At 72.3% G+C, this 114,850-nt stretch carries 96 protein-coding genes and 4 tRNA genes (1 of these 100 running past the window's edge); 47 read left to right on the forward strand and 53 right to left on the reverse strand.

The features are described from left to right. Positions 1-321 precede the first annotated feature (321 nt). From ACFW3D_RS01980 to ACFW3D_RS02035, 12 genes are all read left to right on the forward strand, one after another. Entirely contained in the window at positions 322-2,013 is a 1,692-nt protein-coding gene (locus ACFW3D_RS01980) for an AMP-binding protein (protein ID WP_500500292.1), read from the forward strand. 162 nt (positions 2,014-2,175) lie between these two features. Continuing rightward, on the forward strand, positions 2,176-3,213 hold the full coding sequence (locus ACFW3D_RS01985; protein WP_500500293.1) for a ribonucleotide-diphosphate reductase subunit beta: 1,038 nt from the start codon (positions 2,176-2,178) through the stop codon (positions 3,211-3,213). 39 nt (positions 3,214-3,252) lie between these two features. Then, positions 3,253-3,516, forward strand: coding sequence for an acyl carrier protein (locus tag ACFW3D_RS01990; RefSeq protein WP_500500295.1), 264 nt, complete (start codon positions 3,253-3,255; stop codon positions 3,514-3,516). 8 nt (positions 3,517-3,524) lie between these two features. Further along, positions 3,525-4,184: an SGNH/GDSL hydrolase family protein gene (locus tag ACFW3D_RS01995; RefSeq protein ID WP_500500297.1), complete on the forward strand. Its 660-nt coding sequence runs from the start codon at positions 3,525-3,527 to the stop codon at positions 4,182-4,184. Beyond that, positions 4,181-5,737 carry a GMC family oxidoreductase gene (locus ACFW3D_RS02000; protein WP_500500299.1) on the forward strand — a complete coding sequence of 519 codons (1,557 nt, stop codon included), beginning with the start codon at positions 4,181-4,183 and terminating at the stop codon, positions 5,735-5,737. The genes ACFW3D_RS01995 and ACFW3D_RS02000 overlap by 4 nt, the downstream gene beginning before the upstream one ends. 32 nt (positions 5,738-5,769) lie before the next feature. After that, complete coding sequence (locus tag ACFW3D_RS02005) at positions 5,770-6,114, forward strand: hypothetical protein (RefSeq protein ID WP_500500301.1); 345 nt, start codon at positions 5,770-5,772, stop codon at positions 6,112-6,114. A gap of 45 nt (positions 6,115-6,159) precedes the next feature. Then, entirely contained in the window at positions 6,160-7,434 is a 1,275-nt protein-coding gene (locus ACFW3D_RS02010; protein WP_500500303.1) for an acyl-CoA dehydrogenase family protein, read from the forward strand. 30 nt (positions 7,435-7,464) lie between these two features. Then, on the forward strand, positions 7,465-8,382 hold the full coding sequence (locus ACFW3D_RS02015) for a hypothetical protein (RefSeq protein ID WP_500500305.1): 918 nt from the start codon (positions 7,465-7,467) through the stop codon (positions 8,380-8,382). Next, a complete protein-coding gene (locus ACFW3D_RS02020; RefSeq protein WP_500500307.1) occupies positions 8,379-9,236 on the forward strand; it encodes a HesA/MoeB/ThiF family protein in 858 nt (285 codons plus the stop codon). Before ACFW3D_RS02015 ends, ACFW3D_RS02020 begins: the two co-directional genes overlap by 4 nt. A gap of 9 nt (positions 9,237-9,245) precedes the next feature. After that, on the forward strand, positions 9,246-10,169 hold the full coding sequence (locus ACFW3D_RS02025; RefSeq protein WP_500500309.1) for an AurF N-oxygenase family protein: 924 nt from the start codon (positions 9,246-9,248) through the stop codon (positions 10,167-10,169). Further along, the gene (locus ACFW3D_RS02030; protein WP_500500310.1) at positions 10,166-10,504 is read left to right on the forward strand and encodes a DUF4873 domain-containing protein; all 339 of its coding nucleotides are present in this window, start codon (positions 10,166-10,168) and stop codon (positions 10,502-10,504) included. Before ACFW3D_RS02025 ends, ACFW3D_RS02030 begins: the two co-directional genes overlap by 4 nt. Before the next feature lie 26 nt (positions 10,505-10,530). Then, entirely contained in the window at positions 10,531-11,304 is a 774-nt protein-coding gene (locus tag ACFW3D_RS02035) for a dienelactone hydrolase family protein (RefSeq protein ID WP_500500311.1), read from the forward strand. 74 nt (positions 11,305-11,378) lie between these two features. Here ACFW3D_RS02035 and ACFW3D_RS02040 read toward each other — a convergent pair. Further along, positions 11,379-11,451 (reverse strand) — tRNA-Ala (locus ACFW3D_RS02040). Positions 11,452-11,599: 148 nt separating this feature from the next. Here ACFW3D_RS02040 and ACFW3D_RS02045 point away from each other — a divergent pair. Next, positions 11,600-12,874, forward strand: coding sequence for a glycosyltransferase 87 family protein (locus tag ACFW3D_RS02045; RefSeq protein ID WP_500500313.1), 1,275 nt, complete (start codon positions 11,600-11,602; stop codon positions 12,872-12,874). Between the two features lie 138 nt (positions 12,875-13,012). Here the strand turns inward: ACFW3D_RS02045 and ACFW3D_RS02050 are convergent. The 6 genes from ACFW3D_RS02050 to ACFW3D_RS02075 form a co-directional block, all read right to left on the reverse strand. Then, positions 13,013-13,085, reverse strand: a tRNA-Ala gene (locus ACFW3D_RS02050). A 109-nt stretch (positions 13,086-13,194) separates the two neighbouring features. After that, positions 13,195-13,836 carry a histidine phosphatase family protein gene (locus tag ACFW3D_RS02055; protein WP_500500314.1) on the reverse strand — a complete coding sequence of 214 codons (642 nt, stop codon included), beginning with the start codon at positions 13,834-13,836 and terminating at the stop codon, positions 13,195-13,197. An 8-nt stretch (positions 13,837-13,844) separates the two neighbouring features. Beyond that, complete coding sequence (gene rsfS / locus ACFW3D_RS02060; RefSeq protein WP_500500707.1) at positions 13,845-14,282, reverse strand: ribosome silencing factor; 438 nt, start codon at positions 14,280-14,282, stop codon at positions 13,845-13,847. An 85-nt stretch (positions 14,283-14,367) separates the two neighbouring features. Further along, positions 14,368-16,149, reverse strand: a complete 1,782-nt coding sequence (locus ACFW3D_RS02065; RefSeq protein ID WP_500500316.1) for an LCP family protein — start codon at positions 16,147-16,149, stop codon at positions 14,368-14,370. Between the two features lie 37 nt (positions 16,150-16,186). Then, the gene (gene nadD, locus ACFW3D_RS02070; protein WP_500500318.1) at positions 16,187-16,768 is read right to left on the reverse strand and encodes a nicotinate-nucleotide adenylyltransferase; all 582 of its coding nucleotides are present in this window, start codon (positions 16,766-16,768) and stop codon (positions 16,187-16,189) included. 34 nt (positions 16,769-16,802) lie between these two features. After that, positions 16,803-16,961 (reverse strand): hypothetical protein, encoded by a 159-nt coding sequence (locus tag ACFW3D_RS02075; protein ID WP_018556595.1) that lies wholly within the window; start codon positions 16,959-16,961, stop codon positions 16,803-16,805. Positions 16,962-17,104: 143 nt separating this feature from the next. Between ACFW3D_RS02075 and ACFW3D_RS02080 the strand changes: the two genes are divergently transcribed. Further along, positions 17,105-18,226, forward strand: coding sequence for a M48 family metallopeptidase (locus tag ACFW3D_RS02080; RefSeq protein ID WP_500500320.1), 1,122 nt, complete (start codon positions 17,105-17,107; stop codon positions 18,224-18,226). Here the strand turns inward: ACFW3D_RS02080 and ACFW3D_RS02085 are convergent. The 5 genes from ACFW3D_RS02085 to proB form a co-directional block, all read right to left on the reverse strand. Next, positions 18,147-19,289 carry an SCO2583 family membrane protein gene (locus ACFW3D_RS02085; protein WP_500500321.1) on the reverse strand — a complete coding sequence of 381 codons (1,143 nt, stop codon included), beginning with the start codon at positions 19,287-19,289 and terminating at the stop codon, positions 18,147-18,149. The two genes, ACFW3D_RS02080 and ACFW3D_RS02085, sit on opposite strands and share 80 nt — an antisense overlap. A gap of 65 nt (positions 19,290-19,354) precedes the next feature. Further along, the gene (locus ACFW3D_RS02090) at positions 19,355-19,843 is read right to left on the reverse strand and encodes an SCO2584 family spore wall biosynthesis protein (protein WP_500500323.1); all 489 of its coding nucleotides are present in this window, start codon (positions 19,841-19,843) and stop codon (positions 19,355-19,357) included. Positions 19,844-19,916: 73 nt separating this feature from the next. Further along, on the reverse strand, positions 19,917-21,242 hold the full coding sequence (locus ACFW3D_RS02095) for a glutamate-5-semialdehyde dehydrogenase (protein ID WP_500500325.1): 1,326 nt from the start codon (positions 21,240-21,242) through the stop codon (positions 19,917-19,919). Positions 21,243-21,333: 91 nt separating this feature from the next. Beyond that, positions 21,334-21,783, reverse strand: a complete 450-nt coding sequence (locus ACFW3D_RS02100) for a DUF8830 family protein (protein WP_500500326.1) — start codon at positions 21,781-21,783, stop codon at positions 21,334-21,336. Positions 21,784-21,909: 126 nt separating this feature from the next. Then, complete coding sequence (proB, locus tag ACFW3D_RS02105; RefSeq protein WP_500500709.1) at positions 21,910-23,043, reverse strand: glutamate 5-kinase; 1,134 nt, start codon at positions 23,041-23,043, stop codon at positions 21,910-21,912. A 351-nt stretch (positions 23,044-23,394) separates the two neighbouring features. Between proB and ACFW3D_RS02110 the strand changes: the two genes are divergently transcribed. Beyond that, positions 23,395-25,428, forward strand: a complete 2,034-nt coding sequence (locus tag ACFW3D_RS02110; protein ID WP_500500328.1) for a hypothetical protein — start codon at positions 23,395-23,397, stop codon at positions 25,426-25,428. A gap of 297 nt (positions 25,429-25,725) precedes the next feature. Continuing rightward, positions 25,726-26,832, forward strand: a complete 1,107-nt coding sequence (locus ACFW3D_RS02115; protein ID WP_500500330.1) for a CDP-alcohol phosphatidyltransferase family protein — start codon at positions 25,726-25,728, stop codon at positions 26,830-26,832. A gap of 74 nt (positions 26,833-26,906) precedes the next feature. Here the strand turns inward: ACFW3D_RS02115 and obgE are convergent, their stop codons facing one another. From obgE to ACFW3D_RS02200, 17 genes are all read right to left on the reverse strand, one after another. Next, positions 26,907-28,346, reverse strand: coding sequence for a GTPase ObgE (gene obgE, locus ACFW3D_RS02120; protein ID WP_500500331.1), 1,440 nt, complete (start codon positions 28,344-28,346; stop codon positions 26,907-26,909). A 119-nt stretch (positions 28,347-28,465) separates the two neighbouring features. Beyond that, positions 28,466-28,720, reverse strand: a complete 255-nt coding sequence (gene rpmA, locus ACFW3D_RS02125; protein WP_499598926.1) for a 50S ribosomal protein L27 — start codon at positions 28,718-28,720, stop codon at positions 28,466-28,468. A 14-nt stretch (positions 28,721-28,734) separates the two neighbouring features. After that, positions 28,735-29,055, reverse strand: a complete 321-nt coding sequence (rplU, locus tag ACFW3D_RS02130) for a 50S ribosomal protein L21 (protein ID WP_018556584.1) — start codon at positions 29,053-29,055, stop codon at positions 28,735-28,737. 239 nt (positions 29,056-29,294) lie between these two features. Continuing rightward, entirely contained in the window at positions 29,295-33,431 is a 4,137-nt protein-coding gene (locus ACFW3D_RS02135) for an Rne/Rng family ribonuclease (RefSeq protein WP_500500333.1), read from the reverse strand. Positions 33,432-33,649: 218 nt separating this feature from the next. Continuing rightward, positions 33,650-34,423 (reverse strand): TIGR03936 family radical SAM-associated protein, encoded by a 774-nt coding sequence (locus ACFW3D_RS02140; RefSeq protein WP_500500335.1) that lies wholly within the window; start codon positions 34,421-34,423, stop codon positions 33,650-33,652. 102 nt (positions 34,424-34,525) lie between these two features. After that, the gene (locus ACFW3D_RS02145; protein ID WP_500500336.1) at positions 34,526-35,539 is read right to left on the reverse strand and encodes a hypothetical protein; all 1,014 of its coding nucleotides are present in this window, start codon (positions 35,537-35,539) and stop codon (positions 34,526-34,528) included. A gap of 202 nt (positions 35,540-35,741) precedes the next feature. Then, on the reverse strand, positions 35,742-37,667 hold the full coding sequence (locus ACFW3D_RS02150) for a TIGR03960 family B12-binding radical SAM protein (protein ID WP_500500338.1): 1,926 nt from the start codon (positions 37,665-37,667) through the stop codon (positions 35,742-35,744). 126 nt (positions 37,668-37,793) lie between these two features. Then, on the reverse strand, positions 37,794-39,329 hold the full coding sequence (locus ACFW3D_RS02155) for a CYTH and CHAD domain-containing protein (RefSeq protein ID WP_500500339.1): 1,536 nt from the start codon (positions 39,327-39,329) through the stop codon (positions 37,794-37,796). A gap of 60 nt (positions 39,330-39,389) precedes the next feature. Continuing rightward, a complete protein-coding gene (gene rodA / locus ACFW3D_RS02160) occupies positions 39,390-40,586 on the reverse strand; it encodes a rod shape-determining protein RodA (RefSeq protein ID WP_500500341.1) in 1,197 nt (398 codons plus the stop codon). Continuing rightward, a complete protein-coding gene (mrdA, locus tag ACFW3D_RS02165) occupies positions 40,583-42,793 on the reverse strand; it encodes a penicillin-binding protein 2 (protein ID WP_500500343.1) in 2,211 nt (736 codons plus the stop codon). Before mrdA ends, rodA begins: the two co-directional genes overlap by 4 nt. An 85-nt stretch (positions 42,794-42,878) precedes the next feature. Continuing rightward, the gene (gene mreD, locus ACFW3D_RS02170; protein ID WP_500500345.1) at positions 42,879-43,487 is read right to left on the reverse strand and encodes a rod shape-determining protein MreD; all 609 of its coding nucleotides are present in this window, start codon (positions 43,485-43,487) and stop codon (positions 42,879-42,881) included. Continuing rightward, positions 43,484-44,431 carry a rod shape-determining protein MreC gene (gene mreC / locus ACFW3D_RS02175; protein WP_500500347.1) on the reverse strand — a complete coding sequence of 316 codons (948 nt, stop codon included), beginning with the start codon at positions 44,429-44,431 and terminating at the stop codon, positions 43,484-43,486. Before mreC ends, mreD begins: the two co-directional genes overlap by 4 nt. Positions 44,432-44,553: 122 nt before the next feature. Next, the gene (locus ACFW3D_RS02180) at positions 44,554-45,573 is read right to left on the reverse strand and encodes a rod shape-determining protein (RefSeq protein ID WP_500500711.1); all 1,020 of its coding nucleotides are present in this window, start codon (positions 45,571-45,573) and stop codon (positions 44,554-44,556) included. A gap of 315 nt (positions 45,574-45,888) precedes the next feature. After that, entirely contained in the window at positions 45,889-46,302 is a 414-nt protein-coding gene (gene ndk / locus ACFW3D_RS02185) for a nucleoside-diphosphate kinase (RefSeq protein WP_500500348.1), read from the reverse strand. A gap of 95 nt (positions 46,303-46,397) precedes the next feature. Beyond that, the gene (locus ACFW3D_RS02190; RefSeq protein ID WP_500500350.1) at positions 46,398-46,733 is read right to left on the reverse strand and encodes a DUF4233 domain-containing protein; all 336 of its coding nucleotides are present in this window, start codon (positions 46,731-46,733) and stop codon (positions 46,398-46,400) included. Between the two features lie 24 nt (positions 46,734-46,757). After that, complete coding sequence (folC, locus tag ACFW3D_RS02195; RefSeq protein ID WP_500500713.1) at positions 46,758-48,245, reverse strand: bifunctional tetrahydrofolate synthase/dihydrofolate synthase; 1,488 nt, start codon at positions 48,243-48,245, stop codon at positions 46,758-46,760. Positions 48,246-48,568: 323 nt separating this feature from the next. Next, positions 48,569-51,205 carry a valine--tRNA ligase gene (locus ACFW3D_RS02200; protein WP_500500352.1) on the reverse strand — a complete coding sequence of 879 codons (2,637 nt, stop codon included), beginning with the start codon at positions 51,203-51,205 and terminating at the stop codon, positions 48,569-48,571. Between the two features lie 446 nt (positions 51,206-51,651). Between ACFW3D_RS02200 and ACFW3D_RS02205 the strand changes: the two genes are divergently transcribed. After that, positions 51,652-52,488 (forward strand): hypothetical protein, encoded by an 837-nt coding sequence (locus tag ACFW3D_RS02205; protein ID WP_500500354.1) that lies wholly within the window; start codon positions 51,652-51,654, stop codon positions 52,486-52,488. A gap of 71 nt (positions 52,489-52,559) precedes the next feature. Here ACFW3D_RS02205 and clpX read toward each other — a convergent pair whose 3' ends face one another. The 5 genes from clpX to ACFW3D_RS02230 form a co-directional block, all read right to left on the reverse strand. Further along, positions 52,560-53,846 (reverse strand): ATP-dependent Clp protease ATP-binding subunit ClpX, encoded by a 1,287-nt coding sequence (clpX, locus tag ACFW3D_RS02210; protein ID WP_361811079.1) that lies wholly within the window; start codon positions 53,844-53,846, stop codon positions 52,560-52,562. A 174-nt stretch (positions 53,847-54,020) separates the two neighbouring features. Further along, a complete protein-coding gene (locus tag ACFW3D_RS02215; RefSeq protein WP_500500357.1) occupies positions 54,021-54,686 on the reverse strand; it encodes an ATP-dependent Clp protease proteolytic subunit in 666 nt (221 codons plus the stop codon). A 69-nt stretch (positions 54,687-54,755) separates the two neighbouring features. Further along, a complete protein-coding gene (locus tag ACFW3D_RS02220) occupies positions 54,756-55,358 on the reverse strand; it encodes an ATP-dependent Clp protease proteolytic subunit (protein WP_018556566.1) in 603 nt (200 codons plus the stop codon). 241 nt (positions 55,359-55,599) lie between these two features. Then, on the reverse strand, positions 55,600-56,994 hold the full coding sequence (gene tig, locus ACFW3D_RS02225) for a trigger factor (protein ID WP_500500359.1): 1,395 nt from the start codon (positions 56,992-56,994) through the stop codon (positions 55,600-55,602). A gap of 163 nt (positions 56,995-57,157) precedes the next feature. Continuing rightward, positions 57,158-57,234: transfer RNA gene (locus ACFW3D_RS02230), tRNA-Pro, on the reverse strand. Between the two features lie 111 nt (positions 57,235-57,345). Between ACFW3D_RS02230 and ACFW3D_RS02235 the strand changes: the two genes are divergently transcribed. Next, positions 57,346-57,416 (forward strand) — tRNA-Gly (locus tag ACFW3D_RS02235). Between the two features lie 101 nt (positions 57,417-57,517). Here the strand turns inward: ACFW3D_RS02235 and ACFW3D_RS02240 are convergent. The 4 genes from ACFW3D_RS02240 to ACFW3D_RS02255 are packed head-to-tail and all read right to left on the reverse strand — an operon-like array spanning position 57,518 to position 60,592. Further along, positions 57,518-58,630: a tyrosine-type recombinase/integrase gene (locus tag ACFW3D_RS02240; RefSeq protein ID WP_500500361.1), complete on the reverse strand. Its 1,113-nt coding sequence runs from the start codon at positions 58,628-58,630 to the stop codon at positions 57,518-57,520. Further along, on the reverse strand, positions 58,630-58,845 hold the full coding sequence (locus ACFW3D_RS02245) for a helix-turn-helix domain-containing protein (RefSeq protein ID WP_500500363.1): 216 nt from the start codon (positions 58,843-58,845) through the stop codon (positions 58,630-58,632). The genes ACFW3D_RS02240 and ACFW3D_RS02245 overlap by 1 nt, the downstream gene beginning before the upstream one ends. After that, a complete protein-coding gene (gene repSA / locus ACFW3D_RS02250) occupies positions 58,839-60,236 on the reverse strand; it encodes a replication initiator protein RepSA (protein WP_500500365.1) in 1,398 nt (465 codons plus the stop codon). The genes ACFW3D_RS02245 and repSA overlap by 7 nt, the downstream gene beginning before the upstream one ends. 26 nt (positions 60,237-60,262) lie before the next feature. Then, on the reverse strand, positions 60,263-60,592 hold the full coding sequence (locus tag ACFW3D_RS02255; RefSeq protein ID WP_500500367.1) for a hypothetical protein: 330 nt from the start codon (positions 60,590-60,592) through the stop codon (positions 60,263-60,265). A gap of 191 nt (positions 60,593-60,783) precedes the next feature. Between ACFW3D_RS02255 and ACFW3D_RS02260 the strand changes: the two genes are divergently transcribed. Both ACFW3D_RS02260 and ACFW3D_RS02265 read left to right on the forward strand, forming a co-directional pair. Continuing rightward, positions 60,784-61,593: a GntR family transcriptional regulator gene (locus ACFW3D_RS02260; protein WP_500500368.1), complete on the forward strand. Its 810-nt coding sequence runs from the start codon at positions 60,784-60,786 to the stop codon at positions 61,591-61,593. 452 nt (positions 61,594-62,045) lie between these two features. Then, entirely contained in the window at positions 62,046-62,672 is a 627-nt protein-coding gene (locus ACFW3D_RS02265) for an SMI1/KNR4 family protein (RefSeq protein WP_500500369.1), read from the forward strand. Between the two features lie 1,289 nt (positions 62,673-63,961). Here ACFW3D_RS02265 and ACFW3D_RS02270 read toward each other — a convergent pair. Next, positions 63,962-64,708, reverse strand: a complete 747-nt coding sequence (locus tag ACFW3D_RS02270) for an SDR family oxidoreductase (RefSeq protein ID WP_500500371.1) — start codon at positions 64,706-64,708, stop codon at positions 63,962-63,964. Between the two features lie 274 nt (positions 64,709-64,982). Between ACFW3D_RS02270 and ACFW3D_RS02275 the strand changes: the two genes are divergently transcribed. Together ACFW3D_RS02275 and ACFW3D_RS02280 are read left to right on the forward strand one after the other, a co-directional pair. Continuing rightward, positions 64,983-65,948, forward strand: a complete 966-nt coding sequence (locus ACFW3D_RS02275; protein WP_500500373.1) for a magnesium transporter CorA family protein — start codon at positions 64,983-64,985, stop codon at positions 65,946-65,948. A 21-nt stretch (positions 65,949-65,969) separates the two neighbouring features. Continuing rightward, positions 65,970-66,356, forward strand: a complete 387-nt coding sequence (locus ACFW3D_RS02280; RefSeq protein ID WP_500500376.1) for an arsenate reductase family protein — start codon at positions 65,970-65,972, stop codon at positions 66,354-66,356. Positions 66,357-66,463: 107 nt separating this feature from the next. On the opposite strand, the gene ACFW3D_RS02285 is transcribed toward ACFW3D_RS02280, so the two are convergent. Continuing rightward, on the reverse strand, positions 66,464-66,916 hold the full coding sequence (locus tag ACFW3D_RS02285) for an Lrp/AsnC family transcriptional regulator (protein WP_500500378.1): 453 nt from the start codon (positions 66,914-66,916) through the stop codon (positions 66,464-66,466). Positions 66,917-67,032: 116 nt separating this feature from the next. Between ACFW3D_RS02285 and ACFW3D_RS02290 the strand changes: the two genes are divergently transcribed. After that, on the forward strand, positions 67,033-68,037 hold the full coding sequence (locus ACFW3D_RS02290; protein ID WP_500500380.1) for an asparaginase: 1,005 nt from the start codon (positions 67,033-67,035) through the stop codon (positions 68,035-68,037). 67 nt (positions 68,038-68,104) lie between these two features. Here ACFW3D_RS02290 and ACFW3D_RS02295 read toward each other — a convergent pair whose 3' ends face one another. Next, positions 68,105-68,299, reverse strand: a complete 195-nt coding sequence (locus ACFW3D_RS02295) for a hypothetical protein (protein WP_500500382.1) — start codon at positions 68,297-68,299, stop codon at positions 68,105-68,107. Between the two features lie 450 nt (positions 68,300-68,749). Here ACFW3D_RS02295 and ACFW3D_RS02300 point away from each other — a divergent pair, with 450 nt between their 5' ends. After that, positions 68,750-69,916, forward strand: coding sequence for an acyltransferase family protein (locus ACFW3D_RS02300; protein WP_500500384.1), 1,167 nt, complete (start codon positions 68,750-68,752; stop codon positions 69,914-69,916). Here the strand turns inward: ACFW3D_RS02300 and ACFW3D_RS02305 are convergent. Beyond that, positions 69,897-71,039 (reverse strand): SpoIIE family protein phosphatase, encoded by a 1,143-nt coding sequence (locus ACFW3D_RS02305; RefSeq protein WP_500500386.1) that lies wholly within the window; start codon positions 71,037-71,039, stop codon positions 69,897-69,899. The two genes, ACFW3D_RS02300 and ACFW3D_RS02305, sit on opposite strands and share 20 nt — an antisense overlap. A 128-nt stretch (positions 71,040-71,167) precedes the next feature. Here ACFW3D_RS02305 and ACFW3D_RS02310 point away from each other — a divergent pair, with 128 nt between their 5' ends. After that, positions 71,168-72,397 carry a GNAT family N-acetyltransferase gene (locus tag ACFW3D_RS02310; protein WP_500500387.1) on the forward strand — a complete coding sequence of 410 codons (1,230 nt, stop codon included), beginning with the start codon at positions 71,168-71,170 and terminating at the stop codon, positions 72,395-72,397. 50 nt (positions 72,398-72,447) lie between these two features. On the opposite strand, the gene ACFW3D_RS02315 is transcribed toward ACFW3D_RS02310, so the two are convergent. Beyond that, a complete protein-coding gene (locus ACFW3D_RS02315; RefSeq protein WP_500500389.1) occupies positions 72,448-73,263 on the reverse strand; it encodes an Fpg/Nei family DNA glycosylase in 816 nt (271 codons plus the stop codon). 7 nt (positions 73,264-73,270) lie between these two features. Beyond that, positions 73,271-73,759 (reverse strand): ribose-5-phosphate isomerase, encoded by a 489-nt coding sequence (locus tag ACFW3D_RS02320; RefSeq protein WP_500500391.1) that lies wholly within the window; start codon positions 73,757-73,759, stop codon positions 73,271-73,273. A gap of 140 nt (positions 73,760-73,899) precedes the next feature. Here ACFW3D_RS02320 and ACFW3D_RS02325 point away from each other — a divergent pair, with 140 nt between their 5' ends. Next, positions 73,900-75,363, forward strand: a complete 1,464-nt coding sequence (locus tag ACFW3D_RS02325; protein WP_500500392.1) for an amino acid permease — start codon at positions 73,900-73,902, stop codon at positions 75,361-75,363. Here the strand turns inward: ACFW3D_RS02325 and ACFW3D_RS02330 are convergent. Next, positions 75,327-77,051, reverse strand: a complete 1,725-nt coding sequence (locus tag ACFW3D_RS02330) for a serine/threonine-protein kinase (RefSeq protein ID WP_500500394.1) — start codon at positions 77,049-77,051, stop codon at positions 75,327-75,329. The genes ACFW3D_RS02325 and ACFW3D_RS02330 overlap by 37 nt on opposite strands. A 178-nt stretch (positions 77,052-77,229) precedes the next feature. Between ACFW3D_RS02330 and ACFW3D_RS02335 the strand changes: the two genes are divergently transcribed. Next, positions 77,230-77,976 carry a hypothetical protein gene (locus ACFW3D_RS02335; RefSeq protein ID WP_500500396.1) on the forward strand — a complete coding sequence of 249 codons (747 nt, stop codon included), beginning with the start codon at positions 77,230-77,232 and terminating at the stop codon, positions 77,974-77,976. Between the two features lie 66 nt (positions 77,977-78,042). Here ACFW3D_RS02335 and ACFW3D_RS02340 read toward each other — a convergent pair whose 3' ends face one another. Continuing rightward, positions 78,043-78,636: a biotin transporter BioY gene (locus ACFW3D_RS02340; protein WP_500500398.1), complete on the reverse strand. Its 594-nt coding sequence runs from the start codon at positions 78,634-78,636 to the stop codon at positions 78,043-78,045. A 263-nt stretch (positions 78,637-78,899) separates the two neighbouring features. Here ACFW3D_RS02340 and ACFW3D_RS02345 point away from each other — a divergent pair, with 263 nt between their 5' ends. The 3 genes from ACFW3D_RS02345 to ACFW3D_RS02355 are packed head-to-tail and all read left to right on the forward strand — an operon-like array spanning position 78,900 to position 80,584. Beyond that, positions 78,900-79,829, forward strand: a complete 930-nt coding sequence (locus ACFW3D_RS02345) for a carbohydrate kinase family protein (protein WP_500500400.1) — start codon at positions 78,900-78,902, stop codon at positions 79,827-79,829. Between the two features lie 54 nt (positions 79,830-79,883). Continuing rightward, the gene (locus tag ACFW3D_RS02350; RefSeq protein WP_500500402.1) at positions 79,884-80,204 is read left to right on the forward strand and encodes a hypothetical protein; all 321 of its coding nucleotides are present in this window, start codon (positions 79,884-79,886) and stop codon (positions 80,202-80,204) included. Continuing rightward, positions 80,159-80,584 carry an HAD family hydrolase gene (locus ACFW3D_RS02355; RefSeq protein WP_500500404.1) on the forward strand — a complete coding sequence of 142 codons (426 nt, stop codon included), beginning with the start codon at positions 80,159-80,161 and terminating at the stop codon, positions 80,582-80,584. The genes ACFW3D_RS02350 and ACFW3D_RS02355 overlap by 46 nt, the downstream gene beginning before the upstream one ends. 15 nt (positions 80,585-80,599) lie before the next feature. Here the strand turns inward: ACFW3D_RS02355 and ACFW3D_RS02360 are convergent, their stop codons facing one another. Next, on the reverse strand, positions 80,600-81,241 hold the full coding sequence (locus ACFW3D_RS02360; RefSeq protein ID WP_500500405.1) for a mycothiol-dependent nitroreductase Rv2466c family protein: 642 nt from the start codon (positions 81,239-81,241) through the stop codon (positions 80,600-80,602). Between the two features lie 165 nt (positions 81,242-81,406). Here ACFW3D_RS02360 and pepN (ACFW3D_RS02365) point away from each other — a divergent pair, with 165 nt between their 5' ends. Both pepN (ACFW3D_RS02365) and ACFW3D_RS02370 read left to right on the forward strand, forming a co-directional pair. Beyond that, complete coding sequence (pepN, locus tag ACFW3D_RS02365; RefSeq protein ID WP_500500407.1) at positions 81,407-83,986, forward strand: aminopeptidase N; 2,580 nt, start codon at positions 81,407-81,409, stop codon at positions 83,984-83,986. Positions 83,987-84,231: 245 nt separating this feature from the next. Continuing rightward, positions 84,232-85,206: a hypothetical protein gene (locus ACFW3D_RS02370; protein ID WP_500500409.1), complete on the forward strand. Its 975-nt coding sequence runs from the start codon at positions 84,232-84,234 to the stop codon at positions 85,204-85,206. A gap of 9 nt (positions 85,207-85,215) precedes the next feature. Here the strand turns inward: ACFW3D_RS02370 and ACFW3D_RS02375 are convergent, their stop codons facing one another. Continuing rightward, the gene (locus ACFW3D_RS02375) at positions 85,216-86,958 is read right to left on the reverse strand and encodes a TIGR03767 family metallophosphoesterase (protein ID WP_500500411.1); all 1,743 of its coding nucleotides are present in this window, start codon (positions 86,956-86,958) and stop codon (positions 85,216-85,218) included. Positions 86,959-87,370: 412 nt separating this feature from the next. Here ACFW3D_RS02375 and ACFW3D_RS02380 point away from each other — a divergent pair, with 412 nt between their 5' ends. After that, complete coding sequence (locus tag ACFW3D_RS02380) at positions 87,371-90,676, forward strand: S8 family serine peptidase (protein WP_500500413.1); 3,306 nt, start codon at positions 87,371-87,373, stop codon at positions 90,674-90,676. Positions 90,677-90,737: 61 nt separating this feature from the next. Here the strand turns inward: ACFW3D_RS02380 and ACFW3D_RS02385 are convergent, their stop codons facing one another. Genes ACFW3D_RS02385 through ACFW3D_RS02395 form a run of 3 tightly spaced genes read right to left on the reverse strand, consistent with a single transcriptional unit; the run spans position 90,738 to position 92,442 of the window. Further along, positions 90,738-91,202 (reverse strand): hypothetical protein, encoded by a 465-nt coding sequence (locus ACFW3D_RS02385; RefSeq protein WP_500500415.1) that lies wholly within the window; start codon positions 91,200-91,202, stop codon positions 90,738-90,740. 14 nt (positions 91,203-91,216) lie between these two features. Next, positions 91,217-91,909: a hypothetical protein gene (locus ACFW3D_RS02390; protein WP_500500417.1), complete on the reverse strand. Its 693-nt coding sequence runs from the start codon at positions 91,907-91,909 to the stop codon at positions 91,217-91,219. 2 nt (positions 91,910-91,911) lie between these two features. Beyond that, entirely contained in the window at positions 91,912-92,442 is a 531-nt protein-coding gene (locus ACFW3D_RS02395; protein WP_500500418.1) for a sigma-70 family RNA polymerase sigma factor, read from the reverse strand. Positions 92,443-92,535: 93 nt separating this feature from the next. Between ACFW3D_RS02395 and ACFW3D_RS02400 the strand changes: the two genes are divergently transcribed. The 3 genes from ACFW3D_RS02400 (at position 92,536) to ACFW3D_RS02410 (ending at position 96,862) form a co-directional block, all read left to right on the forward strand. After that, entirely contained in the window at positions 92,536-93,960 is a 1,425-nt protein-coding gene (locus tag ACFW3D_RS02400; protein ID WP_500500420.1) for an amidase, read from the forward strand. A 532-nt stretch (positions 93,961-94,492) separates the two neighbouring features. Beyond that, complete coding sequence (malQ, locus tag ACFW3D_RS02405; RefSeq protein ID WP_500500423.1) at positions 94,493-96,577, forward strand: 4-alpha-glucanotransferase; 2,085 nt, start codon at positions 94,493-94,495, stop codon at positions 96,575-96,577. 48 nt (positions 96,578-96,625) lie between these two features. Continuing rightward, on the forward strand, positions 96,626-96,862 hold the full coding sequence (locus ACFW3D_RS02410; protein ID WP_500500425.1) for a hypothetical protein: 237 nt from the start codon (positions 96,626-96,628) through the stop codon (positions 96,860-96,862). 137 nt (positions 96,863-96,999) lie between these two features. On the opposite strand, the gene pepN (ACFW3D_RS02415) is transcribed toward ACFW3D_RS02410, so the two are convergent. Continuing rightward, positions 97,000-99,570 (reverse strand): aminopeptidase N, encoded by a 2,571-nt coding sequence (gene pepN / locus ACFW3D_RS02415; RefSeq protein ID WP_500500427.1) that lies wholly within the window; start codon positions 99,568-99,570, stop codon positions 97,000-97,002. Positions 99,571-99,765: 195 nt separating this feature from the next. Here pepN (ACFW3D_RS02415) and ACFW3D_RS02420 point away from each other — a divergent pair, with 195 nt between their 5' ends. The 4 genes from ACFW3D_RS02420 (at position 99,766) to ACFW3D_RS02435 (ending at position 106,010) form a co-directional block, all read left to right on the forward strand. After that, positions 99,766-103,200 carry a beta-N-acetylglucosaminidase domain-containing protein gene (locus tag ACFW3D_RS02420; RefSeq protein WP_500500428.1) on the forward strand — a complete coding sequence of 1,145 codons (3,435 nt, stop codon included), beginning with the start codon at positions 99,766-99,768 and terminating at the stop codon, positions 103,198-103,200. A 94-nt stretch (positions 103,201-103,294) separates the two neighbouring features. Next, a complete protein-coding gene (locus ACFW3D_RS02425; RefSeq protein ID WP_500500431.1) occupies positions 103,295-103,834 on the forward strand; it encodes a PadR family transcriptional regulator in 540 nt (179 codons plus the stop codon). After that, a complete protein-coding gene (locus ACFW3D_RS02430) occupies positions 103,831-104,535 on the forward strand; it encodes an ABC transporter ATP-binding protein (protein WP_500500433.1) in 705 nt (234 codons plus the stop codon). Before ACFW3D_RS02425 ends, ACFW3D_RS02430 begins: the two co-directional genes overlap by 4 nt. Beyond that, positions 104,532-106,010 (forward strand): FtsX-like permease family protein, encoded by a 1,479-nt coding sequence (locus ACFW3D_RS02435; RefSeq protein ID WP_500500435.1) that lies wholly within the window; start codon positions 104,532-104,534, stop codon positions 106,008-106,010. The genes ACFW3D_RS02430 and ACFW3D_RS02435 overlap by 4 nt, the downstream gene beginning before the upstream one ends. A 101-nt stretch (positions 106,011-106,111) precedes the next feature. Here the strand turns inward: ACFW3D_RS02435 and ACFW3D_RS02440 are convergent, their stop codons facing one another. Beyond that, complete coding sequence (locus ACFW3D_RS02440; protein WP_089226958.1) at positions 106,112-106,648, reverse strand: HNH endonuclease; 537 nt, start codon at positions 106,646-106,648, stop codon at positions 106,112-106,114. A 233-nt stretch (positions 106,649-106,881) separates the two neighbouring features. Here ACFW3D_RS02440 and ACFW3D_RS02445 point away from each other — a divergent pair, with 233 nt between their 5' ends. The 7 genes from ACFW3D_RS02445 to ACFW3D_RS02475 form a co-directional block, all read left to right on the forward strand. Continuing rightward, positions 106,882-107,940 (forward strand): mechanosensitive ion channel family protein, encoded by a 1,059-nt coding sequence (locus ACFW3D_RS02445; RefSeq protein WP_500500437.1) that lies wholly within the window; start codon positions 106,882-106,884, stop codon positions 107,938-107,940. A 323-nt stretch (positions 107,941-108,263) separates the two neighbouring features. After that, the gene (locus tag ACFW3D_RS02450; RefSeq protein WP_500500439.1) at positions 108,264-109,430 is read left to right on the forward strand and encodes an ROK family transcriptional regulator; all 1,167 of its coding nucleotides are present in this window, start codon (positions 108,264-108,266) and stop codon (positions 109,428-109,430) included. Positions 109,431-109,544: 114 nt separating this feature from the next. After that, complete coding sequence (locus ACFW3D_RS02455; RefSeq protein ID WP_500500441.1) at positions 109,545-110,882, forward strand: ABC transporter substrate-binding protein; 1,338 nt, start codon at positions 109,545-109,547, stop codon at positions 110,880-110,882. Beyond that, a complete protein-coding gene (locus ACFW3D_RS02460; RefSeq protein ID WP_500500442.1) occupies positions 110,882-111,829 on the forward strand; it encodes a carbohydrate ABC transporter permease in 948 nt (315 codons plus the stop codon). Before ACFW3D_RS02455 ends, ACFW3D_RS02460 begins: the two co-directional genes overlap by 1 nt. A 5-nt stretch (positions 111,830-111,834) precedes the next feature. Then, positions 111,835-112,740 carry a carbohydrate ABC transporter permease gene (locus tag ACFW3D_RS02465; protein ID WP_500500444.1) on the forward strand — a complete coding sequence of 302 codons (906 nt, stop codon included), beginning with the start codon at positions 111,835-111,837 and terminating at the stop codon, positions 112,738-112,740. Further along, positions 112,737-113,999 carry a 6-phospho-beta-glucosidase gene (locus tag ACFW3D_RS02470; RefSeq protein ID WP_500500446.1) on the forward strand — a complete coding sequence of 421 codons (1,263 nt, stop codon included), beginning with the start codon at positions 112,737-112,739 and terminating at the stop codon, positions 113,997-113,999. Before ACFW3D_RS02465 ends, ACFW3D_RS02470 begins: the two co-directional genes overlap by 4 nt. Continuing rightward, positions 113,990-114,850, forward strand: partial view of an N-acetylglucosamine kinase gene (locus ACFW3D_RS02475; protein WP_500500448.1) — the 5' portion only. Its footprint extends 156 nt past the window's final position; only the first 861 of its 1,017 coding nucleotides appear in the window; its start codon is at positions 113,990-113,992; its stop codon lies off the right edge, out of view. Before ACFW3D_RS02470 ends, ACFW3D_RS02475 begins: the two co-directional genes overlap by 10 nt.

Genomic DNA, 114,850 nt, shown 5'->3' on the forward strand with positions numbered 1-114,850 from the left:
GGGTGTGTTCGCGGTTCCCGGCCCCCCCCGCCTATCCCCGTAGAACGGGGGGCGGGGATACTTTTTAGTCTACCCCCCGCCCGCCGCCCTCCCGTTTTCCGCCAACATTCCCCACAATTGCTCACCGCGGGGCGGAGCAATTCGCTCCGGAAAGAATTCAAGGAATAAACCAATCCGCTATCGCCGATCATTACCGGCGGGTCGACTCAAATAATTTTCTTGCAGTCAACCCCTCCCCGTGGCAGACTCGGTCGCGGCAGGGCCGGAACTTCGAAAACGACCATGTTCCGGCTCGTAGATCAGTGACCGCGGGGGGACCTGATGCACACCGTTGTCGATTGGATCGACCATGCCGCCGACGACCGGGGAATCCATTTCCCGGATTCCGGGACCGGCTGGTCGTTCGTCTCCTACACCACACTGGCCGGTGAGGCGCACCGAGTGGCCTCGTTACTCCACGCCCACGGCGCACAGCCCGGCGACGTGGTATCTCTGCTGGTCAGCGAGGTGCGTGACTTCGCACCCGCCTTCCTGGGCACCATGCTGGCCGGCCTCACACCGGCACCGGTCGCCTCGCCCCTCACCTTCCAGGGGAATGACCGGTACACCGAGCACGTCACGGACATCCTGAGGGTCGCGGAACCGGCCCTGGTGCTGTCCGACGCATCTCTCTCGGAAATAGCGGAGAAAGTCTCGGCAGAACTGGACGGCGGCTCCGCGGTACTCCTCGAGGGGTCGGCGGAATTACCGATCGAGGATTCCGCGCGGCGCACCCCGGCGGACCTCGGACTCCTGCAGTTCACCTCGGGATCCAGTGGCACCCCGAAGGGGGTCAGGGTGACCCGGGACAATCTGGCGGCGAACGTCCGGAGCATTCACGAATGGCTGGGGACAACCGCCGCCGACTCCTGTTCCTCCTGGCTCCCGCTCTATCACGACATGGGACTCATCGGAACGTTCCTCGGTTCGCTCACGGCCCAGATCGACCTGTGGCTCATGTCGCCCCTGGACTTCGTGCGGGACCCGTTGCGCTGGCTGGAGGCGCACGGCCGGCACGGCGCGACCATGACCACCGCCCCCAACTTCGGGTACGGCTACACCGCCAAACGCGTCCGTCCGCAGGACCTGGAGGGAATGGACTTCTCGCACTGGCGGGTCGCCATGAACGGAGCGGAGCGCATCGATCCCCGGGCCGCCGCCGCGTTCGGCGCGCTGCTGGCCCCCCAAGGCTTCCGCACCACGGCCTTCGCCCCCTGCTACGGACTCGCCGAGGCCACGCTGGCCGTCTCGGGCGTCGCTCCGGGCACGGGGGCACGGACCGTACGGCTGGAGGGCGGACTGCACCCCGGCCGGCCGGTCCTGCCCACGGGCCGGGGACGGCTCGGAACGGCCCACCCGGACGGCGGGGCGAACTGGCTGACGTCCTGCGGTCCGGCGCTGCCGGGCACCACGGTGGACGTCGTCGACGAGGACGGCGTGCCGCTCCCCGAGGGGCACTTCGGCGAGATCCGCGTCCGGGGGACGTCCGTGGCCGCCGGCTACCGGTCCTCCGCACCCGACGCCTCGTCGAACTTCACGGACGGCGGGCTGCGCACCGGCGACTCCGGATTCCAGCTGGAGGGCGAGCTGTTCGTGGTCGGCCGGGTCGGCGACAGCATCAAGGTCCGCGGCCGGAAGGTGCACGCGGAGGACCTCGAGACCGCGCTCACCGTGATCGACGGCATCCCGTCCGGACGCTGTGCCGTCGCCCTCGGCACGACCGGAGAGGCCCACCACCTGGTGGCCGTCGTCGAATCGGGGGAGACCGGCTGGCTCGACGGCGCGCTCGCCGTGGTCCGCGCCGCCACCGACGACACCGTCAGGGTCACCGTGGTCCGCACCGCGCGGGGCGGCATCCCCCGCACCTCCAGCGGCAAGCCGCGCCGCCGCCTGCTCTGGCGGCGCTTCCAGGACGGGGAGGCCATCGGGGAGATCGTGCACGGCACCGCTCCCGCCGCCCCCGTCACCGGCTGACCCGGCGGGTTCCGCCCGTCCGGCGTGCCCGGCACGCCCGGCACGCCCGGCACGCCCGCCGCAGTCGCAGTGATCCCTCTCCGGCATCCGTGGATTCCGCCGCGCTCCCGCCGCGGTCACGCATGCCCTGACGACGTGAATTCCCACAAGGAGACGAGTGCAATGACGACCGCCGCCACCACGGACACCGGACCCGGCCAGGGCTACGTCCCCGACATCACCGCGGAAACCGGCACCGACGAGCACGGACCCGGCCAGGAGCGGCAGGGCCGGCTCGCCACCTCCGCCGACCTCTACCGGCGCTGGGAACGGCAGCAGTGGAGCGTCGCCGAGGTCCGGCCGGCCCGTGACGCGGAGCGCTGGAACGCCCTCACCCCGTTCATGCGGCAGCAGATGCTGGGCGCGCTGGCCGAACTGGAGGTCGGCGAGGTCGCGGTGACCCACACCCTCGGCACGCTGATCGACAGCCCGCCGACCGAGGACGACCGCATCTACCTGTGCACCCAGCTCGCCGACGAGGCCCGCCACGTGCGGTTCTTCCAGACCTACCTGGAGGACGCCTGCGGCATCGACCTCGACGCCGCCGAGGGCGGCGAACTGGAGGCGGCGGCCGACTACGCCAAGGTCTTCGCCCCCGAGCTCACCAGGGTCACCTCGGAGGTCCGGCGCAGCGGCGACACCGAGTCCTGGTACCGCGCCCTGGTCTACTACCACCTGATCACCGAGGGCGTACTGGCCGCCACCGCGCTGCGCACCACCCGCTTCCTCGCCCGGCGGCTGCGGCTGGCCGCCCTGGAGGAGGGGCTCACCAACGTCACGCGGGACGAGTCCCGGCACGTCTCGTTCGGGCTGCGCGCCGCCGAGGACGGGGTGGCGCGCGGCTTCGGCCGGGTGGTCGAAGACGCCCACTTCGAGGCGATCGGGATGGCGGCCTGGGTGCTCATCGGCCCGGCCCGGCACAATCCCTCGCCCGCCATCCCCGCCGCGCTCGCCAGCCGGGCCGCGCAGTTGCAGGGCGCCGTCGACATCGGCGAGGAGCGGCTGGTCAAGCAGCTGCGCCTGATCGGCCTGCCCGAACTGGCCGAGCGCGCTCGGCGGGCCTGGCGCGAGGAGATCGACAAGGCGCTGTCCGCCTACGAGGAGCGGTGGTCGGCTCCGCACCCGATCCGTGCCGCCGCGGCGCGTGCCGCCGCCCGGTGATCCACCCGTCAGTACCCCTCTCAGGAAAGTGAGTTCGGCATGTCCAACGAGTCCACACGCGTCAGGGTCCGCGAGATCGTCGGCGAGATGAGCCCGAGCGGCAAGCGGGACGTCGCCCCCTCGGACCTCCTGGTGGAGGACCTCGGCTACGACTCCCTCGCCGTGATCGAGCTGTCGCTGCAGATCGAGTCCGCCTTCGGCCTCAGCTCCATGAGCCAGGGGACGGTGCCCGACATCACCACCGTCCAGGACGTCGAGGAGCTGGTCGTGCAGGCCCTCGCCACCCCCGTCGACGCCGCGTGAGCGCCGCCGTGACCCCGACGAAGGAGCGCGCCGACCGGCACTGCCTGACGGAGGACGCGGCGGCGGAGCTGCTGCGCCCCGCGCCCTGGCAGCGGTTCGCCGTGATGGGCGACAGCTTCGCCCAGGGCGTGGGCGGCCCGTGCCCCGGCTATGCCGACGTGCCCTGGCCGGAGCGGGTGGCGGGCGCCCTGCGGGCCACCCGGCCGGGGCTGGCGTACCTCAACACCGGCGAGACGGGGCTGCGCACCGCCCAGGTGCGCGAGGCGCAGCTGGAGCGGGTCCTGGCGTTCCGCCCCGACCTGGTGAACGTCGCCTCCGGCGGCAACGACCTCTTCGTGCCGGAGCCCGACCTGGACGCGGTCGAGGCCGACCTCGACGCCATCTACCGGGCGCTGCACGAGCGGAAGGCGCACATCTTCGCCTTCACGGTCGCCGACATCTTCGACGCCTTCCCCGAACTGGCCGAGTTCCGGACGAGGATCGCCGCGCTGAACGAGCGGATCAGGGCGGTGGCCGGCCGCTACGACGCCACCGTCGTGGAGATGGAGCGGCATCCGGTCCGGAACGAACCCACGCTGATGAGCGGGGACGGGATCCACTTCTCGATGCACGGGCACGCGGTGCTCGCGTCCGAGATCGTCCGCAACCTCGCGCAGGACATCGCGTGACCGGGCCCGCCGCCTCGGTCGCCGGCGCCGACTACGTCGTGGTCGGTGCCGGCTCGGCCGGCTGCGTCCTCGCCGCGCGGCTGAGCGAGGACCCCTCGGTGCGGGTCGTCCTCGTCGAGGCCGGCGGACCCGACCGCAAGGCGGAGATCAGCATCCCGGCCGCGTTCCCCAAGCTGTTCGGCACGGAGTACGACTGGGCCTTCTCCACCGCCCCCCAGCCGGCCCTGGGCGGCCGTGAGGTCTTCTGGCCGCGGGGCAGGACCCTGGGCGGTTCCTCCTCGCTCAACGCCCAGATCTGGACGCGCGGTCACCGCGCGGACTACGACAGCTGGGCCGCCTCCGGCCTCACCGGCTGGGGCTTCGCCGAGGTGGAACCGTACTTCCGGCGGGCCGAGGAGACCCTGGGCGTCCGGCACCTGCGCGATCCCAACCCCACCACCGCCGACTTCCTCGCCGCCTGCGCCAAGGCGGGCGTCCCCCCGATGGGCGACACCGAGTGGACGGCGCCCGAGGGCTGCGGGCCGATCCGCGTGACCCAGCGCAACGGCCGCCGCTGGAGCACCGCCGACGCCTATCTGCGCCCCGCCCTCGGTCGGGACAACCTGACCGTCCTCACGGCGGGGCAGGCCCGGCGGGTCGTGCTCGACGGCACCCGCGCGGTCGGCGTCGAGGTCGCCACGCCGGAGGGCGTACGGACGGTGCCGGCGGCCCGCGAGGTGATCCTCGCCGCGGGCGCGGTGGGCAGCCCGCACCTGCTGATGCTGTCCGGCGTCGGCGACCCCGAGGTGCTGCGCGCGCACGGCGTCCCGGTCGCCGTGGAACTGCCGGCGGTGGGGCGGGGGCTGAGCGACCACCTGTTCGCGCCGCTCGCGCTGGCCGCCCGCGAACCGGTCTCGCCGGGCATCGGCGACCAGGCCGAGGACGTGATGCGGTACTTCCGCGACCGGACCGGGAAGCTGAGCTCCAACCTCGCCGAGGCCGTGGTCTGGCTGCGCACCGACGAGCGGCCCGGGGCCTCGGACGTCGAACTGCTGTGGATGCCGGTGCCGTTCCTCGACCACGGACGCGGCGACCCCGGGCACGGGGTGACGCTCAGCGTCGTCCTGCTGCAGCCGCAGAGCCGCGGCCGGATCACGCTGCGCTCCGCCGACCCGGCCGCGGCGCCCCTGATCGACCCCGGCTATCTGACCGACCCGGGCGGGGCCGACCTGGCCACGCTGACCGCGGGCGTCCGCCGGGCCCAGGACATCCTCCGCCGGGAACCGCTGGCGCCGTGGCTCGGGGAACCGCTGGTCGCGGGGGTCCTGGACGGTTCCGCCGACGCCGTGGCCGCCCTCGTACGGCGCCACGCGGAGACGCTCTACCACCCCGTGGGCACCTGCCGCATGGGGGCGGACGAGGCGTCGGTCGTGGATCCCCTGTTCTGCGTGCGGGGGACGGCGGGACTGCGCGTCGTCGATGCCGGCGCACTTCCGGTAGTCCCCCGCGCGCACACCCACGCTCCGACCGTGATGCTCGCCGAGCGCGCGGCCGACCTGCTGCGCACCGCCTGATCCGAGCCCGACGAACCGAGAGGCCCTCCGCCATGACCGTGGACCACCGGACGCTGTTCGGCGCCCTGCTCGCCGACGACGACTTCACCGCCAAGCTGAAGGACCGCGGGCTCTCGCTGTTCTTCGTCCAGCCCGAGCCCGGCGCCGCCGTCTTCGTCTCCTCCGACGGCGTGGTGACGGGCGAGCCGCCCTTCCCGCCCACCCTGCGCCTCGAGATGGGGCCGGACACCGCCCACGAGCTCTGGAGCGGCCGGCTGCCGCTGATGAACGCCGTGGTGGAGCGCCGGCTGGCCGTCAAGGGCCCGGTCGCCCAGGTCCGGCAGCTGGCGGAGCTGCTGCCGGCGGTGGGCGCCAAGTACGCCGAACTGTCCGCCTGACCCGCCCGTGACGCGTCCGAAGACCGTACGACACCGAAGAGAGGCATGACCGCCATGACCGCCGCCGTCAGCACCGGCATCGTGACCAACGCGCCGACCCTGTCCGACACGGCCGCCCTCAGCGCGGCCGCCATGCCCTCCCTGTTCACGCTGCCGCCCGAGGTGGAACGGCTGCGCGACGAGGTCCGCGAGTTCGCGCGCACCGTCGTGAAGCCCCGGGTGCTCGACAACGACCTCGCGCCGCACGACGACTTCGACTGGGAGATCGTCCGCGAGGGCCACGAGCTCGGGCTGCTGCGGATGACCCTGCCCCGGGAGTTCGGCGGCCGCGGCGTGGGGGTGCTCGGTGTCGCCGTCGCCCTGGAGGAGCTGGCCGCCGTCTGCGCCAGCACCGCGCTGATCTTCGGCGCGTCGCTGCTCGGCCAGAGCAGCGTGCTCGCCTCCGGCGACCCCGGCCTCCAGGCCCGGTTCATCCCCGGGTTCCTCGGCACCGAGCCGGTGCTCGCCTGCAACGCCATCACCGAGGAGGTGGCCGGCTGCGACCTGCTCATCCCGGAGAACTCCCGCCACGCGCAGGAGGTGACCACCGCCCGCCGGGAGGGCGACACCTACGTCCTCAACGGCGTCAAGCGGTTCATCACCAACGGCAAGGCCGCGCAATGGTGCACCGTCTTCGCCAACCTCGAAGGACATGCCGGGGCGGACGGCCTGACCACCTTCGTCGTCCCGCTGGACAGCGAGGGCGTGACCCGCGGCCCGGTCGCGGACAAGATGGGCTACCGCGCGTGCCTGGGCACCACCCTGGTCTTCGAGGACGTCCGCGTTCCCGCCGCGAACGTGGTGCACGGCGAGGGCAACGGCTGGAACTTCCTCACCATGCAGTCCAACCAGGCCCGCACCACCGTCGCCGCGATCTCCACCGGCGTCGCCCGGGGCGCGTTCGAGATCGCCAGGCAGTGGTGCGGCGAGCGCGTCCAGGCCGGGGTGCCGCTGTACCGGCACCAGTTCAGCGCGCGGAAGCTCGCGGAGATGTCCGTGAAGATCGACGCCGCCCGGCTCCTCTACCTCCAGGCCGCCCACCAGGCCGACAACATGCTGCCGGCCCCCACCTACGGCCCGGCCGCCGCCAAGCTCTACGCGGACCGGATCGCCGTCGAGGTGGCCGAGGAGGCCATGTCGATGCTCGGCGCCCGCGGCTACTGCCGCGAGTACGACGTCGAGAAGTTCGTCCGCGAGTCCTTCGGGGCCCGCATCTACGAGGGCACCCCCGAGGTCCTCGCGCTGGCCGTCACCGGTGCGCTCTACGGCCACCGCGCCTGAGCCGCGATCCGGACGGGGGGAGCCATCGCGATGGACCGGACACTCGAACGGGCCCGGAGCACCGACGTCTACGCCTCCGAGGTGCAGATGGTGCACAGCCTGACCAGTTTCACGGGGCTCGCGGCCCTGCTGCCCGCGGAGAGCCTCCTGTACCACTGCGAGCGGCCCGGCGGCCCGACCGTCCTCGCCGTGCGCGACGACGGGCTGCCCGAGCCGTACCGCCACGGCGTGTACGGCTTCCGGCTGGCCCAGTACCTGAGGCTGAGGTTCGCCAGCGCGGATCTCGCCTTCCGGCGCTCGCTGGTGACCGAGCCCCACGGCGGCCACCGGAACGAGATCCACGTGCTCGCCCTCGACGGGCCGAGCGGCGCGATCCTGCGCTACCTCTCGCTGGTCGGCTCCACCGACCCGGTGCCCCTGCACCTCAAGGACCCGGCACGAACGCTCTTCCCGTGCGAGGTCGCCCACGGGGTCAATCTCTTCGAGCACGTGGAGTGCGACGGCGACCTCGACACCAGCCGGGTGTGGGAGGTCAAGCGACTGGTGCACCGCGCCGAGCAGAATCGTTCCAGCGCCCACGCGCGGCTCCGCCTGACGCTGGAGCTGATGCTCGGCTTCTACACCGCGCTCGGCCGGATCGAGCCGGCCCCCGAGGTGCTCGTGGGGGACGGCGAGGAGGGCATCGCCATCCGCAGGCTGCTGCGCAGCCTGAAGGACATCACGGTGCTGGAGGGCACCCGGCCCTCGCTGCCCGCCGACGACCTGATGTTCCCGCTCTACACGCAGCGCGACGTCGTGAAGCCCTTCGTGGCGCGGGCTCCGCACGGCGAGGAACTGCAGCGACTGATCCGACACATCGACCGCGCCCTGTCCGACCGCAATCCGCTGGACGCCCTCAAGGGCCTGGTGGAGACGGTCGGCGGCCGCCTGCGGAGGGTTCACGTATGACCGGCATCCACACGACCGCGCCCGTCCCGGCCGTCGCCGCGCCCGGCGCCACGGCGACGGGCGGCGCCCCCGACGCGTTCTACGCCGCGTTCACCGAACGCAACCGCGGCCTGATCCCGGACGCCGCGCAGCGGGCGCTGCGTACGGCCGTGGTCCTCGTCGCGGGGTGCGGATCGACGGGCGGGGCGGCCGTCGATCCGCTGACCCGGCTGGGCGTCCAGCACTTCGTCCTCGCCGAACCCGGCACGTACGAGCTGAACAACCTCAACCGCCAGCACGCCGCGCACGCCGACATCGGCCGCAACAAGGCCGAGGTGGCCGCCGAGCGCGTCCGCGCGGTCAACCCGCACGCGGTCGCCGAGGTGCGCCCGGAGGGAATCCGGCCCGAGAACGTCGAGGCACTGCTGGGCGGTTGCGACATCGTCGTCGACGGCGTCGACGTGACCACCCCGGCGGGCTGGCACGCCAAGTACGCCCTGCACGCCGAGGCCGCGGCCCAGGGCCGGCCCGTCGTCTCCGGCTACGACATGTCCGGCACCCAGTACGTCCGCTACTACGACTACCGCCTCGGGCTGGCGCCGCTGGCCGGCGAGGTCACCGCGGAGCAGCTCGCCGCCGAGTCGGTGTGGGAGCTGCTGCTGCGGGTCGTGCCGCGCGCGCTGGTGCCCGACGACCTGCTGGCCGATGTGCGCACCCACCGCGACGAGCCGGACTACAGCGTTCCGCAGCTGGTGTACACCTCGCTGCTCTTCGGCGTCCTGACCGCCCGTTACGTCGTCGAGGTGCTGGCGGGCCGTCCCGTCCGCGAGGCGCTGTCGCTGGACGTCCACCAGATCGTCCGACCGCAGTCCTAGGAGGAAGAGATGACGTCCGAACTGCTCAGGCCCGATCTCCAGGCCGATCCGGTCACCCGCCAGACGAAGAAGGCGGCCCAGTTGCTCGTCGCGTCCGCGCGGCACTCGTACGACCCCCTGGTGGACATCGACTGGGACGCGCCGCTCGTCGAGGGCAAGTGGTTCCTCGCCGAGAAGCGCTGCTCGCTCTACGGCACCGAGCTGTGGGACTCGCTCGGTACCGAGCAGCGGATGCTGCTCAGCCGTGAGGAGCTGGCCGCGTCGGTCGCCGTCGGGGTGTGGACCGAGCACGTGCTGCTCCACCTGGTCTCCCGGTACGTCTACAAGCGCGACGTGTCGACCCCGCAGGTGCAGTTCGCCCTGACGGAGGTCGCGGACGAGGTCCGGCACATGATCATGTTCGCGAAGCTGGTGGAGAAGATCGGGGCGGAGATCTACCCGACGCCGCCGAAGACCCTCCGCAGCGGGCTGCTGCTGAAGACCTTCGCGCCGGTGCCGGCGCTGTGGGCGCTGATCCTGCTCACCGAGGAGTTCTTCGACCGCTTCCAGCGCGAGCAGTCGGGCGACGAGACCATCCAGCCCGTCGTGCGCGCGGTCGCCCGCATCCACGTGGTGGAGGAGGCCCGGCACATCTCCTTCGCCCGCACCGAGCTCGAGCGGTTCGTGCCCACCCTGTCCGGGGCCCGGCTCGGCGCCCTGCGCAGGCTGCTCGCGGGGATCGTGGCGGGCATGCGCAAGGACCGCTACAACCCGTTGATGTACCAGCGCGCCGGGCTCGACCCGAAGACCGCGATCGCGGCGGCCCGCGCCAACCCCAACAACATCGAGAACGCGAAGTACGGGGGTCAGCGGATCGCCGCGTACTACCACCGGATAGGGCTGATCGGCGGCCCGACGGAGAAGGTCTGGCGCGAGGCCGGCTGGCTGTCGTGACCGCCCACGGCCACGAGCCCGGCCACGACCACGACGAGGACGGCTACGCCGGTCCGGCCACCCTGCTGGTGGCCGGCCGGACCCTCGACGTCGAGGTCCGGCTGACCGGCCACTTCCAGCCCCTCGACGGCCGGTACCACTGGTACGGCCGGCTGGCCCCCGACGCGCGGCTGTCCGCGCTGGTGGCCGGCCGGCCGGTCCCGGTCACCGTGTGCACCCCGCACGGCCGGGCCGAGGGCGAGCTCTCCGACCCCGACCTGTGGCAGCGGATGCGGGTCGAGGGCACCAGCACGCCCCCGTTCACCGCCATGGCCACGCCCGGTTTCGAGAACTGACCCGCGAGAACCCAGGGAGCCGCACCATGTGCTTCGACGCCGATTCCGCGCCTCCGGTGCCCCACGGGCCGGAGGCCCTCGCCCGGGACCACCGGATCACCCTCACCGCGCGGGACGGAACCCGCTTCGCCGCCTTCGAGGCCGTACCGGAGAACCCCTCCGGCCTCGGCGTCGTCATCCTGCCCGACGTACGCGGGCTCTACCGCTTCTACATCGAGCTGGCCCGGCGCTTCGCCGAGAACGGCCACCACGCGGTGGTCGTGGACTACTACGGCCGCACCGCGGGGGTGGGCGAACGGGACGCGGACTTCCCGGTGGACGAGCACATGGTGCGGCTGACGCCGCGCGGCCTGTACGACGACCTCTCCGCCGCGGTGGCGCACCTGCGCTCCCCCGAGGGCGGCGAACGGCGCCGGATCGTCACCGCGGGCTTCTGCATCGGGGGCCGCCTGGCCGTCCTCGCGGGTACGAAGAGGGCGGGCCACGACCTGGCAGGGACCGTGGGCTTCTACTGCTGGCCCGCCCCCGGCCCGGACGGCGCACCCGGCCCCACCCAGCGGGCGGCCGAGCTGACCGCTCCGGTGCTCGCGCTGATGGCGGGCGACGACCCCGGCATCCCGCCGGGACACGTCGACGCCTTCGCGCGCGCCCTCGCCGAGGCGGGGATCGAGCACGAGGTGGTCGTCTACCCCGGCGCCCCGCACAGCTTCTTCGACGTGAAGCAGGGCGACCACGCCGCGGCCTCGGCCGACGCCTGGCGCAGGGTGCTGGCCTTCGCCGGGCACGCGGCCACCGGGTGAGGGGCGACCGTCGCGCAACGCCAAGAGCCCGTCCGATCGAGGCGATCGGACGGGCTCCCGTCACACTGTGGAAGTGGAGCTACGGGGATTCGAACCCCGGACCTCTTGCATGCCATGCAAGCGCTCTACCAACTGAGCTATAGCCCCGCGCTGTCGTTCCCCCGGGTTCCCCCGGCGACCTGCCATACATTACACGGCCATGGGGGCCCTTCGCCAAATCCATTCCTGGCCGCCGCGACAGGGCTCCCGGTACTGTCGGCTGACCCCTCCCCGACCGAGAGCGGAGCAGCCCGCCGTGACCGCGACACAGCCCAGGGCCACCGCCGGAAATGCGCCCCGGAGCCTCCCGGCACGGCGGATCACCCTCGTCGCGGCACTCGCCTGCCTGGTCTCCTTCGCGGCTTTCTGGGCCGCCCAACGCGCCGCGCACGTCTCGATGATCGACCTCACCGTCTACCGTGCCGAGGGCCGCACGGTGCTCGACGGCGGCGACCTCTACGCGATGCGCGTCACCCACGCCCAGTTGCCCAACACCTACCCGCCCTTCGCGGCGCTGCTCTTCACGCCGCTGGCGCTGCTCGGCACCGGCGCCTGCCGGATCGCGGCGACCCTGCTCAACCTCGGCCTGCTGGTGGCGCTCGGCCATCTGTCGCTCCGCCTGGCCGGACTGCCGCGGCGGATCCCGCCGGCGGCGGCCGCGCTCGGCGTGGCCGCCGCCGCCGTGTGGTGCGAACCGGTGTGGACGACGCTGCGGTACGGGCAGATCAACCTGCTGCTCGCGGTCCTGGTGCTCTGGGACCTCACCCGGCGCGGGGGGCGGACGGCCGGGATCGGCATCGGCATCGCCGCGGGGATCAAGCTGACCCCGCTGCTGTTCGTGGCCTTCCTCGCGATCGGCGGTGCGGCGGTGGCCTGGCGGCGGCGCGAGCGGTGGAACGCGTGGCTGCGGCAGGCCGCCGTGGCGTTCGTCACCTTCGCCGCCACCGCGGGCCTTTCCGCCCTCGTGCTGCCGCGCGACTCGGAACGCTTCTGGACCGGGGTCGTCTTCTCCGCCGACCGGGCCGGCAACGCCGAGGACACCGCCAACCAGTCCCTGCGGGGAGCGCTCGCGCGAGCGCTGCACACCGGGGACCCGGGCGGCTGGTGGCTCGTCGCCGCCGCTCTCGCGGCCTGCGCGGGCCTGGCCGTCGCCACGGCGCACCTGCGGGCCGGGGAGGACGCCTGGGCGGTGCTGTCCTGCGCCGTGACGGGCCTCCTGGTCAGCCCCGTCTCCTGGTCGCACCACTGGGTGTGGGCGGTCCCCCTGGTCGTGTTCCTCGCCGGACGTGCCCCGCGCGGCCGCCGGCCCGCACTGTGGTGGGGCGGCGCCGCGCTGTACGCCCTGCTCTTCTGCTCGTACGCGCTGTGGCTCACGCCGCACGGAGACGGGGTCTCGCGTCCCGAACTCCACCAGTCCGTGCCGCAGATGGCCCTGTCCGCCGTCTACCCGGCCGCCGGGGCGGCGTTCCTGTGCCTCGCGGCGGCCGCCGTGTGGCGGGGCCGCGGGGACCGCGCCAGAGCCTCCGCCTGAGGCGACCGGCCCGGGGCCCTCTCCCCCAACAGACCCACCCGGAAGGCCGGTTCACGCCGGCCGGCCCGGCTCGGGGGAGGCCGGGTGAAACGCGAGGATCCCGCCTCCCCTGAGGGGAGACGGGATCCTGTGTTCCTGTGGAGCTACGGGGATTCGAACCCCGGACCTCTTGCATGCCATGCAAGCGCTCTACCAACTGAGCTATAGCCCCGCTGTCCTCGGACTTTGCTGCCCGGTGAACGAGAAGAAGCTTAGCCGGTCGGGGCCGGATTCCTGAAATCGGCTCCGGTCCGGCCCCGCCCCGGCTCTCCCGGGGCCCGTCAGTCGTCGTCGCCGAGCACCGGCTCGGGCAGGGTCCCCGCGTTGTGCTCCAGCAGCCGCCAGCCGCGGGCACCCTCGCCGAGGACCGACCAGCAGGTGTTGGACAGCCCGCCGAGCGCCTCCCAGCTGCGCGGGTCGAGCCCGAGCAGACGGCCGATGGTGGTGCGGATGGCGCCGCCGTGGCTGACGACCACCAGCACACCGCCGTCGGGCAGCTTGTCGGCCGCCGCGAGCACCACCGGGGCGGCCCGTTCGGCGACCTCGGTCTCCAGTTCGCCGCCGCCGCGCCGCACCGGTTCGCCGCGCTTCCAGGCCGCGTACTCCTCGCCGTACCGCTCGGTGATCTCCTCGTGCGTCAGGCCCTGCCAGACACCCGCGTAGGTCTCCCGCAGCCCCTCGTCGTACGAGATGTCCAGGCCCGTGACGGCGGCCAGCTCCGCCGCCGTGTCGGCGGCGCGCTGCAGGTCGGAGGAGACGATCGCGTCCGGTTGCAGCGCCGCCAGCAGACGTGCGGCCCGCTTGGCCTGGCCGACGCCGGTGGAGGTCAGCGGGATGTCCGTGGAACCCTGGAAGCGGCCCTCCACGTTCCAGGAGGTCTGGCCGTGCCGCCAGAAGACGACGCGGCGGCCGCGACCCCGCACGTGCCCGTTCAGATCAGCTCTCCGTCCTCGTCGGCGGCAGCGGTGGCGCGGGCGTGCTCCTCGGCCTTGCCGCGGGTGGCGACGGCGTCCTTGGGCAGCTCGAGCTCGGGGCAGTCCTTCCACAGCCGCTCCAGCGCGTAGAAGACCCGCTCCTCCGAGTGCTGGACGTGCACCACGATGTCGACGTAGTCGAGCAGGACCCAGCGGCCCTCGCGCTCGCCCTCACGGCGCACCGGCTTGACGCCGAGCTCGTTCTGCAGCCGCTCCTCGACCTCGTCGACGATGGCCTTCACCTGGCGGTCGTTGGGCGCGGAGGCCAGCAGGAACGCGTCGGTGATGGAGAGGACGTCGCTGACGTCGTAGGCGATGATGTCGTGCGCGAGCTTGTCGGCAGCCGCCTGGGCGGCGGTCTGGATGAGCTCGATGGAGCGGTCCGTGGCGGTCACTGGTGCGGCTTTCCGGTCGGGGACGTCGTACGTCCAGGGTCTCACGGACCGTCCTCGGTCCCCGACCGGTTATGCGCCGCCCCGGTCAGACCTTCTCCGGCGGGCTGTAGTCCTGGCCCAGGACGACCGTGATGTCGGCGTTGGTGGCCACCTGGCCCTTCTTGGCGGCCTTGGCCGACAGGCCCAGCGTCTTGGCCAGCTCCTCCGCGTTCGCCTTCTGGTCGGCCTCGGCGTACAGCACCTGCGAGGTGGCCTGGGTGTCCGCGGTGGCACCGGAGACGAAGGTGTAGCCGCCGCCGACGATCTGGACCTGGGCCTCGCCGGTGTTGGTCGCGACGCCGGTGGCGTTGCGCAGCGTGACCCTGGGGATGCCGTCGGAGTCGGTGTTGGTGACGGTGCCGCCGAGCACCTTCTTCACCACGTCCTCGGTGGCCTTCTCGCTCAGCGTGCCGTCCGGCTCCACGGGCAGCGTCTCGGTGGTGTAGTCGCCGCCCTTGGCCTCCTCGGACAGCGCCGCGAGGCTGCTGCCGAGATCCTTCTCGGTCAGCGGGGGCTCGATGACCTGGTTGAGCCCCTCGACGGTCTTGGTCGCCAGGTCGGGGTCGCTGTACATCTTCTTCAGCACGGCCTGGACGACCTGCCCGAAGCGGGCGAGCTGCTTGTCGGGCCCCTCGCCCGGTCCCCGGTGGATGGCGTACGCGACGGCGGCCTGACCGCCGAGCTCCTGCTGCTTGCCCGGCTTGACGAGGGTCTTGTCGCCCTTCTTCTTGCCGGCCTTCACCGTGGCGTCGGTGTCGACGAGGACGCCGCCGAGGGACTCGACGAGGTTGTCCAGGTAGGGGGTGTCCAGCCGCCAGGTGCCGCTGATCTTCGTGCCGAGCAGGCCTTCCAGCGCCTCACGCGTCGGGGCGGAACCGTTCTCCACGACGGACTTGCCGAGCGTGGTGCTGCCGCCGTCGTCGCTGCTCACGGCGAGCGAGTTGGGCAGCAGGACGGTGGTGCCCTTCTTGGTGGTCGAGTTGCTGACCAGCAGCGCGGTCGAGGTCTCCTCGCTGCCGACCGGGCGCAGGTGCAGCACGATGACGTCGCGCTTCTGGCCGCCCGCGGCCTGCTGGGCGGTCCCGGCGTCCCCGCCGAGGCCGGGGATCCTGCCGGCCTTCCACAGGTAGCCGACGCCTCCGACGGCGGCCAGCGCCAGGACGACGACCGCGGCGACCACGCGGTTGCGGCCGCGGCGCCTGGCCTCCTCGCGGCGCTCGGTGCGGGACTCGGTGAACTTCAGCCAGTCGATGACCTCTTCCGACTCCTCGGTCTCCTCGTCGACGAAGGAGAACTGGCCGGTGTGGTAATCGGCTTCGCCCGAGGGTGCGCGGCCCGGGGCCGGCCGGGACGGCGGCTCCTCGTACGCGGGCTGACGCGGCGCCGGAGGGGCCTGCGGCGGCGTCCGAGGGGGCGCCGGGGGCTGCTGGCCGTACTGCTGCTCCTGCGGGTGGTACGGCTCCTGGTACTGCGGCTGCTGCGGGATCCACCCCTGGTACTGCTGTGTCTGCTGGGGCTGTTGGGACTGCTGGTACTGCTGGGGGTGTTGCGGCTGCTGCCCGTACTGCTGCTGCTCCTGCGGGTAGTACGGCTGCCCGGAGTAGCCCTGCTGACCCTGCTGACCCTGCTGACCCTGCTGACCCTGCTGGTCCTGGTATGCCTGCTGCTGGCCGGTCTGCTGGGCGTACGGGTCGTACTGCCCGTACTCGTTGCCGTAACCGTTTGCGTAGTCGCCCCGCTGCTGTGCGTAGGGGTCCTCTCCGTAGGGGTCCTGACCGCCCTGCTCGGGTGTTCCCTCGGCGTATTGCCATCGGGGGTAGTCGTTCACTGGGGACCCCTCCAGTTGCCGATCAGCCGCTGATCACTTACCGGTACAGCCTGCGTTTGTCGATGTAGCGCACGACGCCGTCGGGCACGAGGTACCAGACGGGTTCCCCCTTGGCGACCCGCTGACGGCAGTCGGTCGAGGAGATCGCCAGGGCGGGCACCTCCACGAGGGAGACACCGCCGGCCGGGAAGCCGGGGTCGGACAGGGTGTGCCCGGGCCGGGTCACGCCGATGAAGTGCGCCAGCGAGAACAGCTCCTCGGCCTTGCGCCAGGAGAAGATCTGGGCCAGCGCGTCCGCCCCGGTGATGAAGAACAGCTCCGCCTCGGGGTGCTCGGCCCGCAGGTCGCGAAGCGTGTCGATGGTGTACGTGCGGCCACCGCGTTCGATGTCGCTGCGGCTGACCGAGAACTGCGGGTTCGACGCGGTGGCGATCACCGTCATCAGGTAGCGGTCCTCGGCCGCCGACACCTTCTGGGCGCTCTTCTGCCAGGGCTGGCCGGTGGGCACGAAGACCACCTCGTCCAGCTGGAAAAGGTGCGCCACCTCGCTGGCCGCCACGAGGTGGCCGTGGTGGACGGGATCGAACGTCCCACCCATCACACCGATTCGCTTCTTCATGCGGATAGACCCTACCCGCATCACCTGAACGAGCTCAGCGGTCGCGGTTGAAGCGGGTGGTGATGAAGAGCAGGAGCAGCAGCGCGAACAGCGCGCCGCCGCCCGTGAGGTAGGGGCTCAGGCTCTCGTGGTTGCCGCCGCCCTCGCCCTCGGCGAGCGTGGTCAGGACGGCGGCGGTCGCGTAGGAGGTCATTCGGCGGTCCCTTGGTGGCTTCGGGGTCTGTCGACGGGCGGGAAGACTCGGGCAACATCGTACGGGCGGTCGGGGCGGAACTTCGCGGTGGCTCCGCGCGTCCTCACTACGTACCCAACGGGCGAGCAGGGGGGCGGGGACATATGTCCGGTCCGAACGATTCGAGCGGTGCGAACGGCGGCGGGAACGACGGCGAGCGGCTGCCCGGACGCAACCGGCGGCGTTTCGAGGGCATCTCCTCACGCGCGTACGAACACCCGGCTGACCGCTCCGCGCTGGTGGCGCTGCGCAAGCTGAGCGGCTTCGACACCGTCTTCAAGGCGCTCAGCGGCCTGCTGCCGGAGCGCTCGCTGCGGCTGCTGTTCCTCTCGGACTCGGTGCGCGTCGGCGACCAGCAGTTCGCGCACCTCAACGACATGCTGCGGGACGCCTGCTACATCCTCGACCTGCCCAAGGTCCCGGCGATGTACGTGACCCAGGATCCGCGGCCCAACGCGATGTGCATCGGCCTGGACGAGCCGATCATCGTCGTCACCACCGGGCTGGTGGAGCTGCTGGACGAGGAGGAGATGCGGGCCGTCGTGGGCCACGAGGTCGGCCACGCCCTGTCCGGCCACTCCGTCTACCGCACGATCCTGCTCTTCCTGACCAGCCTGGCACTGCGGGTCGCGTGGATACCGCTCGGCAACCTCGCGATCATGGCGATCGTCACCGCACTGCGCGAGTGGTTCCGCAAGTCGGAGCTCTCCGCGGACCGTGCCGGACTCCTGGTCGGCCAGGACCTGCGGGCCTCGATGCGCGGCCTGATGAAGATCGCCGGCGGCAACCACCTCCACGAGATGAACGTGGACGCGTTCCTGAAGCAGGCCGAGGAGTACGAGGAGTCCGGCGACCTGCGCGACTCCGTGCTGAAGATCCTCAACGTGCTGCCGCGCAGCCACCCGTTCACCACCGTGCGGGCCGCTGAGCTGAAGAAGTGGGCCGCGAGCCGCGATTACCAGCGCATCATGGACGGCCACTACCCGCGGCGCAGCGAGGACAAGGACACCTCGGTCTACGACTCGTTCAAGGAATCCGCGGGCCACTACGCCGATACGGTGAAGACGAGCAAGGACCCGCTGATGAAGCTGCTCTCCGACATCGGGTCGGGGGCGGGCGACATCGGCGGCCGGCTGCGCGACCGCTTCACCGGGACGCCGGGCCAGGGCTCCGGCCCGTCGGGCCGTCCGCCGAAGGACTCGCAGGACCCGCCGCCGCAGGGCTGATGACCGGCCCGGCCGCCGGGGACGGGGCGAGCACCCCGCACACCGAGCTGATCTCGTGGCGGTGGTCATGGGGGTCGACCCCGGGCTGCTGGGGCGGCCGCTGCCCGGCCAGCAGCGGCAGGAAGTGCGCCACGGGTGCGCCCACGCAGGACAGCGGACCGGCCTCGACGGCCGCCTGCAGCAGCTCCACGTGCTTGTCGCGCAGGTCCGCGCGGTCGAAGCGCATCCGCAGCTCGCGCCGCACCGTGAACAGCGAGGCCTGGCCACTGCCCCCGGTGGCGGCCTGCACGGCGTAGACCAGGGTGTGGTCGGTGACGACCTCCAGAGCGTCCTCCCCCGCCTCGGCCACGGTCATGGTGCCGCGCACCTTGACCTCGTCGACGGCGAGGGCCACGCGGGTGGGGTCGAAGCGCACCAGCCAGCCGGTCGCCGCGTGCCGCCCGTCGTCGGCGGGCCGCTCCAGGCTGCGGTCGAACTGGTCGAGCTGGCCGGGGTCGAGCATGGTGCGTACCGTGCGGACGTCCCCGCCGGTCAGGGCACCGGGAACGGCCGAGGAGGCGACCAGGTAGTCCTTGGCGGAGACCAGGGCCTGCATCACCTGGCTCTCGCTGAAGTGCGCGGTACGGCGTGCCGGCGGCAGCGCGTAGCCCTCGCCGCCGGCCCGGTAGTGCTCGGCGCGCTGCCCGGCGAAGGGCCGGGAGCGGTCCACGGCGGCCACCGCGGCCGTGGGGGCGAGTGGCAGCAGGGTGATCCGCAGCGGCTCGGCCACGGGAGGGGCGGGCGGGGCGTAGGGGTTGCGTATGCCCAGGTAGACGGCGGTCCCGAAGGCCACGGCGATCAGCAGGACGAGGACCAGGGCCTGCCGTGGGGCGCCGCCGCGGGCCCAGAGGCGGCGGGTGCGCACGGAGCGGGCCGAGCCGTCCAGCCGCTCCCGCGCGGAGAACTCCTGTATCCGGGCAGCACGCACGAACGATTCGTCGAAGACGACGGATCGGTACTCGTCCTCACCGCCTCCCGGGGAGCCCTGGGGGTTCCCCTCCGGTGGGTCACCAGGCCCGCTCATACAACAAGCGTAGGTCTGTCAGGGCCCTTTAAAACGTCCTGGTACGAGACAAGTTCGGGCGGCGCTCAGGGGCTGTGGCTGACCGCCACCGGGGGAAGCGACGGGGCTCCGATCCGGCCCGTCGGAGGGGGCGGCACGGCAGGCTGGCGGGCCCCTCCGGCGCCCCGGTAGACCGCCGCGAAGGTCAGCGCGACGACGCCGATGCCCATCACCACGGCGAGCACCCATGCCACGGTGCGGTGCCAGCGCCCGTGCCCCCGGTAGGGGCTGCGCTGGGAGTAGAGGTCCTCGTACTCCTCGTCCTCCGCGGAGCGCTCGGTGTCCTCCTCGCCGTACGGAGCGGCGGCCTCCTCGCGGCCCAGCGCACGGGGGCGGGACGCCTCGGCCTCGGCCTGCGCCGTGGCGGCGGCGAGCATGCGCTCGTGGGCGCTGGGTTCATGGAAGGCGGCCGCCCGTATGAAGGCCTCGTCGAGCACCACGGACGCGAATTCGTCATCCGCGCCACCGTGGTCCTCGCCGTCCGGGAACGGCTTGCCCCCCAGTTCGTCCGGCACCCGTCCAGAATAGGGCCGACGACGCGGATTGGGCAGGCCGCCCGTGAAGTCCGTCCGTCAGGCGCGGGGCATGTCAGCCGCGCACGTGTCCGTCCCCGGTGAAGACGTACTTGGTCGAGGTCAGCTCCGGCAGGCCCATCGGGCCGCGGGCGTGCAGCTTCTGGGTGGAGATGCCGATCTCCGCGCCGAAGCCGAACTGGCCGCCGTCGGTGAACCGGGTCGAGGCGTTGACGGCGACGGCCGCCGAATCCACCAACTGGGTGAACCGCCGGGCGGCCGGCTGCGAGGTGGTGACGATGGCCTCGGTGTGCCCGGAGGACCAGAGCCGGATGTGCTGCACGGCCGCGTCCAGCGAGTCCACCACGGCGGCGGCGATGTCGTGGCTCAGGTACTCGGTCTCCCAGTCCTCCGCGGTGGCCGGGACGACGGTGGCCTTGGTGCCGCTCTTCGCGGCCAGTTCCCGCACCCGGTCGTCGGCGTGCACGGTGACCCCGGCCCCGGCCAGCGCGTCCAGGGCGCGCGGCAGGAAGTCGGCGGCGATGTCCCGGTGCACCAGCAGCGTCTCGGCGGCGTTGCACACGCTCGGGCGCTGCGCCTTGGAGTTGAGCAGGACGGAGACGGCGATGTCGAGGTCGGCCTGCGCGTCCACGTACACATGGCAGTTGCCGGTGCCGGTCTCGATCACCGGGACGATGGACTCCTCGACCACCGTCTTGATGAGCGAGGCGCCGCCGCGCGGGATGAGCACGTCGACCATGCCGCGGGCGCGCATCAGCTCGCGAACCGACTCCCGGCTCTCGCCCGGCACCAACTGCACAGCGTCGGCGGGCAGTCCGGCGCCGCCCACCGCGTCGCGCACCACCGTCACCAGAGCGGAATTGGAGTGGTACGCGGAGGAGGAGCCGCGCAGCAGCACCGCGTTGCCGGACTTCAGGCACAGCGAGGCCGCGTCCACGGTGACATTGGGCCGGGCCTCGTAGATGATGCCGACCACGCCCAGCGGCACCCGGATCTGGCGCAGGTCGAGCCCGTTGGGCAGCGTGGAGCCGCGCACCACCTCGCCGACCGGGTCGGGCAGTCCGGCCACGTCGCGCACGTCGGAGGCGATGGCACGGACGCGCTCGGGGGTCAGCGTCAGCCGGTCCACGATCGCCTCGCCGGTCCCCGCCTCGCGGGCGCGGGCGACGTCCTCCGCGTTCGCCTCGACGATCTCCCGCGTACGGACGACCAGGGCGTCGGCGATGGCCAGCAGGGCGTCGTCCTTCACCGAGCGCGGCAGCGGCGCGAGGTCGGCGGCCGCCGCACGGGCGCGGTAGGCGGCCTGCAGCACCGGGCTCTTCGGCCACGGCGAGGGCAGGGATGCGGCGAGGTCGTCGTTGCTGTGGCTGCGGCTGCTCATAGCGGCCAGGGTACGGCGTGGGCACCACGCGACGGGACGGCTTTCCAGCGGGTGAGACCCGTGCGGAGCACGGCCGGGAGGCCGCCGCGGGTCAGTACGGGTGCACCCCGACGGGAGCCGCCGGCGGCGGCCCGTAACCCTCCGCCAGGCGCTGGTGGTACGTGTCGCGGTCGATGACCTCCAGTCCGACCGTCTCCCAGGGCGGCAGGTTGGCGGAGGAGCGGTGCTCGCCCCACAGCCGCAGCGCGATGGCGGCGGCGTCGTGCAGGTCGCGGGCCTCCTCCCAGTACCGGATCTCGGCGTGGTCGGCCGCGTACCGGCTGGTGAGCAGGAACGGGTGGTCGTTCGCGAGCTGTTCCAGCGCACGGCGCACCTCGGCGAGCGGGGCCTCGGGTCCGGAGACGCTGAGCGTCACGTGCCAGAGCCGGGACACGGGGCGCTCCCGCGTCGCCGCCGGGGCGGTGTCGTCGCTCGTCACGCTCACCAGTGTCCGCTCCGCCGTCCCTCGGGACGACGATGCCCCCGGGCGCCCTCGTCTCACCGGCGGCCTCCCTGTCGTCCCTGTCGTCCCGTCCCTGGCCGGATTCCGTCCTCCGCCCTCAAAGTCCAGCAGCCCCGGAGCGGCCGCGGGGCGGTTTTCACGAAGTAACCACGAAGGAGGTCCGCCTCAGTGGTGCAGGAGTACGAGGTCGTCCCGGTGCACGACCTCGCGCTCGTAGGCGGGGCCCAGCTCCCGTGCCAGTTCGCGGGTGGAGCGTCCGAGCAGCCGCGGCAGTTCCCTGGCGTCGAAGTTCACCAGGCCGCGCGCGACGGCGTGGCCGGAGGTGTCGCGCAGCTCGACCGGGTCGCCGGCGGTGAAGTGGCCCTCGACCGCCGCGATGCCGGCCGGCAGCAGTGAGGTACGGCGCTTGACGACCGCCTGCACGGCGCCGTCGTCCAGGATGAGCGCGCCGAGCGGGGTGGAGGCGTGGGCCAGCCACAGCAGCCGGTCGGCGGAACGCTTGCCCGTGGCGTGGAAGAGCGTGCCCGTATGCCGTCCGGTCAGGGCGTCCGCGGCCTGCGAGGCGGAGGTGAGCACGACCGGGATGCCGGCTCCCGCGGCGATCCGGGCGGCCTCGACCTTGGTGACCATGCCCCCGGTGCCGACGCCGGCCTTGCCCGCACTGCCGATGGAGACGCCCTCGAGGTCCTGCGGCCCGTGCACCTCCTCGATGCGCGAGGTGCCCGGGAGGGCGGGGTCGCCGTCGTAGAGGCCGTCGACGTCCGAGAGCAGGACGAGCAGGTCGGCGCGGACCAGGTGGGCGACCAGGGCGGCGAGGCGGTCGTTGTCGCCGAAGCGGATCTCGTCGGTGGCCACCGTGTCGTTCTCGTTGACGATCGGCATGGCGCCCATGGCGAGCAGCTTGTCGAGCGTGCGGTAGGCGTTGCGGTAGTGCGCCCGGCGGCTCATGTCGTCGGAGGTGAGCAGCACCTGGCCGACCCGTACGCCGTACCGGGCGAAGGAGGCCGTGTAGCGGGCGACGAGCAGCCCCTGGCCGACGCTGGCGGCGGCCTGCTGCCGGGCCAGGTCCCGCGGCCGCCGGGCGAGCCCGAGCGGCGCCAGGCCCGCGGCGATGGCACCGGAGGAGACCAGGACGACCTCCTTGGCGGCCGCGCCCTCCTGCGCCGTGCCCTCCTGGGTCCCGCGCGCCTTGGCCAGCACGTCCACGAGGGCGTCCACCCGGTCGGCGTCCAGGCCGCCGGACGCCGTCGTCAGCGAACTCGACCCGACCTTGACCACGACCCGCCGGGCCTCCGCCACGTCCTGCCTCGCGCTCGCCACGTCCGTCCCTTTCCTCTCCCGGCTTCGCAATCTACGGCAGAGCGGCGGCCCGGTGCCGCCGGCTTCCACCCAGCGGACGGGCCGGAAGGACCGGCGGCCCGGGACCAAGGACCCGCCGGCCCTCGTGGGAGGCCACGTAGCATGGGATTTTGCGTTCGAAGCCGTCAGACCGCACATAGGCCGCCCAAGGGGAGGATTCGCCTGTGGCATCTCACGCGGGAGAACCGCCGCACAGCTTCCGCTTACGGGTCACCAGGCCTGCCCCGCAAGGTATTTGGACGCCCGTTCGAGCCAAGTGCCGCCAAGGATTCGGATGGTAGGTTGCCCGCTGTGAAACGCACCTTTGGGACCAGGCCGGAGACATTCCACTTCGCGTTGCTGCTGCTGCAGGCCTGCGCGTTGACCGCCCAGATCGTGGGGGTGGCGCTCCCCGGTGCGGCGCTGCTTGTCGGTGCCGCGGCGCTCGGCTTCGCGGCCGATCTCGTCATGCACGCCGGCAGGACCGCCCCGCCCAGAATTCTCGGCCAGCTGCACGCGGAAGCGGTCACCCGGCAGGCGGTGCGCGACCTGCTGCTGGTGGCCGGGCTGCTGCGCCTGGCGGACGGTCCGTCGACCGGGTTCCTGCTGGTCTGCCTCGGCGGGCTGCTGTTCGTGCACGGTGCGCACGTCGTCCTGCAGGCCGGCGGCATCCTGGTGCAGCGCGGCCGCAAGCTGCCGGTCGTGACCCGGAACATCGACACCTCCGGTCTCCGGCTGCCCTCCGCGCCCCCGGCCGTGATCACCCGCCGACCGGGGCTGCGACTGCTCCTGGCCGAACTCCCCGCCGTCGCGGGGCTGTCGGTCACCGCGGCGGGCGGCCGCACCGGATGGGCCCTCGGCGGCGTCGTCCTGGCCGCCGCCCTGTCGCTCGCCGCCCTGGCGGTGCTCGCGCGCGCCTTCCTGCCGGGGCGGCGCGCCCCGCGGCAGGAGGAGGTCATGGAGTGGTTCGAGGCGTGGCTGCGCGACTACCGGCCGACCGTCGGCATGTACTTCTCCGGCGGCAGCAGCTCCGCCTACCAGGCGAACATGTGGCTGCCGGCGCTGGAGAAGCTCGAGGGGCGACCCGTGATCGTGCTGCGCGAGCGCGGGATGGTGCCGCGCATCGGCCCCACCGAGCTGCCCATCGTGTGCCTGCCGAAGGTCGCCGACCTCATGCGGCTCGGCGACTCAAGCCTCAAGGTGCTGCTCCACCCGGCCAACGCGCCGAAAACCTCCCAGGTGCTGCGCATCCCGTCGATCATGCACGCCTTCGTCAACCACGGTGAGAGCGACAAGCTCTCCAGCTGCAACCCGTACGCGAAGGCCTACGACGAGGTCTGGGTGGCGGGCCCCGCCGCCCGCGAGCGCTACGCCCTCGCCGCCGTCGGCGTGGCGGACGAGGACGTCGTGGAGGTCGGCCGTCCCCAGCTGGCCGGCGTCGAGCGCGGTTCCGGTCCGGTGCCCGCCGGGACCCCGGTCACGGTGCTGTACGCGCCCACCTGGGAAGGGTGGACCGACGACCCGGGCAACACCTCGATCGTCCTGGCGGGCGAGACGATCGTCCGCCGGCTGCTCGCCGACCCCGGGGTACGGCTGCTCTACCGCCCGCACCCGCTGACCGGCTCCGTCGACCCGCGGGCCGGTGCGGCCAACCGCCGCATCATCGAACTCGTCGAGGAGGCCCGCGGGGCGGCGCCGCGGCCCGCCACGACGCCCGGGCAGCGCGACGGGCTGGAGCGCACCGAGCGCGAGCTGGACCGGCTCACCGCCGCCTGGTCGCTGTCGTCCGCGGACGACCTGGAGCGCATGGGCGACAAGGGCGCGTCCGGGGACGTCACCGTCGCCGAGGCGATGCGCCGCGCGACCGAGGAGTGGGAGGCCGTGTACTGGACGGCGCTGCCCGCGACCGAGCACCAGGTGCTCACCGGGGAGAGGCCCGGCCTCTACTCCTGCTTCAACCACTCCGACGTGCTCATCACCGACGTGTCCAGCGTCATCTCGGAGTTCATGGTGAGCGGCAAGCCCTACGCGGTCACCAACACCACGGACCTGGCCGAGGGGACCTTCCGCGAGACCTTCCCCACCGTCCGCGCAGGGACGGTGCTGACCCCGACCGCGAAGGGGCTCGACGAACTGCTGGGCGTCGCTCGCGGCACCCACGACGACACCCTGGCGACGGCCCGCGAGGAACTGCGGGTGCACCTGCTGGGCCCTGCCGTGCCGACCTCCGCGGAACGCTTCCAGGAGGCCGTGCACGCCCTCGCGGCCCGCGTGGACGAGCGACGCGCCAAGGCGGCGGGCGCCGCCCCCCAGGCCGTCCCGCGGCAGCGCGCCGAAGCCGTCTGACAGGGGCGCGCCGAACGACGGAGGAGGCCTCCGGAGGAACGAACCCGTCCCTCCGGAGGCCTCCTTTCTGTGCGCGCCCCCGGAAGCGTGCGACCCGGCTCGAGGCGGACCGGGCGGTGACCCCCATTCGGCAACTTTGTGTTCACTCGTCCGTAACACGTGCAACCATCGTGCTTTGCCGGGTGTCGTACCTGTAGTGGCGCGGGAGCCGTCCGTGACGGACCCGCCGCCCCCCGTCCCCGGCCGGACCGGAAGCCGGTTCGGTGTCCCCTTCTCGCCACGGAAGGTTCCTGGTCCATGGAAATACCGCCGCTCGCGGAAGTACGGCGCCTCACCGAGAAGAAGCGGGACGCCTGGTGGACCGTGTTCCTGGTCGATCCGGTGGCGACCCCGCTGGTGCGCTGGACGGCCGGGCGGACCCGCCTCACCCCGAACCAGATCACCTGGGGCGCCCTGTTCCTCGGCCTCGGCGCGGCGGCCTGCTTCGCGATGGCCGACTGGAAGTGGCTGGTCGTCGGCGCCGTGCTGTACCACTTCAGCTTCGTCCTCGACTGCATGGACGGGAAGCTGGCGCGGCTCACCGGCCAGGGCTCCGAGTTCGGTGCCTGGCTCGACTACATCTTCGACCGCGTCCGCGTGGTCTGCTGCGCCGCGGCGCTGATGGGCGGGCAGTTCTACCGCACCGACGACCCCGTCTACATGTGGCTCGCCCTCGCGGTGATCTTCCTGGACGCGCTGCGGTACCTCGACGCGCTGCAGATATTCAAGGTCCGCACCGGGATGCGCAGGAAGATCCAGAAACGGCTGCAGCAGGTCGAGGCGGCCAGGCCGACGGCGTTCCTGGAGGACCTGCTGCGCGAGCGGGCCGACGAGGACGAGACGCAGGCCGACGCGGACGCCGAGGCCGCGGCCAAGGTGCTCGACGCCGTCGAGCCCGGCCCGCGGGCCGTCCCCGCGCAGTGGACCGGCCCCGGCGCCGCCACGGCGGACACGACGGCCGCCGCCGAGCGCACGGCCGGCACGGAGGGCGCACCGTCGTCCGAGGAGGGCGGCCCGCGGCGCGTCATCGACCTCCAGCAGACCTTCAAGGAGCGCTTCGGGCCCTACGAGAAGTTCCGCGACTACCTGATCAAGCACCGTGTGCGGCCCCACCTGATCAGCGGCATCGAGTTCCAGATGGGGGTCTTCATCGTCGCGCCGCTCACCGGTGCCATCGTCGGCGTCACGATCGGCGCGGGCGTGTTGCTACTGGCCTTCGAACTCGCCATCATCTACAAGCTGTTGCTCTCCACCCGCGACTTCGAGGGCGTCATGGCGCAGCTCGGGGCGGAGGTCCGCGAGCAGGAGCGGGCCGAAGGCACCGAGGACGAGGGAGCGACCCCGTTCCGGTCGTCCGTGAGCTGAACCGGACGGCACGCCACCGAGGGCCGGGCCCCGCTGATCGCGGGGGCCCGGCCCTCGTCACGTGCGGCCGTCGCTCAGGACTCGAAGGGGTCGAAGCCCTCGAACTGCTGCTGGGCGTCGTCCCGCTCGGCGTCGCGGTCCTTGCGGCGCTGGGCGGCGGGACGGGGCGTGTCGAAGCGGTGGTCCTCACCACGGCGTCCGAGCATCTCGGCGCCGGCCGCCACCGTCGGCTCCCAGTCGAAGACCACGGAGTCGTCCTCGTCACCGATGACGACCTCGTCGCCCTCGCGGGCGCCGGCCTTGACCAGTTCCTCCTCGACGCCGAGGCGGGCGAGCCGGTCGGCGAGGTAGCCGACGGCCTCGTCGTTGGCGAAGTCGGTCTGGCGCACCCAGCGTTCGGGCTTCTCGCCGCGGACGCGGTAGTAGCCGTCCTCGGCGGTGACGGTGAAGCCGGAGTCGTCCACGGCCTTGGGCCGGATGACGATGCGGGTCGCCTCCTGGACCGGCTGGGCGGCCCGCGCCTCGGCGACGATGCCGGCGAGGGCGTAGGACAGCTCGTTGAGGCCCTTGTGGGCCACCGCGGACACCTCGAAGACCCGGTAGCCGCGAGCCTCCAGGTCGGGGCGGACCATGTCGGCGAGGTCCTGGCCGTCGGGGATGTCGACCTTGTTGAGGACGACGACGCGCGGCCGGTCGTCGAGACCGCCGTACGCCCGCAGTTCCGCCTCGATGACGTCGAGGTCGCTCAGCGGGTCGCGCTCGGACTCCAGGGTGGCGGTGTCCAGGACGTGCACCAGGACGCTGCAGCGCTCGACGTGCCGCAGGAACTCCAGGCCGAGGCCCCGTCCCTCGCTGGCGCCCGGGATGAGCCCGGGAACGTCGGCGACGGTGAAGACCGTCGAACCGGCCGTGACCACGCCGAGGTTGGGGACGAGGGTGGTGAAGGGGTAGTCCGCGATCTTCGGCTTGGCGGCCGAGAGCACGGAGATCAGCGAGGACTTGCCCGCGCTCGGGTAGCCGACCAGTGCCACGTCCGCGACCGTTTTCAGCTCCAGGACGAGGTCCCGGCTCTGGCCCGGCTCGCCCAGCAGCGCGAAGCCCGGCGCCTTGCGACGCGCGGAGGCCAGCGCCGCGTTGCCGAGGCCGCCGCGGCCACCCTGGCCGGCGATGAAGGTGGTGCCGTGGCCGACGAGGTCGGCGAGCACATTGCCGCGCTTGTCCATGACGACGGTGCCGTCCGGGACGAGCAGGACCAGGTCCGTGCCCTCCTTGCCGGAACGGTTGCCGCCCTCGCCGGGCTTGCCGTTGGTGGCCTTGCGGTGCGGGTGGTGGTGGTAGTCGATGAGCGTGGTGACCGACTGGTCCACGACCAGCGTCACGTCACCGCCACGGCCGCCGTTGCCGCCGTCCGGGCCGCCCAGCGGCTTGAACTTCTCCCGGTGCACGGAGGCGCAGCCATGGCCCCCGTTACCCGCGGCGACGTGCAGCTCGACGCGGTCCACGAAGGTGGTCATGCGGATGTTCCTCCTGATGCGTACGGGAATGTCTGTGGGTTAACGCGCCGAGGGCGGACCTGCTTCCCGGTCCGGGAAACAGGGTCCGCCCTCGGTGAAGTCGTATCGCCGCCGTTCGCTCAGGCGACGGGAACGATGTTCACGACCTTGCGACCACGGCTGCTGCCGAACTCGACCGCACCGGCGGCGAGGGCGAACAGCGTGTCGTCCTTGCCACGGCCGACGCCCGCGCCGGGGTGGAAGTGGGTGCCGCGCTGGCGGACGATGATCTCACCGGCGTTCACGACCTGGCCGCCGAAGCGCTTGACGCCGAGCCGCTGGGCATTGGAGTCGCGACCGTTCCGGGTGGACGATGCGCCCTTCTTGTGTGCCATCTCTGTTCAGTCCCTTACTTCGCAGCGGCGGGGATGCCGGTGATCTTCAGCGCCGTGTACTGCTGGCGGTGACCCTGGCGACGGCGGTAGCCGGTCTTGTTCTTGTACCGCAGGATGTCGATCTTCTGGCCCTTGTGGTGGTCCACGATCTCGGCCTGGACCTTGATCCCGGCCAGCACCCACGGGTCGCTGGTGACGGCGTCGCCGTCGACGACGAGCAGCGTCGAGAGCTCGACCGCGTCGCCAACCTTGCCAGTGGAAATCTTGTCAACCTCGACGATGTCGCCGACGGCCACCTTGTGCTGGCGGCCACCGCTGCGCACGATTGCGTACACGCAGAACTCACTCTCTCGCTCGGATCGTCACTCCTGACGCCAGCCGTCCCTGCGGTGCGTGGGGGGCCTCTGCCGGCCGTGGCCGGTAGGAAGGTGCTCAGGAGTGGGCGTCAAACGTCAAAACGCCGAAGGTCAAGGTTACGGGGCACCCCCGACCGGGTCAAACCGGCTCGTGCCGGCCCCGGACGCGCCGCGGGCCGTCCCCCGGTGGGGAACGGCCCGCGGACGGTGACCCTGGGTCAGGACGCCTCGGTGGGCGCCTCGGCCGTGGCCTTGGCGGCGGCCTTCTTCGCCGTCGTCTTCTTCGCCGCGGTCTTCTTGGCCACGGTCTTCTTGGCGGCCGTCTTCTTCGCGGCGGCCTTCTTCGCCGGTGCCTTCTTCGCGGCCGTCTTGCGCGCGGCCCGCTTCTTCGGCTCCGCCTCGGCGGTCTCCGTCTCCGCCTCGGCCGCCGCGGTCCGCTCCGGCTGAGCCTCGGTGCCGGGGACGACCACGACCGCGGCGTCCTCGCCGGAGGACGGCGCGCCCGCGGGAGCGGACGCCCGGCGCGTGGCCCGGCGGCGGACCGGTGCGGCCGGCTCCTGGACCTCCGCCACGGGCTCCGGCTCGGGCGCCGGGGACGGGACGACCGTCTCCGCCGCGGGAACCACCACGGTGGCGGCCTCACCGGCGGGGGCGCTCGGCGCGGTGGCCTTGCGGGTCGCCCGGCGCCGGCCGCGAACCGGTGCGACGGGCTCCTCCGCCACCTCGGCGGTGCCCACCGCAGCAGGCGCCTCGACGGCGGTGGCCGTCGCGGCCTCAGCCGCCTGGGGCTCGGTGACCGGGGCCACCGAGGGGACGACGGTGACGATCTCGGCCGTGGCGTCCGGCGAGCTCACCGGAGCGGTGACCCGGCGCGAGGCACGCCGCCGGGAACGCCGGCCGGCCGCCGCCTCGGCCTCCGCCGGGCTGCTGAACCACTCCTCGTCCCCGCCGACGGCGGGCACCAGCTCGGCCTCGGCGACCGCGACCGGCTCCAGCTCGGGAACCTCCTCCACGGCCTCCTCGGCCTCGATGAGGACGGCGGTCTCCGCGACCGCCGGCTCCTCCGCCGCGCCGCCGCGACGGCGCTTGCGCTTGCCGCCGCCACCGGCCGCCGTGGCCTGGTCCATGTGGACGATGACACCGCGGCCGTTGCAGTGCACGCAGGTCTCGGAGAAGGACTCCAGCAGGCCCTGGCCGACCCGCTTGCGGGTCATCTGCACCAGGCCCAGCGAGGTGACCTCCGCCACCTGGTGCTTGGTCCGGTCCCGGCCCAGGCACTCCAGCAGCCGGCGCATCACCAGGTCGCGGTTGGACTCCAGCACCATGTCGATGAAGTCGATCACGATGATGCCGCCCAGGTCGCGCAGCCGCAGCTGGCGCACGATCTCCTCGGCCGCCTCCAGGTTGTTCCTGGTGACCGTCTCCTCCAGGTTGCCGCCCTGGCCGGTGAACTTGCCGGTGTTGACGTCGACGACGACCATCGCCTCGGTCCGGTCGATCACCAGCGAACCGCCGCTCGGCAGCCAGACCTTGCGGTCCAGCGCCTTCAGCAGCTGCTCGTCGATCCGGTAGGTGGCGAAGACGTCGACCTCGGAGGTCCAGCGGCTCAGCCGCTCGGCCAGGTCCGGCGCGACGTGCGAGACGTAGCCGTGGATGGTCTCCCAGGCGGTGTCGCCGCTGACGATGACCTTTGTGAAGTCCTCGTTGAAGATGTCGCGGACGACCCGGACGGTCATGTCCGGCTCCCCGTAGAGCAGCGACGGGGCGTTGCCGCTCTTGGCCTTCTTCTGGATGTCCTCCCACTGCGACTGCAGCCGCTCGACGTCGCGGCGCAGCTCGTCCTCGCTCGCGCCCTCGGCGGCGGTGCGCACGATCACGCCCGCGTCCTCAGGGACGATCTTCTTGAGGATCTGCTTCAGCCGGGCGCGCTCGGTGTCGGGCAGCTTGCGGCTGATGCCGGTCATCGAGCCCTCGGGCACGTAGACTAGGTAGCGGCCGGGCAGCGAGACCTGGCTGGTCAGGCGGGCACCCTTGTGACCGATCGGGTCCTTGGTGACCTGGACCAGCACCGACTGGCCGGACTTGAGGGCCGCCTCGATGCGCCGCGGGCCGTTGCCCATGCCCAGCGCCTCGAAGTTGACCTCACCGGCGTACAGCACGGCGTTGCGGCCCTTGCCGATGTCGACGAACGCGGCCTCCATCGACGGCAGCACGTTCTGGACCTTGCCCAGGTAGACGTTGCCGACGTACGAGGTGGCCTGCTCCTTGTTGACGTAGTGCTCGACGAGGACGCCGTCCTCCATCACGCCGATCTGCGTCCGGTCGCCGTTCTCACGGACGACCATGACGCGCTCGACCGCCTCACGGCGGGCCAGGAACTCGGCCTCCGTGATGATCGGCACACGGCGACGGCCCTGCTCGCGACCCTCGCGGCGCCGCTGCTTCTTGGCCTCCAGGCGGGTGGAGCCCTTGATGGACTGCACCTCGTCGACCGGCTCGGACGGCTTGCGCGGCTCACGGATCTTGACGACCGTGCGCTCCGGGGCGTCCTCGCCCAGGCTCTCCTCGGCCGGACCCTCGCCGCCACGGCGGCGGCGACGGCGACGGCGACGGCTGGTGCTGCTGCTCTCGGCGTCCTGGTCCTCGTCCTCCTCGGACTCGTCCGCGCCGCCCTCGCCCTCGGCGTACTCGTCCTCGCCGGAGGTCTCCTCGCCGTCGGCGGCATCGCCACGACGGCGACGACGGCCACCGCGACGGCGCCGGCGGGAGGTCCGCTCGCCGCCCTCGCCCTCGTGCTCGTCGGCCTCGTGCTCCTCGCCCTCGGCCTCCGCCTCGTCCTCGTGGGCGGCCTCCGGCTCCTCGTCGGCGTGCTCGGTGACAGCCGTCTGCACGGCCTCCACCGCCTCCGCGGGCTCACCACGGCGACGGCGACGACGACGGCGTCCGCCGGCCAGCTCCTCGGCCTCGGCCTCGGGCTCGGGCTCGCCCTGCTCCTCCTGCTCCACGGCGGGCCCGGCCGGCACGGCCTGCGCCGGGGCGGGGGCCTGGAACACGGGTGCCTGGAACACCGCCACGGGCGGGCGCACCACCCGACGGCGGCCGCGTGCGGGGGCGGCCTCGGGCTCCGGCTCGGGCTCGGGCTCGGGCTCGGGCTGCTGCGCCTCGGGCTCGGCGCCCTGCGCCTCCTGGACCTGGATGACGATCGTGTCCGCGGGGACGCCGAACGCCTCCGCGACGGCCGCGACCGCGGCGACACGGGCCTCGTCGACGGTGTCCCCGTAGCCGCGGATCTCGTAGGCGTCCTCGACCTCGACGGCCCAGCCGGAGCCGTCCGGGACGGCCTTGGCGGTGTAGGTGCGCGGCTGCGGGGCGGCGGCCTCCGTACGGGCCTCGGCCTCAGCCTCCTCACGCGGCGCGAGCGCGCCCGGCTTCAGACGGCGCGAGCCGTCGTCGGCGGCGAGGAAGGACGCGGCCGGGGCGGTACGCCGGCGCGAACGGGTGGCCCTGGACTTCTCGGCCTGGGGCTTCTCGGCCTTCCCGCGCTTCGGCTTCTCCGCGGGCTCCTCCTGAAGGACCTTGGCGGGCGCGTCGGCGGCGGCCGCGGCCGTCTCCTCGGCGGCAGGGGCCGCCTCGGGGCTGGTCACCTTGCGGGTGGCACGCCGCCGGGTACGGGCCGGAGCCGCCGGCTGCTCGGCCTGCTCCGCCCCGGCGGCGGCCTCGGCGTGCAGGGGCAGGTCGGCCTGGAGTTCCTTGGCCTGCGTGTCGGCGGCGGCCGCAGGGCCGGCCGTCTCCCCGGCGGCGGCCGGCTCGGGGCTGGTCACCTTACGGGTGGCACGCCGCCGGGTACGGGCCGGAGCCGCCGGCTGCTCGGCCTGCTCCGCCCCGGACGTCTCGGGCGTCTCGGTGACCGAAGTCTCGGTGGCAGGGGTCTCGGTGGCAGGCGTCTCCGCGGCGGGGGCCTCGGGGGCTGCCGCCGGGGCGGCGGCCTTCCTCGTCGCGCGGCGGCGGGCCGGGGCGGGGGCCGCCTCGGCCGTCTCCTCGGCGGCAGCGGCCGCCTGCGGCTCCGGGGCGGCGGCCTTGCGGGTCGCCCGGCGGCGGGTGCGCGCAGGCGCGGCCCCGGCCTCCGGCTCGGCGGAGGGGGCTTCGGCCGGTATGGCCGGCGACCCGTCGGCCGCAGCCGACGCCCCGGAGGTCACGTCCTGGGCGGCCTCACCGGCCGCGGGCGGTCCCGCGGGGCGGCTCGCCGCGCGGCGACGGCGGCGCGGAGCGGCCGTCGCCTCGGTGTCGGTGCCGCCGGAGGCGGCTTCGGTGGCGCCGTTCTCGGGCGCCTCGTTCGGCTCGTTGTGCTCGAGCATGCGGGCATTTCTCCCGTCACGCTCCCGGGCGCCGCGTCCTGGTCCGGTTCGCGGCGGTCCGCGTCCTCGCGGATCCGCCGCCCGGGGGCGCGGGCGCCACACGGGAGCTGTCGTGTAGCTCGTCGGCACCGCCCTGGCGGGCCGACGAAAGTCTCGTCTGATGCGTGCTGCCGGACCCGGGTTTCCCCAGATGCGTCGGCCGCACAACGACAACGGTCCTAGGCGGAACCCTCCGGCACCGTCGCGGCATCGCGGTCGGGCGCGAGCGGATCGGTCACCGTGCCGGTCTCCTCGTCGAGCGGCCCCTGCGCCAGCCTGGTCACCGCAGCGGGGACCGGCGGCGCGAGGTCGGCCACCGCACGGAGGCCGGACAGGACGTCGTCGGGTCGTACGGCAGGTGTCACATGCCGAACAACCAGCCGCAGTATCGCACAAGCTCCTGGTGTCGGCCTATCGGCACCCTGTTCGAACATGCCGTCCTGGGCCCCGGCCACCTGCGGATCAACCGCTTCGAGCCGGATGACGGCCTCGCGCGCGTCGAAAGTCCGCACGCCGTTCTTCGTCATGCGCTGGACCTCGATGGTCCCGGCGGCGAGGAACGCGGCCACGGCCCGCTCGGCCACCGCCTGCTCCACACCGTCCAGCCGCAGCTGCCACACGGACGCCCCCAGCCGCTCGGCGAGCCCCGAGGTACGGGCCTCGACGGCATCGACCACGTCGAGTCCGGCCGGCAGCGACTCGTCCAGCAGCAGGCGCAGCTTCTCCGGCTCACGGGCCTCCGCGAGCGCGATCTCCAGGTACTCGGCCTCGCTCGCCACGCCGGTGGGTGCGGCGTTTGCGTACGACACCTTGGGGTGCGGGGTGAAGCCCGCCGAGTACGCCATGGGCACCTCGGCGCGGCGCAGAGCCCGCTCGAATGCGCGCTGGAAGTCGCGGTGGCTGGTGAACCGGAGGCGGCCGCGCTTGGTGTAGCGCAGTCGGATGCGCTGCACCGCGGGTGCGGGCGGCGGGCCTTCGGGCTGTCGCTTGCCCAGTGTCGTTCAGTCCCTCGTGCGTCTGGTCACCCCGGACGGGGTTGTTTGTCATCTTCCAGGTTACTGGGGGTTCCGGCCTTCCGGTGCCCCACGGCGCCCATCGCGCTCCACCGGTCGCGGCGCGCCGGTCAGGGCGGTACGCAGATCGGCCCGCACCCCGCGCACGGTCTCCCGCACCGCGGCCAGCGCGTCACGCACCGACCGGCGCGTCTCGGCCACGGCCCGCCGCACCGGCCGCCACACGGGCAGCACCACAGTGCGCCACGCCCAGCCCACCGGCACCACCAGGACCACGGTGACCAGCCACTTCAGCGCTCGCCCCACGGCGCGCGACACATACCCCGCCACGCGCCAGGCCACCAGCAGGGCGTCCCGGATCTCCCGGGCGACCGGCACGAGAACCCGGCGCCACAGGAGGAGCAGCGGGGCCACGACCGCCCACCGGGCCAGCCACGCCGCCCCGGCGGCCACCGGCACCAGGAGATGGCGGTACAGCGCGACCGCCGGAACCACGACGAGCACCCGCACCGCCCACCGGGCCAGCCAGGCCGCCCCGGCGGCCACCGGCACCAGGACATGGCGGTACAGCGCCGCCAAGGGCACCACCACCAGCGTCCGGAGCACCCACACCACCCCCGCGCCGGACGCCCGGCCCAGCGGGAGCAGCACGTACCGCCACAGCGCTGCCACCGGCAGGACGACCAGCACGGAGACCGCCCACCCCACGGCGGCCCCCACGGCCCGCCCGGCGGGCGCCAGTACGTACCGCCACAGCGCCACCGCCGGGACCACGACCAGGTACCGGACCAGCCCGCCCACCGCCCACCCGACGGCCCGTCCCACCGGCGCCAGTACGTACCGCCACAGCGCCACCGCCGGGGCGACCAAGAGCACCCGGACCAGCCACTTCCCGAACCGCCCCAGGGCCCGGCCCGCCACCGTCAGGGCGTCCCACGCGATACGCAGCGGAAGCACCACCGCCAGCGCGACGATCCGCGCCGGCATCCTGATCGCCACCGTCAGGCAGCCGTCCCCGTTCCCGCCGTACCCGCCGGCGTCCCCCCGTTCACGCATGCCCGAACCGTACGCCCGGAAGCGCGCCTTCCCCCCTCCCGGAGACGGAACCCGGCCTCCCCGCGGGCGGCGCGAGCCGACGACGCGCGCCCCGGCCCCGGCATCAACCGCCCTGCCGCGAAGCCGGCCTGACGGTCGTTCCGCTCCCCCGTACGCACGAAGGCCCCCGCCGTGCGGCGGGGGCCTTCGTGTCCGCGTCCGGCTACTTCACCACGGTCAGCGGAAGCAGCTTCTTGCCCGTCGGGCCGATCTGGATGTGGGTGTCCAGCTGGGGACACACCCCGCAGTCGAAGCACGGCGTCCAGCGGCAGTCCTCGACCTCGGTCTCGTCGAGGGCGTCCTGCCAGTCCTCCCAGAGCCAGTCCTTGTCGAGGCCGGAGTCCAGGTGGTCCCAGGGCAGGACCTCCTCGTAGGTGCGCTCGCGCGTGGTGTACCAGTCGAGGTCGACGCCCTGCTCCGGGAGCGCCTTCTCGCACATGCGGAGCCAGCGGTCGTAGGAGAAGTGCTCGCGCCAGCCGTCGAAGCGGCCGCCGTCCTCGTAGACGGCGCGGATGACGGCGCCCACGCGGCGGTCGCCGCGGGAGAGCAGGCCCTCGATGATGCCGGGCTTGCCGTCGTGGTAGCGGAAGCCGATGTTGCGGCCGTACTTCCGGTCGCCGCGGATGGCGTCGCGCAGCTTCTCCAGCCGGGCGTCGGTCTCCTCGACGCCGAGCTGCGGGGCCCACTGGAACGGGGTGTGCGGCTTGGGCACGAAGCCGCCGATCGACACCGTGGCGCGGATGTCGTTCTGGCCGGTGACCTCGCGCCCCTTCTGGATGACGTTCTTCGCCATGTCGGCGATCTGCAGGACGTCCTCGTCGGTCTCGGTGGGCAGACCGCACATGAAGTACAGCTTCACCTGGCGCCAGCCGTTGCCGTAGGCGGTGGCGACGGTGCGGATCAGGTCCTCCTCCGAGACCATCTTGTTGATGACCTTGCGGATGCGCTCGGAGCCGCCCTCGGGGGCGAAGGTCAGGCCCGACCGGCGGCCGTTGCGGGTCAGCTCGTTGGCCAGGTCGATGTTGAAGGCGTCGACTCGGGTGGAGGGCAGGGACAGGCCGATCTTGTCCTCCGTGTACCGGTCGGCGAGGCCCTTGGCGACGTCGGCGATCTCGGAGTGGTCGGCGGAGGACAGCGACAGCAGGCCGACCTCCTCGAACCCGGTGGCCTTCAGGCCCTTGTCGACCATCTCGCCGATGCCGGTGATGCTGCGCTCGCGCACCGGGCGGGTGATCATGCCGGCCTGGCAGAAGCGGCAGCCGCGGGTGCAGCCGCGGAAGATCTCCACGGACATGCGCTCGTGGACCGTCTCGGCGAGCGGGACCAGCGGCTGCTTGGGGTACGGCCACTCGTCCAGGTCCATGACGGTGTGCTTGGACACCCGCCACGGCACGCCGGAGCGGTTGGGGACGACGCGGGCGATGCGGCCGTCGGCCAGGTACTCCACGTCGTAGAACTTCGGCACGTACACCCCGCCGGTGCGGGCCAGCCGGAACAGCAGCTCGTCGCGGCCGCCGGGGCGCCCCTCGGCCTTCCAGGCGCGGATCACGTCGGTGATCTCCAGGACGGCCTGCTCGCCGTCGCCGATCACGGCGGCGTCGAGGAAGTCCGCGATGGGCTCCGGGTTGAAGGCCGCGTGGCCGCCGGCGAGCACGATCGGGTCGTCCTCGGTGCGGTCCCGGGCCGCCAGCGGGATGCCCGCGAGGTCCAGGGCCGTGAGCATGTTGGTGTAGCCGAGCTCCGTGGAGAAGCTCAGCCCGAAGACGTCGAAGGCCTTGACCGGGCGGTGCGCGTCCACGGTGAACTGCGGTACGCCGTGCTCGCGCATCAGCGCCTCGAGGTCCGGCCACACGCTGTACGTGCGCTCCGCGAGGACCCCCTCGCGCTCGTTGAGCACCTCGTAGAGGATCATGACGCCCTGGTTGGGCAGCCCGACCTCGTAGGCGTCCGGGTACATCAGGGACCAACGGACGTCGCACTCGTCCCAGGGCTTGACGGTGGAGTTCAGTTCCCCGCCGACGTACTGGATCGGCTTCTGCACATGCGGCAGCAGGGCCTCGAGCTGGGGGAAGACCGACTCGACAGGCATCAGAGGTGTCTTTCGTGAGCTGGCAAGGGTGACCATTCAGCGTAACGCGTCACAGGGGGCTTCCCCGCCGCGCTCCGTGTGGCACCGGGCGCCCCGGGACCCTCGTCCCGGGGCGGTTCGGCCGGCTCAGCCGGCCAGCTTGCCGCGGTCGGCCCTGGGCCAGTCCTCCGGGAGCTGCCGCTCGGCGGCGGCGGCGCGGTCGCGTTCCAGCTGGTAGAGCACGCCGTACGCGAAGGTGTCCTCGCCGGCCTCGCGGGCGTCCGAGGCGAGGCGGAGGACGGCGTCGCGGCAGATGACGCTGTCCTGGTGCTCGCCGAGGAGCTGCTGGACGTCCTTCATGCGCTTGGTGTGCTTCTTGGCGGGCTTGCGCAGCGCCGGGACGGCCTGGGCCGCCTCACTGCTGTAGCGGGCGCGCTTGGCGGCCTTGCGGGCGTCGTGGAGGACGAGGTCGCGCTCGTGGCCGGGTTCCATCCCCAGGGCCGATTCGACGCGGGTGCGCAGCCGCCGGTGGTCGCGGCGCACGGCCTCGGGGACTGCGTCGGCCGCGGGTGCCGCGGCCGCGTCGAGCAGGGGCGGGTCCGCCAGCAGTGACTCCAGGGTGTCCAGGAGCCGGAAGTAGCGCCCGCCCCCGAGTTCGCGCAGGAGTTCCTTGCGGGCGCCTTCGTGGACGGGGGCATCGCCGCCGATGCGCGCGGTGAGGACCTCCGTGACGAGTTCCCCGGGCAGTTCGGCCTCGCGGTCGCGGAGGCGGTCGGCGAGGACCTCGCGGTCACGTTCCAGGCCCAGCACCCCGGCGAGCCACTTCAGCTCGTCTCCGATGGGATCGGTCGCCTCGCGGTCGAGTTCGCGGCGGAAGGACTTGAAGGCGCTGCGCAGCCGCCGGGTGGAGACCCGCATCTGGTGGACGGAGTCCGGCTCGTCGCGGCGGACCTCCGGGTCCCAGGAGGTGATCGCGGCCACCTGCTCGTGCACGTAGGCCAGGGCGACGTCCCCGGCGGTGCGGTGCGAGGACGGCGGCTGCGGTGGCCGGGGCGCCGAGGCCAGCCGCTCTCCGAGGGCGCGGGCGAGCTTCGAGGGGGACTTCGAGCGCCGCAGTCCGGCCGCGCGCAGCCGCTTCTCGACGGCGTCGAGGAGGGCGGTGTCGCCGTCCAGGAGTTCGGTCTCGACCTCGGTCCAGGTGCTCTCCGCCCCGTCGCCGTGGTCGAGGACGGTGGCGCGGACGTGGTCGTGGGCGATCTCCACCAGGGGGGCGCCCTGGGAGTCGACGAGGTGCACCCGCTTGCGGGTGTTGCGCAGCCGCACGACCGGGACGAGCTCCCGGTCGCGGACGATCGCGGCGACCTCGGCGAGCAGGGACTTGGGGACCCTGGGGCCACCCTTGCGGCCCTGCTTGCCGAGGGGTGCGTGCACCTCCGTGCGGGTGTCGGCCTGCGAGCTCGGCAGTTTCAGGTGCCAGCCCGCGTCGTCGCCGCCGGTGCGGCGGCGCAGCGTGATCCGGTGGGTGGCCAGCCGCAGGTCGGAGGTGTCGACGTAGACGGCGTCCAGTTCGGCCGGTTCCAGGACGCGCACCGCCGCGACCCCGGGCAGACCTTCGAGATCGGGCTCACCGGTCTGCTCGGCGGCCTCGTACTTGCGCTCGGTCTCCGCGACACGCTTCCCCATGTCAGGAACCTAATCGCGGGTTCGCCCCACCGCAATGGTGCGTTCACCCGGTGGGCGCGATCAGGCCGACATGGGCCGCTTCATGTGGATGGCCTGCAGCAGCCCGATCGCGATCCAGACCGCGAACATCGACGATCCGCCGTACGAGACGAACGGCAGCGGCAGACCCGCCACGGGCATGATGCCGAGGGTCATGCCGATGTTCTCGAAGGACTGGAAGGCGAACCAGGCGACGATGCCGGCCGCGATGATCGTGCCGTACAGGTCGGTGGCGTTGCGGGCGATGCGGCAGCCGCGCCACATGATCACGCCCAGCAGCACGATGATCAGGGCGGCCCCCACAAAACCGAGCTCCTCCCCCGCCACGGTGAAGACGAAGTCCGTCTGCTGCTCGGGCACGAACTGCCCCGTGGTCTGGCTGCCCTCGAACAGGCCCTTGCCGAGCAGTCCGCCGGAGCCGATGGCGATGCGCGCCTGGTTGGTGTTGTAGCCGACGCCCGCGGGGTCGAGGGCGGGGTTGGCGAAGGCGGCGAAGCGGTCGATCTGGTACTGGTCCAGGACGCCGAGCTGCCAGACCGCGATCGCGCCGCCCGCGCCGGCCGCGATCAGGCCGAGGACCCAGCGGTTGGAGGCGCCGGAGGCCAGCAGCACGCCGAGCACGATGACCGCCATCACCATGACCGACCCGAGGTCGGGCATCAGCATGACGATCGCCATCGGCAGTATGGCGAAGCCCAGCGACTGGGCGACCGTCCGGTGGTCGGGGAAGAGCCGGTCGCCGGCGTCGACCCGCGCGGACAGCATCATCGCCATGCCCAGGATGATGGTGATCTTGGTGAACTCGGAGGGCTGCAGCGAGAAGCCGCCGCCCAGCACGATCCACGCGTGGGCGCCGTTGACCGTGGAGCCCAGCGGGGTGAGCACCGCGGTCACCAGCAGCACCGAGATGGCGTAGAGCACCGGCACCGCGCCCCGCAGCCGGCGGTGGCCCAGGGCCACCGTGCCGGCGGCGAGGGCGAAGCCGATGGCGGTGTTGAGCATGTGCCGCAGCAGGAAGTAGTACGGGTCCCCGTGGGTGAGCTCCGTGCGGTTGCGCGTCGCGGAGAACACCAGCGCCGTGCCGATCAGGGACAGCGCGAGGGCGGCACCGAGCAGCAGCCAGTCCATCCGGCGCACTATCGAGTCCCGGGCCAGGAGCTTGCCGAGGGTGCCGCGCTCCGGGGTGAAGCGCCGCACCGCGTAGCCCTGTGCGCTCATGACCGGTACCTCCTGCCCGACAGGAGCTTCTCGGTGCGGTCCGGGGGCAGCGCGGCGGTCGCCAGCACGGTGCCCTGCGGCGCGGCGGGCACCTGCGGAACGTCGGCCCAGGAGGCCTTGGTGATCCGGATGGCGCCGTCGGAGTCGATCTTCGGCAGCTTGCTCAGCGGGTGCGGGAGCAGCGCCTTCTTGTTGTCGATCGCCCCGTCCTTCTGGACGCCGTACATGGCCTCGTAGATCTTGCGGACGGCCGGACCGGAACCGCCGGATCCGGTACCGCCCTGGGAGATGGTCATGACGACCGCGTAGTCCTTGCTGTACGTCGTGAACCACGAGGTGGTCTGCTTGCCGGCGACCTCCGCGGTACCCGTCTTGGCGTGCAGCGGGATCTTGTCCTGCGGCCAGCCGCCGAACCGCCAGGCGGCCGTACCGTGGGTGACGACGCCCTCCAGGGCCTCGTTGATGTACTTCAGCGTCTTCTTGGTGGCCGGGGCCTTGCCGTTCACCTTCGGCTTGATCCGGGTGACCTTCTTGCCGTCGGCGCTGATGATCGCCTTGCCGATGGTGGGCTGGTAGAGCGTGCCGCCGTTGGAGATGGCCGAGTAGATGTTGGCCATCTGGATCGGGGTGACGAGGGTGTCGCCCTGGCCGATGGCGTAGTTGACCGAGTCACCGGCGCGCATCACGTAGCCGTCGACGCAGTTCTCGCGCGCGATCTGGCTGGCGTAGTCCTGCTTGTCGCTCTTGGCGACCTTGCACCAGTAGTCCTTGTTGGCCTCGAAGTAGTCCCGCTTCCACTGCCGGTCCGGGATCCGGCCGGGCACCTCGGAGGGCAGGTCGATGCCGGTCACCGAGCCGAGGCCGTACTCCTTGGCGGTCTTGTAGAACCAGTCCTTGGGGTGCTTCTTGGGCTTGGTGCCGCCGTCCTTCAGCCACTGGTCGTACGACAGGCCGTAGAACACGGTGTCGCAGGAGATCTCCAGGGCGTGGGCGAGCGTGATGGAACCGGCGCTCTCGCCCTCGAAGTTGTTGAAGACCCGGCCGCCGATGGTCATCGACGACGGGCAGGGGTAGCGCCCGTTGATGTCGTAGCCGGCCTTCACCGCGGCCGAGGTGGAGATCGCCTTGAAGGTCGAACCGGGGGCCGACTGACCCTGTATGGCCCGGTTGAGCAGCGGGAAGTTGGACTTCTTGCCCGTCAGCTTGGCGTAGTCCTTGGCGGAGATGCCGCCGACCCAGACGTTCGGGTCGTACGTGGGGGCGCTGGCCATCGCGATGACCTGGCCGGTGTGCACGTCCATGACGACGACCGCGCCGGAATCCGCCTTGTAGAGGCTGCCGGTGACCTTGTCGAAGGTCTGCCGGGCGACCTTCATCGCCTCGTTGAGCTCCTTCTCGGCGACCGCCTGGACGCGGGCGTCGATGCTGGTGACCAGGTGGCTGCCCGGCTCCGCGGCGGTCTCGCCCGCCTTGCCGATGACCCGGCCGAGGTTGTCCACCTCGTAGCGGGTGACACCGGCCTTGCCGCGCAGTTCGCTGTCGTAGGTGCGCTCCAGGCCGGAACGGCCGATCTGGTCCGAGCGCAGCAGCGACCGGCCCTCCTTCTCCGCCGCGGTCAGCTCGTCGTCCGTCACGGGCGAGAGGTAACCGAGGACCTGGGAGGTGTTGGACCCGAAGGGCGAGGTGTAGCGGCGCACCGCGGTGGGCTCCGCCGTGATGCCGGGGAAGTCCTCACGGCGCTCCATGATCTGCAGCGCCTGCTGGGTGGTGGCCTCGTCGGTGATGGGGATCGGCTGGTACGGCGAACCGTTCCAGCAGGGCTTGGGGGTCTGCGAGTCGCAGAGCCGGACCTTGCCCTGGACCTCTTCCGGCTTCATGTGCAGCACGGCGGCGAGCCGGGTCAGCACCGCCTTGCCGTCGTCCTTCTGCTTCAGCAGGTCGGTGCGGCTCGCGGAGACCACCAGCCGGGTCTCGTTGTCGGCGAGCGCCACTCCCTTGTCGTCCAGGATCGACCCGCGGACGGCGGGCGCGACGACCTCCTGCACGTTGTTGCTGTTGGCCTGCGCCGTGTACTCCTGGCCGTTGCGGATCTGCAGGAACCACAGCCGCCCGCCGAGGGTGAACAACAGGGACAGGACGAGGATCTGCAGGACCACCAGCCGGATCGTGACGCGCGGCGTCCGACCCGTCTCGGGGATGTTGCTCACGCCGCCACTCCCGCTTCTCCGCCCACTCGGCACGACAGCGCGCGCTTCGTCGTCGGCCGCGGCCCGGCGGCCTCGTGTGCGCCGCTCACAAGCGCCGTCCTCCCTTGGCGACGCTCCCCACCCGGCCCAGCAGGCCCGAGCGCTGGCCGCCGATGCGGGCACCGAAGCCGGGGCCGGAGGCGTCCTCCGCGAGCGTGTCGCCCTGGTACCTGCGGGCCAGCGCCATGATCCACGGCACGGTGAACGGCGCGAGCAGCAGGTCGTACAGGGCGGCGGTGAACAGCAGCTTGCCCAGGCCCACGTGCTGGGCCGCGGTGTCGCCGACGAGGGCGCCCACGGCCGCGTAGAGCACCGTGGAGCCGATGGCGGCGCCGACCACGACCAGCATCGGCCGGGTGGCCGAACGCAACTGGCCGCCGTCGGGCTTGACCAGGCCCGCGATGTAGCCGACGACGCACAGCACGAGGGCGTAGCGGCCCGCGGCGTGGTCGGCGGGCGGGGCGAGGTCGGCGAGCAGGCCGGCGCCGAAGCCGATGAGGCAGCCGGCGACGTGGCCGTACGTCAGTGCGAGGCCCAGGACGACGAGCAGCAGCAGGTCGGGAACGGCACCGGGCAGGTGGAGGCGGGCCAGGACGCACACCTGGAGGACCATTCCGGCGACCACGAGGCCGGTGGCGAGCAGAGCGCGCTTCATCGGACCTCCTCCTGTCCGTAGAGCGAGGACTGAGAGGGGCTCACGCTCGGCGTGGCCGTGACGGTGACCGTCGGGACCGGCTTCGGCCCGGCGGGCAGCACCGAGTCGCGGGGGTCCTTGCGGGGGCCCTGGACGACGACACCGACGATGTCGAGCTTGGTGAAGCCGACGAACGGGGTGACCTCGACCGTACGGGTGAGGCCGCCGCCCGCGCGGTCGACCTTGGCGACCGTGCCGACCGGCACGCCGGGGACGAAGGGCTTGTCCGCCTGCGAACCGAAGGTGACCAGGCGGGAACCCTGCTTCACATGGGCCTTGCCGTTGAGGAGCTGCACCCGCATCGGCCGGTTGCCCTGGCCGGTGGCGAAGCCGAGCTCGGAGGACTTCTCCAGTCGCGTGCCGACCGTGAAGTCCGGGTCGCAGGCGAGCAGGACGGTCGAGGTGGACGGGCCGACGGTGGTGACCCGGCCGACCAGGCCGTCCCCGTTGACCACCGTCATGTCGCGCTGGATGCCGTCGTTGGCACCGGAGTCGATGGTGACCGTCCAGGAGAAGCCCTGGGCGGCTCCTATCGCGATGACCTGCGCGCCCTTGACCCGGTACTGACCGGCTCCGGCGAGCTTGAGCAGCTTGTCGAGTTCGCGGGCCCGCTCGCGCGTGACGTCCTTGCTGCCGAGCTGCTGCTTCAGCTCGGCGTTCTCCCGCTCCAGTTCGCTGATCCGGCTGCTGCGGTCGCCGGAGTCGCGTACCGCGTCCACGGCATTGTCCACCGGGTCGACCGCGGCCGCGACCCCGTCCTCGACGGGGCCGAAGACGGCGGCCGCGGCGGACCGGGCGCCGTCCAGCGGTGAGTCCTCACCGCCGCGGATGTCGACGGTGATCAGCGCGAATGCGATCGCCACCAGCAGTACCAGCAGAAGCCGGCTCTCTCGTGTGTCCCTCACGGGGGCCAGTCCGTGCCTTCCTCGTCAGAGCGTGTGAGCCCGTGGGCCCGATGGGCCGTCCCGGGAAGTAGAACGATCCGGCGTACGGGCGGGACTTCACCCGTACGACGGACCGTGAGGACTCATCTGCGCGGCTGCGCGTCCAGGACCTGCTGCAGCGCCTCGAACTCCTCGACGCACTTGCCGGCGCCGAGGGCCACGCAGTCCAGCGGCGACTCGGCGATGTGGATCGGCATGCCGGTCTCGTGGCGCAGCCGCTCGTCCAGGCCGCGCAGCAGCGCGCCGCCGCCCGCCAGGACGATGCCGCGGTCCATGATGTCGCCGGACAGCTCGGGCGGGCACTTGTCGAGGGTCGTCTTGACCGCGTCGACGATGGCGTTGACCGGCTCCTCGATCGCCTTGCGCACCTCGGCGGCCGAGATGACCACCGTCTTGGGCAGGCCGGAGACCAGGTCGCGGCCGCGGATCTCGGTGTGCTCCTCCTTGTCGACCGCGAAGGCCGAACCGATGGTGAGCTTGATCGATTCCGAGGTGCGCTCGCCCAGCAGGAGGCTGTACTCCTTCTTGATGTGCTGGATGATCGCGTTGTCCAGCTCGTCACCGGCCACCCGGATGGACTGCGCGGTGACGATGCCGCCGAGCGAGATGACGGCGACCTCGGTGGTGCCGCCGCCGATGTCGACGACCATGTTGCCGGTCGCCTCGTGGACCGGGAGCCCGGCGCCGATCGCGGCGGCCATGGGCTCCTCGATGATGTGCACCTGGCGCGCGCCGGCCTGGGTCGCGGCCTCGATGACGGCACGGCGCTCGACCCCGGTGATGCCGGAGGGGACGCAGACCACGACGCGGGGGCGCGCCAGGTAGCGACGCTTGTGGATCTTGAGGATGAAGTAGCGCAGCATGCGTTCGGTGATCTCGAAGTCCGCGATCACCCCGTCCTTGAGAGGACGGACCGCGACGATGTTGCCGGGGGTCCGGCCGATCATCTTCTTCGCTTCGGAGCCGACCGCCAGGATGCCGCCCGTGTTGGTGTTGATGGCGACGACGGATGGCTCGTTGAGGACGATCCCGCGACCCCTGACGTACACCAGCGTGTTGGCGGTGCCGAGGTCGACAGCCATGTCACGGCCGATGAACGACATGTTGTTCGCCATGAGGATACGTCTGGCCTTCCCGAGCTGGAGCGATGTGGGGGTGAGCACGGCGGGTGCGCTGCTGTGCGCTGAGCCGGAGGAGCGGAGATTCCATCGTAGTCGCGCCCGACAGGGCACGGGGTCAGGGTTCCGCCGCCATTGTCATCAGAACACACAGCTGTCCTCAGCAATGGTGACGCCGTGTCGGCGGAATTGGTTCCCCCGAACCCCCGGCATATGCCTTCGGGCGACCGGGAAATTTCCGGCCACCCGTTGAGCTGATCGGGCGTCAGCGGCGGATTCGGGGCGAAACGCCGTGGAGGGTCAGGCCAGGCCGGGGAAGAAGATCTTGATCTCGCGCTCGGCGGATCCCTCGGAGTCCGAGGCGTGGATCAGGTTCTCCCGGACGATGGTGCCGAAGTCGCCGCGGATCGAACCGGGGGCGGCCGCGATCGGATCGGTCGGGCCGGCCAGCGCGCGCAGCCCCTCGATGACCCGCTCCCCCTCGACGACCAGCGCGACGGCCGGACCGGAGGCCATGAACTCCACCAGCGGCTCGTAGAAGGGCCGGCCGACGTGCTCGGCGTAGTGCTGCTCGAGGATCGCGCGGTCGAGCGTGCGCAGCTCCAGCGCGGTGATGCTCCAGCCCGCCTTGCGCTCGATGCGGCCGAGGATCTCGCCGACCAGGCCGCGACGTACGGCGTCCGGCTTGAGAAGGACGAGGGTGCGCTGGGACACGGTGTGACTCCTATGTGCGGGGTGCGGGTACGACGACATTACCGGGGATCTCCACGGCCCACGGCACCCCCTCGGCCCGCGCCGGGCGGGTGCGATCAGGCCGGCTGCGCGGCGCGCGCCGCCTTGGCCTCGTCGACCTTCCTGCCGAAGTGGACGGCCGCCCACCACAGGCCGGCGAAGACCGCACCGAGGAAGAACATCACCGGGACGACGAAGCCGCTCGCGATCAGGCCGGCCTGCAGCACCCAGCCGACGGCCAGGGCGCCGGGCCGCCCGAGCATGCCGCACAGCAGCACGCACAGGGCCATGGCGATGCCGCTGACCGTCCACACCGTGCCGGTCGTCAGCTCCGGCTGCTTCATCGCCACCAGACCGGCGAAGCCGATCACGAAGAACTCACCGATCAGGGTGCTCGCGCACAGGGTCCGCATCCGCTTGGTTCCGCTTCCCGCTCGTCACTTGCGGCCCAGCAGCAGCCGGGCCTCTCCCACGGTGATCACCGATCCGGTGATCAGCACCCCGGCGCCGGAGTACTCGCCCTGCTCCTCGGCGAGGGTCACGGCCGCCTCGATCGCGTCGTCCAGCCGGGGCTCGACCTGCACACGCTCGTCGCCGAAGACCTCGACCGCGAGCGCGGCCAGCTCGTCCACGTCCATCGCGCGATGGGTGGAGTTCTGGGTCACCACGACCTCGGCGAAGACCGGCTCGAAGGCCTCCAGCACGCCCCGTACGTCCTTGTCCCCGCTCGGCCCGACCACGCCCACCAGGTGGGTGAAGCCGAAGGCCTCGCCCACCGCGCCGGCCGCCGCCCGGGCCCCCGCCGGGTTGTGCGCCGCGTCCAGCACGACGGTGGGGCTGCGGCGCACGACCTCCAGCCGGCCCGGGGAGGTCACGTTGGCGAAGGCGGTGCGGACGGTGTCGACGTCGAGGGTGCGGGCGTGCAGGGTGCCGATGCCGAAGAAGGCCTCCACCGCGGCGAGCGCCACGGCCGCGTTGTGGGCCTGGTGCTCACCGTGCAGCGGCAGGAAGACCTGCTCGTACTCCCCGCCCAGGCCGCGCAGGGTCAGCATCTGCCCGCCGACGGCCACCTCGCGGTGCACGACGCCGAACTCCATGCCCTCCCGGGCGACCGTCGCGTCCACCTCGACGGCCCGCTTCAGCAGCACCTGGGCCGCCTCCACGGGCTGCTGGGCCAGCACGACGGTGGCGTCCTTCTTGACGATCCCGCTCTTCTCCACGGCGATCTCGCCCGCCGTCCCGCCCAGGCGGTCGGTGTGGTCCAGGTCGATCGGGGTCACGACGGCGACCGTGCCGTCCACCACGTTGGTCGCGTCCCAGCTGCCGCCCATGCCGACCTCGACGACGGCCACGTCCACCGGGGCGTCGGCGAAGGCGGCGTACGCCATGCCGGTCAGCACCTCGAAGAACGACATCCGGTACGGCTGGGAGGCGTCCACCATCTCCACGTACGGCTTGAGGTCGCGGTAGGTCTCAATGAACCTCTCCGCCGCGATCGGGCGGCCGTCGAGGCTGATCCGCTCGGTGACGGACTGCACGTGCGGGCTGGTGTAGCGGCCGGTGCGCAGGTCGAAGGCGAGCAGCAGCTGCTCGATCATGCGGGCCGTGCTGGTCTTGCCGTTGGTGCCGGTGATGTGGATCGAGGGATAGGCCCGCTGCGGCTCGCCCAGGACGTCCATCAGCGCGCTCATCCGGTCCAGGGACGGTTCCAGCTTCGTCTCCGGCCAGCGTCCGGTGAGCTCCGCCTCGACCTCGCGGAGGGCCTTGTCGACCTCCGGGTCGGCGGGGCGGGCGGGGACGCCGTCGTCCTGCGGCACCGGTCCCCCGGCCCGGAGGGTACGGCTGCCCGCCTCGATCACCGCCAGATCGGCCTCACGGCCGGAGTCGGTACCGGCTTCGTCCTCGTCGTCGCCGCCGAGGCCCATCGCGGCCAGCGGATCGGACAGGGGTTCGTCGTTCTCGGGGCGCGGATAGCTCACGAGCTCATTGTACGAAGCGGGCAGATCGACCCGGGGCGTGGGGGGGGGGGGGGGGGGGGGCCCCCCCCCCCCCCCCCCCCCCCCCCCGCCGCGCGCCTCGCGCGCGGGGGGTGGGGGGGGGGGGCCACCGCGCCCGCCCCCCGCGCGCCCTGCGCACCGTACTGGGTTTGGTGGTTCGGGGGCGCCGTATCCCACAGGTTCTTTTTTTACTAGGGGGGATTACCGCCGGGGGGGGGGGGCTGGGGTTCCCGCCCCCCCACCCCGACACGTCAGCCCTGCGGCAGCGAGGACAGCTGCGCGGTGATGCGGGCGATGTCCGCCTCGGCCGCCTCCAGGCGGGTGCGGATCTTGGCGACGACCGGTTCCGGCGCCTTCGCCAGGAACGCCTCGTTGCCCAGCTTCGCCGTGGCCTGCGCCTTCTCCTTCTCGGCCGCGGCCAGGTCCTTGGCGAGCCGCTTGCGCTCGGCCCCGACGTCGATCGCCCCGGACAGGTCCAGCGCGACCGTCACGCCCGCGACCGGGAGGGTGGCCGTCGCGGTGAACGCCTCGCCCTCCGGCTGCAGACGCAGCAGCTGGCGGACCGCCGCCTCGTGGGCCTCCAGGCCGGTGGAGCCGAGGTCGAGCCGGGCCGGGACCTTCTGGCCCGGCTGCAGGCCCTGGTCGGCGCGGAACCGCCGGACCTCGGTGACCAGCGACTGGACCGCCGCGATCTCCTTCTCGGCGGCCGCGTCGCGGAACCCCGAGTCGGCCGGCCAGTCGGCGATCACGATCGACTCGCGCCCGGTGAGCGTGGTCCACAGCGTCTCGGTGACGAAGGGGACCACCGGGTGCAGCAGCCGCAGCAGCTTGTCCAGGACCTCGCCCAGCACACGGCGCGAGACCTCGGCCGGACGGCCACCCGCCATGAAGGTCGTCTTGGAGAGCTCGACGTACCAGTCGAAGACCTCGTCCCACGCGAAGTGGAAGAGGACGTCGCTGAGCTTGGCGAACTGGTAGTCGTCGTAGAGCGCGTCCGCCTCGGCGACCGTGGCGTTCAGCCGGGACAGGATCCACCGGTCGATCGCCGACAGCTCCTCGGCCGCGGGCAGGTCGCCCTCGACCGTGGCGCCGTTCATCAGCGCGAAGCGCGTGGCGTTCCAGATCTTGTTGGTGAAGTTCCGGGAGCCCTGGACCCAGTCCTCGCCGATCGGCACGTCGGTGCCGGGGTTGGCGCCGCGCGCGAGCGTGAAGCGCAGCGCGTCGGAGCCGTAGGTGTCCATCCAGTCCAGCGGGTTGACCGCGTTGCCGAAGGACTTCGACATCTTCTTGCCGAACTGGTCGCGGACCATGCCGTGCAGCGCGATGGTGTGGAACGGCGGGGTGCCGTCCATCGCATAGAGGCCGAACATCATCATCCGGGCGACCCAGAAGAAGAGGATGTCGTACCCGGTGACCAGGACGGAGTTCGGATAGAACTTCGCGAGGCTCTCGGTCTCCTCCGGCCAGCCGAGCGTGGAGAACGGCCACAGACCCGAGGAGAACCAGGTGTCGAGGACGTCGGTCTCCTGGGTCCAGCCCTCGCCGCCCGGGGGCTCCTCGTCGGGGCCGACGCAGACGATCTCGCCGTCCGGCCCGTACCAGACCGGGATGCGGTGGCCCCACCACAGCTGGCGCGAGATGCACCAGTCGTGGAGGTTGTCGACCCAGTCGAAGTAGCGCTTCTCCATCTCCTGGGGGTGGATCTTGACCTTGCCGTCGCGGACGGCGTCACCGGCCGCCTTCGCCAGCGGGCCGACCTTGACCCACCACTGCATGGACAGCCGCGGCTCGATGGTGGTCTTGCAGCGCGAGCAGTGGCCGACGGAGTGGACGTACGGGCGCTTCTCGGCGACGATCCGGCCTTCGGCGCGCAGCGCGGCGACGATGGCGGAGCGGGCCTCCAGACGGTCCAGCCCCTGGAAGGGACCGTGCGCGGTGATGACCGCGCGCTCGTCCATGACGGCGAGGTTCGGCAGACCGTGGCGCTGGCCGATCTCGAAGTCGTTCGGGTCGTGCGCGGGCGTGACCTTGACGGCGCCCGTGCCGAACTGCGGGTCGACGTGCTCGTCGGCGACGACCGGGATGCGGCGGCCGGTGAGCGGCAGCTCGATCTCGCGGCCGACGAGGTGCCGGTAGCGCTCGTCTTCCGGGTGGACGGCGACGGCGGTGTCGCCGAGCATCGTCTCGGCGCGGGTCGTCGCGACGACGATGGAGTCCTCGCCCTCGCCGTAGCGGATGGAGACCAGCTCGCCGTCGTCGTCCTGGTACTCGACCTCGATGTCCGAGATGGCCGTCAGACAGCGCGGGCACCAGTTGATGATGCGCTCGGCGCGGTAGATGAGCTCGTCGTCGTAGAGCTTCTTGAAGATGGTCTGGACGGCCTTGGACAGGCCCTCGTCCATGGTGAAGCGCTCGCGCGACCAGGCGACGCCGTCTCCGAGGCGCCGCATCTGCCCGGAGATCTGCCCGCCGGACTCCGCCTTCCACTGCCAGACGCGCTCGATGAACGCCTCGCGGCCGAGGTCGTGGCGGGACTTGCCCTCCTTGGCGAGCTCGCGCTCGACCACGTTCTGCGTGGCGATGCCCGCGTGGTCCATGCCGGGCTGCCACAGCGTCTCGTACCCCTGCATCCGCTTGCGGCGCGTGAGGGCGTCGATCAGCGTGTGCTCGAAGGCGTGGCCCAGGTGGAGGCTGCCGGTGACGTTCGGCGGCGGGATGACGATGGTGTACGGCGGCTTGTCGCTCTTGGCGTCGGCCTCGAAGTAACCGCGCTCTACCCAGCGCTCGTACAGGGGCCCCTCTACCTCGGCCGGCGCGTACTGGGTCGGCAGTTCGGGGGTCGCGCTGTTCGGTCCGCTCGTGGCGGCCTGCTGAGTGTTGTCGGTCACGGCGCTCAGTTTACGGGCGGGGCGGGCCCCGTTACGAATCCGCCGGCGCCCGGGCACGGGGCGGTGGGAACGGGGGCGGCGGAAGCGTGCCCGCCGCGGGGCCCGGCCGGGGCCTCCGCCGCCGCCCGGATCGGGGCGGCCCCCGCGGAGCCGGCCCGCGGGACACAGCGGGGCGACCGGCCGGCCGGGCGGGCTGGCGGGCGGGGCACCCAGCCGGTCCCCCGGGTGCGGAGGCGGATCGCCAACGGCCGGTGGCCGGAGCGGCCCTGACGGCAGCTCGGCGGATGGGACGGGAGAGTGCCACCCGGCCGCATCGCGGCCATGGTGATCAACCGGGCATCTGCACCGTCTTGTTACCAAGTCCTGACGACCCCGATGTAAAGACGGCTTAAACAGTCCGCAAGGATGATTGCGAGGAGACAGCAGTTCAACGAGGGGACTCACCGATGAGCTTCAACCAGCCGCCGCCACAGCCGGGTTACGGGGGTCAGCCCGGCTACGGGGGCCAGCCCGGCCAGCCCCAGCAGCCGCCGGTCCCGCCCGGCCCGCCCCAGCAGCCCGCACCGGGGTACGGCTACCCGCAGCAGCCCACGGCCCCGCAGCCGCCCGCCGGCTACGGCCACCCCCAGCAGCCGGGTCCCTACGGGCAGCCGGGTCCGTACGGGCAGCCGGCCGGTGCCTGGGGCACCCCGCCACCGCCGCCGTCGTCGGGCGGCAAGGGCAAGGTCATCGGCATCGTGGTCGGCCTCGTGGTCGCCGCCGCGGTCATCGGCGGCGGCATCCTCTTCCTCATGAGCAGCAGCAGCGGCGGTGGCTACAAGCTGACGACACCGGCGACGGTGGTGGACGGCAAGTACAGCAAGTCCAGCCAGAAGCTCGCGGAGTCCGAGTCCGGCAGCGACAAGTACATCTCGAACGGCACCTCGATCTCCGCCGCCTACACGAGCGCGAACGAGCAGATCGGGTTCGGCGGTGCCTACGGCGGGATCGACGACCCCGGCGCCGCGGTCGACAAGATGATCTCGGCGGCCCTGGCGGGGAGCACGGCCACCGAGCAGCACCCGGCCGGCTTCGACGGCGAGGTGATGAAGTGCGGGGAGAAGGACTACGGCGTCTTCAAGTCCCCCTTCTGCGTGTGGGGTGACGACAGCACCGTCGCGCTGCTGATCTGGTCCCCCTCCACGGAGGCGGCCGGCTCCGGCAGCATCCCCGACGCCCCGTCCGTCTCCGACTTCGCTGAGACCACGGCGAAGTTCCGGAACGACGTCCGCGTCAAGAAGTAGCCGTCCCACCACACGTGAGGGGGCGCCCGGCGGATGCCGGGCGCCCCCTCACGTGTGCGGGTGGGTGCGCGCTACGCGCTCTTCTGCTCGCCCTTGCCGATGATGCGGGGCTCGCGCGGGACCAGGGTCGGGTTCACGTTGGAGTGGACGACGTCCTCGGTGATGACGACGCGGGCGACGTCCTTGCGCGAGGGCACCTCGTACATCACCGACATCAGCACCTCCTCCATGATGGCGCGCAGGCCCCGGGCGCCGGTCTGGCGGAGGATGGCCTGGTCGGCGATGGCCTCCAGGGCGCCGCGTTCGAACTCGAGCTCGACGCCGTCGAGCTCGAAGAGCCGCTGGTACTGCTTGACCAGGGCGTTGCGCGGCTCGACCAGGATCTGCAGCAGCGCCTCACGGTCGAGGTTGTGCACGCTGGTGATGACCGGGAGCCGGCCGATGAACTCGGGGATCATGCCGAACTTCACCAGGTCCTCCGGCATGACCTCGGAGAACTGGTCCGCGGAGTCCATCTCGCGCTTGGAGCGGATGGTCGCGCCGAAGCCGATGCCCTTGGCACCGGCCCGGGACTCGATGATCTTCTCCAGACCGGCGAAGGCACCGCCGACGATGAAGAGCACGTTGGTGGTGTCGATCTGGATGAACTCCTGGTGCGGGTGCTTGCGCCCGCCCTGCGGCGGCACCGAGGCCGTGGTGCCCTCCAGGATCTTCAGCAGGGCCTGCTGCACGCCCTCGCCGGAGACGTCCCGGGTGATCGACGGGTTCTCGCTCTTGCGGGCGACCTTGTCGATCTCGTCGATGTAGATGATCCCCGTCTCGGCCTTCTTGACGTCGTAGTCGGCCGCCTGGATCAGCTTGAGCAGGATGTTCTCGACGTCCTCGCCGACGTACCCGGCCTCGGTCAGCGCCGTGGCGTCCGCGATGGCGAACGGCACGTTCAGCATGCGGGCCAGCGTCTGGGCGAGCAGGGTCTTGCCGGAGCCCGTGGGGCCGAGCAGCAGGATGTTGGACTTGGCGAGCTCGATGCCGTCGTCGTGGCCGCGGCCGCCGCCGTTCTCACCCGCCTGCACCCGCTTGTAGTGGTTGTACACCGCGACCGAGAGCGCCTTCTTCGCCGGCTCCTGGCCGACGACGTAGCTCTCGAGGAACTCGTAGATCTCGCGCGGCTTCGGCAGGTCCTCCCACCGCACCTCGGAGGACTCGGCGAGCTCCTCCTCGATGATCTCGTTGCAGAGGTCGATGCACTCGTCGCAGATGTACACACCGGGTCCTGCGATGAGCTTCTTCACCTGCTTCTGGCTCTTTCCGCAGAACGAGCACTTGAGCAGATCGCCGCCGTCACCGATGCGTGCCACGAGGTGCTTCCCCTTCGCCTGGGTCCCGTCAGTTCGACGAGTCCTGGTGCTTGCCTATCGACGGTACCTTGCCGCGCCCCCAGTGCGGGCCCCCCTTGGAGCTACTGGGCCGTGACCTGCACAACCCGGTCGCCCCAAGAGGGGACTTCTTGTCGCAGAATGCCCTGCCGGGCGTCAGACCGCGACCGACGACCCCTTGCGGGTCGAGACGATCTGGTCGACCAGACCGTAGGAGAGGGCCTCCTCGGCCGTGAGGATCTTGTCGCGCTCGATGTCGTCGCGGATCTTCTCGATCGGGGTGCTGGAGTGCTTGGCCAGCATCTCCTCCAGCTGGGCCCGCATCCGCAGGATCTCGTTGGCGGCGATCTCCAGGTCCGAGACCTGGCCGCGGCCGGTCTCGCTGTACGGCTGGTGGATCAGGATGCGGGCGTTCGGCAGCGCCATCCGCTTGCCGGGGGTGCCGGCGGCGAGCAGCACGGCCGCGGCGGAGGCCGCCTGGCCCATGCAGACCGTCTGGATGTCGGGCTTCACGAACTGCATCGTGTCGTAGATGGCCGTCAGCGCCGTGAAGGAGCCGCCGGGGCTGTTGATGTAGACCGAGATGTCGCGGTCCGGATCCATCGACTCCAGGCACAGCAGCTGTGCCATGACGTCGTTGGCGGAGGCGTCGTCGATCTGCACCCCGAGGAAGATCACGCGCTCCTCGAAGAGCTTCGCGTACGGGTCGTACTCGCGGACGCCCTGGGAGGTGCGCTCCACGAAGCGCGGGACGACGTAGCGGGCCTCGGCGGCGTTCACGCGGTCGTACAGGCCGCTGCCGGGGAAGTTCTGGGTGGTCACGTTCACCGTCCTGGAGATGAGCAGTGGGCTGGGGTCGGTCCTGCGGGGCTGTACGGGCTCGCGGCCCGGTCAGGCCCCGGTGCCGCCGCCGCCCGGCACGTTCACGGCGTGCGTGATGACGTCGTCGATCAGGCCGTACTCCTTGGCCGCATCGGCGGAGAACCAGCGGTCGCGGTCGGAGTCGCGGGTGATGGCCTCGACGCTCTGGCCGGAGTGCTCCGCGATCAGCTCGGCCATCCGCTTCTTCGTGCGGAGGAGCTGCTCGGCGTGGATCTTGATGTCCGAGGCCGAGCCCGCCAGACCGGCGGACGGCTGGTGCATCAGGATGTCGGTGTTCGGCAGCGCGAAGCGCTTGCCGGGAGTACCGGCGGTCAGCAGGAACTGGCCCATGGAGGCCGCCAGGCCCATGGCGATGGTGACGACGTCGTTCTTGATGAACTGCATGGTGTCGTAGATCGCCATGCCGGCCGTCACGGAGCCGCCGGGGCTGTTGATGTAGAGGTAGATGTCCTTGTCCGGCTCGGCGGCAAGGAGGAGCAGCTGCGCGGTGATCTTGTTGGCGATGTCGTCGTCCACCGGCTGGCCGAGGAAGATGATCCGCTCGCCGAGCAGCCGGTTGTAGACCTGGTCGCCGAGGCCACCGATGGTCGGCTCGCCGGCGGCGGAAGGCATCGGAGTCGTCACGTATCCACCTGCTCGTTGTCGGACGGCGCGGACGCCGTCACAGGGTCTTCTCGTAGGGCACGGGCCCTCGTACTTACGGACCCTAACGCGCAGGTGGGGCCCGGCAATCCCCCACGCGGAACTGTTCGCTGTGAGCGCAGGGAGGGGGTAAGCGGAGAGCGAAAAGGAGCAGAACGGGCCCGGACGCTCTGGTCGTCCGGGCCCGTCGGATGTCGCTGCGGGACGAGGCTCAGGCCTCGGAGCCCTCACCCTTGGCGGTCTCGGCGTCCGCGTCCTCGGAGGTGGCCTGGACCGTCTCGCCGGTCTCGTCCTCCTCGTCCTCCAGGTCGACGACCTCGCCGTTGGTGTCCTTGACCGTGGCGGCCTCGACGACCAGGGCCAGCGCCTTGCCACGGGCGACCTCGCCGACGAGCAGCGGCACCTGGCCGCCCTCGACGACCGCCTGGGCGAACTGGTCCGGGCTCATGCCGGAGGAGGCGGCGCGGCGCATGAGGTGCTCGGTGAGCTCCTCCTGGTTGACCGAGAGCTTCTCGGTGTTGACGAGCTCGTCGAGGACGAACTGGGTCTTGATGCCCTTCTTCGCCTGCCCCTCGATCTCCTCGTCGTACTCCTCGCGGGTCTTGCCCTCGTTCTCGAGGAAGGAGTCCCAGTCCAGGCCCATGGCCGGGAACTGGTGGTGCTCGAGGTTGTGGACGCGGGTCTCGATCTCGTCCTTGAGGAGCTTCTCCGGCAGCGGGATCTCGACCAGCTCCAGGAGGGCGTCCAGCACCTTCTCCTGGGCCTGGGTGGCCTGGTCGTACTGCTTGATACGCTCCTGGCGCTTCACGGCGTCGGCGCGGAGCTCCTCGAGGGTGTCGAACTCGCTCGCCAGCTGGGCGAAGTCGTCGTCCAGCTCGGGCAGCTCGCGGGCCTGGACGGTGGTGACGTCCACCTTGACCTGGGCCTCCTTGCCAGCGGCGGAGCCGCCCTTGAGCTCGGAGGTGAAGGTGGCCGAGCCGCCGGCCTCCAGGCCGACGAGGGCCTCGTCGATGCCGTCGAGCAGCTGGCCGGAGCCGATGGTGTAGGTGACGCCGGAGGCGACGCCGTCCTCCAGCACCTCGCCCTCGACCGACGCCTCCAGGTCGATGACCACGACGTCGCCGTCGGCGGCGGCGCGCTCCACGACGGTGGTGGAGGCGAAGCGCTCCCGCAGCTGCTCCAGGGCCTTGTCGACGTCCTCGTCGGACACCTCGACGGCGTCGACGGTGACCTCGATGCCGGAGTAGTCCGGGATCTCGATGACCGGACGGATGTCCACCTCGGCGGTGAACTTCAGCTCCTGGCCGTCGTTGAACTCGGTGATGTCCACCTCGGGCTGGCCGAGGACGTTGAGCTCGCCCTCGTTGACCGCCTCCGTGTAGAACTTCGGCAGTGCGTCGTTGATGGCCTCTTCGAGGACCGCGCCACGGCCGAACCGCTGGTCGATGACGCGCGCGGGGATCTTGCCCTTACGGAAGCCCGGCACCGTGACCTGCTGGTTGATCTTCTTGTACGCCGCGTCGAGGCTGGGCTTGAGCTCCTCGAAGGGCACCTCGACAGTGAGTCGAACCCGGGTCGGGTTCAGAGTCTCGACGGCGCTCTTCACGGTTGGGTCTCCTTGGGGGCTTTACGTTGATGGGCGGCCGCTCGGCGATCATGCGGGGCGGCTGGTGTTCGACCTGGCTTTTCCGCGTATCGCGTGGCCGACGACCCATCCTACCGGTACCACAATCCTGCGGCCGGGCCTGCTCGGCAGGACGGCCGAGCACTGGTCGGGGTGGCCGGATTCGAACCGACGACCTTCCGCTCCCAAAGCGGACGCGCTACCAAGCTGCGCCACACCCCGTCGGTGCGACACGTAGAGTACATGCCTCCGCACACCCTGACGGCCAAATATGCCGTGCGTGGGAGCCGGGTCGATCGGCTACGATCTGATGTGCCAGACTGACTGGCCGTTGCGGGCGTAGCTCAATGGTAGAGCCCCAGTCTTCCAAACTGGCTACGCGGGTTCGATTCCCGTCGCCCGCTCTGCAGGACGTAGGCCCAGGTCAGGGGTGGATTCCCCCGGCCTGGGCCTACGTCGTTCACGGTCCGATCCGGGCCGCCGTGCCACACACGTGCCACACGGATCACGTCGGCCGTTGGCGAGCGGATTCGATGAGGGCACTCACGGCGTCGGCGATCACGCGTTCTCGCTGGGCGCTGGCGTGCTGATAGATCAACGCGGCACGGGGCGAGCTGTGCCCCATCCGGGTCATGAGTTCCTTCGTGCTGGCGCCCGTCGAGGCCGCCAAGGTGTTGCCGGTGTGGCGGAGGTCGTGGAAGTGCAGACCCTTGACGTTCACCGCCGCGCACGCCTTGCGCCACAACCTGTTGAAGTGGTTCCGCCGGGGCGTAGCGCCCTTGGGCCCTTTGAAGACACGCCCGTCCGGCCCGGTCTCGGCATAAATGCGCAGATGACTGACCACCTCGGCGTGGATCACGGCGGGAATGCCCACGGTCCGGGCGCCCGCTTCGCTCTTCGGCTGCTTGATCAGCCTTTGACCGCTCTGCAACTCGGCGACTGCCCGGCGCACGCGGATCGTCCCCGCGTCGATGTCGATGTCCCGCCGACGCAGGCCCACCAGTTCACCCCAACGGAGGCCGCACAAGGCCGCGATCAACACCAGAACGCGGTAGCGCGGCTGGATCGCTCCCGCCACGGCGTAGACCTCCGCCACGGTCGCAGTCGGGCGCTCAGGGGTTGGCGCCGTGCTCGCTCCTTTGATCCGGCACGGATTGCGGCGGATGACCCGGTCCTCGGCAGCCGTAGTCAGGATGGCCCTGAGCAGTGCATACGCTTTCGCAACGGTAGACGGCCCGACGCCCGCATCCAGCCGGTCAGCCCGCCAGGCCCGCACGCCGGCGGGGGTGATGTCGGCGACAGGGACCGCCTCGAAGGTCGGCCCCAAGTGCAGGCGGAGCAGTGACCCGTACAGCTCCGCCGTCCGCGGGCTCACACCCCGCTCAGCGATCCAGGTTCGGGCGTACACGCCAAACCGCACCGCGCCCACGTCAGGATCGATCCACTCACCTCGGCGCACTTCGGTCTGCTTGTCGGCCAGCCAGTCGTCCGCCTCCCGCTTCAGCCGGAAGGTGTTGGGCGCAGGACGCATCTGACCGTCCGGGCCCCGATAGCGAGCCTGATAGCGGCCCGAGGCGAGCTTGCGCACACTGCCGAACTGCCTTTTCTTCCCAGCCATTACGCCACCACCCGCAGACATGGAGCCGCAGCGGCCGGGCGTACCGTGTTCGACGCGATGAACGCGGACACGGCGCTCTCGGGGATGCGGACGTGGCGGCCGACCTTGACGAAGGCGATTCGGCGCTCCTCGATCAGACGGCGGGGGAAACGGACGCTGGTCCCCAGCAGTTCCGCGACTTCTTGCACGGTCAGGAGTCGATCCACGCTCACCACTCCCCCGGCTCATCGTCGGGCAAGTCGGCGAGTGCTTCGCGGGCGGTCTCGCGGTTGGTGCGGATGTCCCGGGCAATCGAGGCGGCGAGCCAGGACTCTCCCGGCGTGTGGCCGTGTCCGGCGTAGGTCCAGTGGGCGAGCACGAGCGTGGAACCCTCCAAGGTGTCGTCGGGGTCGGGTAAGCCGCGCTGCTGGCGTTCCTGGCGGGCGCGGTAGTCGGCGCGGACCTGGCGCAACGCGGTGAGGGTGGTGGAGTAGCGGCGGGATTTGGTGGAGAAGTGGCCGCGGAAGCCGAGCATGTGGGCCCACTGCGCGAGCTTGCGGTCCGGGTAGTGCGGGTCGAGGTCGAAGCACGCTTCGATCAGGCGGCGTGTGTGCGCGGGCAGATCGGTCAGCTTGTCCAGCTCCGCCAGTTCCCCAATGCGGCGGTCCACGGTGCCGGTGGTCTCGGCTGCTTTGGTGGCGTACTTGGCCACGTAGGCGGCGACGGCCTGTTCCGTCAGCTCCTGGCCGTCGTCGGCGCCGATGGGGCGGACGTCGACCTGCTTACCCCAGCGCAAGACGCGGGCCGGGTGGGTGCCGGCCACCGAGGGCAGCGGGACGGAGACCCGTCCGGCAGCGGCGCGGATCGCGGAATCCAGCAACGCCACAGTCGCCCATGGTGGCGGGGCGTCGTCGGGTCCGGCAGGGCCGTCGAGGCGGACGATGGCGTGGAAGTGCACGGCGCCGCGCTTTTGGTACTCGGCGACCTTGCCGAAGGAGACCCGGCACACCTCCTGCATGGCCGTCTGGGAGAGTCCGGCGCGGGCAGCGATCTCCCGGCGCAGATAGATGGTGAACCGGCGCCACAGGTCGCCCGCGTGGTTGTTCCACAGCACCGCACCCGCGTAGTCGTACCGCTCCGGATCCAAGGGCGTGCCGATCGCCGGGTCGTGCTCGCCGTGGGCGACGCCGCAGCGACAGCGGCCGGTGTCGGGGCGGTTGTGGACCGGCCCGAACGAGGGGGCCGTCAGGGTGGCGAAGACCTTGGGATGGGTGCGGACCGAGACCGGCACGTCCTTACGCTCATCCCCGGTCAGCCCCGCGCGGATCAGGTGGAAGGTATCGCCCGCGTAGGTCCAGGCGCACGAGGGGCAGCGAGAAGCACGGCGGTTGCCGCACGCCACCCGTAACCGGCCCCCAGGCTCCCCCTCGGTCGAGTACGAGTACAGGACTTCCCCGGACTTGGCGTCACGGGTGACGGTCAGTCCTTGCAGGTGGATCGGGTCGGCGCAGCCTCCGGTGCGCTGGACCTGTTCGCGCCAGCGCTCGAAGCCCGGATCATTGGCGACCCGAAGCGCGTCGGCCAGGGTCAGCGGCTCAGTGCCGCAGGCGGCCGCAACATCAGCCACGGCCGCCGGGGCAACCTGCGTCAAGGTCACGCGACCACCGCCATCACGGCATCCGGGACCAGGGCGCGCAGCCGTTCGATGTGGGCGGTGAAGCGGGCCTGCGTCCGGTCGCTGAGGCCCTGCGCGGGCAGGCTGGCCAGGGTGTACTCCTCCAGGCCCGAACCGACGCACGTCTCGCAGAAGATGCAGGGAGACAACTCCGCGGCCCAACCGGTCCCCTCGCAGTCCGCGCAGGGACCCCAGGGACGGGAGGTCAGCCAGTACAGGCAGTCGGCGGGGACGGCACACCGGGTCTCGCCGCAGGCCGGGCAACCGCGCCCGGAACCAGACCGGACAGTGAGAGCAGATTCAGGCATGATGGGAACTCCCCTTTGTGGGATCAGGGAGCGGCGCATCTGCTTGGCGGTAGGGGCGTCGCTCCTTCTCGTTGACCGAACGGCCGATGATCACTCTCAGGAGTGAAGCATCGACTAAGGGAAAGGTTATAACGAGTAGGACGACTTGCCAAGGGTGCGCTGAGGTCTATCTATCAGCGGTCAGGAGATGCATGGTCTACTTGTTCTATCGAGTAGACGGAGAGACCAGCGCGATGGCCACATTCCAGGGGCGACCGGCGTACTTGCAGATCGCCGACGACATCCGACAGCAGATCACCGGCGACACTCTGCGCGCCGGAGACAAGCTGCCGTCCGAGTCCGAACTGATGACCGACTACGGCGTATCGCGCATCGTGATCCGCAACGCGGTGGAAGTCCTGCAGAACGAAGGCTTGGTCATCAAGCAGCAGGGCCGGGGCACCTTCGTCCGCGAGCAACGCCCCATGCGCCGGCGGGTCCTCGGCGACCTCTACGGCAAGAGGCCGACCAGCTCACCCATGAAGCGCGCCACCGAAGCCGAGGGCCGCCGCTCCGAATGGGAGTACCAGAGCCGCCGCACCACGGCGACGAAGGCGATCGCCGAGCGTCTCGGCATCGAGCCGGGCGACCCGGTGACGCGGACCAACTACCGGTTCTTCGCAGACGACGAGCCCATCATGCTGTCCACCTCATACGAAGCACTCGCCACCACCGAGGGGACGCCCGTCGAGCAACCGGAAGGCGGTGCGATCACCGGCGTGGTCCCCCGCATGGACGCAATTGGGCTGCACATCACCCACGTGACCGAGGACGTGAACGCCCGAGCTCCGCGCCCATACGAGAGCGAGTCCTTGCAGATCGCGCCCGGCGTGCCCGTCATGGCGATCACCCGGACCTACTTCGCCGGAGAACGCCCGGTCGAGACGGCCGACATCATCGTCGCAGCCGATCGCTACACGCTGACCTACAACGTGCCAGTGCCAGCGGCCGACGGGGCTTGACCAGCCCTGTTACCGATTTCTCTACCTCATCAAGGCACCCGGCGTCGCTCACGCTCCGCCGGGCGCGCGGCCCGCGTCCGGCCGCGCCCACGCTCCTGCCTCCGTCCCGCTCGGCGCGCCGTCCGCCGCCACGCGCCCACAAGGTAGGCCGAGGGCATGAGGTCAGAACCGCGGCGGCTGGGGCGACCGGCACTCCGAGGCTTTACGCAGCCACCATGGGGCGAGCCTCGAAGATCGGGGCCCACATCGGGCTATTGCGGGCAGGCAAGGAGCCAGCCCGATTCGCGGCCAGCGTACGGGCCCCGATCTCTCGCCCCATGGCAGCTCCAGCCCAAAGCCTCTACGCACCAGCCGCGCGGTAGCGTGCGGGCGTGCGAACTGTCCGCGCCGATAGGTCACCAGCGTCACTGGCTCAGGTGGCCTTCGCTGAATTTTCGAGGGGAGGCGTCCTGGTGAGCGAGCAGCCCCTGGTCGAAAGGCTCCAGCACATCATGCCGCCGCACGAGGGCGCCGGCGACGTGGTGGACTGGCAAGCGGCCGAGAATTCTTGGGGGGTCGCTTTCCCCGCGGACTACAAGGAGTTCGTGGCCGTGTACGGAGCCGGAGAGGTCGACGCATTTCTGACATTCCTCACCCCAGGGCTGATCGACGCCCCGATCCCCTCGGACGGCATGGTGGAGGAAACGCGTCACGCGCGGCAGATGTGGCGCGAGTATCCATCGGAGCGGTCCGTCCCTGGGGATGCCGTGCCGCCGGTCATCGCGTGGGGTGTCAACGCGAGAAGTGACCTGCTGTGCTGGGTGACCACCGAGCGGGACCCGAGCGACTGGCCCGTGGCAGTGTGGAGCCGCGGCAACCTGGGATGGCACTTCTACGCCTGCGGCATGACTGAGTACGTCCTCCGTCTCTTCGAGGGGGAGTTCGACGACATGTGGAGCACCGCAGGCGGATTCCGTCGCTTCGTTCACGTGCGTGAGGCCCGTCGCCTGTGGGTAGCAGGAATCAACCCCGACACCGGTGAGCCCAATCCATACGCGGATATGTTCGGTCCTCCGCCGTGGCTTTCCGGCTCCGGGTGATCTGCAAGAGTCCTCGCACGCCTCCTGGCCTACGGTTGGCTGGTGCCCGCTCACTCGTAGACGCGGGCAACCCAAGCTGGGCCGTCTACGGGCCGTCCCGGGACGCACAACGACGACCCCGCTGACAACCGTTGACCACTCGTTCGCAGGCCACAGCATTGATCGCCGAAGTAGGCCCAGGTCGGCGTGCCCCCGGATCACTTCCAGAAGAACTGACGGGCGGAAGGGAGCAAGATGACCTCGGTACGTTTCGAAGGACTGACCTCTTGACGATCTTCTTCTGCTCGAAGTGCGGTGGCGCCCTCACTCCCGACCTCGTAGAACTTTCGAGTGTTCCGGAGGTAGCTCCCTCAGCCGACGGCCGGGACGAGAAGTCTCGGCTGGATCATTCGACGGTGCCACGGGGTCACTATGCGATTGACCCGTTGCCCTGGGGCGCACCCTACGTTCCAGCAGGCACGGAGGAGCAGCTTGAACCACCCGGGAGAAGGCTTCTCATGGTCGACAGCCACCGATTGGTGTCGGCAGGTCCGCGGAACACCGTTGTCATCCACCCCGAGGACGCACCTACCCTTCACCCGTTCCTCCAAGGGGACAACAACCTCGGTTGCTGCGGGCCAACTGGCGCACACGGACCCAACCGGAGCTGTCCGTGCGGCTCACGTCTGGCCACGCTCGCAGCCGACTGTATGGGGCCGTGCGAACTCCACCTCGATCCCGTTCGGGTCTACGCCTGGAACGACGACGCGCAGCCATCCTGAAACGCGCGTGCCACAGCCGTGCCAGGTGAGGCGGTGCCGAGCGGGGAGCCACGGGGAACAGCGGCAAGAGCGCCACGCTGCCGCAGGTCAGCGTCTGCCCAGGTGGGGCATGGTTCGCAGCCTCAGTCTTCCAAACTGGCTACGCGGGTTCGATTCCCGTCGCCCGCTCTGCAGGCAAAGGCCCAGGTCAGGGGAGTACCTCCCCGGACCTGGGCCTTTGTGTTCCCCGGCTGCACCGGCCGCCCCGGCCGCCCGCGCGCGGTTCCGGCGGGGTTCCGGGGCGATTCCGGCGCGGGGATGCCCCTTCTTCGCCCCGCCGCGACGACACGCCCGGCGGTGCGGGTCTTCGCGGCCGTCCTGCGGGTACGCCCGTGCGCTCGCCGGCAGGACCGGTCGACTCACCCCATCGGGGGGTGCCCGAGGCGACGGCACATGCCGTCCGGGCGGACGCCCGCGGTGGTCGACCCGGTCGGCGCCGCCGTCGAGTTGGGGGACACGGGGCGCGCTCCGGAGAGGTCCGGAACGTCGTCACGAGGACTTCGCCGGGCTCTGCTCCTCGAGCCAGTCGGCGAACGTCAGGGTGCCGCGGGGGCCGGGACCGGTCGGCAGCAGGCCGCCCTTCCTCATCGCGCCGGGGAAGTAGAGGGGCGCGACCGGCCGCCGGCGCGCGCCGCCCGCGGCGACGAGGCGCCGGGCCAGATCGACCAGGGACTCGACCTGCGGGCCCGCGAATTCGGGGGCCATCCCCCGCGGCCGTTCGAGCGCGAGGCCGACGAGGGCCTCGGCCACTTCCCGTACGGCGACGGGCTGGACCGGCGCCGTCGGCACCAGGGCGATCGGTCCGGGGACACCGCTCAGCGCCTGCCCCACGAACTCGTGGAACTGCGTCGCCCGCATGACGGTCCAGGGCACCGCGCCCGCCCGGATGATCTCCTCCTGCCGCAACTTGCCCGTGTAGTACGGGTGCCCGACCCGGTCGACGCCCACGATCGACGGCGTCACGAGGTGCCCGACCCCGGCGCGCTCGGCGGCCGCGGCGAGGTTCAGCCCCGCCTTCTCGAAGAAGCCCACGGCCACGGACTTGCGGTTCGTGGTCACGTTGCTGACGTCGATCACCACCTCGGCGCCGGTCAGCGCCGCTTCCAGCCCCGACCCGCTGACCAGGTCGACGCCCTGTCCGCGGGACAGCACCACGGGCTCGTGTCCCCGGGCGCGCACCGCCTCCACCACGAACCGTCCGGCCACGCCGGTACCACCGGCAACCGCGATCTTCATGACTGCTCCCGTCCGCTCGGCGCCGCGCGAGAGCGGGGGCAACGGGCCGCACCCTCCACGTCGGCTCCTCTATGGTTACGAACGCGACGGTATCATTCAATACCAGTTTAGGGCGGCGATGACGGCCCCGGCCGGCGCCCCGGGCACCGCGCCGCCCCGGGACCGCGGATCCCCGGACCGGGCGTCTCCGCATGCGTGGGCGCCGGAGTCTGCGCAGGCTGGGAGGTGTGCCGGTGATCCACGGTGAGGAACGATGATCGTTACGGTGGTGTCGATGCCCGAGGGCACCGCCGCCCGCGCCGCCGTGTCGGAGGCGCGTGAGCGTCTGGCGGCGTGCCGGTTCCTGCTCGTGGACATCGAGGTGCCCGGCGAAGGGCCGCCCGACGAGCCGCCGATCGCCCGCGAACTCGGCCTGGACGCCGAGGACCTGGCGTGGCTGGGCCGGGAGGGCGAGGCGGCACGGGCGGAGTTCCACGGGGACAACGCCCGGTTCGTCGTTCCCGTCATCGACGACGGCGAGGTCGTCCACGTCCACGCCTTCGTGACCGAGCGGTACCTGGTCACCGTCCACCGGGGGCCGGACACGCTCGTCGGGCGGTTCATCGCCCGGCTGCCGCACGAACGTCCCGCGGACTCCACCGGCGCGCTGTTCCTGCTGCTGGAGGACGCCCTGGAGACCTTCCGCAAGTCCTCCGTGGAGGCGCTGCTGCAGGTGGAGGACCTCGAGGACGAGATGTTCGAGAGCCGGCACCCGCAGCAGGTGTACCGGCTGGCGCGGCTGCGGCGGCGGGCGGCCCTGCTGCACCACGCCCTGCTGCCGTTCCTGCAGGCGACCGACGAGACCATCACCCGGCGGATGATGAGCGGCAGCTTCCCCGAGGAGCGGCAGCGGCTCGCCGCCTCCTACCAGCGGGCCGCGCGGATGGTGCTCACCAGCATCGAGTCGCTCCAGGACGCGGCGCGGCGGGCCTTCGCCAGTTACTCCTCCCTCGTGTCCGGCGAGCAGAACGGCGTGATCAACCGGCTGGCCATCGTGTCGACGATCTTCCTTCCGCTGACCTTCCTGACCGGCTTCTTCGGCATGAACTTCACCTACATGACGGACGAGTTGGAGAGCAGGATCGTCTTCTGGCTGCTCGCCGTGGGACTGCAGGCGGCCGTCATGCTCGTCGCCGTCTACGTGCTGCACCGCACCCGCATCTGGCGCAAGCTGCGCGACGACGGGCGCGACGAGGGATGAACGCCTCACTACATTGGCGGCATGGAGATCTGGATCAACCCCGCGTGCTCGAAGTGCCGCTCCGCGCTGCACCTGCTGGACGAGGAGGGCGCGCGGTACACCGTGCGCCGCTACCTGGAGGACCCGCCGGACGCCGAGGAGATCCGCGCGGTGCTGGAGCGGCTCGGGCTGGAGCCGTGGGACATCGTGCGGACCCAGGAGGCCGAGGCGAAGGAGCTGGGCCTGAAGGAGTGGCCGCGCGAGCCGGGTGAGCGGGAGCGCTGGATCGGGGCGCTGGCGGCGCACCCGCGGCTGATCCAGCGTCCGATCATCACCGCCGAGGACGGCACGGCGGTCGTCGCCCGCTCCGACGAGGCGGTGCGGGACGCCCTCGGCCGCGTCCCGGGCACGGCCGGGAACCCCGCCTAGAGCACGTGCGGCCCGGCGACGGTGGACGCACCGGGGCGGCCGGGGCGCCCGAGCGGTCACCGGCCGGCCCGGGACCGGGGCTCCGGGGGGAACCTCGACGACCCCGCCTAGCCGACGGGCACGCCCCGCGGACCCTTGATCCGCTTCATGATCATCTGCGAGTTCACCTCGCTGACGCCCGGCAGGGCGATCAGCTTCTCGGTCCAGAAGCGCTCGTAGGCGTCGCTGTCGGCCACCGCGATCCGCAGCAGGCAGCCGGGGGCGCCGTAGAGCCGGTAGGCCTCGACGATGTCGGGGATGGCCTGCACCTGCTCCTCGAAGGCGGCGACGGACTCGCGGTCCCGCCGCACCTCGACGGAGGCGAAGACCTCGAAGCCGCGGCCGACGGCGGCCGGGTCGACGACCGCCCGGTAGCTCTGGATCACCCCGTCCTCCTCCAGCTGGCGTACCCGGCGCAGGCAGGGAGAGGGGGTGAGGCCGACCCGGGCGGCCAGCTCCTGGTTGGTGAGCCGGCCGTCGGCCTGGAGTTCGCGCAAGATTCTTCTGTCAATGGCGTCCATGAGGGCGATAGATACCACGTATGGCAGGTCTACGCGGGCTGATTGGCAATCCGATGCCAGCGATCACCGCATATCCTTGCCGTGGAGGATCGGGCGAACGCACGAGCGAGGGAAACGTGAAGCACATCGTCGTGATCGGCACCGGCGGCACGATCGCCAGCCGGTGGCAGGGGGCCGGGTACGCGGCCGAGGCCGCCGGCCACGAGGTGCTCGCGGCGGGTGCCGTCCCCGAGGGCGTCGAGGTGACCGTCCGCGACCTGTTCACCGTGAACAGCTCGCGGCTGACCTCCGCCCACCAACTGGAGCTGCTGCGGACGGTCCACGAGGTGCTGGCGGACCCGGCCGTGGACGGCGTCGTGGTGACGCACGGCACCGACACCATGGAGGAGTCGGCCTTCCTCCTCGACCTCCACCACGACGACCGGCGCCCGGTGGTCTTCACCGGTGCCCAGCTGCCGCTGGACTCCGTGGACGGGGACGCGGCGGGCAACCTCTACGACGCGCTGCTGACCGCGGCGACCGGCCAGGACATCGGCGTGGTCATCGCCTTCGGCGGCTTCGTGCACGCCGCCCGGGGCACGGTCAAGGCGCACACCCTGGACGTCCGGGCCTTCGCCGACCCCTCGGGACGGCCGCTGGGCCGGGTGAAGTTCGGCGAGATCGCCTGGAACGCCCCGCGGCCGCGCGCCGCGGCGCTGCCGCTGCCGGACCCCGGCACGACGGCACCGCGCGTCGACGTCGTGATGCACCACGTGGACGCCGATCCCGTGCTCTTCGACGCCGCTCTGGGCGCGGGGGCCCAGGGGATCGTGCTGGTCGGCACCGGGGCGGGCAACGCGACGCCCGACTTCGCCGCGGCGGTGCGCCGCGCGGTGGACGCCGGCGTGCTGGTCGCCGTGAGCACCCGGGTGGCGGCCGGGCCGGTGGCCCCGATGTACACCGGGGGCGGCGCGGTGGACCTCGCCGCGGCCGGCGGCGTGCTGGCCGGGACGCTGCGTGCGGGCCAGGCCCGCATCGCCGTGCTGGCGGCGCTGCTGGCCGCGCAGGGCCCCGAGGAGCGCGCCGCCGCGCTGCGCCGCATCATCGGGACGGCCGAGGACCGTACGCCGGCCGCCGCCTGACTCCCCGTCACCCGGTGCGGCCACCGCGCCGGGTGACGGGTGACCTGTGACGGGTGACGGGTGACGCTCAGAGGTTTATCTGGTTGATCGTGTCGGCCAGCGAGTCCAGGAACTTGTTGATCGCCGGGGCCATGCCCGTGGAGGCAAGGAAGAAGCCGAAGAGCGCGGCGATGATCGCCGGGCCGACCTTCAGTGTCTTGCCCCTTATCAGGACGACCATGATGATCGCCAACAACAGCACCACGGACAGGGAGATGGCCACTGGGGATCACATCCTCGGTCTGACGCCTCACCGTTCCGGGGGGAGCCAGGCAGCCGCACCCCCGCGACGTCCATCGTGCCACCTGCCACCGACACCGTGACCCCGCGGGACACCCCTTCCCCGCGCGCCGGGGTCGCACACCTGTGACACAGGACATCGCGATCACTTCTGATCACTTCGGATGAGGCGAATCTCGCAATTGCACGGCACGTTCGAGTGAATTCCTCCAACCTATTTCCCCGCATGTGCACTTGCCACACAAACGATCATCAAAAAACCTGCACAGACGTCAACTCGTCTGCCGATATGCCCTGTTCAACCCTTATATGACCTCCCATAGCGGTACGGAACAGGCAGTGGCATGACACATGTATTACCGGGTAGCAGCGTCGCGACCGCCTTTCCGGCCGAAAATTTACTCAGGCAGAGGCGCCCGCTATGGTGCATCAAATGTTCCGGCTCCCCCACACGAACACCCTGTCCCTCGGCAGGACCCGTACCGGGAATTCCGTTCTCCCCGCTCCGCGCAAGGAGGTCTCCCGCGGCACCGGGCAGGCCGCTCCGGCGAGGTCCTCCGCCCCTGCCGCGTCCTCCCCACCGCCGTCGGCCGGGCGGGAACCGTTCTTCGACAACGCCAAATACCTCGCCATCGTCCTGGTCGCGATGGGCCACGCCTGGGAACCGCTCACCGGGCACAGCAGGGCCGCCGGCGCGCTCTACCTCTTCGTCTACGCCTTCCACATGCCGGCCTTCATCGTCATCTCCGGCTACTTCTCACAGAGTTTCGACGCCCGCCCGGACCGCGTCAGGAGACTGATCACCGGCGTCGCGGTTCCCTACGTGCTCTTCGAAGCCGCGTACTCCCTCTTCAGGAACTGGGCGGACGACTCGACGGCGCCGGTCAGCCTGCTCGACCCCTGGTACCTCACCTGGTTCCTCGTCGCCCTCTTCATCTGGCGCCTCACCGCCCCCATCTGGCGGATCGTCCGGCACCCGGTCGCGGTCGCCCTGGTGATCGCGGCCCTCGCGTCCCTCTCCCCCGGCATCGGCGACGACCTGGAACTCCAGCGTGTCCTGCAGTTCCTGCCGTTCTTCGTGCTCGGCATGTGCCTGAAGGCCGGGCACTTCCGCCTCGTGCGGCGCCGGGCGGTGCGCGTGCTGTCCCTTCCGGTCGGGCTCGCCGCGCTGACCGTGTCCTACTGGGTGGTGCCCCGGATGAACAGGGGGTGGTTCTACCACCGTGCCAGTGCCCAGGAACTGGGCGCGCCCTGGTGGGTGGGACCGGTCATGACACTGGCGCTGTTCGGCTGCTCCCTGGCACTGTCCGTGTGTTTCTTCGCCTGGGTGCCGCGCCGCCGCATGTGGTTCACGGCACTGGGTGCGGGCACGCTCTACGGCTACCTGCTGCACGGTTTCGTCGCCAAGGGCTCGCGCTTCGGCGACTGGTACGACCACGACTGGGTCCACACCCCGCCGGGCCAGGTCGCGGTGACCGCGATCGCCGTCGTGGTGGTCACCGCGTTGTGCACCCCGCCGGTGCAGCGGCTGTTCCGCTTCGCGATGGAACCGAGGATGTCCTGGGCGTTCCGGCCTGCGCCTAGTCCCGGCACACGATGAGCAGGGCGCGGTCGTCGTTGACGTCCTTGGCGACCGCCTCGATGAGCTGCCAGGCCGCGCCGCGGAAGCCGTGCGCCACGTACCGGTCGGCCTCGCCGATCAGCCGGTCGATGCCCTCCGTGAGGTCGCGGCCGGCGGCCTCGACCAGGCCGTCGGTGAAGAGCAGCAGGACGTCGCCGGAGCGCAGGGTGCCCTTCACGCTGTTGAATTCGGCGCCGTCGTACACCCCCAGCAGCGGGCCCTCGGCCGCCTTCTCCTCCCAGCGGCCGGTGCCCGCGCTGAGCTGCATGCCCGGCAGGTGGCCCGCGGAGAGCAGCTCGTAGTCGCCGGTCTCCACGTCGAGCACCAGGTGGACGGAGGTGGCGAAGCCCTCCTCCCAGTTCTGCCGGAGCAGGTAGCCGTTGGCGGCCGTGAGGAAGGCGTGCGGCGGCAGGGAGCCGAGCAGGCCGCCGAAGGCGCCGGACAGCAGGAGCGCGCGCGAGCCGGCGTCCATGCCCTTGCCCGACACGTCGGTGAGGACGGCCTCCAGGATCCGGCCGCCGGAGGTGCGGGTGGCCACCACGAAGTCACCGGAGAAGGACTGGCCGCCGGCCGGCCGCAGCGCCATCTCGGCGTGCCAGCCGTCGGGCAGCCGCGGCAGCCTGCTCTGCACCCGGATGCGTTCGCGCAGGTCGAAGAGCATCGTGCCGCCGCGCATCCAGGGCACGCCGACCCTGGCGCGGAACTGCGCGACGATCAGCCCCGCCAGCGCCACCGCCGCCACGACGAGCACGGTGCCCGGGGTGACCCGGCCGACGCCCTCGCGGTACGGGCCGAGGACGGCGGACTCCACGACCAACGCGGCGGCGCTGGCCCCGTACAGCAGCAGGAGGCTGGAGGGGCGCAGCAGCAGGCCGCCGACGAGGACGGGCAGCACCAGGGTGGTGGGCGGGCACCACTGCGGGGCCAGCACCGTGCCCCAGGCGATCAGGGGCACGCTGATCGTCAGGACGGTCAGGGCGAGCCAGTCGGCCGCGTCGCCGCGGAAGTAGTCCACGGCGGATTTGCGCAGGCCGACCCGGGCCCGGTGGACCGTCCTGCGCCACCGGGCCCTGAATCCGTCTCCTACCGGGCGTCGTGCCATCTTCCCGGCGACCCTATCCACCCTCACCCGTTCTCCGCATCGGAGGTGCCCCTCATGGTGTGCCGATTCGCCTCGGCGACCGGCGAAAACCGCTCGCCCACCCCCGGGGCGGCTGGTAGGCAGGGCACATGACGGTGGAGTTGCGGGTTCTCGAGTCCGAACAGTGGGACGAGTGGTTCAGCACGCTGGAACGCGCTTTCGGCAGCGCGCGCGAGCCTGCGGAGGAGCGGGAGTTCGACCGCGGTGTGACCGAGCTCTCCCGGTCGATCGCGGCATGGGACGGCACGGAGGTCGTCGGCACGGCGGGGGCGTTCTCCTTCCGCATGACCGTGCCGGGCGGCGCGGTGGTCCCGGCGGCCGGCGTCACCATGGTCAGCGTCGCCTCGACGCACCGCCGGCGCGGGCTGCTGACCTCGATGATGCGGCGGCAACTGGACGAGGTGCGCGAACGGGGGGAGCCCCTGGCGGTGCTCACGGCCTCCGAGCCGGCCATCTACGGCCGGTACGGCTACGAGGTCGCCACCCGCCAGATGTCCCTGGAGGTCGACACCCTGCGCGCGGGTCTCACGGTGCCCGCTGGCGCCGACGAGGTCACGCTGCGCTTCGCCGGCCCCGAGGAGTCCCTGGCGGCCTGCGAGGAGGTCTACGCGCGGCTGGTGCCCACCCGGCCGGGCATGCTGGAGCGGCGGCCGAACTGGCAGCGCAAGGGCGTGCTCGACCCGGAGGCGTACCGGGACGGCGCGTCGAACCTGCTCTGCGTGGTCGCCGAGCGGGACGGCGAGGTGCGCGGCTACGCGCGGTACGCGATGAAGTCCGCCTGGAACGCGGTCGGCCCCGACGGAACGGTGGTGCTGCGCGACCTCGAGGCCCTGGATCCGGACACATGTGCGGCGCTGTGGCGCTACCTCTTCGGCATCGACCTCACCTGCCGCATCACCTCCCGCAACCGTCCCGCCGACGACCCGGTCCTGCACCTGGTCGACGACGTCCGCCGCTGCGGCGTGCGCTTCAGGGAGGGCCTGCTGCTGCGCCCGGTCGAGGTGGGCGCGGCCCTGTCGGCCCGTACCTACGCGGCCCCGCTGGACGTCGTGCTGGAGGTCTCGGACCCCTTCTGCCCGTGGAACGAGGGCCGCTGGCGGCTCGGCGGCGACGCCAAGGGCGCCGTCTGCGAGCGCACCACCGACGCCGCCGACCTGACGCTGTCGGTACGCGAGCTCGGAGCGGCCTACCTGGGCGACGTCTCGCTGACCGCGCTCGCGCGGGCCGGCCGCGTACGGGAGGTGCGGCAGGGAGCGCTGCGGGAGGCCGCGGTGGCCTTCGGCGGTGATGTCGCCCCCTGGCTGCCGCACGGTTTCTAGGGCGGGCACGGGGGCCCGGTGACGGTTCCCCGGCACGGGCGGGGCCGGCGTCAGTTCGCGGCGGGCTGGCAGGAGGGGCACCAGAAGAGGTTGCGCGCCACCAGGGAGGCGGTGCGCACCTCGGTGCCGCACAGGTGGCACGGCATCCCGGCGCGGCGGTAGACGTAGACCTCGCCGCCGTGGTCGTCGACGCGCGGCGGACGGCCCATGGCCTCGGGGGTGTGCTCGGGGCGGACGGTGTCGATGCGGTTGTTGCGCACGCCCTCGCGCATCAGGGCCACCAGATCGGCCCAGATCGCGTCCCATCGCGCGCGGTCCAGGTCCCGTCCGGCCAGATACGGGTCGATGCCGTGGCGGAAGAGGACCTCGGCGCGGTAGACGTTGCCGACGCCGGCGACGACCTTCTGGTCCATCAGCAGCGCCGCGACGCTGGTGCGGCTGCGGGCCACGCGGGCCCAGGCGCGCTCCCCGGTGTCGGCCGGCCGGAGCGGGTCCGGGCCGAGCCGGTCGTGTATCGCCTGCTTCTCGGCCCCGGTGATCAGCTCGCAGGCGGTCGGCCCGCGCAGGTCGGCGTGGTGCTCGTCGTCGGCCAGGCGAAGCCTGACCTGGCCGACCGGGGCCCCGCCGGGACCGGTGCCGAAGCCGAACTTCCCGTACAGCCCGAGGTGGACGTGGACCCAGCCGACCGGGCCGAAGCCCAGGAAGAGGTGCTTGCCGTGGGCCTCCGCGGACTCCATGACGGTGCCGTCCAGGAGGGCGGCGCCGTCGGAGAACTTGCCCTGCGGACTGCTCGCGCGGACCACGCGTCCGCCGAAGCGTTCCGCGTGGTCCGCGGCGAGGCGGTGGATCGTGTGCCCCTCGGGCATGCCCGGATCAGCCCTCCTGGGGGTGGTGCGGGGGGATCGGGGGCAGCTCGCCGGTGGTCTCGTACGTGCTGAGCATGCCGATGCGGCGGGTGTGGCGCGGCTCGCCCGAGTAGGGCGTGCCGAGGAAGACCTCGACGAACCCGGTGGCCTCGTCCGTGGTGTGCATGCGGGCGCCGACACTGATCACGTTCGCGTCGTTGTGCTCGCGGCCGAGGGTCGCGGTCTCCCGGCTCCAGGCGAGCACGGCCCGGACGCCCTTGACCTTGTTGGCGGCGATGGCCTCGCCGTTGCCCGAGCCGCCGATCACGATGCCGAGGGAGCCGGGGTCCGCGGCGGTGCCCTCCGCGGCGCGCAGACAGAACGGCGGGTAGTCGTCCTGGGCGTCGTAGACGTGGGGGCCGCAGTCCACGGGCTCGTGCCCGTTGGCCTCGAGCCATCCCACAAGGTGGTTCTTGAGTTCAAAGCCGGCATGGTCGGAACCGAGGTACACGCGCATACGGACGAGTGTCGCACGGGCACGCTGGGCGACATGCCGTGGGTGTTCCGTGAGGGGGATTTGAGCGTGCGCTGAGGGTAGGACAACAAAACGGAATCAAAGGTTCCCTGCTCGCGCCGGGCCGTGTTTCATGCCACCCCATGAGTACACGTCCCCCCACCCCACTGGCCGGCTCCACCGCTCCGGCCCACGAGGCCGCGACGGAGCAGCAGGACGGCTCCGGCCTGAAGGCCGGGCTCAAGAACCGTCACCTGTCGATGATCGCGATCGGCGGTGTGATCGGCGCCGGCCTCTTCGTCGGCTCCGCCTCCGGCATCGCGGCCGCCGGTCCCGGCATCCTCGTGTCGTACGCCCTCGTGGGCGTCATGGTCGTCTTCGTCATGCGCATGCTGGGCGAGATGGCCGCCGCCAACCCCACCTCCGGCTCCTTCTCCGCATACGCCGACCGTGCGCTGGGCCGCTGGGCCGGCTTCTCCATCGGCTGGCTGTACTGGTTCTTCTGGGTCGTGGTGCTGGCGGTCGAGGCGACCGCCGGGGCCAAGATCCTGGAGGGCTGGGTCCCGGCCGTCCCGCAGTGGGGCTGGGCGCTGATCGTGATGGTCGTGCTCACCGCGACCAACCTGGCCTCGGTGGCCTCCTACGGCGAGTTCGAGTTCTGGTTCGCCGGGATCAAGGTCGTGGCGATCGCCGGCTTCATCGTGCTCGGCGCGCTGGCGGTGCTCGGCGTGCTGCCCGGCAGCCACAACGACGCCGCGGGGCTGGCCAATCTGACCGCGCACGGCGGGTTCCTCCCCAACGGCCCCGGCAAGATCCTCACCGGTGTGCTGCTGGTCGTGTTCTCCTTCATGGGCAGCGAGATCGTCACGCTGGCCGCCGGCGAGTCCGCCGACCCCGAGCGCGCGGTCACCAGGGCCACCAACAGCGTGATCTGGCGGATCGGCGTCTTCTACCTGGGCTCGATCTTCATCGTGGTGGCGTTGCTGCCGTGGAACGACCCGTCGATCGCGAAGGACGGCTCGTACGTCGCCGCGCTGAACTCGATCGGCATCGCGCACGCCGGCCAGATCATGAACGTGATCGTGCTCACGGCGGTGCTGTCCTGCCTCAACTCCGGCCTGTACACGGCCTCGCGCATGGCCTTCTCGCTGGGCCGGCGCGGTGACGCGCCGAAGGCGTTCGCCCGCACCACCGGGCGCGGTGTGCCGCAGGCGGCGATCCTGGGCTCGGTCGTCTTCGGCTTCGTCGCGGTCTTCTTCAACTACCGCTACCCCGACACGGTCTTCCTCTTCCTGCTCAACGCCTCCGGTGCGATCGCGCTGTTCGTGTGGCTGGTGATCTGCTTCTCGCAGCTGCGCATGCGGAGGATCATCCTGGCGGAGGCCCCGGAGCGGCTGCGGGTGCGGATGTGGCTGTACCCGTACCTGACCTGGGCGACGATCGCGATGATCGTGTTCGTGCTCGGCTACATGCTCACCGACACCGCCGACGGCGGCGGCCGGGACCAGGTGGTCGTCTCGGTGCTGGTGGGGCTGGGCGTGGTCGCCGTCGCGGTGGTGCGCCAGCTGCTTCACAAGGGCCGGAAGGACTCCGCCACCCGGTCGTAGACGGCCGGCGCGGCGGACCGGGCCGAAGCCGCGTACCAGACGTTCAGCTGGTACGACTTGCCCCCCTCGGTGAAGCCGAGCTGCCGTGCCTTCCAGGGCGCGCCGGCCTGGGTGAAGGAGTACTCCCAGACCACGGCGGGACGACCGCGGAACGACGTCCGCTCCAGCCGGGTCCTGCGGTAGCCGGGCACGTCGTGGGAACCGGCCTCGAAGGCGCGCCACTGCTCCAGGAGATCGCCGCCCCGTGCGAGTGCGTACGAGGCGGCGATCTCCTGCTGTCCGTCAGGGGAGTGGTAGTGGACGTTGGACGGGCTCTTGGCACTGCGCGTCCAGCCCTGCGGCGGTACCCAGGCGAAGCCGGTCTCGTTGCGTTCCCCGGGGGCGGGTGCGCCGGTGGACGGGGCGGCGGGTGAGCCGGCCCCGCTGGACGGGGGGCGGCTGGTACCCGCGACGACGGGACCCTCGCGGTGGCCGGTGCGTGGCGCGGTGAGCAGGACGACGGTGACGGCGACGGCCGCGGCGGCCGCTCCCGCGGCGGTCAGCAGGGCCGCCCGGCGGACCCGCGAGGGGGCCGGGGCGGCGGGCCCGGGTGGGGGCTGGGGCGCGGGGTCCGGTGCGGGCGCGGGTGCGGGGTCCGGTGCGGGCGCGGTCCCCGTCGCCGGGTCCGGCTCCGTCGCGGGCGCGGATGGTGCCGGGGTACGGCGCTCCCAGCCCGGCGGGACGGCGTCCTCCGGCTCGGAGGCCCCGTCCGGTCCGGCGTCCGGCACCGGGGCGGCGCTTCGGACGGCGAGCGTCGGGGTGCGCCCCTCCTCCGGGGGCGGCGGCGTCCGGCGGGTGACGACGGTCGGACCGCCCGGGGGCGCGCCGAGGGCGGCCAGCGCCTCGTCCAGGCCGTCCAGGGTCATCCGCTCGGCGGGGTCCTTGCGCAGCAGGGCCGCCAGGGTGCCGTGCAGGAGCCCGGAGCCGGCGGGCAGCGAGGGCTCCTCGTAGAGCACCGCGTGCAGCGTGGCCAAGGTGGTGGCCCGGGAGAACGGGGAACCTCCCTCCAGGGCGGCACAGAGCGTCGCGCCCAGGGACCACAGGTCCGAGGGCGGTCCCTGCCGGCGGCCCTCAACGCGTTCGGGGGCCATGTAGTCGGGCGAGCCGACCAGCATCCCGGCCACGGTCAGCGCGGTGGCGTCCTGGATCGCCGCGATGCCGAAGTCGGTGAGGACGACCCTGCCCCGGGTGTCGATCAGCACGTTGCCGGGCTTGATGTCACGGTGCAGCACGCCGACCGCGTGCACCTCCCGCAACGCGCGGGCCAGCCCGGTCCCGATCCGCACGGTCTCGGCCAGGTCCACCGGGCCGTCCTGGACGAGCACCTGTTCCAGGGAGCGGCAGTCGACCAGCTCCATCACGATCCAGAGCCGGTCGGCCTCCTGGGCCACGTCGTAGATCCGGACCACGTTCGGGTGGTCGATCCGGGCCGTGGCGCGCGCCTCCCGCAGACTGCGTTCGCGCCGGACCCGCGCGCCCTCGGCCTCCGTGTCGTCCAGGCGCATCTCCTTGACCGCGACCTGCCGGTCCAGCACCTCGTCCACCGCCCGCCAGACGCGGCCCATGCCGCCCTGGCCGATCGGCTCCCCCAGCCGGTAGCGGCCGGCCACCAGCCGGCCCCGCACCTCGCCACCCGCATTTCCCACCATGCCCGGACCCCCCACTGCGGGAATGATTCCCCATGCCCCTCAATTCCTGTCCGGCGGCCCGCAATTCACGCGGGGACCGGGACAGAAGTATGAACTTGCCACCATCACAGCATAGTTGCCCGGAATCTTGTGGTACCTCTTCAGATACCGCTGATGCGGTGCAGAAGGGGGAAGAGCAATGCGCCTTTTCAATCGGCGAATTCATGTTCGGAAATCGGCCGCGGCGGCCGCGGTGCTGGCGCTGGCGTTCGCCGGACCCGTGTACGGCGCCGAGCCCGTACCGGGCAGCGGCCAGGGGGGCACGCCGGGACCGAGCGCCCCGGCCGGGGTGAAGGTGAGCACCGAACTGCCGACCAGGATCTCCGTCGACAACAAGACCGAGAAGACCTCGATCACGGCCCGGGTGGTCAACAAGGGCGACGCGGAGTCCCCGGAGCTGCGGCTTCTGGTGGTCGGTTTCGACGCCCTCGGCGTGACCTCGGTGAAGGGCTGCGACCCGATTCCGGAAGGGAAGCTCCCGGACGGTTCCAACAGCGGATTCAGCTGCGCCGTCGGAAAACTGGCGGCGGGAAAGAGCAGGACCTACACCGTTTCCGCGACCTACGACCTCCAGAGCAAGGGCAAGATCTGCCTGCCCGTGATGCTCGGCGACACCGGCACCCTGCTGTGGCAGCAGGGACCGGTCCCGTTCGGCACCGGCAAGCCCACGCCTAACGCCCCCGACACCCCGCTGCTGCTGGGCACCGACAACGTGCCCTTCGGCCCCGACACCTCCGCGAGCGCCGCTCCCTCCGCGCCCGGCACCCTGCCGGACACCGGCGCCCCCGGCCGCACGGCCGTCCTGCTGCTGGGCGGGGGTCTGCTGCTGGCCGCCGGCGGAACGGGGCTGTGGCTGACCCGGCGCGGGCCGGCGCCACGGCACTGACGCGGAACGGGTGGGGGCGGGGCCTGTGCCCCGCCCCCACCCGGGTGCGTCGTACGTCGTGGCCGGTCAGTCGCGCCAGCCGACCAGCTTCCAGGCGGCGGGCAGCGCGCCCATGGCGAGTACGGCCTTCAGCGCGTCGCCGATGAGGTAGGGGGTCAGGCCCAGCGCCACGGCCTGGCCGGCGGTCAGGTGCGCGGCCAGCGCCAGGTAGGGGACGCCCACGGCGTAGGTGACGGCGCTGCCGGCCACCATGACGCCGGCCATCCGCCACACGCTGCGGTCGGCACCCCGGCGGGCCAGCGCGCCCACGAGCGCGGACGCCAGTGCCATGCCGAGGATGTAGCCGAAGCTCGGCGCCGCGGCGCCGGACGACCCCTCCGCGAACCACGGCACCCCGGCCACGCCGGCCACCGCGTACAGCGCCAGCGCCAGGAAGCCGCGGCGCGCGCCGAGGGCGGTACCGACCAGCAGCGCGGCGAAGGTCTGGCCCGTCACGGGCACCGGCGACCCGGGAACCGGCACCGACAACTGCGCGGCCAGGCCGGTCAGTACGGCACCGCCGGTCACGAGCGCCACGTCGCGCAGCCGCGAGGCGGGGATGAGATCGGCGAGGACCGGGTGGGTCCGTACGGCGGAAGCGGCGGGAACTGCGCTGGCCATCGGGTGACTCCGCGGGGTGAGGGTCGGTTCGGGACATCGTGACGTTAACCCGCCCCGCCCTCACCGATCATCGTCCGCCGATCACAAAGGCCTGATCACAGCATTGGTCGCCTTCCTACAAGGAAGCCGCACCGGGCGTGAGCTTCGTCACCCGGGCCTTAGTGGGGTTTCTCCAATGACCGCCGGAGGGGCGCCGGCGCCGCGCCGCGGGCCGGCCGCGACACGGCTCCGGCGCCCGTACGGCGGCCTCCTATGCTGCCCGCATGAGCGCTCCGTCCTCCCCCTCCCGCGTCGGCGTCGTCGGCGAGGTCCTCGTCGACCTGCTGTGGCGTTCCGGGGAGCGGCAGGTCACACCGGTGCCCGGCGGCAGTCCGGCCAACGTCGCGGTCGGCCTGCACCGGCTGGGGCGGCCCACCACCCTGGTCACCACGTGGGGCGACGACCCGCCCGGAGAACTGGTGCGGGCGCACCTGGAGTCCACCGGGGTCGAGGTGGTGCGCGCCACGAGTCCCGCCGGGCGCACCACGCTGGCGATGGCCTACCTGGACCGGGACGGCTCCGCCTCGTACGACTTCCTGGCCGCGTGGGACCCGGAGCGGCTGCCGCTGCCCGCGGACACCGAGGTGCTGCACACCGGTTCGCTCGCCGCGGTGGTCGAACCGGGTGCGACGCGGGTGCTGGAGCTCTGCCGCGAGCTGCACGCCGTTGCGGGGCGCACCGTCGTCGCCGACCTCAACGTGCGGCCCGCCGTCCAGCCCGACCGGCTCGCCTACCGCCGGGCGTGCCTGCGGCTGGCCGCCGTCACCGACGTGGTCAAGGCCAGCGACGCGGACCTCGCCTGGCTCTTCCCGCGGCTCGCCCCCGAGGAGGCGGCGCGGGCGCTGCTCGCCGAGGGGCCCGGGCTCGCGGTCGTCACGCTGGGCGCGGAGGGCGCCTTCGCGGTGAGCGGGGACGACCTCGTACGGGTGGCCGCGCCCGAGGTCGGCGTCGTCGACACCATCGGCGCGGGCGACGCCTTCCAGGCGGCGCTGCTCGACGCGATCGCCGGTGCCGGCGTCCCCGCCTCGCGGGACGCCCTCGCCACCGTGCTGGAGCGCTGCGTCACGGCCGCGGCGCTCAACTGCACGCGGGTGGGCGCCGATCCGCCGTCGCGCGCGGAGCTGGACGCGGCGCTGGCCGCGCGGCACGCGTAGCGCCACGGGGAAAATGCGCGGCCGGCGGGCGCGGGCTCTGGTTACCCTCGCGGGATGGACGAGGCACGGCTGACGGGGCAGGTACTGGTCTTCGACGCGGACGACACGTTGTGGGAGAACAACGTGGTCTTCGAGCGGGTGATAGAGGACTTCCTGGACTGGGTGGACCATCCCGTCCTGGACCGCACGCAGATCAGGGCGCTGCTCAACGAGATCGAGGCGGCGAACGCGGTCGTCCACGGCTACGGCAGCAAGGTCTTCCTGCGCAGCCTCGGCGAGCTCCTGGAGCGGTCCGGGAGCGGCCCGTCACGCAGGCCGAGCTGCGGCGGGTGGACGAGCTGGCGGTGGCCTTCGTGGAGCACCGGGTGGAGCTGATGCCCGGCGTGGCGAGCACGCTGGACGAGCTGGGCACCCGCCACGAGCTGCTGCTGCTCACCAAGGGCGACGAGGAGGAGCAGGCGCGCAAGGTGGCGGCCTCGGGGCTGGCGGACCGCTTCCGCGGGGTGCACATCGTGCCCGAGAAGGCCGCGGGCACCTACACCGCGCTGCTGGCGGAGTACGGCTTCGCGCCGGGCAGGAGCTGGATGATCGGGAACTCCCCGAAGTCGGACATCCTGCCCGCGCGCGAGGCCGGGATGAGCGCGGTGTTCATCCCCAACGAGAACACCTGGGTGCTGGAGCAGTCCGAGCTGGACCCGGCCGACGAGCGGGTGCTGCGGCTGGCGGCCTTCCCCGAACTGCTCCGGCACTTCTGACCGGACCGGCAGGGCTCAGTCGAAGACCGGGCCCTGGGTGCGGGTCCGCTTGATCTCGTAGAAGCCGGGCGTCGACGCGACGAGCAGGGTGCCGTCCCACAGGCGGGCCGCGGCCTCGCCCTTGGGGGCCGGGGTGACGACCGGGCCGAAGAAGGCGATCTGCTCGCCGTCGGCGCCGGGGACCGCGATGACCGGGGTGCCGACGTCCTGGCCGACCTTGGAGATGCCCTCGTGGTGGGAGGCGCGCAGCTCCGTGTCGTAGGCGTCGCTGCGGGCGAAGTCGGCGAGGTCGGCGGGCAGGCCCGCCTCCTCCAGGGCGGCGACGATGACGTCGTGGTCCTTGTGGCCCAGGCCCTGGTTGTGGATGCGGGTGCCCAGGGCGTTGTACAGGGGGCCGAGCACCTTGTTGCCGTACTTCTGCTCGGCGGCGATGCAGACGCGGACCGGGCCCCAGGCCGTGGTCAGGAACTCCCGGTACTCCTCGGGAAGCTCTTCGCGGTTCTCGTTGAGCACCGCGAGGCTCATCACGTGCCACCGCACCTCGACGGGGCGCACCTTCTCCACCTCCAGCATCCAGCGGGAGGTCATCCACGCCCAGGGACAGGCGGGGTCGAAGTAGAAGTCCACCGGGGTGGGGGTGGATGTGGTCTCGGTCACGTTTCTCTCCTCCGGGCATGGCGCAGTGACACGCCGTTTCCCAGGGCGCAACACCCCCGTCGCCGTCGCCATTCCCGTGCTCCGCCGTCAGGGCCGACGTGCGAAGATGCGTGGCGTCCACAAGACAGACCTGCCCCACGACGGCGTGCGAAGGATGGAGACCCCGTGCCCGGTGAGAACCTCACGCGTGACGAGGCCCGCGAACGGGCACGGCTACTGGCCGTGGACGGTTACGAGGTGGCCCTCGACCTCCGGTCGGCGCTGCGCCCGGGGGAGCGGACGTTCCGGTCCGTGACCACGATCAGGTTCCGCTGCACCGAGCCCGGCGCGTCCAGCTTCGCGGACCTGCTCGCCCCCTCCGTCACGTCGGTGACGCTCAACGGCCGCGAGCTGGACCCCGCGGAGGTCTTCGACGGGACGCGGATCACGCTCGACGGGCTGGCCGCCGAGAACGTCCTGGTGGTGGACGCGCAGTGCGCCTACAGCCGCACCGGCGAGGGCATGCACCGCTTCACCGACCCCGAGGACGGCGAGGTCTACCTCTACACCCAGTACGAACCGGCCGACGCCCGCCGGGTCTTCGCCGACTTCGAGCAGCCCGACCTGAAGGCGCCGTTCACCTTCTCCGTCACCGCGCCCGAGTCCTGGGTGGTGCTGGCCAACGAGCGTGTGGCCGAGGTCTCCGACGGCGGCGAGACGCGGCACTTCGCGCCGACCCGGCCGATCTCCACGTACATCACGGCGGTCGTGGCCGGGCCGTACCACATGGTCCACGACACCTACCGGCGCGCGCTGCCGGACGGCTCCGAGCTGGAGATCCCGCTGGGCGCGCTGTGCCGCAGGGGCCTGGCCCGCTACTTCGACGCCGACGAGATCTTCACCGTCACCAAGCAGGGCCTGGACTTCTTCCACGACCACTTCGGCTACCCGTACCCCTTCGGGAAGTACGACCAGGCCTTCGTGCCCGAGTACAACATCGGCGCGATGGAGAACCCGGGGCTGGTCACCTTCCGCGAGGAGTACGTCTTCCGCGGCAAGGTCACCCAGGCGTCCTACGAGGGCCGGGCGAACGTCATCCTGCACGAGATGGCGCACATGTGGTTCGGCGACCTGGTCACCATGCGGTGGTGGGACGACCTGTGGCTGAAGGAGTCCTTCGCCGACTTCATGGGCGCGTTCTCGCTGGTGGAGGCCACCCGCTACAAGGAGGGCTGGATCACCTTCGCCAACCGCCGCAAGGCCTGGGCCTACCGCGCCGACCAGCTGCCCTCCACCCACCCGGTCACGGCCGACATCCGCGACCTGGAGGACGCCAAGCTCAACTTCGACGGCATCACCTACGCCAAGGGCGCCAGCGTCCTCAAGCAGCTGGTCGCCTACGTCGGCCGGGACGCCTTCCTGGAGGGCGCGCGCCGCTACTTCCAGCGGCACGCCTACGGCAACACCGAGCTGGGCGACCTGCTGTCGGTGCTGGCGGACACCTCGGGGCGCGACATGGCGGGCTGGTCGCGGTCCTGGCTGCAGACCGCGGGCGTCAACTCGCTGACCCCGCAGGTGTCGTACGGCGCCGACGGGCGGATCGCCGAACTGGCCGTGGTGCAGGAGGCCGCGCCCTCGCACCCCGAGCTGCGCCCGCACCGGGTCGCGGTGGGCCTCTACCGGCGTACCGCGGAGGGCACGGTGGAGCGCTACGCGCGCGTCGAGGCCGACGTCGCGGGCCCGCGCACGGTGGTGGGCGAGCTGGCCGGGGCGGAGCGGCCCGACCTGGTGCTGGTCAACGACGACGACCTGACCTACTGCAAGATCCGCTTCGACGAGGAGTCCCTGACCACCGTCCGGGAGCACCTGGGCTCGCTCACCGACCCCATGGCCCGTGCCCTGACCTGGTCCGCGGTGTGGAACATGACCCGCGACGGCCTGATGCCCGCCCGTGACTACCTCGGCCTGGTGCTGCGCTTCGCCGGCGCCGAGACCGACATCGGTGTCCTGCAGGGGCTGCACATGCAGGCCCGTACGGCCCTGAACGACTACGCGGCGCCCGCCTGGCGCGAGCAGGGCGCGCGGGAGCTGGCGGACGGCGCGCTGCGCGAGCTGCGCGCGGCGGCCCCGGGCAGCGGCCACCAGCTGGCCTGGGCCCGCTTCCACGCGGCCGTGGCCTCCGGGGACGCCGGTACGGACATGGTGCGCGGGCTGCTCGAGGGCACCGAGAAGATCGACGGGCTCGACGTGGACCAGGAGCTGCGCTGGACCTTCCTGGAGGCGCTGGCAGCCGGCGGCGCGGCCGACGAGGCGGCCGTCGCGGCCGAGCTCGCCCGGGACGACACCGCCTCCGGCAAGCGGCACCAGGTGCGCTGCCTGGCGGCGCGTCCCTCCGCGGCCGTCAAGGAGCAGTGCTGGTCGACGGTCGTGGAGTCCGACACGCTGTCCAACGCGCTCGTCGAGGCCACCATCGCGGGCTTCGACCAGGCCGGCCAGCGCGAGCTGCTCGCCCCGTACGCGGACCGCTACTTCGACGTGATCGAGCGGATCTGGAAGGAGCGCTCGATCGAGATCGGCATGGCCGTGGTCCGCGGGCTGTTCCCGCACCACCAGGACCGGGCCGCCACGCTCGACGCCGCCGACGCATGGCTCGCCGGGCACGCGGACTCGCCGCCGGCGCTGCGCCGCCTGGTCGCCGAGTGCCGTGACGACCTCGCGCGGGCGCTGCGGGCGCAGGAGCGGGACGCTGCGGCGGGGGCCGTCTGACACCTCCCTCCCGGATGGGAACAGGTGACCGGTCACCCCAATGGCGTACACGGGGTACCGCCCGGCCCGGTGGTGCGGCAGCATCACCGGGCTGGGCAGCAGGTGGGCCAAGGTCGGTCAGCCGGATGGGTGAAAAATCACGCTCGGCAACCGAACGTCTGAACTTTAGTGCGGTGATGTCCGCATTTGTCGACGGTACGGTAACAGCCGTTAGGCTCCCTGAGGGATGCGGGAATCCACCCGCCATGAACCACAACATCCCCCTCAGCCCCCGCCCCCTCGACCACCTCTCCCGCACCCGGCCGACCGTGCTGTCGGCGCGCCAGCTGCGGGAGCACGGCGTCACGCCGGAGACGCTGGCCGAGCGCTGCCGCCCCGGCGGCCCCTGGCAGGAGGTGCTGCCGCGGGTGTACGTCCTGCACCGCGGCCGGCCCACCGGCGACGAGCGGCTCCGGGCGGCGCTGCTCTACGCGGGCCGCGAGGCGATGGTCACGGGGCTCGCGGCGCTCGCCCTGCACCGCTTCTCCTCGGTGCCGCCGCTGGTCGGCCTGGACCGGATCGACCTGCTGGTGACCCGGCAGCGCCGGCTGCGCGCCGTGGGCGACGTGGGACTGGTCCGCACCCCCGTGCTGCCGCGGCCGCGGGAGGTGCAGGGCGTGCCGTGCGCGCCGCTGCCCCGGGCGCTGGCGGACGCGGTGGAGGAGCTGGACGACGCCCGGGCGGTGGGCCAGGTGCTGACCGAGGCGGTGCGCGGCGGCCACTGCGAGGCGACGGCACTGGTCGCGGAGCTGAGCCGGGCCCGTCTGCTGTCCCGGCCGCACGTGGTGGAGGCGGTGGACGCGCTGGTGGCCGAGGGCCGCGCGATCGCCGAGAGCCGGCTGTACACGATGGTGCGCTGCTTCGGGCTTCCCGACCCGCTGTGGAACGTGGACCTGCGGCTGCCGGGCGGCCCGCACCTGGGCGGCGTGGACGCGTACTGGCCGGAGCACGCGGTCGCGGTGGAGCTCGACGCGCGCGTGCCCCGGCAGGAGGACGACGCCCTGTGGGCCGAGTACGCCCGCAAGCGCGAGCACCTGGAGCGGCTCGGCATCTCGGTCGTGCACATCACGCCGCGCAAGCTCCGCGAGTCCCTGGAGCAGCAGGCCACCGTCGTCCGTACGGCCCTGATGGCCGCGGCCGACCGCAACCCGGCGTCGTGGGTGGTGGTGCTGCCGCGGTGAGCCGGGCGGTCAGCGCTTCTTCAGCAGCAGTTCCACGTTGCGGTCGCCCGGCTCGCCGGAGAGCGTCGTGCTGGAGCCCGGCGCGTTGAACGCGAGCTCGCGGTAGAGCGCGGCGAGTCCGGTCTGCGACAGGTCGGAGAAGTCGGTGCGGTAGGGGGCCGCGGACTCCACGAGCGTGCAGAGCAGCGAGAGCGTGCCGTCGTGGTTGTCGGTCAGCTCGATGATCCGGGCCAGCTGCGGGTAGTCGACGTGGGAGGCGGTGGAGACCTCCCAGAAGGTGCCGTGCGGGACGATCTTGTTCTTGTGGCTGTGCCCGTTGATCCAGGCGGCCACGTTGCGGTGCCGTCCGAGCAGCGCGAGCACCTCGTCGCCGCCGTGCCGCCGCTCGCCGGGGCGTGCGGGGTCCGGGACCAGGTTGGTCATCGACCAGCTGGGGTGGTGGCTGAAGACCAGCACCGTGTCGTCGGCGTGCGCCGTGAGCGTCCGGTCCAGCCAGTTCAGCTGGCCCGTGCCGAGGGAGCCGCGGTAGTCGCCGCCCCGGTCGGTGGTGTCGAGGCTGATGCCGAGCACGCCGTCGGAGATCCGGAACGCGTAGTGGAGCCGGCCGGAGTCGAGTTCGGCCGTCGTGTAGCCGTGGCCCACGGGACCGGCCCCGGCGTGCGCCGGGTCCAGGTGGGCGGCGATGTACTCGCGCGGGCTGACCGGTGCCCTGCGCTCGTCGGGGGTGACCGTGCGCGCGCTGCGCCGGTGGCGGTCCCATGCCTGGCGGAAGCGGGTGCCCTGGGGGTCGGGGCCCTTGCGCAGGAAGTCGTTGACGGCCGCCGCCTCGGCCGGGGGCAGCCAGAACAACTTGGCGGAGCCGAGCGCGAGGTCGTGGAAGAAGGAGGAGGCCGCGGCGAACGAACCGCCGTACAGCTGGTCGTGGTTGCCGATGGTGGAGTACCACGGGACGTTCAGGCCGGGGCTGCTGAGCTCGCGGACCGCGGCGGCGAGGAAGCCGGGCAGGCGGGGGTAGCCGGCCGCCTTGTCGACGTCGCGCAGCGCGGCGCCGGGCTGCCAGTAGCCCTTCAGTCCGGAGTCCTGCACGCCCTCGTAGTGGCCGGGGTCGCCTGAGTCGGGGGTGAAGCGGCCGCCGCTCATCACCGCGAGGAACCAGTCCAGTTCGATCCGCGAGTTGTTGTCGGTGTTGTCGCCGGTGGTCATGACGAAACCGATGGGCGTGCCCGTGGCGGGGCCGTTCCGCAGGGCGTTCACCCGTTCGACCAGGGAGACGGCACCGGCGTTGGTGAGCGCCTCGTGCGGACGCCAGCCGGCGGAGGTGGCGGAGCGCAGGAACTCGTAGCGCTGCGGGTTCTGCACGTCCGTGAGGTGCAGGTCGGTGAACTGCGCGAAGCAGGACAGGGTCGTGCGGCGCCCGGCGCGGCCGCTCTTGGCGGCGGCCAGTTCGGTACGGGTGACCCGCTTCCAGCCGGGGCCGTCGCCCAGCCGGCGGTAGCCTCCCCTGCCGCGCGGTGCCGCGACGGAGTGCAGGGTGGTGCCCGCGGTGTAGGGCTGCGCCGCGGCGTGCGCGACGGGGGCGGCCGGAGGGCCGGACGCGGGTCCGGTGGCCGGTTCCGTGAGCGGTGGCGCGGCCGTCGCGTCGCCCGAACCGGGGACGAGCGCGAAACCGAGCCCCGCACCGAGGGCGGTCACACCCGAGGCGATCAGGACGTTGCGGCGGCTGAGGGCGGCAGCGGGCACGGGACCAGGCATGGCGGGTTCCCCCGGTGGACGGTGGCTGCGGCGGCACTGCGGTGCCGCTCCTCACCGGATCGTTCGCACCCGGGATGGCCTGCGGTGCAACGGAAGCGGAACGTCCGGCACCCATCTGCGGACTTGGATCAGCAGTCCTCCCGCAGGTCACCGGCGGCCGGTCCCCAGGTGACCCGACGCTCATCAGGTGTTCACCAACTGCCGCGGCGGCGCGGGTCGTCGGGAGCCGCCCGAGCACCGGGCGGACGGACGCAATGGACCGGTTCGACATGCTTCGCGCCCCGCCGGAGGCCCCGACGTCTTGACGTATTCGCGTCATGTCGGTCTTACGCCATCTACGGCACTCCCCAACAACCCCGCAGATGGCGCAATGTGTCGGTCAACTGGCGCCCAAATCTTGAACAGGATGCCCATGTCTCTCGATCACATACGCGGGAAGAGACGCGTGGTCCGGGTCGCGCTCGCGGCGGGCCTGGTAGCCGCGCTGACGACGACCGGAATCTCCGCCTCCACCGCTTTCGCCGACACGACCGGCGACCCGGCGGACGCGGCGGTGAAGACCGCGGCCGACAAGCTCGGAGCGGCCGACGCCGAACTGCTCGCCGAGGCCAAGGCCGGCGGCGACAAGAACGTCACCCTCATGATCGCCACCAAGAAGGGCTCCACCGAGCAGGTCTCGGACGAGCTCGACGCGCTCAAGGGCGCATCGGTGGACAAGACCTACGACAACCTCGGCTACGTCCGCGCCACGGTCCCCACCGGCAAGGCGGACGCGGCGATCGCGGCGGCGCAGAAGCTCTCGTCGGTGCAGGCGATCGACCTCAAGCAGGAGATCGTCCTCGACGACCCGTCCCCGTCGGCCGACGGCGGCACGGGCTCCTCGAAGGGCCACGGGCACGGGCACGGCTCCACCACGTACCCGGGTCCCGACGCGAAGACCCCGGCAAAGAACCCCTACCAGCCGGCGTTCGAGACCGGCGCGGTGGACTTCGTCAAGGACAACCCGAAGGCCGACGGCCGCGGCGTCACCATCGGCATCCTCGACTCGGGCGTCGACCTCGGCCACCCGGCGCTGCAGAAGACCACCACCGGCGAGCGCAAGATCGTCGACTGGGTCACCGCCACCGACCCGATCACCGACGGCGACGCCACCTGGCGCCGCATGACCAACGGCCCGAGCGTCTCCTACCAGGGCCGCATCTGGTCCGCGCTCGACGCGACGCAGCAGGTCACGGTCTTCTTCGAATCCGCCACCACCGGTGGCGACATGGCCGGTGACCTCAACCGCGACGGTGACACCACCGACTACTGGGGCGTCCTGTACGACCCGGCCAAGGGCACCGTCCGCGTCGACCTGAACGACAACGGGAACTTCGCCGACGACACCGAGATGAAGCCGTACAAGGACGGCTTCCAGATCGGCTACTTCGGCACCGACAACCCCGCCACCGCCATCTCCGAGCGGATCCCCTTCGTGGTGCAGGTCCGCAAGGACGTCCCCACGGACCCGTACGGCGGCACCTGGGTCGGCAAGAAGGCCGACTTCGTCAACATCGGCGTCATCGAGTCCGAGCACGGCACCCACGTGGCGGGCATCACCGCCGCCAACAGCCTGTTCGGCGGCAAGATGAACGGCGCCGCGCCGGGCGCGAAGATCGTCTCGTCGCGCGCCTGCACCTGGACCGGCGGCTGCACCAACGTGGCGCTGACCGAGGGCATGATCGACCTCGTGGTCAACCGCGGTGTGGACATCGTCAACATGTCCATCGGCGGCCTCCCGGCGCTGAACGACGGCAACAACGCCCGCGCGGCGCTGTACACCCGCCTCATCGACGACTACGGCGTGCAGCTGGTCATCTCGGCCGGCAACAGCGGCCCCGGTGCCAACACCATCGGCGACCCCGGCCTCGCCGACAAGGTCCTGAGCGTCGGTGCGACCGTCTCCAAGGAGACCTGGGCGGCCAACTACGGCTCGCAGGTGACCAAGGCGTACGACATGATGCCGTTCTCCTCGCGGGGTCCGCGTGAGGACGGCGGCTTCGCGCCGCTCATCTCCGCGCCCGGTGCCTCCATCAACACCATCCCGACCTGGGAGCCCGGCGGCCCGGTCGCCGAGGCCGGCTACAGCCTGCCCCCCGGCTACGCCATGCTGCAGGGCACCTCGATGGCCTCGCCGCAGGCGGCCGGCGCCTCCGCGCTGCTGCTGTCCGCGGCCAAGCAGGCCCGCATCCCGCTGAGCCCGGCCGGCCTGCGCACCGCGCTGACCAGCACGGCGCACAAGATCAAGGACGTCCCGGCGTACGCCCAGGGCTCCGGGCTGATCGACATCGTGGACGCCTGGCACCTGATCAGGGCCGGTGCCACCGCCAACAGCTACACGGTCAAGGCCCCGGTCTCCACGGCCCTTTCGCAGTTCCTGGCGACCCCGGGCTACGGCACCGGCATCTACGACCGCGAGGGCGGTCTGAAGGCCGGTCAGACCAAGACGTACGACGTCACCATCACCCGCACCACCGGTCCGAACCGGTCCGTCCGGCACGACCTGGAGTGGGTGAACAACGACGGCACGTTCCGCTTCGCCGACTACGACAACGTGTGGCTGCCGCTGAACAAGCCGGTGACCGTGCGCGTCAAGGCCAAGCCCGGCTCGACCGGCCTGCACAGCGCGATCCTGACGGTCGACGACCCGGCGACGCGCGGCACCGACCAGCAGATCCTCAACACCGTGGTCGTCGCCGCCCCGCAGGCCAAGCCGTCGTTCGCGGTCAAGGCCGCGGGCTCGGTGCAGCGCAACGGCACCAAGTCCTACTTCGTGACCGTCCCCGAGGGCGCCAAGACGCTCGAGATCAAGATGGGCGGCCTGGCCACCGGCAGCCAGACCCGCTTCATCGCGATCACCCCGTGGGGCGTCCCGGCGGACCCGACCACGACGACGTTCTGCTACCCGAACTACACCACCACCAACGGCTGCCGTCCCGACCTGCGCTCCTACGCCGACCCGATCCCGGGCGTGTGGGAGATCGAGGTCGAGGCGCGCCGTACCTCGCCGGTGCTGAACAACCCGTACAACCTGACCGCGACCGCGCTCGGCGTCTCCTTCGACCCCGAGGTCCAGACCGTCGAGGAGGCCACGGTCGGCACCGCCGCCCCGGTCTCGTGGAAGGTCACCAACGGCTACGCCCCGGTCCAGGGCAAGCTGAAGGGCGGCGCGCTCGGCTCCGCCGCGGCCTCGCGCAAGACGATCGCCGACGGTGACAGCGTCACCAGCACGGTCGTCGTCCCCGCGGGCGCGTCCCGCCTGGACGTCGCCATCGGCAGCACCTCCGACACCTCCGCCGACCTCGACCTGACCGTGTTCCTCAACGGTGTGCAGGTCGCCCAGGCCGCGGACGGCGACTCGGAGGAGGCCGTGAGCATCGCCAACCCGGCGGCCGGCACGTACACCATCCAGGTGGACGGCTACTCGGTCCCGGCCGGCACCACCGAGTACGACTACCGCGACGTCTTCTACTCGGCGACGCTGGGCTCGGTCGCCGTGGACGAGGCGGCGACCGTGCCGCTGGCCAACGGCGCCTCCGCGAACGTCGCGGCGAACGTCCTGGTCGCGGCCCCGGCTCCCGAGGGACGTCAGTTCTTCGGCGAGGTGCAGCTGCTCAACGCCGACGGCACCGCCGCCGGCACCGGCAGCGTCCTGATCGACAAGGTCAACGCGGGCTGACCCGCGGCCACGGCCTGATCACCGCCTGAAGGGGCGGGCGCTCCCCGGAGCGCCCGCCCCTTCAGCTCTGCCGCCACTCGTACTCCTGCTCCCCGCAGCGCAGCTCGCGCGAACGGGGCAGCGCCCGCCGCACCCACTCCCGCGCAAGGGCGATGTCCTCGCCCTGGTGGACGAAGGTGTAGCCCCTGGGCCGCAGCATGACGCGGACGAGCAGCCGGCTCCCCACGGCCAGTTCGGGATCCCCCTCCTCGTCACGGTCGACGGGGAAGGTCAGCCGGCGGTCCTCGCGCTCCCCCTTGAGGTAGCGGTCCACCTCCATCCGCACCGACACCCGGTCCGGACCCTCCGTGGGCGTCACCCGCAGCACCGTCCCCTCGGCGACGAGTTCGGTGCAGGCCAGCACTTCCGCGTCGGTCTGGCGGACCGATCCCACGTCGGCCCCGCCGGTGCCGGCCGCGCAGCCGGAAAGCGCGGCGAGCACGAGCAGCGCCGCGACCGCGAGGGCCGGTCCCGTCCCGCGTCCCATGTCCTGTGCTCCCCTCATGAGGTGTCGCTCTCGCACGGCAGGCCCCGGGAGGCCGGGAGTGCCTTCTCCAACCAGGCGCGGGCGGAGGCGATGTCCGCGGCGCCCTCGTACAGGTGCACCGGCTCACCGGGAAGCACGGAGACCATCACCAGGACACGGGAGCCGGGTCCGGGGGGCGGGGCCACGTCGTCGTGGTCGTCGTCGACGTGGATCGTGAACGTCAGCAGGGGGCCGCCGCCGGCGGGCTTGAGGCGGCGGTCGACGTCCATCACCACGCGCAGGTCCCCGGGCCCGCCGGCGGGCGTCACCTCGCGCACGGTGCCCTCGGCGATGTCGCTCGCGCAGGCGACGATCCCCTCCGCCGTGGGCTTCGCGTCGCCCGTCGCCGAGCCGTCGCCCAGGGCGGCGTTCCGTGCCAGGACGACCCCGCCGGCCCCCACCACGCCCGCCACGACCGAGGCCAGGCACCACGCGAGCGCCCGGCGCCCGCGGGGGCGGCGCCCCACCGGCGGGGCGGACGGCGCGGCGAGGGCGTCGCCGATCAGCCGCACCTGGGTGCGCAGCAGGTCGACGTCGGCACGTGCGGCGGCGTACGCCCGATGCGCCTCGCTCCCGTCGGACGCCGCCGGCGGCACGTCCGCGAGGGCGGCCGACAGCGCCTCGTCCGCCTCATGCGCCTCGGCCGCCTCGTGCTCGTTCCCGCTCATCGTCACACCACCTCCTTGGTGTGCAGCCGGCCGCGCAGCGCGCGGACGGCGGCGTGCAGCCGGCTCTTGACCGTGCCCTCCGGGACGCCGAGCGCCGTGGCGATCCCGGCCACCGGCAGGTCGGCGTAGAAGCGCAGCGTCAGCACCTGCCGCTGCAGGGGCGGGAGTTCCTGCAGCCCGTCGGCGACCGCCAGGGCCAGCACATGCGCCTCTCCCCCGCCGTGCCGGGCCTCGTGCCGGGGCGTGAGGGCCGCGAGCCGTTCGCCGAGCCGCTCCTGCCGGCGTCGCGAACGGTGCCAGTCCATCGCCACGTTCGAGGCGGCGACGGCCGCCCACGCCCCCGGGTCCCGAAGCGGCTCGCGGCCGCCCGCCCGGTGCTCCAGCAGCTTCAGCCGCACCTGCTGCACCCCGTCCTGCAGGTCCCCCGCGGGCACCCCGCCGAGCGCCAGCACGGCCCGTACCCGATCGAGGTGCTCCGGCGCGAGGGGGTCGTCCCCGTCCCCCGGCCGGGACCTCCGTCTCAGCAGCGCCACGCCCCTCCCCTTCCGCGGTTTCCCCTATGACGCGGCAGCGGGGGAAAACGTTCACCCCGCTTCGGCTCCAGGGCCAGGCCCTAACCTGGCAGGGTGTCCGCCCCTCATGAACTGACGATGCTGGAACAGGCCGCGGCCATCCGGGCGGGCGAACTGTCGCCCGTGGAGCTGGCGGCCCACTACCTCGACCGGATCGAGCGGCTCGACCCCTCCCTCGGGGCCTATCTGACCGTCACGCCCGAACGCGCCCTGGAGGACGCCCGGCGCGCCGAACGCGTGCTCAAGGAGGGCGGGCCGCTCCCCCCTCTGCTCGGCGTACCGGTGCCGGTGAAGGACCTGACTCCGGTCGCCGGAGTGCGCTTCACCTCCGGGTCGGCGGTCTTCGCCGACCGGGTCGCCGACCGGGACGCCTACCTCGTCCGGCTGCTGCGGGACGCGGGGACCGTCCTGACCGGGAAGACCAGCACCCCCGAGTTCGGGCTGCCCGCCTACACCGAGGGCGCCGTGGGCCCGCCGGCCCGCACCCCGTACGACCTCGCGCGGGGCGCCGGCGGCAGCAGCGGCGGCGCAGCCGCGGCCGTGGCGGCCGGGCTCGCGGCGGCGGCGCACGGCAGCGACGGGGGCGGCTCCATCCGTATCCCGGCGAGCTGCTGCGGGGTCGTCGGGCTGAAGCCGAGCCGGGGCCGGGTCAGCCCCGCGCCGTGGGGCGACGCGAGCGGTCTGGCCGTCAACGGGCCCATCGCGCGGACGGTCCGGGACACCGCGGCCCTGCTCGACGTGCTGGCCGTACCCGCGCCGGGCGACCCCTTCCGGCTGCCGCCGCCGGAGCGGTCGTTCCTGCGGTGGTGCGAGCGGGAACCGCGCCGGCTGCGGATCGCCCGCTGGGCGGTCCCGGACGTCGCGGGCGTGGAGGTCGACCCGCGGGTGCTGGCGGCGTACGAGCGCACCTCGGCGCTGCTGGCCGGGCTCGGGCACGAGGTCGTGGACGTGCCGCAGCCGCTCGCCCCGGGCGACCGCGACGCGTTCACCCCGGTGTGGGCCGTGCTGGCCGCGCTGACCCCCGTCGCCCCGGAGCGGGAGCGGGACCTGCTGCCGCTCACCCGCTGGCTGCGCGCGCAGGGGCAGGAGGTCGGGGGCCTGGACTACGCCCGCACGCTGGGCGCGATGCAGGACGTGGGCCGCAAACTGGCCGAGGCCGCCGAGCCGTACGACGCGGTGCTCACCCCGACGCTGGCACAGCTCCCCGCCCCGGTGGGCGCCCTGCGCGACGACGACGACCCGGCGGCCGATTTCGCGGCGCAACTGGCGTTCACGCCGTTCACCGCGCCCTGGAACATCGCCGGGCTGCCCGCGGTGTCGCTGCCGCTGGAGTGGTCTCCGGAGGGGCTGCCCGTCGGCATGATGCTCGGCGCGCGGCACGGCGAGGAGGGGCCCCTGCTTGCGCTTGCCGCGCAGATCGAGGCGGCGTCTCCCTGGCGGGGGCGTGCCGCGCGTGCGTTCGACTTGCCGTTGGGGTGAGCGTTGGGGTGCGGGCCGGTTGTTTGTGTGCGGGCCGTTTGTGGTTGCGGTTGGGGCTTTTCCCCGCCGCCCGCCCGTTGCCCCGGTCGGTCAGTGCGGGTCTGCGCTCTCTTCGTCTGTGGGTCGGCGGCGCGCCGGCGCACTCCCCCAGCCTTCGGCCGGGGGGACCCCCACAGCGCTCGCGGATTCGCCGGAACATTCCGTCACCGGCATCACCGCTCGTCGCTTCCGGGCGCACCCCGCCACACCCCCTCCTGCTGTGTGGGCGACTGACACCGGTGGGGGGGGGTGAGTAAGGCACTCGCGGCGACCCCAGACTGCTTCATCACCCCCACCGCCCACCCCGGAGGCCCCGGCCCTCCCACGAAACCGGCGACACCCGCACCAACCGTCCCCGGGACACAGGGAGGGCGGGCGGGCACGCCTGGGTGGGAGCGTGTGCACGGAATGCGACTGCTCCGCCACGCAATGGGTATGGCTGAGGCTGTCCGGAGAACGCGCAACCGCGATGACGCCCCAAGGAGGGCATCCCATGACCGAAGCCGCCGACCGGGACAGACTCGCCGCGCTGCACGGCGTGGACGTCACCTACCGCCCGTCGCCGGAGCGCGAGGTGCGCGTGCCGGACGGGACGGTCGTGGCGGTGCTGGCCGCGCTGGGGGTCGACGCCTCGACCCCGGCGGCGGTGCGGAACGCGCTGGCGGAGCACGAGCACCGTGCCGGGCGCCGGCTGCTCCCGCGCAGTGTCGTGATGCGCGTCGGCCGCCCGCTGCGGCACCGGCTGCCGGAGGGCACCGTGCTGCGGCTGACCACGGAGGACGGCACCGAGACCACCTGGGACGGCGGCGCGCCGCTGCCCGTGGGGCGGCACGAGCTGCGCGCGCAGGCCCCCGACGGACGCGGCGCGCGGGCGCAGCTCGTCGTGGCGCCGGAACGGCTGCCCGGGCCCCCCGAGCGGGTCCTGGGATTCATGGCACAGCTGTACTCGGTGCTGTCCACGCGGTCCTGGGGCATGGGTGACCTCGGCGACCTCGCGGACCTCGCGGCCTGGTCGGGCCGGGCGCTGCACGTGGGCTTCCTGCAGGTCAACCCGTTGCACGTGGCCGTGCCCGGGCATCCCACCGACCCGTCGCCGTACCGTCCCTCCTCGCGGCGCTTCCCCGACCCGGTGTACCTGCGGGTGGAGGAGGTCCCCGAGTACGCCCACCTCGGCCCCGACGACCGCGAGCGGGCCGCCGACCTGCTGCGCAAGGCGGCCGTGCTGCGCGACTCGGTGCTGCTGAAGGACGCCCTGATCGACCGTGACGCGGTGTGGGAGCTCAAGCGCGAGGCGCTCGCCCTGGTCCGCAGGGTGCCGCTGTCCCCGGGCCGGCGGGCCGCGTACTGCGACTTCCTCGCGGACCAGGGGCAGGCACTGGACGATCACGCCACCTGGTCGATGCTGGCCGAACTGCACGGCCCGGACTGGCGCCGCTGGCCGGCGGGGCTGCGCGACCCGCGCTCGGGGCAGGTCGCGCGGCTCCGCGCGGAACGCCTGGACCAGGTCGACTTCCACTGCTGGCTGGCCTGGCTGACGGACGCCCAGCTGGCCGCGGCGCAGCGTTCGGCACGGGACGCGGGCATGGCGGTCGGCATCGTCCACGACCTCGCGGTCGGGGTCCACCCCTCCGGTTCGGACGCCTGGGCGCTGCAGGACGCCCTCGCCCGCGGGATGTCGGTCGGAGCGCCGCCGGACGCCTTCAACGCACACGGCCAGGACTGGGGCCTGCCGCCGTGGCGCCCGGACGCCCTGGCCGCCACGGGGTACGCGCCCTACCGCGACCTGCTGCGCAACGTGCTGCGGCACGCGGGCGGCCTGCGCATCGACCACGTGATGGGGCTCTTCCGTCTGTGGTGGGTGCCCGAGGGCGAGCCGCCGACGCGGGGCGCGTACGTCCGTTACGACGCCGAGGCGATGCTCGGGGTCCTCGCCCTGGAGGCGCAGCGCTCCGGTGCCGTCGTCATTGGGGAGGACCTCGGCACGGTCGAACCGGGCGTCCGCGAGGAGCTGGCCGACCGGGGCATCCTCGGCACGTCGGTGCTCTGGTTCGAGCGGGACTGGGAGGGGGCGCGGGGCTCCGCGCGCGCCCGGCCGCTGCCGCCCGCGGCCTGGCGGGCGGACGCGCTGGCGACGGTGACCACCCACGACCTGCCGACGACGGCGGCCCGGCTCACCGGGGAGCACGTCGGGCTGCGGCACCGGCTGGGGCTGCTGACCCGGCCGCTGGAGGTGGAGCAGACCGAGGACGCGGTGGAGGTCGCGGAGTGGCTGGCGCTGCTCGGCCGGCTCGGGCTGCTGCCGGAGGGCACCCGGGACGAGGAGGGGGTGGTGAAGGCCGTCCACCGCTTCCTGGCGCGCACGCCGGCCCGCATGGTCGGGGTGTGGCTGCCGGACGGGGTCGGCGACCGGCGCCCGCAGAACCTGCCGGGCACCTGGGACCAGTACCCCAACTGGCGGCTGCCGGTCGCGGACGCGGAGGGACGGCCGCTCACCCTGGAGCAGCTGACGGCCTCGCCGCGGCTGCACGCGCTGGCGCACGAGGTGCGGACCGCGATGACGCCACCGGACGGGCGGTAACACCACCCCGGACGCGCGGGCCGCGGCGGCGTTCGCTACTTTGAGAGCGTGGACAAGCTCAACAAGAACGCCCTGCGCGCCGGAGCCGTGACGGCCGGTACGACGCTGATGCTGCTGATGTCGTCCCCCGCGTTCGCGAACACCCGCGACGACGGCGACGACCCGGGTTCCGGTCTGAGCGTGCTCCAGACGCTGGGCCTGTACCTCGTCCTGCCGATCGTCCTGTTCCTGGTCATCGCGGGCCTGGTCATGGTGACCGACAAGTCCCGCAAGACCCAGGGCTGATCCCCCTCCCACCTCGCTGACCGGGCCGCGGAGCACCGCTGCCCGGTTTCAGGCGTTCCCCGGCGGCCCGCAGGGCTCGCCCGCACGACACGAGGCCCCCCGCGGCGGTGCGCCGCGGGGGGCCTGCCGGGTCCGGATCAGCCGGCCGCCGCGTCCGCGGCCCGGGCCTTCAGGGCACGCTCGACGCCGGCACGGCACTCCGTGACCATGCGCCGCAGCGCCGGCGCCGGATCGGCCGCCGCCAGCCAGGCGTCGGTGGCGTCCAGGGTCTCCTGGGAGACCTGGAGGGCCGGGTACAGGCCGACGATGATCTGCTGGCCCATCTCGTGGCTGCGGGAGGCGAAGACGTCCGAGACCGCCGCGAAGTACCGCTGGGTGTACGGCGCCAGCAGCTCGCGCTGGTCCGGCTCGGAGAAGCCCGCGATGACCGCCTCCTGGACGGCGTTGGTGAGCGTCTCCGCCTCGACGACCGAGGCCCACGCCTCGGCCTTCGCCTCGGCCGTCGGACGCGCGGCGCGGGCGGTGGCCGCGTGCCGCTCGCCGGCCGCCGTGGCGTCCCGGCCGAGCTCGGCGGCGATGGCCTCCTCGTCGGCGCGGCCGGTTGCGGCCAGCCGCTCCAGGAGGGACCAGCGCAGCTCGGTGTCGACGGCCAGGCCCTCGATCGTCTCGGTGCCGCCGAGCAGCCCGGCGATCAGGTCCAGCTGCTCCTTGGTGCGGGCCGCCGCGGCGAACGCGCGGGCCCAGGCGAGCTGGTGGTCGCTGCCGGGGGCGGCCGCGCGCAGGTGCTCCAGCGTCGCCTCGGTCCACCGGGTGAGACCGGTCTCGCGCCACCCGTCGGCGGCGTACAGCTCCAGCGCCGTCTTCACCTGGCGGTGCAGCGACTGCACGACGCCGATGTCGGACTCCTTGCCGATGCCGGAGAGCACCAGCTCCAGGTAGTCGCGGGTGGCGAGTTCGCCGTCGCGGGTCATGTCCCACGCGGACGCCCAGACCAGGGCGCGCGGCAGCGACTCGGTGAAGTCCCCGAGGTGCTCGCGGACGGTGGCCAGCGAGGCCTCGTCGAGCCGCACCTTGGCGTACGACAGGTCGTCGTCGTTGAGCAGCACGACCGCCGGGCGCTTCACGCCGGTCAGCTCCGGCACCGCGGTCAGCTCGCCGTCGACGTCCAGCTCGACGCGCTGGACGCGCACCAGCTTGCCGTCCTGGAGGTCGTACGCGCCGACCGCGATGCGGTGCGGCCGCAGGATCGACTCGCCCTTGGCGCCGGCCGGCAGCGCCGGGGCCTCCTGGCGCACGGCGAAGGAGGTGATCGTGCCGTCGGCGGCGGTCTCGATCTCCGGGCGGAGGACGTTGATGCCGGCGGTCTCCAGCCACTTCTTCGACCAGGTCTTCAGGTCGCGGCCGGAGGTCTCCTCCAGGGCGGACAGCAGGTCGGTCAGGCGGGTGTTCTTCCAGGCGTGGCGCTTGAAGTACGTCTGGACGCCGGTGAAGAACGCGTCCGTGCCGACGTAGGCCACCAGCTGCTTGAGGACCGAGGCGCCCTTGGCGTAGGTGATGCCGTCGAAGTTGACCTGGACGTCCTGCAGGTCGTTGATCTCCGCCATGATCGGGTGGGTGGACGGCAACTGGTCCTGCCGGTACGCCCACGTCTTCATGGAGTTGGCGAAGGTCGTCCAGGACTGCGGCCACCTGCCGCCGGGCACGTCGGCCTGGCAGGCGATGGAGGTGTAGGTGGCGAACGACTCGTTCAGCCACAGGTCGTTCCACCACTCCATGGTCACCAGGTCGCCGAACCACATGTGGGCCAGCTCGTGGAGAATCGTCTCGGCGCGCGCCTCGTAGGCCGCGTCGGTCACCTTGGAGCGGAAGACGTACTGGTCGCGGATGGTGACCGCGCCCGCGTTCTCCATCGCGCCGGCGTTGAACTCCGGCACGAAGAGCTGGTCGTACTTCGCGAAGGGGTAGGGGAAGTCGAACTTCTCCTCGAACCAGTCGAAGCCCTGCCGGGTGACCTCGAAGATCGCGTCGGCGTCGAGGAACTCCGCCAGCGACGGACGGCAGTACAGGCCCAGCGGCACGCTGCGGCCGCCCTCGCCCTCCCAGGTGCTGTGCACGGCGTGGTACGGGCCGGCGATCAGCGCGGTGATGTACGTGGAGATGCGCGGGGTGGGCGCGAAGCTCCACAGGTTGCCGGCCGGCTCCGGGGTCGGGGAGTTGGAGATCACCGTCCACCCTGCCGGGGCCTTCACGGTGAAGGTGAAGGTCGCCTTCAGGTCGGGCTGCTCGAAACAGGTGAAGACCCGGCGGGCGTCCGGGACCTCGAACTGGGTGTAGAGGTAGGCCTGCTTGTCGACCGGGTCGACGAAGCGGTGCAGTCCCTCGCCGGTGTTGGTGTACGCCGCGTCCGCGACGACCCGCAGCTCGTTGGCGCCGGCCTGCAGCGACGGCAGGGCGATGCGGCTGTCCGCGAAGACCTCGGCCGGGTCCAGCGCGGTGCCGTTGAGCACCACCTCGTGGACCGTGGGGGCGACCAGGTCGATGAAGGTCGAGGCACCCGCCTCGGCGGAGTCGAAGCGCACCGTGGTCACCGACCGGAAGGTGCCGCCCTCCTGGGCCCCGCTCAGGTCGAGCTCGATGTCGTACGCGTCCACGGTGAGCAGGCGCGCTCGCTGCCGCGCCTCCTCACGTGTGAGGTTCGTGCCGGGCACGTGTCCGTCTCCTTCGTCGGGTTTTCGGCCATCCTCGCACGCGGCAGGGGCGGGACGGCCGGGGGTTTTCCCTCGACCGGCCGTTCGTGTCACCGGCCGCCGCCGGCTACCGGCGGTACGGGCCGCGCGCACGGGCCGGAAGGGGCGCGTCGCTGCGTTGACACGCCCTCCGTGCGGGTGATGGGCTGTCGGACCATGACCCCGGGCAGGAGAAGCGCCGCGACCCACGCGGCAGCGCTCGTCGCCACCGTCGTGGGCGGGGTGCTCGGGACCGCGCCGGCCGCCCTGGCCACCCCGCCGGCCACCGCGCCCGCCGTCACGGCGACGGCGCCCGGCACGGCGGACGACACCGCGGACGACACCGCGGCGGCGGGCACCGCCCCCGCCGTCCACCCCAGGCCGCAGTCGCTGCGCAGCCGCGGCGCCGCCGTCGCCGTACCGGACACGGCGACCCTGCTCGCCGGGCCGGGGGCCGATCCCCACGCCCTGGACGCCCTCCGCGCGATCCTGCGCGGCGCGGGCGTGACCACGCTCCACGAGGACCCCGCGCGGCCGCGCGGGCTGGTGGTGTACGCCGGCGGCCCGCAGGCGGACTCCGCGCTGCGCGCCCTGGGCGCCGCGCCCACCGGGGACCTGCCCTCCGGCGGCTACCGGCTGGCCGTCGGCCGTACCGGCGGGCGCGAGGTCGTGGCGCTGGACGGGACCGGCGGGGACGGGCTCTTCCACGCGGCGCAGACGCTGCGGCAGTTGGCGACCGCGCGCGGTCTGCCGGGCGTCGTCGTCCGCGACTGGCCCGCTGCCGCGACACGCGGCGTCGCCGAGAGCTTCTACGGCGAGCCCTGGACCGCGGAGCAGCGGCTCGCCCAGCTGGACTTCCTCGGCCGCACCAAGCAGAACCGCTACCTGTACGCCCCCGGCGACGACGTCTACCGTCAGGGACGCTGGCGCGATCCCTACCCTGCCGCGCGCCGCGCGAAGTTCCGCGAACTGGCCGAGCGGGCCCGGGCCAACCACGTCACGCTGGCGTGGGCCCTGGCACCGGGCCAGGCGCTGTGCTTCTCCTCGCGGGAGGACCGCAGGGCGCTGCTGCGCAAGACCGACGCGATGTGGGCGCTGGGCGTACGCGCCTTCCAGCTGCAGTTCCAGGACGTGAGCTACAGCGAGTGGCACTGCGACGCGGACGCGGAGGCCTACGGCGACGGCCCCGAGGCGGCGGCCCGGGCGCAGGCCGATGTGGCCAACGCGCTCGCCGCGCATCTGGCGGAGCGCCACGGGACCGCGGCCCCTCTGTCGCTGCTGCCCACGGAGTACTACCAGGACGGCGCCACCGGCTTCCGCCGCGAACTGGCCCGGGTGCTCGACCTGCGGGTCGAGGTGGCGTGGACGGGTGTCGGTGTCGTCCCGGGCGAGATCACCGGACGGCAGGTCGCCGACGCGCGGGCGGCACTGCAGCACCCGCTGCTGACGATGGACAACTACCCGGTCAACGACTTCGCCGAGGACCGGATCTTCCTCGGCCCCTGCACCGGACGCGAGCCCGCGGTCGCGACGGCCTCCGCGGGTCTGCTGGCAACGGCGATGCGGCAGCCCGCCGCCTCCCGGATCGCGCTGTTCACCGTGGCCGACTTCGCGTGGAACCCGCGCGGCTACGACAGCGCGGCCTCCTGGCGGGCCGCGATCGACGACCTGGCGGGCCCCGATCCCGCGGCACGGGACGCGCTGCGCGCCCTGGCGGGCAACGCGGCCTCCTCGGCGCTGGACGAGCGCGAGTCCGCGTATCTGCGGCCGCTCATCGCGGAGTTCCTGGACGCCTACGCGCACGGCGGCTCCGGGCGGATGGAGAAGGCGGCCGGCCGGCTGCGCGCGGCGTTCAGCACGATGCGCGGCGCCCCGGAGGCCCTGGACGCAGTGGCGGGCGGTTCCTTCGGCGGCGAGGTGCGGCCGTGGCTGAGCCGGCTCGCCCGGTACGGTTCGGCGGGCGAGCACGCCGTCGACATGCTGGTGGCGCTGCGCGCCGGAGACGGGACCGGCGCGTGGCAGGACCGGCTGGCGCTGGAGCGGGCCCGACGGCTGATCGCGGACAGCCCGGCCACCGTGGGCCACGGGGTGCTCGACCCGTTCCTGGCCAAGACGCTGGCCACGGCGGACGCATGGACCGGCGTGCGCACCGCGGGCCGCAAGGCCACCGCCACCCTGGGCTCGGCCCGGTCCACCGACCCGTCGCTGATGACCGACGGCAAGGACGGCACCGCCTGGGCCAGCGACGCCCCGCCGCGGCAGGGCGACGCCTTCGGGGTCGACCTGGGCAGCGCCCGCACGGTCCACGGGGTGCGCGTCGCCATGGGTGCCGCTCAGCCCGGCCCCGAGCGGGAGGACTACCTGCGCGATGCGGTGCTGGAGTACTCGGCGGGCGGCGGGGGCGGCTGGCGGACCGTCGCCACGGTGCACGACGACCGCACCGTGACCGCGCGGCTGCCCGAGGGCACCCGGGCGCGGTACGTGCGGCTGCGGGCGACCGCGCCGCAGGAGAACGCCGTGTCGGTGCGGGAGTTCACCGTCACCACCGAGGACGAGAGCGCCTCCGGCGTCCTCACCGCCGACCCGGCGTCCCAGGCGGCCTCCGACGGCGACGCCACGACCACCGTCCGCGTACCCGCCGAAGGGCTGACCCTGGAGTACGGCTCGGCCCGCCCGCTGGAGGCGCTGACCGTGCTCACCGACACCGGGCCGGGTGCCGCCGGGTCGGTGGAGGTGCGGGTCCCCGGCCGGGGCTGGCACCGGCTCGGTTCGCTGGACGGCGGCTGGACCGAACTGCCGGCGCAGGGCCTGCGCGCGGACGCGGTGCGGGTCAGCCCGTCGGCGGGGGCGCACCCGCCGGTCGTCCACGAGATCGTGCCCTGGTACGCGGACCGGCCCGCGGCCCGGATGACCCTGGACCGCACGGAGACCGACCTCGAACCCGGCGGCGCCCCCGCGACTGTCACGGCGGAGCTGACCGGGGCCTCGCCCGCGGCGGCCAAGGTGTCGCTGACCGCCGAGGCCCCGCCGGGCGTGCAGGCAGTGACGCCCGGCGAGGTGGAGCTGCCGCGTGGCGGCAAGGTCGTGGTGCCGGTGCGGCTGTCCCTGCCCGCGGACGGCGCGCCCGGCGTGTACGAGGTGCCGTTGGCCTTCCGCGCCGAGGGCCGCACCGTGCGGCAGACCGTGACCGTGCACGCCCATCCGCGCACCGGCGGCCCCGACCTCGCCGCGGGTGCCCCGGCCACCTCCTCCGGTGACGAGACGGCGGACTTCCCGGCCTCGGCGCTCACCGACGGCGACCCCGCGACGCGCTGGTCCTCGCCCGTGCGGGACGACGCCTGGGTACAGGCCGAGCTGCCGCGGGCCGCCAGGGTCGGCCGGGTGGTGCTGCGCTGGCAGGACGCGTACGCCTCCCGCTACACGGTCCTGACCTCGGCCGACGGGCAGAGCTGGCACACCGCGGCGGTGGTCTCCGACGGCCGTGGCGGCACCGAGTCCGTCCGGCTGGACGCCCCCGCCGGCACGCGCTTCATCCGCGTGCAGGGGCTGGAGCGCGGCACGAAGTACGGCTACTCGCTGTACTCGATGCAGGTGTACGCCGTCACCGGCTGACCGGCGCTTCACCGTCGGGCTCTTGCCAGGCGGCCGACACCGGTGCAACTATTCACTCAATACATGTAGCAAGTGAATAGAAGGAGGTGGGTGCGTGAGCACCGGCAACGTCCTGTTGAGCCTGCTCGCCGCGGGACCCGGCCACGGCTACGACCTCAAGCGGCGGCACGACGAACGCTTTCCGCAGGCCCGCCCCCTCGCCTACGGGCAGGTGTACACGACCCTCCAGCGGCTGGTGCGGGACGGCCTCGCCGAGGTCGACGCCACCGAGCACGAGGGCGGCCCGGAACGCACCACCTACCGGATGACGGAGCACGGCGTCCTGGCCCTGCACCGCTGGCTGGAGGAGCCCGTGCCACCCGCCCCGGTGACCGCCGCCAACGAGATCTTCGCCAAGGTCGTGGCCACCCTGGCCGCCGGCTTCGGCGACCCGGCCGCCTTCCTGCGCCTGCAGCGCGCCGCCCACCTCGCCCGGATGCGCGAGCTCACCGCGGTGAAGACCGCGCCCGGCGCCCCCCTGTCGGCCGTGCTCTCCGCCGACTACGCCCTCACCCATCTCGACGCCGACCTGCGCTGGATGGACAACGCCGCGCAGCGCCTGGGCGCCCTGGCCGAGGAGATCACCTCAGCATGACCACACCCCTGATCGAAGCCCGCGACCTCGTCAAGCGGTACGGGACGACGGATGCGCTGCGCGGAGCCTCGCTGCGCCTGCACCCCGGCGAGATCCTGGCCGTCAGCGGGCCGAGCGGCAGCGGGAAGTCCACGCTGCTGCACTGTCTGTCGGGCATCGTCCGCCCCGATTCCGGCGAAGTCCGGTACGCCGGCGGGGAGCGGCTGGACCAGGCCGGCGAGGCGCGCCGCTCCACGCTGAGGCGCACCGACTTCGGCGTCGTCTTCCAGTTCGGGCAACTGGTCGGCGAACTGACGGCCCTGGACAACGTGGCCCTGCCCCTGCTGCTGGCCGGGACCTCCCGCGCCGCCGCCCACGACAGCGCGGGCACCTGGCTGGAGACCTTCGGAGTGCGCGGGCAGGCCGCCCTGCGTCCCGGCGAGATGTCGGGCGGGCAGGCACAGCGCGTCGCCCTGGCCCGTGCGATGGTCACGGGACCGAAGGCGGTCTTCGCCGACGAGCCGACCGGCGCCCTGGACTCGCTGGCCGGCGAGCACGTCATGACGGCCCTGACACGCGCCGCCCGCGAGACCGGTACCGCGGTGCTGCTCGTCACCCACGACGCCCGGGTCGCGGCGTACGCCGACCGCGAGGTCACCGTCCGTGACGGCGTCGTGGAGGACGAGCCCGCGGTCGTCGGCGCCGGGGAGGTCACCCGATGACGAGCCTCAAGGCGGACACCCTGCTGACCTGGTCGCTGCTGCGCGGCTCGCCGCGCGGCGAGTGGTGGCGGCTCGGACTGACGGGGGTGGGCGCGGCGCTGGGCACGGTGTTCGCGCTGGCGGCGCTGACCGTCGCCGCGATCGGCACCCGCTACGGGGGCGGCGGGATGATCAGCTACACCAACGGCCTGCTCAACACGCCGAGCCTGCGCACAGGGGTGGCCGGAAGCCTGCTGCTCCTGCTCCTCCCCGTACTGGCGTTCATCGGACAGTGTGCCCGTATCGGCGCGCTGCGGCGCGAACGGCGGATGGCCGCGCTCCGGCTGGCCGGGGCGACCCCGGACCAGGTCCGGTGGCTCGCCGCGCTGGAGACGGGGGTGGTGAGCGCCCTGGGCGCGCTGGCCGGGCTGGGCGGCTTTCTGGCGCTGCGGGCAGCGCTGGCGGCCGACCGGCCGGAGACCACCTGGCCAGACGGTCCGGTCCGACGTCTGACCTGGCCGACCGAGGTCCAGGTGCCGTGGGCGGCGATGCTGCTGATGACGGCTGTGGTGCCGGCACTGGCGACGCTGGAGGCACGGTTCACGCTGCGCCGGGCCGGGGAGCAGCCGCTGGGCGTGGCGGCCGGGGTCCGCCCAGCGACCGGACGGCGGCGGAACGGGCTCGTGCCATGGGTGTGGGCGCCGACGGCGCTGGTGGCCGCGGCAGGGCTGCAGCTGCTGAACATCTTCGTGATCGGCTCCGACCACTCCGGCTCCCGCCACAGGTCGGTCCTCGGCACGTACGAACTGGTCACCGCGCTGGCCGTCGCGCTCTTCGCCGCCGGACTGTTCTTCGGCGCCGCCGGGCTGGCCGTCGTCACCGGCCGGCTGGCCGCCCGCTCCGGCCGTCCGGAGCTGCTGATCGCCGGGGAGAGACTGCTGGCCGATCCCTGGGCGGCGGCCCGCTGCCATGCGGCGGTGATGTTCGCCGTGCTGCTCGGGGTCGGCTTCGCCGGCGTCCGAAGGATCATGCTCGACTACCTGGCGGCGCCACCGCCCTTCCCGGCCGTACCGTACTCACGGTCCGACCTGGCCTTCTACCACGGAGGAATCTCCATCGCCGGGCTCGCCATCGCGATCGTCGCGGCCGTCACCGCCGGCGGGCTCGTGGTCGGGGCGATCGAATCAGTGGTCACCCGTCGCCGCACCCTGGCCACCCTGGCCGCCACCGGAGTGCCCCGCGGGGTGCTTCTCCGGGCGGCACTGCTGGAGGCCGCGCTGCCCCTGGTGCCCACCGTCGTCCTGGCGAGCGCCTGCGCCATGACGATCACCGGCGGCTGGTGGGCGGCAACGGACATGCACGTCTCGGCGTCCCTTCCGGTACTGGAGCCCCTGCTCACCGCCGCCGGCCTGCTGGCCGCCGCTCTGCTGGCCGCGGCAGCCGGCCTCCCCCTGCTGCGCCGCGTCGTCCGTCCCGCCGGGCTGCGCTACGAGTAGCGGCGCGGAGGGCGCACGGTGGGGCCCCGGACCGGCACGGGGGTGCGGTCCGGGGCCCTGGACCCGGTCCGGGACGGTCAGGACAACACGAAGGCCCGGTCTCAGGCGGATATGCCGTCGATCCGGGCCATGGCGTCCTCCGCGCCGAATGGCTGCAGGTATGGCAGCCAGCGCGGGTCCCTATGCCCCGTCCCGATGATCCGCCAGGCGAGGCCCGACGGCGGGGCGGGCTGGTGGCGCATCCGCCAGCCGAGCTCGGCGACATGGCGGTCGGCCTTCAGGTGGTTGCACCGGCGGCATGCCGCGACCACGTTGTCCCACGTGTGCTGGCCCCCGCGGCTGCGCGGGATCACGTGGTCGACGCTGGTTGCGACGGCTCCGCAGTACGCGCACCGGCCGCCGTCCCGGGCGAACAGCGCCCGCCGGGTCAGGGGCACGGGGCCGCGAAAGGGGACTCGGACGAATTTGGTGAGCTTGACGACACTCGGAGCGGGGACAGTACAGGTCGCGCTGTGCATATAGGCGCCGGATTCCTCGAGGCACACGGCCTTCTTGTTCAGCACGAGGATGAGCGCGCGGCGGAGCGGTACGACGCCGAGCGGCTCGTACGACGCGTTGAGGACCAGGACATGCGGCACGGGTGCCTCCTTTTACGCCGGCGGCGCGTGGCTCGCGCCGGGACGATCTGCCCACAGTCTCTCCGGAAGCCCGGTCACGGCGCCACCATGACCGGGTAACGGAGCACGGGTGTTTTCAACCACACCCCTTTTACATGCCCTGAATCACCGCACGTCGCGCTCGAACAACACAACGGGACACATCGCCTCCCCCGTTAGTGTGGGAAGCCTGCCCAACCCGGAGGTTTCCGCCCGTGTCCCCATCGCCGTCCACCGTCACGACGATCGACGACGCCCAGAAGAGCGCGACCGACGCCGCCGACTACATCAGCCAGAACTGGGCGGACTGGCTCTCCGCCGGGCTGCGCATCCTGCTGATCCTCGTGATCGCCCTGGTACTGCGGTCGGTGGTCCGCCGCATGATCACCAAGTTCATCGAGCGCATGAACCGCGGCGCCGAGGTCGCGGCCACGAGCGCCCTCGGCGGACTCCTGGTCAACGCCGAGCGGCGACGGCAGCGCAGCGAGGCGATCGGCTCGGTGCTGCGCAGCGTGGCCTCGTTCGTGATCATGGGGACGGCGGCCCTGACCGTGCTGTCCGTACTGAAGATCAACCTGGCTCCGCTGCTGGCCAGCGCCGGTGTGGCCGGCGTGGCGATCGGCTTCGGCGCACGGAACCTGGTGACCGACTTCCTCTCCGGCGTCTTCATGATCCTGGAGGACCAGTACGGCGTCGGGGACGTCATCGACGCGGGCGTCGCCAGCGGCACCGTGGTCGAGGTCGGACTGCGGGTGACCAAGCTGCGCGGCGACAACGGCGAGATCTGGTACATCCGCAACGGCGAGGTCAAGCGGATCGGCAACCTCAGCCAGGGCTGGGCGACGGCCGTGGTGGACATCCAGGTCGGCTACGGGGAGGACCTGGACCGGGCCCGCACGGTGATCGAGGAGACCGCCGCCGCGATGGCCAAGGACCAGCCGTGGGACGAGGTGCTCTGGGAGCCGGTCGAGGTGCTGGGCCTGGAGTCCGTGACCTCGGACTCGGTGCTGATCCAGGCGCAGGCCAAGACCATGCCGGGCAGGGCGGCGGCGGTCGCACGGGAGCTGCGCTGGCGGATCAAGCGGGCCTTCGACGGGGCCGGCATCGCGATCGTCGGCGGCACCCCGCAGGTGGTGGCGGAGGACGAGCCGGCCGACCCCTCGGCCGCCGTCGCCCCGCCGTCCGCGCTGGCCAACCCCGCATCCCCGCAGGCCCTGGCGGCCCAGCCGCTGGCCCCCGCGCCGGCGTCGTCCCAGCCGAGCACGGTCAAGTAGCGAACACCGCCCACCAGGGGCGCCGGGCACCGCCCGGCGCCCCTTTTCCGTGCCCGGGCGCGGCCGGTAACGCTTTGGCGCCGACCTCGCGAACCGCCCTTGACGCTCCGGCCACGGGCGCCTACCTTGCCTTTCACCAACAGGAAAGTTTCCTAACTACCAACAGGGGGCACACCCGCCCCCCGGACCCCACCCAGCCCACCAGCCCCGTGCCGTAGCCTGCGGCGCGAGCCGTCACGACGAGGGAGGACGAGACCGTGGCCGGTACCCCCGGAAGCCCAGGCACACCTGGCACCCCCGGCACACCGCGCGTACTGCGGGCGATGAACGACCGTGCCGCGCTCGACCTGCTCATCGAACACGGCCCCCTCTCCCGGACCCGGATCGGCAAGCTCACGGGCCTGTCGAAGCCCACCGCCTCCCAGCTGCTCGCCCGCCTCGAGGCGGCCGGGCTGGTCCTCGCCACCGGCACGACCGCCGGACGCCCGGGGCCCAACGCACAGCTGTACGCGGTCAACCCGGCGGCCGCGCACGTCGCCGGCCTCGACGTGACGACCGAGCGCATCCGTGCCGCGGTCGCCGACATCACCGGCCGGGTGACCGGCGTCTTCGAGCTCGCCACCCCCGGCCGCGGCCGGCGCGGCCAGGGCGGCGCCGTCGAACAGGTCGTCCAGGCCGTCGACGGCGCGGTCAAGGCGGCCGGACTGCACGGCACCGACCTGCACCGGATCGTCGTCGGCACCCCGGGCGCCTTCGACCCCAGCACCGGCCGGCTGCGCTACGCCAGCCACCTGCCCGGCTGGCACTCCCCCACCTTGCTGGACGAGCTCGCCGCCGCCCTGCCCGTTCCCCTGGAGTACGACAACGACGTGAACCTCGCCGCCGTCGCCGAGCAGCGGCTCGGCGCGGCCCGGGACCACGACGACTTCGTCCTGCTGTGGAACGAGGAGGGCATCGGCGCGGCCATCGTGATCGGCGGCCGGCTGCACCGCGGCTGGACCGGCGGCGCCGGCGAGGTCGGCTTCATGCCGGTCCCGGGAACCCCCCTGGTCCGGCACGTCGCCAAGGCCAACGCCGGCGGCTTCCAGGAACTGGCCGGCTGCAACGCGGTGCTGCGCATCGCGCGGGAACTGGGGCTGACCGTACCGCGCGGCACGCAGGCCGAGGGCGCCTCGGCGCTGCTCGCCGCGGCGGCGGGGACCGGCGACGGCGCGCACGCGGAACTGCTGCGGCGCTTCGCCACCGGGCTCGCCGTCGGGCTGGCCTCGCTGGTGACCGTCCTGGACCCCGGACTGATCGTCCTGGCCGGCGGGGTGATCGCCGCGGGCGGGGAGCCGCTGCGCTCCCTGGTCCAGTCCGAACTGGCCGAACTGGCCGTGCCCCGGCCCCGGCTGGTGCTCGGCGGCGTACCGAACGACCCCGTCCTGTCCGGGGCGCTGCAGAGCGCCCTCGCCACCACCCGCGACGAGGTGTTCGACACCTCGCGCTGATCGCAACAGCCCATCCGCCCCGCCACCCGCACTCGCAGCGGACGGACCCGCCGAGGGTCCCTCCGCCGGTCTCGCACACCCTCGAACCGCCCGAAGTCCCCCGGAGGAAGCGAAGTGTCCGGTTCCACCAAGACGGCCGCGGCCGCCGTCGCAGCAGCCGCCGCGATAACCCTGCTGACGAGCGCGTGCACGGGCTCGAGCAACAACACCGCAGGCGACGACCCCAGCAAGGACGTGACCATCACCTTCTGGCACGGCTGGTCCGCGCCCAGCGAGGTGAAGGCGATCGACGCCAACGTCAAGGCGTTCGAGAAGGCCCACCCCAACATCCACGTCAAGGTGCAGGGCAACATCACCGACGACAAGATCAACCAGGCACTGCGGGCCGGCGGCCCCAACGCCCCGGACGTCGTCTCCTCCTTCACCACCGACAACGTCGGCAAGTTCTGCTCGTCCAACGCCTTCGCCGACCTGGACCCGTTCCTGAAGAAGGCGGGCATCGACCCGGCCGCCACCTTCCCCAAGCCGATGCTGGAGTACACCCAGTTCGAGGGGAAGCGCTGCACGCTGCCGCTGCTCGGCGACGCCTACGGCCTCTACTACAACAAGGACGCCTTCAAGGCCGCCGGGATCGCCTCCCCGCCCAAGACCCTCTCGGAGTTCAAGGCCGACGCGGTCAAGCTCACCAAGAGCAAGGGCGACTCCTACGCCCAGCTCGGCTTCATGCCGAACTTCCACGGCTACGAGTCCACCACCACGCACCTGGCCGCGCAGTGGGGCGCGAAGTACTTCGACGCCGACGGCAAGTCGAACGTCGCCAAGGACCCCGGCTTCGCGGCCATGTTCACCTGGCAGCAGGACATAGTGAAGGCACTCGGCGGCTTCAAGAAGCTGGAGAAGTACCGGTCGGGCTTCGGTGACGAGTGGGGCGCCAAGAACCCCTTCCACACCGGCCAGGTGGCCATGGCCATCGACGGTGAGTGGCGGGCCGGCATGGCAAAGGAGGCGGGCACGAAGTTCGAGATCGGCGTCGCCCCCTTCCCCGTGCCGGACGACCAGGCCGACTCCTACGGCAAGGGCTACCTGTCCGGCACGATCATCGGCGTCGCCAACACCAGCGCCAAGAAGAACGCGGCCTGGGAGCTGGTGAAGTACATGACCACCGACACCCACGCGGTGGTGAGCTTCGCCAACGCCATCCACAACGTCCCCTCCACGCTCGCCGCCCTCAAGTCCCCGGAGCTGGACGCCGATCCGCTCTTCCGCACCTTCGTGGAGATCGCGCAGAACCCGAACAGCACCACCACCCCCGCCAGCGTCAACGGCGGCACCTACCAGCTGACCCTGCAGGACTTCGGCTACGCCTACGAGGCGGGCAAGCAGAGCGACCTGGCCGCGGGCCTCAAGGGTGTCGACGAGCAGGTCGACAAGGACATCGCGCAGGCCAAGTGATGAGCACCGTCCACCCGATGCTGAGGGCGAAGCGCCGCCGTGAGGCGCTTCGCACCCTCGCCTTCATGTCGCCCTGGCTGATCGGCTTCAGCGTCTTCTTCGCGTACCCGCTGGTCTCGACCGTCTACTTCTCCTTCATGAAGTACGACGGGTTCACCGCCCCGACCTGGAACGGCGTCAGGAACTGGTCGTACGTCTTCAACGACTACCCGTTCTTCTGGCCGGCGCTGCGCAACACCCTGTGGCTGGTCGTGGTCATGGTCAGTCTGCGGGTCGTGTTCGGCCTGGGGATCGGACTGCTGATCACGAAGATCAAGTCGGGTGCGGGGCTGTTCCGCACCGCCTTCTACCTGCCCTACCTGGCCCCGCCGGTGGCAGCGACGATGGCCTTCGCGTTCCTGCTCAACCCCGGCACCGGGCCGGTGAACCACCTGCTGGGCAGCGTCGGGCTGCCGACGCCCGGCTGGTTCAACGACCCGTCCTGGTCCAAGCCCGCCCTCACGCTGCTGGCCCTGTGGGGCATCGGCGACCTCATGGTCATCTTCATGGCGGCGCTGCTCGACGTGCCCAAGGAGCAGTACGAGGCCGCCGAGCTGGACGGCGCGGGGCCCTGGGCGAGGTTCCGCTACGTCACGCTGCCGAACATCTCCCCCATCGTGATGTTCGCCGTCGTGACCGGGGTGATCCAGACGATGCAGTACTACACACAGCCCCTGGTCGCCGGAAAGGTCGCCAGCGGCATCATCGGCGGTTCCGGCCAGCAGTTCGAACCCGGCTACCCGGAGAAGTCCACGCTGACCCTGCCGCAACTGGTCTACAACCTCGGCTTCCAGCGCTTCGACACCGGCTCGGCCTGTGTGATCGCCCTCGTGCTCTTCGCGCTCGCCATGGCGTTCACCGCGCTCCTCATGCGCCGCCGCAGCGGCTTCCTGACGGCGGAGGACTGACACCCATGACCACCCACGCGACCCTCGCCCCCTCCGCCCCGGCGCCCGCCACCGGAATCCCCTCCGGTGCGCGGCGCGCCGCGGCCCGCAAGGCGGCGCTCCACTGGATCGCGGTGCACGCCCTCGGCATCGCGGCCGCGCTCTTCTTCGTCCTGCCGTTCGTCTTCGTCTTCCTCACCGCGGTGATGAGCGACAACCAGGCCCTCACCCGCGACCTGTGGCCGAAGACCTGGGAGTGGGGCAACTTCGGCACCGTCTGGGACACCCCGGGGTTCCTCACCTGGTGGCGCAACACCCTGCTCTACGCGGGCCTCGGCACCGTGCTGACCGTCGTCTCCAGCACACCGGTCGCCTACGCGCTGGCCAAGTTCCGCTTCCGCGGCCGCAACCTGTCGATGATGCTCGTGATCTCCACGATGATGCTGCCCCCGCAGGTCGTCATCGTGCCCATGTACCTGTTCTGGGCGAAGCAGCTGCATCTGTCGGGCACGCTGTGGCCGCTGATCATCCCGATGGCCTTCGGCGACGCGTTCACCATCTTCCTGCTCCGGCAGTTCCTGCTCACGATCCCCAAGGAGTACACGGACGCGGCCCGGGTCGACGGCTGCGGCGAACTGCGCACGATGCTGCGCGTGGTGCTGCCGATGGCGAAGCCGGCCATCGCCGCCGTGGCCCTGTTCCAGTTCTTCTACTGCTGGAACGACTACTTCGGCCCGCAGATCTACGCGAGCGAGAACCCGGCGGCCTGGACCCTCAGCTACGGCCTGGAGTCCTTCAAGGGCGCCCACCACACCAACTGGAACCTGACGATGGCCGCCACGGTGCTGGTCATGGCACCCGTGATCGTCGTCTTCTTCTTCGCGCAAAAGGCCTTCATCGAAGGCGTGACGTTGACGGGAGTCAAGGGATGAAACTGGCGGTCGTGGGCGGCGGATCCACGTACACCCCGGAACTCATCGACGGATTCGCCCGGTTGCGGGAGACGCTGCCGGTCGAGGAGCTGGTCCTGGTCGACCCCGCCGAGGACCGGCTGCGGCTGGTCGGCGGGCTCGCCCGGCGGATCTTCGCCAGGCAGGGCCACCCCGGCACCGTGACCACCACCTCCGACCTGGACGCGGGCGTGGCCGGTGCGGACGCCGTACTGCTGCAGCTGCGCGTCGGCGGCCAGGCCGCCCGGGCGCAGGACGAGGCCTGGCCGCTGGAGTGCGGCTGCGTCGGCCAGGAGACCACCGGCGCGGGCGGCCTCGCCAAGGCGCTGCGCACGGTGCCGGTGGTGCTGGACATCGCCGAACGGGTCCGCCGGGCCGCCCCCGACGCCTGGATCATCGACTTCACCAACCCCGTCGGCATCGTGACCCGCGCCCTGCTGCAGGCCGGCCACAGGGCCGTCGGTCTGTGCAACGTCGCCATCGGCTTCCAGCGCAGGTTCGCCGGGCTGCTCGGCGTGACACCGGAGCAGGTCCACCTCGACCACGTGGGCCTCAACCACCTCACCTGGGAGCGCGGGGTCCGGATCGGCGGCCCCGCGGGCGAGGACGTCCTGCCCAAGCTGCTCGCCGAGCACGGCGACGGCATCGCCGGCGACCTCCACCTGCCGCGCGCGGTGCTGGACCGGCTGGGCGTGGTGCCCTCGTACTACCTGCGCTACTACTACGCCCACGACGAGGTCGTGCGGGAGATGCGGACCAAGCCCTCCCGGGCCGCCGAGGTGGCCGCCATCGAGGCCGAACTGCTGGAGATGTACGGGGACGAGACCCTCGACGAGAAGCCGGAGCTGCTCTCCCGGCGCGGCGGGGCCTACTACTCCGAGGCCGCCGTGGCGCTCGCCTCCTCCCTCCTGCGGGACACCGGCGACGTCCAGGTCGTCAACACCCTCAACAACGGCACCCTGCCCTTCCTCCCCGACGACGCCGTCATCGAGGTCCCGGCCACCGTGGACGCGGGCGGGACGCACCCGCTGCCCGTCCCGCCCCTGGACCCGCTGTTCGGCGGCCTGGTCGCGAACGTCACCGCCTACGAGGACCTGGCGCTGACCGCCGCCGTGCACGGTGGCCGCGACCGGGTCTTCAAGGCCCTGCTGTCGCACCCCCTCGTCGGCCAGTACGAGTACGCCGAGGCCCTGACCGACCGTCTGATCGCGCACAACCGGGAGCACCTCGCGTGGGCCTGAACCCTCTCGTCCCCGACGGCGTGCTCGCCGTCGACGCGGGCAACAGCAAGACCGACGTGGCCCTCGTCGCCGCCGACGGGACGGTGCTCGGCACCGCCCGCGGCGGCGGGTTCCAGCCGCAGATCGTCGGTACCGAGGCGGCGGTCGAGGTGATCGCGCGCATCGTCGAGCGCGCCGCCGGCGCCGCCGGCCTCTCCCCTCGGCCGGGTGAGCCGCTGGTCCGGCACGTCTCCGCGTGCCTGGCCAACGCCGACCTGCCCGTCGAGGAGCAGCAGCTCGAACTCGCCGTCCACGCCCGCGGCTGGGGCGAGGTCACCCACGTCGCCAACGACACCTTCGCCCTGCTGCGCGCGGGCGTCGACGAGCCGCGCGGGGTCGCCGTGGTGTGCGGCGCGGGCATCAACTGCGCGGGCATGCTCCCGGACGGCCGCACGGCCCGCTTCCCCGCCATCGGCCACCTCTCCGGGGACTGGGGCGGCGGGGCGGGCCTGGCCGACGAGGCGCTGTGGTGGGCGGCGCGCGCCGAGGACGGCCGCGGCGGCTCCACCGCTCTGGCCGCCACGCTCCCCCGGCACTTCGGGCTGACCTCGATGTACGCCCTGATCGAGGCCGTGCACCTGGGCCGCATCGCGGTCTCCCGCAAGCACGAGCTGACGCCGGTCCTCTTCGCCACCGCGCAGGACGGCGACCCGGTCGCCCGGGCGATCGTGGAGCGGCAGGCCGAGGAGATCGTGGTGATGGCCACCGTCGCGCTGCGCCGGCTCGGCCTCCTCGACGAGGAGACCGACGTCGTCCTCGGCGGCGGTGTGCTGGCCGCCCGTCACCCCCTGCTGATGGACTCCGTGACCGCC

It is taken from the genome of Streptomyces sp. NPDC058864, from assembly GCF_042742985.1.
In the GTDB taxonomy this organism is placed as follows: domain Bacteria; phylum Actinomycetota; class Actinomycetes; order Streptomycetales; family Streptomycetaceae; genus Actinacidiphila.

Bases quoted from the DNA above. Each gene is read 5' to 3' on its own strand.
- ACFW3D_RS01980 (WP_500500292.1), top strand. From the start codon at position 322: ATGCACACCGTTGTCGATTGGATCGACCATGCCGCCGACGACCGGGGA.
- ACFW3D_RS01985 (WP_500500293.1), top strand. From the start codon at position 2,176: ATGACGACCGCCGCCACCACGGACACCGGACCCGGCCAGGGCTACGTC.
- ACFW3D_RS01990 (WP_500500295.1), top strand. From the start codon at position 3,253: ATGTCCAACGAGTCCACACGCGTCAGGGTCCGCGAGATCGTCGGCGAG.
- ACFW3D_RS02005 (WP_500500301.1), top strand. From the start codon at position 5,770: ATGACCGTGGACCACCGGACGCTGTTCGGCGCCCTGCTCGCCGACGAC.
- ACFW3D_RS02010 (WP_500500303.1), top strand. From the start codon at position 6,160: ATGACCGCCATGACCGCCGCCGTCAGCACCGGCATCGTGACCAACGCG.
- ACFW3D_RS02015 (WP_500500305.1), top strand. From the start codon at position 7,465: ATGGACCGGACACTCGAACGGGCCCGGAGCACCGACGTCTACGCCTCC.
- ACFW3D_RS02020 (WP_500500307.1), top strand. From the start codon at position 8,379: ATGACCGGCATCCACACGACCGCGCCCGTCCCGGCCGTCGCCGCGCCC.
- ACFW3D_RS02025 (WP_500500309.1), top strand. From the start codon at position 9,246: ATGACGTCCGAACTGCTCAGGCCCGATCTCCAGGCCGATCCGGTCACC.
- ACFW3D_RS02035 (WP_500500311.1), top strand. From the start codon at position 10,531: ATGTGCTTCGACGCCGATTCCGCGCCTCCGGTGCCCCACGGGCCGGAG.
- nadD (WP_500500318.1), bottom strand. From the start codon at position 16,768: ATGAAGAAGCGAATCGGTGTGATGGGTGGGACGTTCGATCCCGTCCAC.
- ACFW3D_RS02075 (WP_018556595.1), bottom strand. From the start codon at position 16,961: ATGACCTCCTACGCGACCGCCGCCGTCCTGACCACGCTCGCCGAGGGC.
- ACFW3D_RS02080 (WP_500500320.1), top strand. From the start codon at position 17,105: ATGTCCGGTCCGAACGATTCGAGCGGTGCGAACGGCGGCGGGAACGAC.
- ACFW3D_RS02085 (WP_500500321.1), bottom strand. From the start codon at position 19,289: ATGAGCGGGCCTGGTGACCCACCGGAGGGGAACCCCCAGGGCTCCCCG.
- ACFW3D_RS02095 (WP_500500325.1), bottom strand. From the start codon at position 21,242: ATGAGCAGCCGCAGCCACAGCAACGACGACCTCGCCGCATCCCTGCCC.
- ACFW3D_RS02115 (WP_500500330.1), top strand. From the start codon at position 25,726: ATGGAAATACCGCCGCTCGCGGAAGTACGGCGCCTCACCGAGAAGAAG.
- obgE (WP_500500331.1), bottom strand. From the start codon at position 28,346: ATGACCACCTTCGTGGACCGCGTCGAGCTGCACGTCGCCGCGGGTAAC.
- rpmA (WP_499598926.1), bottom strand. From the start codon at position 28,720: ATGGCACACAAGAAGGGCGCATCGTCCACCCGGAACGGTCGCGACTCC.
- ACFW3D_RS02135 (WP_500500333.1), bottom strand. From the start codon at position 33,431: ATGCTCGAGCACAACGAGCCGAACGAGGCGCCCGAGAACGGCGCCACC.
- ACFW3D_RS02145 (WP_500500336.1), bottom strand. From the start codon at position 35,539: ATGCGTGAACGGGGGGACGCCGGCGGGTACGGCGGGAACGGGGACGGC.
- ACFW3D_RS02150 (WP_500500338.1), bottom strand. From the start codon at position 37,667: ATGCCTGTCGAGTCGGTCTTCCCCCAGCTCGAGGCCCTGCTGCCGCAT.
- ACFW3D_RS02155 (WP_500500339.1), bottom strand. From the start codon at position 39,329: ATGGGGAAGCGTGTCGCGGAGACCGAGCGCAAGTACGAGGCCGCCGAG.
- rodA (WP_500500341.1), bottom strand. From the start codon at position 40,586: ATGAGCGCACAGGGCTACGCGGTGCGGCGCTTCACCCCGGAGCGCGGC.
- mreD (WP_500500345.1), bottom strand. From the start codon at position 43,487: ATGAAGCGCGCTCTGCTCGCCACCGGCCTCGTGGTCGCCGGAATGGTC.
- ACFW3D_RS02180 (WP_500500711.1), bottom strand. From the start codon at position 45,573: ATGTCGTTCATCGGCCGTGACATGGCTGTCGACCTCGGCACCGCCAAC.
- ACFW3D_RS02190 (WP_500500350.1), bottom strand. From the start codon at position 46,733: ATGCGGACCCTGTGCGCGAGCACCCTGATCGGTGAGTTCTTCGTGATC.
- folC (WP_500500713.1), bottom strand. From the start codon at position 48,245: ATGGGCCTCGGCGGCGACGACGAGGACGAAGCCGGTACCGACTCCGGC.
- ACFW3D_RS02205 (WP_500500354.1), top strand. From the start codon at position 51,652: ATGAGCTTCAACCAGCCGCCGCCACAGCCGGGTTACGGGGGTCAGCCC.
- ACFW3D_RS02220 (WP_018556566.1), bottom strand. From the start codon at position 55,358: ATGCCTTCCGCCGCCGGCGAGCCGACCATCGGTGGCCTCGGCGACCAG.
- ACFW3D_RS02240 (WP_500500361.1), bottom strand. From the start codon at position 58,630: ATGGCTGGGAAGAAAAGGCAGTTCGGCAGTGTGCGCAAGCTCGCCTCG.
- ACFW3D_RS02255 (WP_500500367.1), bottom strand. From the start codon at position 60,592: ATGCCTGAATCTGCTCTCACTGTCCGGTCTGGTTCCGGGCGCGGTTGC.
- ACFW3D_RS02260 (WP_500500368.1), top strand. From the start codon at position 60,784: ATGGTCTACTTGTTCTATCGAGTAGACGGAGAGACCAGCGCGATGGCC.
- ACFW3D_RS02270 (WP_500500371.1), bottom strand. From the start codon at position 64,708: ATGAAGATCGCGGTTGCCGGTGGTACCGGCGTGGCCGGACGGTTCGTG.
- ACFW3D_RS02275 (WP_500500373.1), top strand. From the start codon at position 64,983: ATGCCCGAGGGCACCGCCGCCCGCGCCGCCGTGTCGGAGGCGCGTGAG.
- ACFW3D_RS02280 (WP_500500376.1), top strand. From the start codon at position 65,970: ATGGAGATCTGGATCAACCCCGCGTGCTCGAAGTGCCGCTCCGCGCTG.
- ACFW3D_RS02285 (WP_500500378.1), bottom strand. From the start codon at position 66,916: ATGGACGCCATTGACAGAAGAATCTTGCGCGAACTCCAGGCCGACGGC.
- ACFW3D_RS02300 (WP_500500384.1), top strand. From the start codon at position 68,750: ATGTTCCGGCTCCCCCACACGAACACCCTGTCCCTCGGCAGGACCCGT.
- ACFW3D_RS02305 (WP_500500386.1), bottom strand. From the start codon at position 71,039: ATGGCACGACGCCCGGTAGGAGACGGATTCAGGGCCCGGTGGCGCAGG.
- ACFW3D_RS02310 (WP_500500387.1), top strand. From the start codon at position 71,168: ATGACGGTGGAGTTGCGGGTTCTCGAGTCCGAACAGTGGGACGAGTGG.
- ACFW3D_RS02315 (WP_500500389.1), bottom strand. From the start codon at position 73,263: ATGCCCGAGGGGCACACGATCCACCGCCTCGCCGCGGACCACGCGGAA.
- ACFW3D_RS02320 (WP_500500391.1), bottom strand. From the start codon at position 73,759: ATGCGCGTGTACCTCGGTTCCGACCATGCCGGCTTTGAACTCAAGAAC.
- ACFW3D_RS02325 (WP_500500392.1), top strand. From the start codon at position 73,900: ATGAGTACACGTCCCCCCACCCCACTGGCCGGCTCCACCGCTCCGGCC.
- ACFW3D_RS02330 (WP_500500394.1), bottom strand. From the start codon at position 77,051: ATGGTGGGAAATGCGGGTGGCGAGGTGCGGGGCCGGCTGGTGGCCGGC.
- ACFW3D_RS02335 (WP_500500396.1), top strand. From the start codon at position 77,230: ATGCGCCTTTTCAATCGGCGAATTCATGTTCGGAAATCGGCCGCGGCG.
- ACFW3D_RS02340 (WP_500500398.1), bottom strand. From the start codon at position 78,636: ATGGCCAGCGCAGTTCCCGCCGCTTCCGCCGTACGGACCCACCCGGTC.
- ACFW3D_RS02345 (WP_500500400.1), top strand. From the start codon at position 78,900: ATGAGCGCTCCGTCCTCCCCCTCCCGCGTCGGCGTCGTCGGCGAGGTC.
- ACFW3D_RS02350 (WP_500500402.1), top strand. From the start codon at position 79,884: ATGGACGAGGCACGGCTGACGGGGCAGGTACTGGTCTTCGACGCGGAC.
- ACFW3D_RS02370 (WP_500500409.1), top strand. From the start codon at position 84,232: ATGAACCACAACATCCCCCTCAGCCCCCGCCCCCTCGACCACCTCTCC.
- ACFW3D_RS02375 (WP_500500411.1), bottom strand. From the start codon at position 86,958: ATGCCTGGTCCCGTGCCCGCTGCCGCCCTCAGCCGCCGCAACGTCCTG.
- ACFW3D_RS02380 (WP_500500413.1), top strand. From the start codon at position 87,371: ATGTCTCTCGATCACATACGCGGGAAGAGACGCGTGGTCCGGGTCGCG.
- ACFW3D_RS02385 (WP_500500415.1), bottom strand. From the start codon at position 91,202: ATGGGACGCGGGACGGGACCGGCCCTCGCGGTCGCGGCGCTGCTCGTG.
- ACFW3D_RS02390 (WP_500500417.1), bottom strand. From the start codon at position 91,909: ATGAGCGGGAACGAGCACGAGGCGGCCGAGGCGCATGAGGCGGACGAG.
- malQ (WP_500500423.1), top strand. From the start codon at position 94,493: ATGACCGAAGCCGCCGACCGGGACAGACTCGCCGCGCTGCACGGCGTG.
- ACFW3D_RS02420 (WP_500500428.1), top strand. From the start codon at position 99,766: ATGACCCCGGGCAGGAGAAGCGCCGCGACCCACGCGGCAGCGCTCGTC.
- ACFW3D_RS02430 (WP_500500433.1), top strand. From the start codon at position 103,831: ATGACCACACCCCTGATCGAAGCCCGCGACCTCGTCAAGCGGTACGGG.
- ACFW3D_RS02435 (WP_500500435.1), top strand. From the start codon at position 104,532: ATGACGAGCCTCAAGGCGGACACCCTGCTGACCTGGTCGCTGCTGCGC.
- ACFW3D_RS02450 (WP_500500439.1), top strand. From the start codon at position 108,264: ATGAACGACCGTGCCGCGCTCGACCTGCTCATCGAACACGGCCCCCTC.
- ACFW3D_RS02460 (WP_500500442.1), top strand. From the start codon at position 110,882: ATGAGCACCGTCCACCCGATGCTGAGGGCGAAGCGCCGCCGTGAGGCG.
- ACFW3D_RS02465 (WP_500500444.1), top strand. From the start codon at position 111,835: ATGACCACCCACGCGACCCTCGCCCCCTCCGCCCCGGCGCCCGCCACC.
- ACFW3D_RS02470 (WP_500500446.1), top strand. From the start codon at position 112,737: ATGAAACTGGCGGTCGTGGGCGGCGGATCCACGTACACCCCGGAACTC.